Origin of the sequence: Desulfovibrio sp. UIB00 (assembly GCF_022508225.1) — a bacterium.
Taxonomy (GTDB): Bacteria; Desulfobacterota; Desulfovibrionia; order Desulfovibrionales; family Desulfovibrionaceae; genus Desulfovibrio.
In genome coordinates this window covers 115,344-230,686 of record NZ_JAETXJ010000003.1, presented here as the reverse complement: position 1 = coordinate 230,686, position 115,343 = coordinate 115,344, and the positions used below count along the sequence as shown (strand labels likewise).

The 115,343-nt window shown below is 57.7% G+C and carries 97 protein-coding genes, 1 tRNA gene, 1 other RNA gene and 1 pseudogene (2 of these 100 cut by a window edge); 64 read left to right on the top strand and 36 right to left on the bottom strand.

The genetic code is table 11. The features are described from left to right. From hydG to JMF94_RS06530, 14 genes and pseudogenes are all read left to right on the top strand, one after another. On the top strand, positions 1-152 hold the end of the coding sequence (hydG, locus tag JMF94_RS06595; protein WP_240824374.1) for a [FeFe] hydrogenase H-cluster radical SAM maturase HydG. The gene continues 1,267 nt to the left of window position 1, outside the view; only the last 152 of its 1,419 coding nucleotides appear in the window; the start codon falls outside the window, past its left edge; it ends in the stop codon at positions 150-152. A 619-nt stretch (positions 153-771) separates the two neighbouring features. After that, positions 772-1,182, top strand: coding sequence for an NADH-quinone oxidoreductase subunit A (locus tag JMF94_RS06590; protein ID WP_240824373.1), 411 nt, complete (start codon positions 772-774; stop codon positions 1,180-1,182). Continuing rightward, positions 1,167-1,622 (top strand): annotated as a pseudogene (nuoB, locus tag JMF94_RS06585) (NADH-quinone oxidoreductase subunit NuoB); the annotation flags it as partial. The gene JMF94_RS06590 and the pseudogene nuoB, both read left to right, overlap by 16 nt. A gap of 203 nt (positions 1,623-1,825) precedes the next feature. After that, on the top strand, positions 1,826-2,404 hold the full coding sequence (locus JMF94_RS06580) for an NADH-quinone oxidoreductase subunit C (protein WP_240824372.1): 579 nt from the start codon (positions 1,826-1,828) through the stop codon (positions 2,402-2,404). Then, positions 2,401-3,519: an NADH-quinone oxidoreductase subunit D gene (locus tag JMF94_RS06575; RefSeq protein WP_240824371.1), complete on the top strand. Its 1,119-nt coding sequence runs from the start codon at positions 2,401-2,403 to the stop codon at positions 3,517-3,519. The genes JMF94_RS06580 and JMF94_RS06575 overlap by 4 nt, the downstream gene beginning before the upstream one ends. An 11-nt stretch (positions 3,520-3,530) precedes the next feature. Further along, entirely contained in the window at positions 3,531-4,523 is a 993-nt protein-coding gene (gene nuoH / locus JMF94_RS06570) for an NADH-quinone oxidoreductase subunit NuoH (protein WP_240824370.1), read from the top strand. A gap of 1 nt (position 4,524) precedes the next feature. Next, a complete protein-coding gene (locus tag JMF94_RS06565; RefSeq protein WP_240824369.1) occupies positions 4,525-4,965 on the top strand; it encodes an NADH-quinone oxidoreductase subunit I in 441 nt (146 codons plus the stop codon). After that, entirely contained in the window at positions 4,965-5,489 is a 525-nt protein-coding gene (locus tag JMF94_RS06560) for an NADH-quinone oxidoreductase subunit J (protein WP_240824368.1), read from the top strand. The genes JMF94_RS06565 and JMF94_RS06560 overlap by 1 nt, the downstream gene beginning before the upstream one ends. Continuing rightward, entirely contained in the window at positions 5,489-5,815 is a 327-nt protein-coding gene (nuoK, locus tag JMF94_RS06555) for an NADH-quinone oxidoreductase subunit NuoK (RefSeq protein ID WP_192111823.1), read from the top strand. Before JMF94_RS06560 ends, nuoK begins: the two co-directional genes overlap by 1 nt. A gap of 12 nt (positions 5,816-5,827) precedes the next feature. After that, positions 5,828-7,321: a monovalent cation/H+ antiporter subunit D family protein gene (locus tag JMF94_RS06550; protein ID WP_240824367.1), complete on the top strand. Its 1,494-nt coding sequence runs from the start codon at positions 5,828-5,830 to the stop codon at positions 7,319-7,321. Next, positions 7,318-7,569: a hypothetical protein gene (locus JMF94_RS06545; RefSeq protein ID WP_192111821.1), complete on the top strand. Its 252-nt coding sequence runs from the start codon at positions 7,318-7,320 to the stop codon at positions 7,567-7,569. The genes JMF94_RS06550 and JMF94_RS06545 overlap by 4 nt, the downstream gene beginning before the upstream one ends. Beyond that, positions 7,562-9,352, top strand: a complete 1,791-nt coding sequence (locus JMF94_RS06540) for a Na(+)/H(+) antiporter subunit D (RefSeq protein WP_240824366.1) — start codon at positions 7,562-7,564, stop codon at positions 9,350-9,352. The genes JMF94_RS06545 and JMF94_RS06540 overlap by 8 nt, the downstream gene beginning before the upstream one ends. A 25-nt stretch (positions 9,353-9,377) precedes the next feature. After that, positions 9,378-10,901 carry an NADH-quinone oxidoreductase subunit M gene (locus JMF94_RS06535; RefSeq protein ID WP_240824365.1) on the top strand — a complete coding sequence of 508 codons (1,524 nt, stop codon included), beginning with the start codon at positions 9,378-9,380 and terminating at the stop codon, positions 10,899-10,901. Between the two features lie 31 nt (positions 10,902-10,932). Then, entirely contained in the window at positions 10,933-12,357 is a 1,425-nt protein-coding gene (locus JMF94_RS06530) for an NADH-quinone oxidoreductase subunit N (protein WP_240824364.1), read from the top strand. A gap of 82 nt (positions 12,358-12,439) precedes the next feature. Here the strand turns inward: JMF94_RS06530 and JMF94_RS06525 are convergent, their stop codons facing one another. Both JMF94_RS06525 and JMF94_RS06520 read right to left on the bottom strand, forming a co-directional pair. Continuing rightward, positions 12,440-13,267: a nitroreductase family protein gene (locus JMF94_RS06525; RefSeq protein WP_240824363.1), complete on the bottom strand. Its 828-nt coding sequence runs from the start codon at positions 13,265-13,267 to the stop codon at positions 12,440-12,442. Positions 13,268-13,287: 20 nt separating this feature from the next. Continuing rightward, positions 13,288-13,626: a ketosteroid isomerase family protein gene (locus JMF94_RS06520; protein ID WP_240824362.1), complete on the bottom strand. Its 339-nt coding sequence runs from the start codon at positions 13,624-13,626 to the stop codon at positions 13,288-13,290. 90 nt (positions 13,627-13,716) lie between these two features. Between JMF94_RS06520 and JMF94_RS06515 the strand changes: the two genes are divergently transcribed. After that, positions 13,717-14,646 (top strand): YafY family protein, encoded by a 930-nt coding sequence (locus JMF94_RS06515; RefSeq protein WP_240824361.1) that lies wholly within the window; start codon positions 13,717-13,719, stop codon positions 14,644-14,646. A 43-nt stretch (positions 14,647-14,689) separates the two neighbouring features. Here the strand turns inward: JMF94_RS06515 and JMF94_RS06510 are convergent, their stop codons facing one another. The 6 genes from JMF94_RS06510 to JMF94_RS06485 form a co-directional block, all read right to left on the bottom strand. Further along, positions 14,690-15,979 carry a HipA domain-containing protein gene (locus JMF94_RS06510; protein WP_240824360.1) on the bottom strand — a complete coding sequence of 430 codons (1,290 nt, stop codon included), beginning with the start codon at positions 15,977-15,979 and terminating at the stop codon, positions 14,690-14,692. 12 nt (positions 15,980-15,991) lie between these two features. Further along, on the bottom strand, positions 15,992-16,333 hold the full coding sequence (locus tag JMF94_RS06505) for a helix-turn-helix transcriptional regulator (RefSeq protein WP_240824359.1): 342 nt from the start codon (positions 16,331-16,333) through the stop codon (positions 15,992-15,994). 114 nt (positions 16,334-16,447) lie between these two features. Then, positions 16,448-17,098, bottom strand: coding sequence for a type A chloramphenicol O-acetyltransferase (catA, locus tag JMF94_RS06500; protein WP_240824358.1), 651 nt, complete (start codon positions 17,096-17,098; stop codon positions 16,448-16,450). Positions 17,099-17,168: 70 nt separating this feature from the next. Continuing rightward, positions 17,169-19,235 (bottom strand): DUF2207 domain-containing protein, encoded by a 2,067-nt coding sequence (locus tag JMF94_RS06495; RefSeq protein WP_240824357.1) that lies wholly within the window; start codon positions 19,233-19,235, stop codon positions 17,169-17,171. Positions 19,236-19,289: 54 nt separating this feature from the next. Further along, positions 19,290-19,586 carry a hypothetical protein gene (locus tag JMF94_RS06490; RefSeq protein WP_240824356.1) on the bottom strand — a complete coding sequence of 99 codons (297 nt, stop codon included), beginning with the start codon at positions 19,584-19,586 and terminating at the stop codon, positions 19,290-19,292. Continuing rightward, a complete protein-coding gene (locus tag JMF94_RS06485) occupies positions 19,570-20,133 on the bottom strand; it encodes a LemA family protein (RefSeq protein WP_240824355.1) in 564 nt (187 codons plus the stop codon). The genes JMF94_RS06490 and JMF94_RS06485 overlap by 17 nt, the downstream gene beginning before the upstream one ends. 397 nt (positions 20,134-20,530) lie before the next feature. Between JMF94_RS06485 and JMF94_RS06480 the strand changes: the two genes are divergently transcribed. Both JMF94_RS06480 and JMF94_RS06475 read left to right on the top strand, forming a co-directional pair. Next, the gene (locus JMF94_RS06480) at positions 20,531-21,451 is read left to right on the top strand and encodes a hypothetical protein (RefSeq protein WP_240824354.1); all 921 of its coding nucleotides are present in this window, start codon (positions 20,531-20,533) and stop codon (positions 21,449-21,451) included. 64 nt (positions 21,452-21,515) lie between these two features. Continuing rightward, positions 21,516-22,448, top strand: coding sequence for a hypothetical protein (locus JMF94_RS06475; RefSeq protein WP_240824353.1), 933 nt, complete (start codon positions 21,516-21,518; stop codon positions 22,446-22,448). Positions 22,449-22,631: 183 nt separating this feature from the next. Here the strand turns inward: JMF94_RS06475 and JMF94_RS06470 are convergent, their stop codons facing one another. Next, positions 22,632-22,811 (bottom strand): hypothetical protein, encoded by a 180-nt coding sequence (locus JMF94_RS06470; protein ID WP_240824352.1) that lies wholly within the window; start codon positions 22,809-22,811, stop codon positions 22,632-22,634. A 107-nt stretch (positions 22,812-22,918) separates the two neighbouring features. On the opposite strand from JMF94_RS06470, the gene fabG reads away from it, so the two are divergent. The 19 genes from fabG to JMF94_RS06375 all read left to right on the top strand — a co-directional run bounded on the left by fabG (position 22,919) and on the right by JMF94_RS06375 (position 39,520). Then, positions 22,919-23,647: a 3-oxoacyl-ACP reductase FabG gene (gene fabG / locus JMF94_RS06465; protein ID WP_240824351.1), complete on the top strand. Its 729-nt coding sequence runs from the start codon at positions 22,919-22,921 to the stop codon at positions 23,645-23,647. A 6-nt stretch (positions 23,648-23,653) separates the two neighbouring features. Continuing rightward, positions 23,654-24,868, top strand: coding sequence for a beta-ketoacyl-[acyl-carrier-protein] synthase family protein (locus JMF94_RS06460; RefSeq protein WP_240824350.1), 1,215 nt, complete (start codon positions 23,654-23,656; stop codon positions 24,866-24,868). Beyond that, positions 24,868-26,325 carry an FAD-dependent oxidoreductase gene (locus JMF94_RS06455; RefSeq protein WP_240824349.1) on the top strand — a complete coding sequence of 486 codons (1,458 nt, stop codon included), beginning with the start codon at positions 24,868-24,870 and terminating at the stop codon, positions 26,323-26,325. The genes JMF94_RS06460 and JMF94_RS06455 overlap by 1 nt, the downstream gene beginning before the upstream one ends. Then, the gene (locus JMF94_RS06450) at positions 26,307-27,548 is read left to right on the top strand and encodes a beta-ketoacyl-[acyl-carrier-protein] synthase family protein (RefSeq protein ID WP_240824348.1); all 1,242 of its coding nucleotides are present in this window, start codon (positions 26,307-26,309) and stop codon (positions 27,546-27,548) included. The genes JMF94_RS06455 and JMF94_RS06450 overlap by 19 nt, the downstream gene beginning before the upstream one ends. Continuing rightward, positions 27,545-27,814 carry a phosphopantetheine-binding protein gene (locus tag JMF94_RS06445; protein ID WP_022658786.1) on the top strand — a complete coding sequence of 90 codons (270 nt, stop codon included), beginning with the start codon at positions 27,545-27,547 and terminating at the stop codon, positions 27,812-27,814. Before JMF94_RS06450 ends, JMF94_RS06445 begins: the two co-directional genes overlap by 4 nt. Further along, positions 27,750-28,550, top strand: coding sequence for a lysophospholipid acyltransferase family protein (locus JMF94_RS06440; protein WP_240824347.1), 801 nt, complete (start codon positions 27,750-27,752; stop codon positions 28,548-28,550). Before JMF94_RS06445 ends, JMF94_RS06440 begins: the two co-directional genes overlap by 65 nt. Before the next feature lie 5 nt (positions 28,551-28,555). Continuing rightward, entirely contained in the window at positions 28,556-28,972 is a 417-nt protein-coding gene (locus JMF94_RS06435; protein WP_240824346.1) for a hypothetical protein, read from the top strand. Further along, on the top strand, positions 28,962-29,399 hold the full coding sequence (locus tag JMF94_RS06430; protein WP_240824345.1) for a hypothetical protein: 438 nt from the start codon (positions 28,962-28,964) through the stop codon (positions 29,397-29,399). The genes JMF94_RS06435 and JMF94_RS06430 overlap by 11 nt, the downstream gene beginning before the upstream one ends. Next, positions 29,399-30,127 (top strand): outer membrane lipoprotein carrier protein LolA, encoded by a 729-nt coding sequence (locus JMF94_RS06425; protein WP_240824344.1) that lies wholly within the window; start codon positions 29,399-29,401, stop codon positions 30,125-30,127. Before JMF94_RS06430 ends, JMF94_RS06425 begins: the two co-directional genes overlap by 1 nt. A 136-nt stretch (positions 30,128-30,263) precedes the next feature. Further along, positions 30,264-32,486, top strand: coding sequence for a hypothetical protein (locus JMF94_RS06420; RefSeq protein WP_240824343.1), 2,223 nt, complete (start codon positions 30,264-30,266; stop codon positions 32,484-32,486). Then, positions 32,483-33,034, top strand: coding sequence for a hypothetical protein (locus JMF94_RS06415; RefSeq protein ID WP_240824342.1), 552 nt, complete (start codon positions 32,483-32,485; stop codon positions 33,032-33,034). Before JMF94_RS06420 ends, JMF94_RS06415 begins: the two co-directional genes overlap by 4 nt. Continuing rightward, the gene (locus JMF94_RS06410) at positions 33,031-33,396 is read left to right on the top strand and encodes a hypothetical protein (protein WP_240824341.1); all 366 of its coding nucleotides are present in this window, start codon (positions 33,031-33,033) and stop codon (positions 33,394-33,396) included. The genes JMF94_RS06415 and JMF94_RS06410 overlap by 4 nt, the downstream gene beginning before the upstream one ends. Further along, complete coding sequence (locus tag JMF94_RS06405) at positions 33,393-33,875, top strand: acyl-CoA thioesterase (RefSeq protein WP_240824340.1); 483 nt, start codon at positions 33,393-33,395, stop codon at positions 33,873-33,875. The genes JMF94_RS06410 and JMF94_RS06405 overlap by 4 nt, the downstream gene beginning before the upstream one ends. Next, positions 33,863-35,050 (top strand): DUF2062 domain-containing protein, encoded by a 1,188-nt coding sequence (locus JMF94_RS06400; protein ID WP_240824339.1) that lies wholly within the window; start codon positions 33,863-33,865, stop codon positions 35,048-35,050. The genes JMF94_RS06405 and JMF94_RS06400 overlap by 13 nt, the downstream gene beginning before the upstream one ends. Next, entirely contained in the window at positions 35,040-35,942 is a 903-nt protein-coding gene (locus JMF94_RS06395; RefSeq protein ID WP_240824338.1) for a lysophospholipid acyltransferase family protein, read from the top strand. The genes JMF94_RS06400 and JMF94_RS06395 overlap by 11 nt, the downstream gene beginning before the upstream one ends. 14 nt (positions 35,943-35,956) lie before the next feature. After that, positions 35,957-36,211 (top strand): phosphopantetheine-binding protein, encoded by a 255-nt coding sequence (locus JMF94_RS06390; RefSeq protein ID WP_240824576.1) that lies wholly within the window; start codon positions 35,957-35,959, stop codon positions 36,209-36,211. A gap of 8 nt (positions 36,212-36,219) precedes the next feature. Further along, positions 36,220-37,437, top strand: a complete 1,218-nt coding sequence (locus tag JMF94_RS06385) for a beta-ketoacyl-[acyl-carrier-protein] synthase family protein (RefSeq protein ID WP_240824337.1) — start codon at positions 36,220-36,222, stop codon at positions 37,435-37,437. Then, positions 37,434-38,309, top strand: a complete 876-nt coding sequence (locus tag JMF94_RS06380) for a beta-ketoacyl synthase chain length factor (RefSeq protein WP_240824336.1) — start codon at positions 37,434-37,436, stop codon at positions 38,307-38,309. The genes JMF94_RS06385 and JMF94_RS06380 overlap by 4 nt, the downstream gene beginning before the upstream one ends. Further along, positions 38,309-39,520: an AMP-binding protein gene (locus JMF94_RS06375; RefSeq protein ID WP_240824335.1), complete on the top strand. Its 1,212-nt coding sequence runs from the start codon at positions 38,309-38,311 to the stop codon at positions 39,518-39,520. Before JMF94_RS06380 ends, JMF94_RS06375 begins: the two co-directional genes overlap by 1 nt. A gap of 145 nt (positions 39,521-39,665) precedes the next feature. Here the strand turns inward: JMF94_RS06375 and ssrA are convergent. From ssrA to rdgC, 7 genes are all read right to left on the bottom strand, one after another. Then, positions 39,666-40,045: a transfer-messenger RNA gene (gene ssrA, locus JMF94_RS06370) on the bottom strand. 47 nt (positions 40,046-40,092) lie between these two features. Continuing rightward, complete coding sequence (locus JMF94_RS06365) at positions 40,093-40,629, bottom strand: hypothetical protein (RefSeq protein ID WP_240824334.1); 537 nt, start codon at positions 40,627-40,629, stop codon at positions 40,093-40,095. Between the two features lie 229 nt (positions 40,630-40,858). Beyond that, on the bottom strand, positions 40,859-42,463 hold the full coding sequence (locus tag JMF94_RS06360) for an AAA family ATPase (protein ID WP_240824333.1): 1,605 nt from the start codon (positions 42,461-42,463) through the stop codon (positions 40,859-40,861). A 77-nt stretch (positions 42,464-42,540) separates the two neighbouring features. Further along, complete coding sequence (locus JMF94_RS06355; RefSeq protein WP_240824332.1) at positions 42,541-43,377, bottom strand: ABC transporter permease; 837 nt, start codon at positions 43,375-43,377, stop codon at positions 42,541-42,543. After that, positions 43,377-44,408 carry an ABC transporter permease gene (locus JMF94_RS06350; protein ID WP_227118351.1) on the bottom strand — a complete coding sequence of 344 codons (1,032 nt, stop codon included), beginning with the start codon at positions 44,406-44,408 and terminating at the stop codon, positions 43,377-43,379. Before JMF94_RS06350 ends, JMF94_RS06355 begins: the two co-directional genes overlap by 1 nt. Before the next feature lie 9 nt (positions 44,409-44,417). Next, complete coding sequence (locus JMF94_RS06345; RefSeq protein WP_192111784.1) at positions 44,418-44,945, bottom strand: hypothetical protein; 528 nt, start codon at positions 44,943-44,945, stop codon at positions 44,418-44,420. Between the two features lie 18 nt (positions 44,946-44,963). Further along, entirely contained in the window at positions 44,964-45,587 is a 624-nt protein-coding gene (rdgC, locus tag JMF94_RS06340; protein WP_240824331.1) for a recombination-associated protein RdgC, read from the bottom strand. A 482-nt stretch (positions 45,588-46,069) separates the two neighbouring features. Here rdgC and JMF94_RS15135 point away from each other — a divergent pair, with 482 nt between their 5' ends. Next, positions 46,070-47,215: a pseudouridine synthase gene (locus JMF94_RS15135; protein ID WP_346770010.1), complete on the top strand. Its 1,146-nt coding sequence runs from the start codon at positions 46,070-46,072 to the stop codon at positions 47,213-47,215. A gap of 221 nt (positions 47,216-47,436) precedes the next feature. Here JMF94_RS15135 and pgm read toward each other — a convergent pair whose 3' ends face one another. The 4 genes from pgm to JMF94_RS06315 form a co-directional block, all read right to left on the bottom strand. After that, a complete protein-coding gene (gene pgm, locus JMF94_RS06330) occupies positions 47,437-49,086 on the bottom strand; it encodes a phosphoglucomutase (alpha-D-glucose-1,6-bisphosphate-dependent) (protein WP_240824330.1) in 1,650 nt (549 codons plus the stop codon). 105 nt (positions 49,087-49,191) lie between these two features. Next, the gene (locus tag JMF94_RS06325) at positions 49,192-50,217 is read right to left on the bottom strand and encodes a glycosyltransferase (protein ID WP_240824329.1); all 1,026 of its coding nucleotides are present in this window, start codon (positions 50,215-50,217) and stop codon (positions 49,192-49,194) included. Positions 50,218-50,270: 53 nt separating this feature from the next. Beyond that, positions 50,271-51,698 carry a DegQ family serine endoprotease gene (locus JMF94_RS06320; RefSeq protein ID WP_240824328.1) on the bottom strand — a complete coding sequence of 476 codons (1,428 nt, stop codon included), beginning with the start codon at positions 51,696-51,698 and terminating at the stop codon, positions 50,271-50,273. 14 nt (positions 51,699-51,712) lie between these two features. Beyond that, entirely contained in the window at positions 51,713-53,182 is a 1,470-nt protein-coding gene (locus tag JMF94_RS06315) for a 30S ribosomal protein S1 (RefSeq protein WP_240824327.1), read from the bottom strand. Positions 53,183-53,850: 668 nt separating this feature from the next. Here JMF94_RS06315 and JMF94_RS06310 point away from each other — a divergent pair. Beyond that, positions 53,851-55,137, top strand: a complete 1,287-nt coding sequence (locus JMF94_RS06310; protein WP_240824326.1) for a dicarboxylate/amino acid:cation symporter — start codon at positions 53,851-53,853, stop codon at positions 55,135-55,137. Positions 55,138-55,345: 208 nt separating this feature from the next. After that, a complete protein-coding gene (locus JMF94_RS06305) occupies positions 55,346-56,173 on the top strand; it encodes a class I SAM-dependent methyltransferase (protein ID WP_240824325.1) in 828 nt (275 codons plus the stop codon). Positions 56,174-56,220: 47 nt separating this feature from the next. On the opposite strand, the gene JMF94_RS06300 is transcribed toward JMF94_RS06305, so the two are convergent. From JMF94_RS06300 to JMF94_RS06285, 4 genes are all read right to left on the bottom strand, one after another. Beyond that, positions 56,221-57,222, bottom strand: a complete 1,002-nt coding sequence (locus tag JMF94_RS06300) for a GNAT family N-acetyltransferase (protein ID WP_240824324.1) — start codon at positions 57,220-57,222, stop codon at positions 56,221-56,223. 468 nt (positions 57,223-57,690) lie between these two features. Further along, positions 57,691-58,092, bottom strand: coding sequence for a RidA family protein (locus JMF94_RS06295; protein ID WP_240824323.1), 402 nt, complete (start codon positions 58,090-58,092; stop codon positions 57,691-57,693). 251 nt (positions 58,093-58,343) lie between these two features. Then, positions 58,344-58,420, bottom strand: a tRNA-Met gene (locus tag JMF94_RS06290). A 66-nt stretch (positions 58,421-58,486) separates the two neighbouring features. Further along, positions 58,487-59,284 carry an undecaprenyl-diphosphate phosphatase gene (locus JMF94_RS06285; protein ID WP_240824322.1) on the bottom strand — a complete coding sequence of 266 codons (798 nt, stop codon included), beginning with the start codon at positions 59,282-59,284 and terminating at the stop codon, positions 58,487-58,489. Between the two features lie 113 nt (positions 59,285-59,397). Here JMF94_RS06285 and JMF94_RS06280 point away from each other — a divergent pair, with 113 nt between their 5' ends. Beyond that, positions 59,398-59,589 carry a hypothetical protein gene (locus JMF94_RS06280; protein WP_192111773.1) on the top strand — a complete coding sequence of 64 codons (192 nt, stop codon included), beginning with the start codon at positions 59,398-59,400 and terminating at the stop codon, positions 59,587-59,589. Positions 59,590-59,688: 99 nt separating this feature from the next. Here JMF94_RS06280 and metG read toward each other — a convergent pair whose 3' ends face one another. Beyond that, on the bottom strand, positions 59,689-61,701 hold the full coding sequence (metG, locus tag JMF94_RS06275; protein WP_240824321.1) for a methionine--tRNA ligase: 2,013 nt from the start codon (positions 61,699-61,701) through the stop codon (positions 59,689-59,691). Positions 61,702-61,724: 23 nt separating this feature from the next. Beyond that, complete coding sequence (gene ricT / locus JMF94_RS06270; protein WP_240824320.1) at positions 61,725-62,795, bottom strand: regulatory iron-sulfur-containing complex subunit RicT; 1,071 nt, start codon at positions 62,793-62,795, stop codon at positions 61,725-61,727. Positions 62,796-62,977: 182 nt separating this feature from the next. On the opposite strand from ricT, the gene JMF94_RS06265 reads away from it, so the two are divergent. From JMF94_RS06265 to JMF94_RS06245, 5 genes are all read left to right on the top strand, one after another. Further along, entirely contained in the window at positions 62,978-63,538 is a 561-nt protein-coding gene (locus tag JMF94_RS06265; protein WP_240824319.1) for an HD domain-containing protein, read from the top strand. A 24-nt stretch (positions 63,539-63,562) separates the two neighbouring features. Beyond that, positions 63,563-64,867: an ATP-dependent 6-phosphofructokinase gene (locus tag JMF94_RS06260; protein ID WP_240824318.1), complete on the top strand. Its 1,305-nt coding sequence runs from the start codon at positions 63,563-63,565 to the stop codon at positions 64,865-64,867. Between the two features lie 8 nt (positions 64,868-64,875). Continuing rightward, positions 64,876-68,184, top strand: coding sequence for a UvrD-helicase domain-containing protein (locus tag JMF94_RS06255; RefSeq protein WP_240824317.1), 3,309 nt, complete (start codon positions 64,876-64,878; stop codon positions 68,182-68,184). Next, complete coding sequence (locus JMF94_RS06250; RefSeq protein ID WP_240824316.1) at positions 68,181-71,168, top strand: PD-(D/E)XK nuclease family protein; 2,988 nt, start codon at positions 68,181-68,183, stop codon at positions 71,166-71,168. Before JMF94_RS06255 ends, JMF94_RS06250 begins: the two co-directional genes overlap by 4 nt. 142 nt (positions 71,169-71,310) lie before the next feature. Continuing rightward, entirely contained in the window at positions 71,311-72,465 is a 1,155-nt protein-coding gene (locus JMF94_RS06245; RefSeq protein WP_240824315.1) for a nitronate monooxygenase family protein, read from the top strand. A gap of 113 nt (positions 72,466-72,578) precedes the next feature. Here JMF94_RS06245 and JMF94_RS06240 read toward each other — a convergent pair whose 3' ends face one another. The 4 genes from JMF94_RS06240 to JMF94_RS06225 form a co-directional block, all read right to left on the bottom strand. Further along, positions 72,579-72,941, bottom strand: a complete 363-nt coding sequence (locus tag JMF94_RS06240) for a pyrimidine dimer DNA glycosylase/endonuclease V (protein ID WP_276612855.1) — start codon at positions 72,939-72,941, stop codon at positions 72,579-72,581. Between the two features lie 123 nt (positions 72,942-73,064). Then, positions 73,065-76,640: a PEP/pyruvate-binding domain-containing protein gene (locus tag JMF94_RS06235; protein WP_240824313.1), complete on the bottom strand. Its 3,576-nt coding sequence runs from the start codon at positions 76,638-76,640 to the stop codon at positions 73,065-73,067. Between the two features lie 97 nt (positions 76,641-76,737). Further along, positions 76,738-80,439 carry a pyruvate carboxylase gene (locus JMF94_RS06230; RefSeq protein WP_240824312.1) on the bottom strand — a complete coding sequence of 1,234 codons (3,702 nt, stop codon included), beginning with the start codon at positions 80,437-80,439 and terminating at the stop codon, positions 76,738-76,740. Positions 80,440-80,571: 132 nt separating this feature from the next. Beyond that, entirely contained in the window at positions 80,572-81,390 is an 819-nt protein-coding gene (locus JMF94_RS06225) for a biotin--acetyl-CoA-carboxylase ligase (protein ID WP_240824311.1), read from the bottom strand. Between JMF94_RS06225 and JMF94_RS06220 the strand changes: the two genes are divergently transcribed. Next, positions 81,389-82,504: a polynucleotide adenylyltransferase gene (locus JMF94_RS06220; protein ID WP_240824310.1), complete on the top strand. Its 1,116-nt coding sequence runs from the start codon at positions 81,389-81,391 to the stop codon at positions 82,502-82,504. The genes JMF94_RS06225 and JMF94_RS06220 overlap by 2 nt on opposite strands. A 35-nt stretch (positions 82,505-82,539) precedes the next feature. Here JMF94_RS06220 and ybeY read toward each other — a convergent pair whose 3' ends face one another. From ybeY to JMF94_RS06205, 3 genes are read right to left on the bottom strand one after another with little or no spacing between them, the layout of a single operon-like run. After that, on the bottom strand, positions 82,540-83,001 hold the full coding sequence (gene ybeY / locus JMF94_RS06215) for an rRNA maturation RNase YbeY (protein ID WP_240824309.1): 462 nt from the start codon (positions 82,999-83,001) through the stop codon (positions 82,540-82,542). Between the two features lie 5 nt (positions 83,002-83,006). Continuing rightward, the gene (locus JMF94_RS06210; RefSeq protein ID WP_240824308.1) at positions 83,007-85,388 is read right to left on the bottom strand and encodes an HDIG domain-containing metalloprotein; all 2,382 of its coding nucleotides are present in this window, start codon (positions 85,386-85,388) and stop codon (positions 83,007-83,009) included. 19 nt (positions 85,389-85,407) lie between these two features. Beyond that, complete coding sequence (locus tag JMF94_RS06205) at positions 85,408-86,406, bottom strand: PhoH family protein (RefSeq protein ID WP_240824307.1); 999 nt, start codon at positions 86,404-86,406, stop codon at positions 85,408-85,410. 184 nt (positions 86,407-86,590) lie between these two features. Here JMF94_RS06205 and JMF94_RS06200 point away from each other — a divergent pair, with 184 nt between their 5' ends. Beyond that, on the top strand, positions 86,591-87,544 hold the full coding sequence (locus JMF94_RS06200; protein ID WP_240824306.1) for a hypothetical protein: 954 nt from the start codon (positions 86,591-86,593) through the stop codon (positions 87,542-87,544). A 161-nt stretch (positions 87,545-87,705) separates the two neighbouring features. Here the strand turns inward: JMF94_RS06200 and gatB are convergent, their stop codons facing one another. The 3 genes from gatB to JMF94_RS06185 all read right to left on the bottom strand — a co-directional run bounded on the left by gatB (position 87,706) and on the right by JMF94_RS06185 (position 91,878). Then, positions 87,706-89,139: an Asp-tRNA(Asn)/Glu-tRNA(Gln) amidotransferase subunit GatB gene (gatB, locus tag JMF94_RS06195; protein WP_240824305.1), complete on the bottom strand. Its 1,434-nt coding sequence runs from the start codon at positions 89,137-89,139 to the stop codon at positions 87,706-87,708. A gap of 124 nt (positions 89,140-89,263) precedes the next feature. Beyond that, a complete protein-coding gene (locus JMF94_RS06190; RefSeq protein WP_240824304.1) occupies positions 89,264-90,925 on the bottom strand; it encodes an ARMT1-like domain-containing protein in 1,662 nt (553 codons plus the stop codon). A gap of 77 nt (positions 90,926-91,002) precedes the next feature. Further along, positions 91,003-91,878: an NAD(+)/NADH kinase gene (locus JMF94_RS06185; protein WP_240824303.1), complete on the bottom strand. Its 876-nt coding sequence runs from the start codon at positions 91,876-91,878 to the stop codon at positions 91,003-91,005. A gap of 117 nt (positions 91,879-91,995) precedes the next feature. Between JMF94_RS06185 and JMF94_RS06180 the strand changes: the two genes are divergently transcribed. The 17 genes from JMF94_RS06180 to JMF94_RS06100 all read left to right on the top strand — a co-directional run. Continuing rightward, positions 91,996-92,625, top strand: coding sequence for an SIS domain-containing protein (locus tag JMF94_RS06180; RefSeq protein ID WP_240824302.1), 630 nt, complete (start codon positions 91,996-91,998; stop codon positions 92,623-92,625). A 2-nt stretch (positions 92,626-92,627) separates the two neighbouring features. Then, positions 92,628-92,861 (top strand): zinc ribbon domain-containing protein, encoded by a 234-nt coding sequence (locus JMF94_RS06175; protein ID WP_240824301.1) that lies wholly within the window; start codon positions 92,628-92,630, stop codon positions 92,859-92,861. Between the two features lie 9 nt (positions 92,862-92,870). Further along, entirely contained in the window at positions 92,871-93,800 is a 930-nt protein-coding gene (gene hemC / locus JMF94_RS06170) for a hydroxymethylbilane synthase (RefSeq protein WP_240824300.1), read from the top strand. A 9-nt stretch (positions 93,801-93,809) separates the two neighbouring features. Beyond that, complete coding sequence (locus tag JMF94_RS06165) at positions 93,810-96,242, top strand: AAA family ATPase (protein ID WP_240824299.1); 2,433 nt, start codon at positions 93,810-93,812, stop codon at positions 96,240-96,242. A gap of 216 nt (positions 96,243-96,458) precedes the next feature. Further along, entirely contained in the window at positions 96,459-97,034 is a 576-nt protein-coding gene (locus JMF94_RS06160; RefSeq protein WP_233483897.1) for a TetR/AcrR family transcriptional regulator, read from the top strand. A 292-nt stretch (positions 97,035-97,326) separates the two neighbouring features. Next, a complete protein-coding gene (locus tag JMF94_RS06155) occupies positions 97,327-98,223 on the top strand; it encodes a hypothetical protein (RefSeq protein WP_240824298.1) in 897 nt (298 codons plus the stop codon). 79 nt (positions 98,224-98,302) lie between these two features. Next, entirely contained in the window at positions 98,303-99,439 is a 1,137-nt protein-coding gene (locus tag JMF94_RS06150) for a serine protease (RefSeq protein ID WP_240824297.1), read from the top strand. After that, complete coding sequence (locus tag JMF94_RS06145) at positions 99,436-100,797, top strand: SrfA family protein (RefSeq protein WP_240824296.1); 1,362 nt, start codon at positions 99,436-99,438, stop codon at positions 100,795-100,797. Before JMF94_RS06150 ends, JMF94_RS06145 begins: the two co-directional genes overlap by 4 nt. A 2-nt stretch (positions 100,798-100,799) precedes the next feature. Further along, complete coding sequence (locus JMF94_RS06140; RefSeq protein WP_240824295.1) at positions 100,800-103,946, top strand: virulence factor SrfB; 3,147 nt, start codon at positions 100,800-100,802, stop codon at positions 103,944-103,946. 27 nt (positions 103,947-103,973) lie between these two features. Further along, positions 103,974-106,583, top strand: a complete 2,610-nt coding sequence (locus JMF94_RS06135; RefSeq protein ID WP_240824294.1) for a virulence factor SrfC family protein — start codon at positions 103,974-103,976, stop codon at positions 106,581-106,583. A gap of 3 nt (positions 106,584-106,586) precedes the next feature. Then, positions 106,587-107,684, top strand: a complete 1,098-nt coding sequence (locus tag JMF94_RS06130) for a sel1 repeat family protein (RefSeq protein ID WP_240824293.1) — start codon at positions 106,587-106,589, stop codon at positions 107,682-107,684. Positions 107,685-107,739: 55 nt separating this feature from the next. Then, entirely contained in the window at positions 107,740-109,719 is a 1,980-nt protein-coding gene (locus tag JMF94_RS06125; protein WP_240824292.1) for a VWA domain-containing protein, read from the top strand. 198 nt (positions 109,720-109,917) lie between these two features. Next, complete coding sequence (locus JMF94_RS06120; protein ID WP_240824291.1) at positions 109,918-110,733, top strand: ABC transporter ATP-binding protein; 816 nt, start codon at positions 109,918-109,920, stop codon at positions 110,731-110,733. A gap of 2 nt (positions 110,734-110,735) precedes the next feature. Beyond that, on the top strand, positions 110,736-111,995 hold the full coding sequence (locus JMF94_RS06115; protein ID WP_240824290.1) for an FtsX-like permease family protein: 1,260 nt from the start codon (positions 110,736-110,738) through the stop codon (positions 111,993-111,995). After that, a complete protein-coding gene (locus JMF94_RS06110) occupies positions 111,985-113,700 on the top strand; it encodes an SUMF1/EgtB/PvdO family nonheme iron enzyme (RefSeq protein ID WP_240824289.1) in 1,716 nt (571 codons plus the stop codon). The genes JMF94_RS06115 and JMF94_RS06110 overlap by 11 nt, the downstream gene beginning before the upstream one ends. A 17-nt stretch (positions 113,701-113,717) precedes the next feature. Then, a complete protein-coding gene (locus tag JMF94_RS06105) occupies positions 113,718-114,623 on the top strand; it encodes an NAD(P)-dependent oxidoreductase (RefSeq protein WP_240824288.1) in 906 nt (301 codons plus the stop codon). Positions 114,624-114,739: 116 nt separating this feature from the next. Further along, a protein-coding gene (locus JMF94_RS06100; protein ID WP_240824287.1) for an alpha-amylase family glycosyl hydrolase crosses the window boundary here: on the top strand, positions 114,740-115,343 show its 5' portion. 1,424 nt of this gene lie beyond the right edge of the window; 604 of the gene's 2,028 nt are visible here — the first part of the coding sequence; its start codon is at positions 114,740-114,742; the stop codon falls past the right edge of the window.

Genomic DNA, 115,343 nt, shown 5'->3' with positions numbered 1-115,343 from the left:
ACTTGCAGGACTACGCCTCGCCGCAAACACGGCAGATGGGCCTTGCCATGATAGAGCAGGAACTGAAAAAAATTCCCAGCGACAAAGTGCGCAACAAGGCTGTGGAATACCTTGCCGCCATTGAAAAAGGCCAGAGGGACTTTCGATTTTGAGGTAAGTTTTTCTGAAGGTTTTTCCTGGAAGATAAAAGAATTAGGCGCATTGGAGTTACTCTAATGCGCCTTTTTTATATGTAGCCCTCGCTAGAGCTGAGGATATTTTTTATCTGCACGGGAGCCCCGGTTTCTCAGTTGCCCACAGTCGCAAGCCATCGCGTGTCCCCCTCCCCGCAAAGCACATTTGGAGCTGCCGCAATGCCCTGGTCGCCATTCAAACCTGTGTACCAAACGGTCATTCTTATGAAATTTAGTAATACTTTTTTTAAAAAAATAGCACAAAACTAAAATAGTAAATAACTTCAGGCTGTTTAAGCGCTGCTTTTGATCTGGTTATCACCAGGACTGAAAATAAAATTGTTTTTTTCACTTTTTGTGATCGCACGCAATTTCGGATAAATGATTAATATGCTAATATGATTGAACAAAAAATTCCTTTAATTGTACATTTTTGAACAGAAGCATGTATTTTTTTTAACAATTATTGACACAAAGTTTCTGGGGGAGTAGTATTTAACTTAATTTATAAATTCACAAACAACTGTTGTTTTAATTGTTTGTGGATTGATCAAGTATATCTTTTCGTAAATTTTATTCCTATTACAAGGAAAAATTTATGTCTAGCAGCGAACTTGTTGACATTGTCTACATAATGGCATTCTGCCTTGGCGGTATGAGCTTTGCTCTTGGGCCATTTGTAATAGTTTTTTTTCTTGCCCCTCGCCTTACGCGCAACACTGTGGGCAAAACCCGCCAGATTGTTGAGTGCGGCATTGACCCCATCGGCGATGCGTGGATTAAATTCGGCGCGGTATATTACATGTACTCGCTGCTGTTCCTCGCCTTTGCGGTTGATATTCTCTTTCTCTTCCCTGTTGCGGTTATCTACAACAAGGCTTCTCCCATCAGTGATTTCCTGACGTTCACGGAAGTTTTTCTGTTCGTGGGCATTTTGTCCCTTGTCATTCTGTACGCGTGGAAAAAGGGAGTGTTCCAGTGGCAACGGAAAATATATTCGGATCGGTAGTCCACTTTTCGCGGCTGGATTCACTGCTGGACATGTGCCGGGCCAATTCGCTCTGGCCCATGACATTCGGCCTTGCCTGCTGCGCCATTGAAATGATGGCCACCGGCGCGTCCCGCTTTGATCTGGCGCGCTTTGGGGCCGAGGTCTTCAGGCCGTCGCCCCGGCAGAGCGATGTGATGATCGTTTCCGGCACCATCAATAAGAAGATGGCCCCGGCTGTGCAGATTCTCTACGACCAGATGCCCGAGCCAAAGTGGGTCATTGCCATGGGCAATTGCGCCATTTCCGGCGGGCCTTTTGTGTACGAAGGGCAGTACGGCGTAGTGGAAGGCGTGGGCAAGCTTTTTCCTGTTGATGTGTTCATTCCCGGTTGCCCGCCAAGGCCGGAGGCCCTGATTGAAGGCATCTTGAAGCTGGAAGAAAAACTCACAGGCACCCGGCGCTGGCCCGTGGTAACACCCCCCGGGCTTCCCGGCCCTGCGGCGGCGCAGGCGGCCAGAATGCAGACGGAGGCGCAAACGCCCCCGCCACCTGCCGAGGATGCTGCGGGTGATGGGGGTGCCCCCGTGGGTGCTTCTGGGGGAACCTCTGAGGGGGCCTCCGGGGATGACAAGGCGGGCAAGGAAGCAGGAGGGCATACGTCATGAACGCAGAAACCCTTGGCGCACAGTTGGCGGCCCTGCCCGGAGCCAGAGTCCGCGCCGCAGATCATGCCGCTGTAGGCTATGATCTTGATGTGGCGCTGCCGGAAAGCTCCCTGCTTGCCGCAGTGGGCATCATGGATGGGGCGGGGTACTTTATTGAAGGTATGACCGGGGTAGACTGGTTTGGCGAATGCGAAGCCCTGCGCAAGGAGGCCGAAGCCAAGGCCAAAAAGGCAGCCGAAGCCGCCGCTGCCAATGCAGAGGACGCGCCGGATGCCAGCGAGGCCGCCCCACCTGAAACCCCTGCGCAGAATCCCATACCGCAGGAAGACGAACTTGAAGTGGTGTACGACTTCAACCTCTATGCCACCCGCCACCGGGTATGCCTGCGGGTGCGCACGCCGCGCTCCAACCCGCAGATCCACACCATCGCCGAGATTTATCCCATAGCCCACTGGCACGAGCGCGAGGTTCACGAGTTCTTTGGCATCGTCTTTATCGGGCATCCCTATCTCATCCCCCTGTTGTTGCCCGAAGACGCGGAATACCACCCCTTGCTCAAGGACTACAGCGCATGAACTATCTTGCCCAAAGTCCCACAGACGAGCGGTTTGTTCTGAACCTTGGCCCGCAGCATCCGGCTACGCACGGCGTTTTGCGCGTCAAGATGGTCATGGACGGCGAGTATATAGTGGAGGCCGAGCCTGTGCTTGGCTACATCCACCGCATGCACGAAAAAATGGCCGAAAACCGCACCTGGGCGCAGTTTATGCCCAATACGGGCCGCATGGATTACCTGCATGCCTTGGCCTACAACCACGGCTATGCCTGCCTGGTCGAGCGCGCTGCTTCCATTGAAGTGCCGGAACGCGCGGAGTTCATCCGCGTCATCACCAACGAGCTGAACCGCATTTCAAGCCATCTGCTCTGGTTTGGAGCTTTTGTGCTTGACCTTGGCGGGTTCTCGCCGCTTTTGTACGCTTTTGACGACCGCGAGCAGATCCTTGATCTACTGGAATCCGTTACCGGGTCGCGGCTCACATACTGCTACTTCCGTTTTGGCGGCGTGTACAACGATGTTGACGATGCCTTTGTAAGAGGCACGCGGGCCTTTATCGCACGTATGCGCAAGCGCCTGCCCATGTACCATTCCCTCGTTTCCAAAAACCTCATTATCCAGCAGCGCCTTGTGGATGTGGGTTTTGTGCCTGCAGAGATGTGCCGCAAATACGGCGCAACAGGGCCTGTGGCACGCGGTGCTGGCATTGCCTATGACGTGCGCAAGCACGAGCCATACGGCGTTTATGACCGCTTTACTTTTGACGTGCCCGTGTACTCCGAGGGTGATTCCATGGCCCGCTACAAGGTGCGCATGGACGAGATTGAGCAGAGCCTGCGCATTCTTGAGCAGGCCCTCGACTATCTGCCCAAAGGGCCGGTTATGGCGGCCAAGGTTCCCAAAACTATCAAACCGCCCAAGGGCGACTATTACCACGCTGTGGAAACGGCGCGCGGTCTTCTGGGCATCCGCGCCGTCAGCGATGGCAGCGGCACCCCCTGGCGGCTCAAGTGGCGCACCCCCTGTTTTTCAAACCTGCTTGTTTTTGGCGAGGCGGGTAGGGGAATGCTGCTGCCTGATGCCCTGGCGCTGCTCGGCAGCCTTGACCTGGTGATTCCGGATATTGACCGCTAAGGAACACAGCCATGACGTTTTATTCCGAAATGCTGCGTCTTCTGGGGTATCTTGTAGGATTCCTTGTCTTTGTGGCGCTTAACGCGGCCTATCTGGTATGGGTTGAGCGCAAGGTGGCAGGGCACATACAGCGGCGCATCGGGCCCAAGGAAGTTGGCCCCTACGGCCTGTTGCAGCCGCTGGCGGACGGCTTCAAGCTCATGACCAAACAGGTGTTCATTCCCAAGGATGCGGACGGGGTGCTGTTCTGCCTTGGGCCTGTGCTGGTCATGACCCCGGCCTTCATGAGTTTTGTGACTATTCCCTACACCGAAGGCCTTGTGGCGCGTAACCTTAACCTTGGGCTGTTGGCCATCTACGCCTTTGCCTCGGTAAACGTGCTGGGTCTCCTGCTCGGGGCGTGGGGCTCGCGCAACAAGTACGCGGTTATCTCCGCCGCGCGCGTTGTCTCGCAAAACGTGGCCTACGAAATCCCCATGCTCCTGGTTGTGGTGAGCCTTGTGATGGTCACGGGCACCCTCAACCTCAGCGAAACCGTTGCCACGCAATCGGGCGGGTTCTGGCACTGGAACGTGCTTCGCCTTTCTGCAAGCCCGCTCATGCCGGTTTCGTTCATCATCTTTTTCATCTGCATGCTGGCGGAGACAAACCGCGCCCCCTTTGACATGGCCGAGGCAGAAAGCGAGCTGATCGCAGGCGCTTTTACGGAATATTCAGGCATGGGTTTTGGCGTGTACTTTATGGGCGAGTACGCCAACGTTGTGGTTGGCGCCAGTCTGCTGACCCTGCTGTTTCTTGGCGGGTGGGATTGCCCGCTGGGGCTTTGGCCCGGGGCGCACTGGTTCGCCATCAAGCTTTACGGGGTCATTTTTACCGTTATCTGGGTGCGCTGGACATTTCCGCGCACGACCTTCTACGGCCTGCTGAACCTCTCGTGGAAGGTGCTTATCCCCATTGCGCTCGTCAACCTCATCATTACCAGCGCGTTGCTCAAGGTGCTGTAGTATGAACGCATATTTTAAAAATATCTTTTCAGGCGGGTGGAGCCTCTTTGTGGGCATGGGCATAACGCTTCGTTATTTTTTCAAGCCGGTGGTTACAAAGTCGTACCCGCGCGAGGTGCTGCCCATAACACCGCGCTACAGGGGCCATATCGACCTTGTGTACGACCCGGAAACCGGCACGGACAGGTGCATTGTGTGCGGATCGTGCCAGAAGGCCTGCCCCTCGGGCTGCATAGAGCTTGCGGGCGAAAGGCTGGATGGGGCCAAGAAAAAGACTCTCGCGAGCTACAAACTGAATTTTACCAAGTGCAGCCTGTGCGGCATGTGCGTGGAATCGTGCCCCACAGACGCGCTGACGTTCTCTCATGACTACAATCTGGCCGGATTTGACGAGGCGGAGTACCACTTTGACCTTGTACGGCGGCTCAAGGAGCGTCCCTGATGTCCAGTCATGAAACTATGCAAACGCTGGCCGAGGGCATTTTCTGGTTCTTTGTGCTGGTGACATTTTGCGGCGCGGTGCTGGCTGTTTCGGCGCGCACGCTCATACGCCGCGTGGCCGGGCTTGCCCTGTGCTTCACTGGCGTGGCGGGGCTTTATTACTACCTTTCCAGCCCCTTTGTGGCCTTTATGCAGATGCTTGTGTATGTGGGCGCGCTGTGCGTCACCATTACATTCGCCATCATGCTGGCTGAGACATCGGACGCAAACCGCGCCCCGCGCCGCCACAAACTGAGCATGTTTCTTGGCGCTGCGGCCAGTTGCGCCATCACAGCGGCGCTTGTGGTGCAATCCATCGTGGCTCCCTGGCCGGAGACGCCCCCGGCCCAGATGGAAGGAACCATCGAGCGCATCGGGCAGGCCTTGCTGAGCACGTATTCCATGAGCTTTGAACTTATTTCCGTGGTTCTGGTGGTAGCCATGGTGGGGGCGCTCGCACTGGCCCGCCACGGGAGGGACAAGTGATGCACTACGCCAGCTTGAGTCAGTCTCTTGAAACTTATCTGGTCATCGGCGCGGCCTTGTTCGGCCTGGGGCTGTTTGGCATGGCAATGAGGCGCACGTTCATAGGCATGCTCATTGCGTCCGAGCTTATCCTCTGCGGGGCATCGGTCAACTTTATGGCTTTTGGGCGGTTTTGCGCGCCAGACACGGCAACCGGGCAGATCGCGGCCCTGTTTGTCATGGCCATTGCAGCGGCGGAAGCGGTCATTGTGCTTTCCATCATCATTGCGGTGTACCGGCTGTACAGATCGGTTGAAACGGACGCTCCGTCGGACCTCAAAGGTTAAGGGGAACAGCATATGGATATTGTTGAATCCGTCAGACCCCTGGCCGCCATACTTACAGCGTTGATCGGCGCATGCCTGATAATGCTGACGGGGCGTCGGCCCAACGTTCGCGAAACAGTTTCGTTTGTAACGGCGGTGGTCATGTTCTGCATCATCGCCTCCATGATCGGCGATGTTGCCCCTGCGCCCATGGGGCAGGGGCACACGCTGCACCTTACGCTTTTTCCCATCCTGCCGGGGCTTTCGGTAAGTTTTCGGGCGGATGCTTTTTCCATGGTATTTGCGCTGGTTGGCTCATTTTTGTGGATTATCACCGTTTTTTACGCGGCAGGGTACATGCGCGGATTGAACGAGCATGCCCAGACGCGCTTCAGCGCCTGTTTTGCCCTGACGCTTTTTGGGGCCATGGGCGTGGCCTTTGCCGACAACCTGTTTACGCTCTACCTGTTCTATGAGGTGGTGAGCGTGTGCACCTATCCGCTTGTGGCCCACCATCAGGATGCCGAGGGTTATGACGGCGCGCGCAAGTATATTGTGTACCTGACCACCACTGCAAAAGGGCTGGTGCTGCCAGCCATGATTGTCATTTACGTGCTCACGGGCAATCTGGATTTTGCCCACAACAGCCACACGGGCATCTTGTCCGCCGGGGCCAGCGATGCGCTGGCAACCGTGCTGTACGTTTGCTGCATCCTGGGTTTTGCCAAGAACGGCATCATGCCCTTCCACCACTGGCTGCCGGGCGCAATGGTTGCTCCCACGCCTGTTTCGGCCTTGTTGCATGCGGTGGCGGTGGTCAAGGTAGGCGTGTTCTGCACCACGCGCGTCATGCTCTTTGTGTTTGGCACTGATTTGATGAAAAGCCTGAACCTTGGCGTGCCCACGGCCTACTTTGTTTCGTTCACCATTCTTGCGGCTTCCATCATTGCCTTGACCAAGGACAACCTCAAGGCACGGCTGGCCTACTCAACGGTGAGCCAGCTCTCCTACATCGTGCTTGGCGTGGCGCTCCTGACCGTAGACGGCATACAGGGCGGCATAGTGCATATCGCCAACCACGCATTCTCAAAGATAACGCTCTTTTTCTGCGCGGGCGCGATCTATGTGGCAACGCACAAAAAGTGCATTTCTGAGATGAGCGGCCTTGGGCGCTCCATGCCCTTTACCTTTGCTGCCTTTGCCGTGGCCTCGCTTTCCATGATCGGCGCGCCGCCCGTGGCAGGGTTTGTGACCAAGTGGAAGCTGCTGGTGGGCGCAATGGAAATGCCCACGCATTCCATGGGCATACTACTGGTGCTGCTGGCAAGTACGCTCTTGAACGTGGCCTATTTTGCGCCTGTGACCTACAAGGCATTTTTCGGCAAAAGGCCGGAAGGTGAAGAAACGGGCATTCGTGAAGCACCGCTGAGCATGGTGGTACCCATCCTCATTGCGGCTGGCGTTTCCGTGTTCATCGGCATTTACCCCGATGCCGTCATGTCCTTCGTGAAGGTGGTGACAGGATGATAGTGAACATCATCGAATTTTTCCGCGCCAGGCTCAAGGCCACCATCCGAGTGTGCCTGGTAGTGCTGGCCGCCTTGGTGGTGTGGGACGCCCTGTTTGTTTCAAAAGAGCATGTGCACACCTTTGTGGAGCGCATACCCGGGTTCTGGGCCGCGTTCGGCTTTGTCGCCTGCGTTGTGATTATCATCGTTTCCAAGTGGTTCGGCCATTTGGGCATTATGACCCGCGAGGATTATTACGATGACTGAGCCATGGATTCACCCCTCCGCAGTTCTGTTGCTGGGCGCGGTAATTCTGCCGCTGCTGCCCAAGGCCCTGCGCCGTATCTGTATTGTTCTTGTGCCGGTGCTGGCCTTTTGCGCCGTGCTGCTCATGCAGGGGCACAATGGAGTATATGGCGTGCTGCCCTTCATGAAATGGCAACTGATATTCGGCAAGGTCGATGCGCTGAGCATGGTCTTTGCCTACATCATGACCCTCATGTGCGTGATCGGCTCCGTCTACGGCCTGCATGTGGAAGAAGCCGCGCAGCATTCCGCCGCCTGGACATATGTGGCGGGATCGCTGGGCGTCATTTTTTGCGGGGATTACCTGACGCTCTTCCTTTTTTGGGAGCTGATGGCCTTTTCCTCCGTATTTCTGGTGTGGTTCAGGCGGCGCAAGGAATCGCTGGCCTCCGGCTACCGATATCTGCTGGTGCACACTGCGGGCGGTTTGCTCTTGCTGGCAGGGCTTGTGCTGCGCTACCGGGCCACGGGCGATCTGACCTTCGGCCCCATCGGCGTGGCTGATCCGCAGCTCTACACCTACCTGATCATGGCCGGATTTATCCTCAACGCGGCAGTGCCGCCCCTGCATGCATGGCTGCCCGATGCCTACGGCGAAGCCACGGTGACGGGCGCGGTATTCATGTGCGCCTTTACCACAAAAACCGCCGTATATGTGCTGGCGCGCAGCTTTGCGGGCATGGAGATTCTGGTGCCCCTTGGCGTGTGCATGGCCCTGTACGGCGTTGTGTACGCTGTGCTTGAAAACGACGCCCGCCGTCTGCTGGCCTACCACATTATCAGTCAGGTTGGGTACATGGTGGCAGCAGTGGGCATAGGCACGCCGCTGGCCATCAACGGTGCCTGCGCACACGCTTTTGCCCACATTCTCTATAAGGGACTGCTGTTTATGGGCTGCGGCTCTGTGCTGCACATGACGGGCGTGAGCAAGTTCACCCAGTTGGGCGGCCTGTACAAAAAGATGCCCAAGACCTTTGTGTTCACCCTGGTGGGCGGACTTTCCATTTCGGCCTTTCCGCTGTTCAGCGGCTTTGTGACCAAGGCCATGATCGTGGCCGCCGGATTTGAAGCGCACAACTACTGGGCGGGATTTCTGCTCACCCTGGCCTCAGCGGGCACCTTCCTGCACACGGGCCTGAAGGTTCCGTACTTCATCTGGTTTGGCAAAAACAACTGCTCAAAGGAAACATGGGAGCGCGCGGGCGATCCTCCGCTCAACATGCAGGCGGCCATGGCTGTGGCGGCGTTTTTGTGTATCTTCATAGGCTGCTACACGCCGTACCTGTACGACATGCTTCCCTTCCCCGATGTGGCGGCGCAGTACCACCCGTACAGCGCGGCGCATATTTCTGAAACCTTGCAGATACTGTTGTTTACGGCCCTGGGATTCTTTTTGCTGCTCAAAAAGCTCACGCCCGAACCCACCATCAGTCTGGATCTGGACTGGTTTTACCGCATGGGCGGCAGGCTGTTCTACTGGTTTGCTCGCAAGCCCGTTCAGTCTGTGGACAATACCGTGGGCGAGGCCTGGAACCGACAGGGCATAGTGCCGCTCATGCGCACGGCGCGCTTTTGGTCATGGTTTGACTGGCACTGCATTGATACGGTGGTTGACGGCACGGCCCGCAGCGTGCGCGCTCTTGGCGGCGTGCTGCGGCAGGTGCAGAGCGGCAGCCTGCAAATAAACATTATTTCCATGGCCGCAGTGGTGGCCCTGGTGCTCACGCTGCTGGCTCTTGTCTGAGCCGGGGTGAAAGGAGATCGCCACAATGGATTTTCTGAGCATGAACACCTTGGGGTATCCCATCCTCAGCATCCTTGTTTTTCTGCCGCTGGCAGGGGCTGTCATTGTGCCTCTGCTGCCGGGGGAAAACAGCGTGCGGGTGTGGACGCTGCTGGTCACTCTGGCAAACGCCGTTGTTTCAATGCCGCTGTTTACGCGGTTCAACCCCACATCCGCCCTGTACCAGTTTGCGGAGCACCACCCGTGGATTGCGAGCTTTAACGTCAACTACACCCTTGGTGTGGACGGTATTTCGCTGCTGCTCGTGATGATGACAACCCTCATCATGCCGCTGTGCGTGCTCGGTTCGTGGAAGTACATTCAGAAACGCGTAAAAGAATTTATGATCTGCCTGCTGGTGATGGAAACATCCATGCTTGGCGTGTTCATGGCGCTGGATCTGGTATTGTTCTACGTGCTGTGGGAAGCCATGCTTATTCCCATGTATTTGCTCATTGCCGTGTGGGGCGGGCCGCGCAAGAGCTACGCCTCCATCAAGTTCTTTCTGTACACCTTGGCAGGCTCGGTATTTCTGCTGGTGGCCATTGTGGCTCTGTACATCAATCAGGGGACGTTCAGTATCCCCGCGCTCATGGGCCAACAGTATTCCGAACGCTTCCAGCTGCTGGTGTTTCTTGCCTTTTTTATCGCTTTTGCCATCAAGGTTCCCATGTTTCCCTTCCATACATGGCTGCCTGCGGCTCATGTGGAAGCCCCGACAGCAGGCTCGGTGATTCTGGCCTCTGTGCTGCTCAAGATGGGTACATACGGATTTTTGCGCTTTTGCCTGCCCATCACGCCCGGCGCGGCTATCGGCCTGCTGCCTGCCTTGCAGTGGCTCTCGGTAGCGGGAATCCTTTACGGCGGCCTGACTGCCCTTGCGCAGCAGGACATGAAGAAGCTCATTGCCTACTCAAGCGTTGGGCACATGGGTTTTGTGACTCTGGGCATCTTTGCCCTGAACCAGCGCGGGCTTGAGGGCGCGCTGCTGCAGATGATCAACCACGGCGTCACCACAGGGGCTTTGTTCCTCTGCGTGGGCATGGTGTACGAGCGTTCGCACAGCCGCGAGCTTTCGGACGCGGCCGGGCTTGGTAAGTTCATGCCTATCTATGTGACGTATCTGACGTTTTTTTCGCTGTCGTCGCTGGCCTTTCCCGGCACAAACAGCTTTGTGGGCGAGTTTCTGATTCTTGCCGGGGCCTTTTTCAACAACAAGATCGTGGCGGTCTGCGCCATCCCCGGCGCAGTACTGGCGGCGGCCTACATGCTGCGCATGTTGCAGCGGGTGATCTGGGGCGGCACCAATAATCCCGACCAGTCGTGCATGTATGATCTTGGCTGGCGCGAGGCCGTGACTCTGGCCCCGCTGCTGGCGTTTGTTTTTTGGATTGGGCTGGCCCCGGAACCGTTTTTGCGCGTCATGAGGCCCAGCCTTGACCATCTGCTGGCGCAGACAGGCTACCATGCCCCGAGCGCACTGGCCCTTGCTGAACTTATTGCGCGTTGATGAACCCCAAGCACAGACATAAGGCCTACGCATGAACGCACATCTTTTTGCACCGGAACTGGTTCTTCTTGCGGGGTGTCTGCTGGCATTTTGCATGACTCTGACGGAAGCCCGGACGCAAACCCTGCGCCTGCTGGTTCTTTGCGTTGGGGTTGCCTTTGCCGCCACCTCTGTTCTTTGTCTTTTTGCCAAGGGAACCCTGTTTTACGGAGCCTACAGGGTAGACCTGTTTTCGCAGCTGGTAAAATGCGTGATGTCCATCGGTTTTACCCTGATGCTGCTTTTTGGGGCGGACACCAAGGGTATTTCCGTGCGCATGCGCCCGGAATATTATTTCTTTCTGCTCACAAGCCTGCTGGGCCTGACCCTGCTTTCAAGCAGTGTGGAGCTGATCACCCTGTTCATCGCCCTTGAGCTGTCCTCGTATTCGCTCTATCTGCTGGTGCCCATGCGCACACCATCGGACAGCATGCGCGCGCCCATGGAAGCGGCCATCAAGTATCTGCTCTTTGGGGTGACGGCGTCTGGCATCATGCTTTTTGGCATGAGCTGGATTTTTGGCATCGCGGGCAGCACCTACCTCGACCAGATATTGCCAGCCATGAGGACAGCCGGTTCACACGCCGCCCCTCTGGTGGGGCTGCTGATGCTCTTTTGCGGCATGTTTTTCAAGCTGGCGGTGTTTCCCTTCCACTTCTGGGCGCCGGACGTGTACCAGGGCGCATCCAACGACACCACGGCCTTTATCGCCTCCATACCCAAGATTGTGGCCGTGGCCGTGCTGGCGCGGTTCTGCGCCATGGCATATCCCGGCGAGGGGCACGTGGCGCTGCTGCTGACCGGGCTTTCCATCGCGTCCATGTGCTACGGCAACCTCACGGCGCTGGTGCAGACTGACGTCAAGCGCATGCTTGGCTTTTCGGGCATAGCGCATGCCGGGTACATCCTCATGGGTATGGCGACCCTGCAAGGCTGGGGCATTGCCACGGCGCTCTATTATGCCACCGGCTATCTGTTTATGATGCTGGCGGCATTTCTGGTGCTGTGCGTGGTTTCGCCCGATGGGCGGAATCTGAGCATCAAGGATCTGAACGGCCTTTCGCGGCGCTCGCCCATGTTGGCCTTTGTGCTCGGCGTGAGCATGTTTGCACTGGCGGGCATTCCGCCCTTTGTGGGCTTTATGGGCAAGTTCATGTTGCTGACGGGCGCGTGGCGGGCTGGGCATACGGCCCTGGTTATCATTGCCGCCATCAACACAGCCATTGGCATCTACTATTATTTGCAGGTGGTGCGCGCCGTGTATACCGAAGCCGCGCAGCATGATGCGGAACCCATTGTGCCGTATGTTGGCGCGCGTATGGCGGGCATATGCCTTGTGGGGCTTGTTCTGGCCCTTGGCATCGCGCCTGAAAGCATGCTCCAGCTGGCCAAGGAAGCGGTGCAAGCCGCATGGTAGGCTGACAGACAAGCACGTAACAGTGCAGAAAAGCAAAGTCAGTGCTGACCACAAAGGTTGCACTGACTTTCTTTTTGCTGCCCTACAAGGAAATGTGCCTGATTTTCGCGGCATTGTCGCGTTGCACCGTGCGGTGGTAGCGAACAGCCGGATACCCAAAAAGCATTGCATAAAAAGGTGTTTCAGGATTCAGACCGAGAATGGGACGCAATTCTGGAGCTGCATCAACTGCAAATTTCAGGAATCCGCACCATGTTGTACCCAATCCGCTGCATTGGGCGAGCAATTCAAAATATGCCAGAGCCAGAGAAATATCTTGCAGAGGTGTACTTGCGGTCTCTGCCGCAGAGACAACAAGCAAGTGCGGCGCACCCCTAAATATTTCATCTACTCCCTGTTGCCGATATGCTGCCACAGCCGCTGATAAAAAATCTGGCATCAACTCATTGCATTCTATTTTGTTCTCAATTGATTCAATCACCCTGATGCGTAGTTTTTGCATTACGTTGTGATCATCCACCACAGCAAAACTCAAGGTGCGATCATTACAGCCTGTTGGTGTATTTGCCAGCGTGGCGAGAAGATCATCAATCATTCCGGTTGGCACATTTTCTGTACTGTACTGGCGAACACTGCGCCGTCCCCGCAACAACGTGTGCATCTGGCTGGCAGATGGTATTATTTCTGCGCTCAGTTCTATGCTGTTCTCTGCCTTGAGGCCGAAAATACTTACTGCCCCTGTCGGGCATACGGCCAGGCAATGCTGACATTCAAGGCAGTTTGCTTCCAGTATGGGCGAAATCCACGGCAAACCGTCGGAGATGGAAATTATATGGCGAGGACAGTCAGTTATGCATGCATTGCACTGGACGCACTTTTGTGGATCAACTGTAAAATGTATCTGCTTCATGATTATGCCCTTTGCTGCAGCTATGCTGGCAGGATGTTGATACTTTGTATCAATCCGTGTTTGACAATGAATTCATAAGAAAATTTTTGCGGGCTCCCTGGAAAATTGCCTTTTGTCAACGTTATGACTTTTGTGCTCTCAGCGGTAGAAATTGCATCAATAACAGTTGTGCAAAGATCAAATTTTTCTTTTGAATCTGCAACAAAAGCCTTGATGGCATTTATTCCGCGGATGTCATTGTTATCGGCCGGGTCAAGCAGCACAGCCTTGCTGGCAAGGCAACTATCCAGTTTTTCAGTTTCGACAGTGTTCATTGTTTCCATAAATATTTTCACAGCTTCTGGCATATTTACGTTCATGACAACCTCCATAATTTCGTTGCAATTTATATCTAGCAGAGTAAATATGACAACGTTATGTCATGTTTTGCGCGCCTGATGGAGGCCAGAGTGAAAATTGACCGCCTTTTGTCCATTGTGATGATTTTGCTGGAAAAGAAAAAAGTAAGCGCCTCAGAACTTGCCCAGACGTTTGAAGTATCTGTGCGAACCATTTATCGCGATGTTGATGTAATAAATCAGGCGGGTTTGCCCGTAGTCACGTACCCCGGTGCAAAGGGGGGCATCGGCATTCTTGAAAGCTACAAGGCGGAAAAGCGTTTCTTCACGTCGCAGGATGTGACCATGATCCTGATGGGGCTGGGCAGTATTCGCACGTCTTATTCAAGCGCCGAGGTGGCAGGAGCAATTGCAAAAATCAAAGGGCTTGTTCCTGAGACAGAGCGCAAGGCAATTGAATTGCAGGCAGGGCAGGTATCAATTGATTTGACTCCTTGGGGCAACAATCATGCCGGTATGGCAGCGCTCGTGAAAATTCAGCAGGCCCTGAAAGATAACAGGCTATTGGTGTTTGAGTATAATGACCGTAAAGGGCAGCGGAGCGCCCGCCGTGTAGAACCATACAAACTGATTCTTAAACGAAGGAGCTGGTATCTTGGGGGATATTGCCTGATGCGTGATGGCATGCGCCTTTTTAAAGTTTCACGCATGGTTGAAACGAAACTGTGCAAGGAATCGTTCTCTCCCCGCACAGTTACTACAGAAGATTTTATTGTTTGTAATTTTGACGATGCAGAATGCATGGATGGAATAATACGTATATCTGCAAGGGCCAGAGAGACAATTGTGGAACTGTTTGGCGATGATGCGCTTGAGCAGGAGAGTGAAAATACCTGGCTGGCCTGTATTCCATTAACTGACAATGATCAGGGGCACAGTTTTGTTGCCAGCCTTGGCTGCGATGCAGAAGTGCTCGCCCCTGAATGCATCAGGGAAAGCATGAAAGAATATTTCAGAAAAGCCATGAGCGTCTATTGTTAATGTAAGCCTTTACCAGCCCGCTCATTTTTATTTCAATGCTGTGTTATGGCGTTGCTGTATCCGGCAGCAGGGCGAGGGCGTAGCAGTTGCGCACTTCTGCAAGGTTGCGCTGCGGCACCCCCGCGCTCAGGTGCAGGGTTTCCCAGTTCTGCCTGATCGTGCCCCTTACTTCTTCAACAATCATCTGCGCTTCCCCAGGAGCAAGGCCAAAGTGCCGGGCCGCAGCCAGCACATTGCCTTCGGTTGCGCGCCTGCCATCCGGCCCCACGCTCAGGTGTAAGGCCCGTGGGGCATCGTCCATGACGGGCTGCGGCACAACATCATACACCGGGGAGAGTCGCCAGCCTGGCTGGTCGTCCTGTCCATCTGGATACAAAAAACCGTGGTTTCGTAGGTGATCGTCGGAATTATTGCAGAATACGTTGAAAACCATGCGCCGATACAGCTCGCGGATATCGTTGCGCGTGGCCTCGGCGCTGTAAAAATCCCGCCGCATAGCTGTTACAATGTCGGTATACGCGGCGCGAGCCTCCGGCCCGGCTGCGCCTATGAGCGTCATGGCTGAAACAAAGGGCAGGCGGTGCAGGGCGCCGTTTTGAATTTGGCGGTCAAAACGCTCAACCAGAAGGATATCGCGGTTGTCCAGAACCGTAATCCGATTCGTTTCCGGCACGTTGATACCGCACTTTTCCGCAAGGAGCATGTTTGCATGCTCTATGCGGCAGGTGGGCCAGGCTTCGCGCTCCTTGCTGAATTTTGCAATCCAGAATTTGCCATCCTGCTCAAGCGAGGCCTTGGGTCTTGCGCCGCCAATGGAGGAGCCGCGCACAAAAAAGCGTCGGTACTGTGGATTGAGTTCGTCTGCCTGTTCCACCGTATCCGTGGCAAGGAGCATGCCCTGAAGGTCGAGCTCCGCGCCGGGGAGGTTCCGCGCCCAGGGCGGCGTATCCGTAAAGGGGGCGGCATCGGGCGCACTGCTGAAACCAAGCGCGCCGATTCTGTCTGGCCCGGCATAGAGCATGTAGTCAAATTCGCCAAGGTGGGAGCCGGAGGATTCGGCGGCGATATCAAGAACGTGACGGCCCCAGTCGTCAGGGCAGGCATCGCGCAGACCGTTAAATAGCGCGCCGCCCAGCGGCCCCTCGTAGGTGTGTTCCCGCTGCAGGGGCAAGGCGACAGGGTCAACAGCCACCGCGTCAGGCCGCTCCAGATAACGGTTGGAATACTCAAAGAAGCACTGGCTAAAACGACCATCCTGAACATAGCGCAGGCGTCCGGCAACAACAAAGCTGCCCCCAAGGTGCATATGCACATACGCCACGCGGGTTATCATGACCAGTCTCCCTTAAAAATCGTAGGAAATTTTGTTCTTGTCGTCCGTGTTGCTTTCAAGCCGCCTGCGTTCGTGGGCAAGGCCGATCATGTCCGTTTCCATGGCGGCCACGTTGTCCAGGTCGTTTTCAAGCCCGAGGGTGAGCAGGGCCGTCGCGAGCGCCCCTAGGCTCGTGCCTGGCGTGCCGCTTTCGAGCCTTCTGAGCGAGCCAACCGAAATCATCATGAGTCTGGCCATTTCGTTCAGGGTCAGACCCCGCCGTTTTCGCGCCAGTTTTATTCTGCGCCCCAGGTCTTCAATTTTTGCCAGAACTCTGGGGGGCAGCGCATCTATGGAAGCCGATGATTTGCTCATAAATGATATTTTTTTGCCATTTTTTGTCAATATATAGACAAATAAGAACTGGTCAAGTGGAAATGCCCTCAACTTCGCCGCTATGCTCGGGGACGGTGGGGCCAGTCAGTCTGGTCACAGCCAATCGCTGAAGTTCTGGGCCAGGCCTTGAACGGCATCTATGAATTTTCCCGCATGATAGCCGTCGCACACTGCGTGATGCACTTGAATGGAAAGCGGCATGTGTGTCTTTCCGTTTTGTTCCAGATAACGTCCAATAGTAAAAATGGGAGGGAGGTATGTCCCCTCGCCGTAAACATTCAGATTGAAGCCGGTGAAGCTCTGCCAGGGAAAGGATGAAATTGTGAACAAGTTTTCAGGCATGTTGTTTTGAGGAAAAAGCGTATCAGCGTTGCCATATTTTTCCATGTCGTGAATGCATTTGTCATAAAATTTGCTGAAATCACTATCAAATGGCGTGAATATGCTGCTGAAAGTTTCAGTGTTTTTGTTTAAAATCGTGTAACTCGGGCTTGTTGATTCCCAGTAGCCAAGTTCGCCATGAGTATTTATAGCCATCCTGAATTCTTGAAAATTATTAACTGCGCGCGAAAGTATGTATACTTGTGCAGGGTATGCCTTAATTCCACGAAGTTTCAATTCTTTTACAAGTGAATCAATTTCTATATTTACTGTGATGCTGTAAGTACAGCGAACAGTATGAACGTAATGCTGATAATAAGATTTTCTTTTCCAGGTGTCCAAATCGATTACATTAAATGACATGAAAAAACAGTCCTTTTGCTATTGCTTGCTCGTCACGAAAGTACGCAAGCCCTGAGTAGTTTTTTGCCGTTCACAGGCCGCCGCCTCCACCCCCGCCAGAGCCGCTGCCTGCGCCGCCCCCGCCGGAGCTGAAACCGCTGGCGGATGAGGATTCGGCAGACGCGGAGGAGGCGCTCACGGAGCTGCAAAAACCATTGGAAAAGTCGCTCCAGCCGTCATGCCCGTGCACAAGGGCGACATCAACGCCGGAGTCTTCAAGCGCTGCTGCCTGAAGCTGTTCGGCAAACCTGTTGCACCACGTTTTTTCCAGCCCCAACACCAGCGCATAGGGCAGCAGACGGCGGAAAACCTCGGGCGTGTCTTCGGGCTTTTCGTCCTGGGCGCCTACCTGCTCCATGCGTGGCAGCTCTGCGGTTCGCATGTACATGGCAAGGCCTTCAATTTCGTCCAATACCTGGCGCGCTGCGGGGCTGGGAGCCTTGATGACGGCTGTGAAGACAATGGACGTGATAATCATGAGCAGAAGAAGCAGCCACCCAAGATCGTAAAAATAAAACTGAAGACCAACCGCAGTTACCCCGGCCAGTGGCAAAGCCATAAGGCCCAGAGTTACCAGCAGGGATTTTGCCTGCTGCCGCATCAGCAGCAGGGGGAGCGCCAGCGCTGCGCAAAAGGCCAGGCAAACCGCGAGCAACAGCAGAATCAGCGACAGTTGCGAGTTCTCCGGGGCAAGCAATGCAGGATCAACTTCCCAAAAGCTCGCCGCAAAGGCCAGCGGCAGCAACAAAAACCAGCCAAGCACCGCAACCCAGGTGTTCAGCCGCCATGCTCCCTTAAAGTTTTGCTTCAGGTTTGCCCTGGCTGCGTTGAAAATACTGCGGATATCTTCATTCTTGGGGTGCAGCAAGACTTTTTCACCCTTACCCGTACTGCGCGCAAGCTCGCGGTACACGGTCTGTTCTTCTGCGGTAAGCCCCTCTGTGCGCCCGTTTGATGCTGCTATCAGTTCCAGCGCGTAGGTTTTGGCGTCTGCCTTACTGATGCGGCACAAGCCCTTGAATGCCAGAGTCAGAAATGTGGCGGCAAGCCCCCGGCCAGAGATGCGGGCCGACTTGTAGAAGAACTCCACCGCCAGCGGCGAAAGCGCTTGCGGCGTAGTCTCAGCAGCAGATTTTTTGCCCCATTGAGCGACCTTGGGCGGGTAATAGCGGGGGAAGATGGCACCCTTGGGCGGGTCAATACCGAGGCGCTGCCAAAGCAGAAAATAATAAAGAAACACAGCGCAAAAAGCCAGGCACTGCGCAGGCAGCAGGGGATTATCGTACAGTACTTCAAAGAGCAGCCCCCGCTCCCTGATGGCGCGCTCCTCTTCTTGTCGGGTTAGCTCCAAGGCCTCTTCTTCCCGTTGCTGCTGTAGTGCAAGCGGAAGTACCGGGTCGGCAACGCTCTGCCTGTCAAAGGCTACAGCCACCGTAAACTGGGTGTCCGGCTCAAGGGACCTGTCAAGGATAAAGGTCGCTTCGTTGGCTTGCGGTCTGCCAATAGTGATATGGTCGGAATCTCTGGAGCCAGCCAGCCCGGCCCACGCGGCGGTTTGCTGCACGGTTACGCCCTTGGGCAGAATGACACGGCACGAAGCGCTGAGGATGGGGAAGCCCCATACGCCAGTGGCGTTCCAGTTGAGTTCCCCGTTGGATTCGTAAAAGCGCAGGTGCAGGGATGTGTCGTATTCAAGCACAAAGCGGTGCTGCCCCGTGGAGAGCGGCTCCTTGCCGCGCATGAGCACCCGAATGTAATCGCCCCTGATTTCGGTTTCGGTCGGGTTGAGGGGCACGCCGTCAATGCTTGCGGATGTAACGGTGAAAGGCACCGTACCGCTGTAGTTTGCCGGGCCGGAATAGAGCAGGGGGAGTTCGCGATATATGCCTTTTTTAATCTGATTGCCTTCCGCATGCACAACAATTGCTTCGCGAACATGCATGCTGCCATCTTGATGGATTGTGACGGTGGAGGCGAAACTCTCTATGCGTTCCTGTGCGGATGCAGCAAAGCACATGGCCTGGATGCAGAGCAGCAGGGCGCATACGCTCAGTGCAATGCGGCGTGTAAAACAACTGCTGGCATAGGGCGTGTGCATGGCTTCATCCTTGCGCAGGCTGTTTGAGGGGGGATGCCGTGACGCTGGCCGTGGTTAAAAAAGCAGGTCGGGCAGGCTCAAGGCCGCCAGCCCCACAGAGCCGAGCAAGCCCATGAACGCAAGGGCCATACGCGCGAAATTGCCGAGCATATAGCACCGCCGCGCATACCACAGCCAGATCAGCCCTGCGCCAAGATTGCAGCCAAGCAAGGCATCTGACCGCCGCGCCATTATCAGTACGCCGGAGCACCAAAGCTGCAAGGCCGCCATCAGTGCGGCAACTATGAAGTACAGGGCCTGCCGCCACAAGCGGATGCCCAGCCCGTCTTGCCTGTTATTGTGCACCAACATCAGGAACCGCCCGCTCTGCTGGTGAATCAAGTTCAAAATACGCCACAGGGGCAAAGTGGAAAAATCCGGCAACCAGATTGCCCGGGAACTGGCGGACGCGGTCGTTCTGTTCCCTTGCTGCGCCGTTGTAGTAGCGACGGGCCATCTGGATTTCGTCCTCCAGCGTTGCAAGGCTTTGCTGCAACTGGCGATAGTTTTCGCTGGCCTTAAGCTCCGGATATGCCTCCGCAATGGCAAAGAGTTTGCCAAGCGCGCCGGAAAGCAGATTCTCCGCCTTGGCCTGGGCCGCAACATCACCCTGTACGGAGAGGCTGCGGGCACGCGCCGCGCTCACTTCTTCAAACAGGCTCTTTTCGTGGCTGGCGTATTGCCTGACGGTGCTGACCAGATTGGGCACCAGATCGTGCCGCCGCTTGAGCTGCACATCAATGCTGCTCCATGCTTCGTCCACCATGTTTTTGCCGCGCACCAGGGCATTGTAAAGGGCTACAATGACCGCAAACACAACCACAGCGGCCCCTGTGGCGATCAAGATGCCGGTGCTCATACGAACTCCTTGGATTTGTTGGGGGCATGCGCAGGATTATGAAGCAGCGTGTTGCGCGCGGCCTCGGTTTGCGTGGCAAAAGGCCAGTCAATGTTGTCGTAAAAATTGGCATATGTGCGCTATTCGGTCAATGCTTCTGTGCTGTCAGCCCCGCAGGTTTGCGCATTCTGGTGAATTTGGGCCGCCTTGCCAGCTTCAGGCCAAAACATCCAAAGACATTTATGCATAGGTACGTTACGAAGGTAAGGAAGTGGAGAGGGAAGATCAGGCCGAAATCATCAATAAAATTCCGGGGGATTGCGACATGGGCTTTTTGAGTGTTTCCAACGTGTGCGCGCATAATGGCTCTGCTTGTGTCAGCTGGGGAATGCCCCGGAGTGCGATTTCTTTTTCATGGGTGCAGACTGCCGCGAAGCCTGCGCTTGCGCTGCTATGCCTGCTGCTTTGCCCCGGCCTCTCAGCTATTGCGGCTCCCCGTTCTGTGGGCGACTGGGTGGTCGAGGTACCCGCAGGCTGGAAAACACAAGAGGAGGGGAATCAGGTATTGCTCAGCTCTCCAAAAGAAGACTGCTATGTGACGATGCTTGAGAAGGATTGCTTTAACGGCGATCTGGATCTGCTTGCAAAAGCTTCCGCCAGCACAACCGGCGGCAACGACTTGCGCACTCTGGGTGAAGGCAAGGGAGTTGTTTTTGCGGACAAGATTGCGCGGTACTGGGTTGGCCTTGCAGACGACAAATATATGGAAGTCTCTGTTGGGCATGCCTGCCGAGGCGCGGGGCCCATTGTAAAAAGCCTGAAAATTTCCCCAAAGGCCAAGACTGCAGCGCCTCTGAGCAAACTGCTGGCAGTAGCGCAAGGCCCTGAAAATACCAGGTGGCTTGTGACTGGCGATCGTCCGGACGATGCAAAGCCCGTTGAACCCGCAGACCCTATTGGCGACAGGCCTGATTTTGCGGCCTTGGCTGACCCTGCTGCCCCCGCCCCTGCACCGCAGGAAAAAACCATCCCCCAAGGCTGGCGTACAACGCACACCGGCCAGTGGACAATCTACGACAAGCCGGACGAAAAAGTGTGGTACGCAGTTGGCCTGTATCCGCTCAAAAAGGTGGAAAACGGGCAGTGGGGCACGGATCTCATTGATCTTGCCCGCAAGCTGAAGGGCATCAATATCACCACCGGCGAAGGCACCGTTGATTTTACTACCCGCGAAGGCGGCATCGGCACCGTACTGACCAATGACGTCAACACGGTTGTTGAACTGTATTACCCCGAAGACGATGCCAACCTGGCGGAACTGCGCGAAGCGCTGCATTGATAAGCAGGCTTCTGAGCGTGTGCGGCAGGCATCAGCTCTTAAATTGCATCACAAGGAGTCTCGCATGTACTTGCTGAAACAATGGGTTGCCAGCGTGGCGGCCCTGCTGGTTTTTCTGCCGTCAACGGGGCTTGCGGCGGGGATTGTGCTGAAAAACAGCATGGGTTCTGACATCAAGGCCGTTTTTTGCGTGGGCAACAATGGAGATAAAAAGCCTGTTGTTGACGGATTGGCAAAAAAATCTTCCAAAACGGTAGGCCCGGCAAAATTTCCTGAGCACGACTGCACGCGCATTGGCGTGATCATGCAAAACGGTACGGGCTGGCAGTATTATCACGAGCCGGAACCGGGCTCAGCCAAGGAAATCGAGTTTGGAATGGATGCCGCAGGCCGTAATGAAAAGCGCAAGTATCCCTCCATGCTCATTACCATGCCCGATGGCGAGGCCTATGTGGCTCCGGCGGGTGTGCCCATGTTCATGCTGGTGCAGCTGATGCGCAAGGGAATGGACGTGGCCCGCTGGAAGGAATTCGCTCTGCCGGGCTATGATGGGCTTAAAGAACCCGGCGCTTATGCCATATGCTTTGCCGACCAATCGTGGAACCTCGCGGGCAAAGGCCTGCAGTTTGACGGCAAGGGCGGCGAACTGGAAACGGTTGCCCTGTCTGCGCCCTTTGCCAATACAACCATTGGGGCCATGTTTGAAGAACTGAAAAAGAACGGTTGGCTGCCGCTGGTTCTGGAAGCCGGAGGCCAGACAAGCGTATTTGGCGCGCAGGGCGCGGCCCTCGCCCCCAAGGGGAAAGCCGTGGACTGCCCCCAAACCAGTGACGGCATGTGGGAGGCCTTTGAAACCATGTTTGTGAGCGGTACGGAAAATACGGATAAGCCCGTGCGTGTTGTGCTTGGCAGTGAAGGGCTGCGGTTTGCCATGAACCTTGATCTGGATGCCGCATTGGCGGAGATAAGCCTTACAAGAGCGCCAGCGGGGAAGTAGGGGGGATTGAAGTCCTGCTTGAAGGAATGGATAAAAGCGTGGCTTATATGTTTGATAAGGACGTTATAAGCCACGCTAAGTTTTTTCTGGGCGTTATCGATGTTGCCAGACAAGCATTGAACCATGCTTGTTGATTTATTTTCTTCAAAAAGCAGCGCGACACCGCAAAATCAACATAGCAAACTAGTCTGCTTTCTTTTGTTCATCCTTGTAGCCGTCACTATAGCCCTGCTGAACAGCATCAACCTTTCTTTCAATTTTTGCAGAGGCTTTGCCAGCAGTTCTGCCAACCCAACTGCATCCGCTGGAAAAGAAAAAAAGCGCAATCATGGCTGTTGCAAGAATCCGCATGATAAATTCCATCCTAAATTGAGAGTTGTCCTAAAAGAGTCTCTTGTATATTGTGCGGCTGTCCAATCTGGTGCCTTTTTAATAAATAAAGGCCTGCAAACATGCAAGCAGGGGAGTAAATGCAAAATTCGCCCATAGCCCTGGTAACAGGCGCAAGCAAGGGAATTGGCAAGGCCATTGCCCTTGGCTTGGCCGCCGATGGTTTTGATATCTGGCTGAATTACCGCAACGACCACGATGCCGCAGAAGCCGTGCGCGATGAAATTGAGGCTCTGGAGCGCAAGTGCGTTTTAGTGCCCTTTGATGTGGCGGACAAAGATGCGGTGGAAGCCGCCCTTGATCCACTGCTCGCAACGGAAACCCCCTATGCCCTGATAAACAACGCGGGCTTTGCGCGCGATACCGTTTTTGGCCTTATGTCCGAAGAACAGTGGGATTCCGTCATCGGTGTGCACCTCAACGGTTTTTTCCATGTATCGCGCAAGGTTGTACCGCATATGCAGCGGGCGCGCACGGGGCGTTTGGTCAATGTTGTTTCCACCTCGGGGCAGGCTGGTATGGCGGGGCAGGTGAACTACTCCGCAGCCAAGGCTGGTCTTATCGGCGCAACGCGCGCCCTTGCCCGCGAGCTTGGGCGGCGCAACGTGCTCGTTAATGCCGTGGCCCCTGGCTTTATCAGCACAGAGATGACGGCCGGGCTGCCCGTGGATGAATATATGAAAAGCGTGCCCCTTGGCAGACCGGGTTTGCCGGAAGAAGTGGCGGGATGCGTGCGATTTTTATGTTCCAACCTCTCTTCCTACGTTACTGGGCAGGTGCTGTCTGTTAACGGCGGACTGTACATGTGAGGCCCGATGCGGCGAGTTGTCATAACTGGCGTGGGGCTTGTATCTGTTCTGGGCATTAGCCGCGAGCAGATCGCCAGCGCCCTGTATAATGGAATTTCCGGCATAGTTGCCGACCCGCAACGGCTGGAGTATGGGTTTCGCAGCCCACTTACCGGGCGCATAGACGGTTTTGATTGCGCGCGCCATCTTAACAGAAAGCAGCGCAAAAGCATGTCGGATTTTGCCATTCAGGCGCATGCGGCAACCCTGGATGCCCTGGAGCAGGCCGGGCTTGCACCCGAAGACCTGCGCTCGGACAGGTGCGGCCTTGTTTTTGGCAATGATTCCACAGTGCAGTCTGTAGTTGACCAGCAGGCTGCGCTTCAGGAGGCTGGCTGCACTTCCGGCATGGGCAGCGGCCATGTTTTCCGCTGCATGAATTCCACCATCACCATGAATCTCAATGTACTGCTTGGCAATACCGGCCCAAGCTGGACGGTAAGCGCCGCCTGCGCCAGCGGAGCATATGCCATCGGCCAGGCAACAGACCAGATCCGCCTTGGGCGGCTTGACCGCGTGGTCTGCGGCGCTGCGCAAGAGATGAACTGGCCGTCTGTCTGCTCCTTTGACGGCCTGGGGGCTTTTTCTGTGCGCATCCCTGCGGAGTCGGCCTCCCGCCCCTTTGACAAGGGCAGGGACGGGCTGGTGCCAAGCGGCGGCGCTGCGGCCCTGCTGCTGGAAGATTACGATACGGCCCGCAAGCGCAATGCCTGCATTCTGGCAGAAGTGCTTGGCTTTGGTTGCAGCGCGGATGGAGAGACCCTTTCCGTTCCCAGCCGCACAGGGCTTGCGCGCGCCATGCGTATGGCTCTGGCGGAAAGCGGGCTGAGTGCTGCCGATGTGGATATTGTCAACGCGCATGCCACATCCACCCCTCAGGGCGATGCGGCGGAGGCAGCCAATCTGCGTGCCGTTTTCGGCGCTGACTGCCCCGATGTCATGGCGCTGAAAAGCCTCACCGGGCATGAACTGTGGATGTCTGGCGCATCGCAGGTGGCCTATGCCGTCATTATGGCGCAGGCGGGCTTTACGGCTGCTACCATAAATTATGAAGGGCCGGACGACGATACCGCTGGCATCCCTGTACTTGTCCGCAGGCTGGAGCAACCCCCGCGAGTCGTGCTGAATAATGCCGCGGGCTTTGGCGGCAGCAATGCCAGTATCGCTTTGAGGCTCGGCTGATGCGCTGTGTGGTCGTGGGCAGCGGCATTACCGGCCTGACTGCCGCCTTGCTGCTGGCGCGGCAGGGCCACGACGTTGCCGTAGTGGAAGCGGGCGCGCGCATTGCCCCATTGCTGCGTGGTTTCTGGCGTGATGGCCTGTATTTTGATACTGGCTTTCACTGTGGCGGTGGCCTGCATGCCGGGGGTGTTTTGCGCCGCTGGCTGCGGGCACTGGGTGTAGAAAAGCATTTGCGGCAGATCACGACCAGCCGCACGGAGGTCTTCCACTTTGCCGATGGCAAGGCCTTTCAGCTCCCGGCAGGGCAAGCGGCGGTAACAGAAGCAGTTGAACGGCAATTCCCCGGCGCAGGGCCAGCCATGGAGGCTTTTCTGCACCGCATGGATGCGGAGCTGGAGCACTCCCCCTACCTGAATCCTGCTGTGCGGTCAGAACCGTCTTTTGCGCTTCACAGCGCGGGCAGCGTGTCCGATTACGCTCAATCTGCGGGCTTTCCTCCCCACTTGCGGGCCATGCTCGGCACCCGGTGCCTTTTGTACGGCGTGCGGCCCGAAGAATCCTCGCTTGAAGAATATTCCCTTGTGGCAGGGCCGTATTTTCAGTCCAGCGGTTCGTGGCATGGCGGCGGGCTGGCTCTGGTTGAGGCGCTTCTTGCGAGCCTTGGCGAGCTTGGGGTCACTGTGCGTTGCAACGCTGCTGTTGTGGGCATTGAGGCCGACAAGAGCGAGGGCGTGCGCGGCGTGGTGTTAGGTGACGGTTCCCGCCTTGCCTGCGAGCGTTGTTTCTTTACCGGGCATCCTTCGCAGCTTGAGGGGCTGATCCCCAAGGGCCTCATGCGTCCGGCCTACCTGCACCGCATAAATGAGCTGCCGGAAACACGTTCCGCCATGCTGCTGTTTGCAGAAACACGCGACTGCCTGAATGAAAACGAAAGCATTTATCTGCTGCCGGAACCATCTGCGGAAGAACTGTTTCAGGGTGTGGAAAGCGCACACCCCAGCGTATACCTTTTTTGCGACAGGCCGCAGCCGGATGGCAGAAAGGCTGTAATGGCCGTGGCGCTCATGGATGACAAGGATTTGCCCAACGGCGACCCGCATCCGCGCCCCCAAAGCTATGCGGCGTGGAAACGTGAGGCCACTGCCCGATTGCAGGCCTACATTGAACAGCGTCTGCCGGAACTGGCAGGGCGCTGGCGCATCCTGGATGCAGCAAGCCCGCTGACCATGCGGCATTGGGTCTACGGCGCAACGGGCAGCCTTTATGGCGTGCAGCACTACCTTGGCGCCATGCCCATGCTGCCTGTCACACGCCTGCCGGGGCTGTTTCTGGCCGGGCAGAACATCCTGCTGCCCGGTGTGCTGGGCGGCATGGTCAGCGCTGCCCTGGCTGTGGGCTTTTCCTTCGGTCACGATAACGTTCTCAAGGAGTTCAGGGAATGCGCGGAAAGCGAGTAGTCGTAACCGGCATGGGCGCGGTTTCGCCATTCGGTGAGGGCGTGGCAGCCATGTACGAAGGTGTGCGTGATAACCGTTGCGCGTTGTCCCCATTGCCAGCCTATAAACTTGAAGGTCTGTCATGCCGGGTAGCCGGGCTGGTGCCTCCATTGCAGGAAAAGCGCATTCCCAGGGAATTGCGGCGTTCTATGTCGCCCATGTCCATTTTTGCCTGCCTCGCTGCCTGGGAGGCTTTGGCCAATGCCGGCTTGGGCAAGCGGCCCGAGCAGCGCATGGGCGTGGCGGTTGGCTCAACTGTGGGCAGCCCCACCATGCTGCATGAATTTTTTGAAATGTTTCTGCGCGAGCACAGCGTGGAGAGCATGCGCAGTACAGTATTTTTCAAGGTCATGAGCCACACGGTCGCCGCCAATGTGGCTCTGGCCTGCGGCTGCGCCGGCCGCACGCTTGCGCCTGCCGCCGCCTGCGCCTCTGGCCTCATGAGCCTGTGTCTGGGGTTTGAGGCTATCGCCGCAGGGCGGGAAGAAATGATGCTCTGCGGCGGCGCGGATGAATTCCACCTTTTGACCTCCGCCACCTTTGACCGCCTTGGCGCGGCATCCCACACAGAAGACCCGGATTGCGCCTCGCGCCCCTTTGATGCGGAGCGCACAGGCATTGTTTGCGGCGAAGGTGCGGGCATCCTGCTGCTGGAGAGTCTGGAAAGTGCTCAGGCCCGCAATGCGCCTGTACTGGCGGAAATACGCGGCGCAGCCATATCTTCATCACCCGGCAGCATCGCTCAGCCCGACGCGGCAGCCATTGCCGATTGCATGCGCAGAACGTTGGAAGATGCAGGCGTGCAACCGCAGGATGTTGCCTATGTTAACGCCCACGCCACCGCTACAGAATTCGGTGATATTGCGGAAGGACAGGCCATTGAAGACGTTTTTGGCTCAACAACACCTGTCAGCAGTTTCAAGGGGCACCTGGGGCACACCATGGCGGCCAGCGGCGCGCTGGAAAGTATTTTGTGTATAGATATGTTGCAGTCTTCCACCTATTTTCCAACGCGCGGCTTGCGTAATCCTGATGCCAGATGTGGGAATCTGAACCATATGTACGAGCATCTACATAAACCAAGCGGTTTGGTATTAAAAAACAGTTTTGCGCTTGGCGGTTGCAATTGCACTATCATATTTGATAGCTTGCGTGAAAATTCAATGAATGTTGGGAAAGAATGAACGATAATAAAATTAGAGAGACGATTGACGCGGCCTTGAGTGAAGAATTTGAATTGTCCCCGGATCAGCTTGTTCCTACAGCGCATATCAAGGAAGACCTCGGGCTTGATAGCCTTGATATCGTGGATATGGTCATCGTGCTGGAAAAGGCCTTCAACTTCAAATTGCAAAACAAAGAGTCCCTGGTAAAAATTCAGACACTTGGGGACATTTATGCATTCATCGAGGCCTTGCGCGATGAAGGAACCGTCAAGGCGGAACAGTAATATTGTGTCAAACATTGCCATAAGTGCAATTTTTGTTTGCTGGACAATTATTATTTTGCCTTTAACACTGTGCATTGCCGCGTTACACAAGGTTTTTCCCGGTGTCATGTGCGCGGTCAATCGGCGGTACATCTGGCTTTATGGCCGCTCTACGCTGTTTTTTTTGCGGCCCTGGCTGCCGGTGCGTATTCGCAACGCACATATGGCAGTGGAGTATCCTGGGTCGGTTGTTGTGTGCAACCATCAGTCTTTTTTGGATATTTACCTGCTCGCGGCGCAGGATCAGGCCAATGTGTGCCTGATAACCAAAAGCTGGCCCTTTCGCTTGCTTTTTTTCTTTGCGCCAACCATGCGCAGCGCGGAATACATTGATGCGGAGAGTCTGCCCGCAGAACAGGTCGAGGCTTTGTGCCTTGAACGTCTGCGTGATGGGGTTACTCTGGCGATTTTTCCCGAGGGCAGCCGTACCCGCACTGGTGCTCTGGGCAAGTTCAGGGCCGGCGCTTTCCACGTTGCTGTAAAGGCTGGTCGCCCTGTGCTCCCCTTGTTGATCCACAACAGCTTCCAGGTGTTTCCTCCTGGCGCCAAGGGCTTTCATCCTGCTACCATCCATATGGAGTTTCTTGATCCTGTATGGCCGCAAGCCTTTGCCGGAGAACTTTTACCGCATCGCGCCATGATGCGGCATGTCAGAAATCTTTATGTAAAACATCTAACATGTGCGACAGGAGAGTAACTGTAATGAAAAAATATCTTTTGCTTACGGTGCTGGTGATGACTCTTGCGGCCATTGGCTGCCGTTTTGGCCAGCCTGTGGGCACCTTTGCCTATGACTTCCCCTCGGCTGAAGCCAGCAAGAATATCTCTGAAAAAAAGATGCACGATGCCATCGTCAAAGCCTGCGCTGATACAGGCTGGCGCGTTTCTGAACCTTCTTCCAACACTATTGAAGCCACAATCATGGTGCGCAACAAGCACACTGTGGTGGTTTCCATCCCATATACGGCCACACATTACAGCATCAACTACAAGGCCAGCACCAACATGGAATACAAGGCCAAGAGCGATGGCAGCGCTGTTATCCACCCCAATTACAACAAGTGGGTCGGCATTCTTGACCAAAGCATCCGCCGGAATGTGGCGAGCAGTGAATACTGATTTGCAGCAGTCCCTTACGGCCTTTGTGCCGCACCGTGCCCCCATGCTTCTTCTGAGCGGGCTTGAAAGCTTTAGCTCCGAAGAAGCGCGGGCAACGGCGGCAGTGCGGGATGATAATCCCTTTCTGCGGCCTGACGGTAAACTTGAGCGCGTGGCCTATGCGGAAATCATGGCGCAGTGCTTTGCCGCCGGGGCCGGGGCAAGCCTGCTTGCTGCAGGTGAAGCCTGCGCGGGCTGGGGCTACCTTGCCGCCCTGCGCGATGTGACCGTGCATGCCGACGCGCATGTGGGGCAGTGCCTGGAGGTTCTAGTGCGCGTCTCAGCCAGACTTGGCGAAATTGCGGTTGTTGACGGCGAGGTGCATGCAGAGGGACAGCTGCTGGCCACCGGGCAGTTCAAGATATTTATGCCGGAGGAAACGGCCTGATGCGTTCATCTGTGGGTCTGTTGCTCTTGGCTGGGTTTATTATGGCTTTTACCGTGCTGTCCACTTTTGCGGTTGCGCAGGAGCAGCCGCTTGCAAGCGCCGAGGCTCTGCTGGATGCTGCCGCAAAGCAAAGTGCTGGCATTGCCAGCCTGAGCGCTGATTTTGTGCAGGAAAAATCCATGGCCGTTTTGGCCCGCCCCATGACCTCGCAAGGCTATTTTTGCCTGCGCCGTGGCGCCAATGCTGCCAATGCCCCGGCGCGTGCCGCCAGTAGGGATGACAAGGGCTTTGAAACCGCCGACAGCCTGCTTTGGGCGTATACTCGTCCTCTTGCCTCTGGCTTCATTTACAAGAATGGAAAGGGCGCTCTGTGGGAAGGCTCACCGGAAGCAACGCGCCCTGCCAATGAGCGGGAATCCACTGTTATTACAGCGATAATCCGGAATGTTCTGGACTGGATCAGCATTGACCCTGCGGCTCTGCGCGCCACCTACAGGCTTGAGCGCCCGCAGGCCGACAAACCCATGCTGCTGCTGTATCCCCTTCGTCAGTCTTTTTTTGCAAGCATTGAAGTAACCTTCGCCGATGATCTCAGAAGTGTACGCCAGTTGACCTTTGCGGAACGTAACGGCGATACGGTGCGTATTGCCTTTAAACAAACTCGGGTCAACGAGGCCTTGCCAGCGCCCTGCGCCGTGCTTGAGGTAGCGGGGAGCGGTGGTCAGTAGGCCTATGGGCAAGCCTTTTATTGTCAGGCTTCATTGCTGGTTACGCTCGCACAAGATTCTGGGATTCAGCCTGGTTCTTGTTTGTTGGGCGGTTTTTGCCTTGCTGGCTGCCCGAATACAGCCAGATTCCAGCAGTTTGGCCTTTTTTCCCGATGATGCGCCGCAGGTGCGCCGCATGGCCAAAGCCCTGGATGTTTCCCCGGCTTCTGGCCTGCTGTTTATTGATCTTACCACAGAGCGCCAGGGCGGAAAGTATGCGCTTGCAAGCGCTGCCGATGCCATCGTGGGCGATCTGCCGCCGGATATGGCTGAAAGGGTGGGGGCCGTGGGCATGCCCGATGCCCAGGCTCTCATGGCTCTGTTGCCCTATTTTATGGATGATGCCACGTTGGGCCAACTGCAACAGGCAGCCGATGCCTCGCAGATTGATGTTGCCGTGCGCTCGGCTCACGACAATCTGAACAGCCTCCTTGCCGCTGGCCCTGCCCAGGAATGGCTGCGGGCTGATCCACTGGGTTTGCGCCGATTTGTGCTTTCGCGCCTGCCAGCAGAACATGCCGGAGCCATGCCCGATCCTGTGTTGGGCTATCCGGTAAGCGCGGACGGTAAACACCTGTTGCTGGTGTTGCGACCAGCCCATTCCCTGCACGATGTCAGCGCCGCCGCTCAGTTGATGGACGCCATTTATGCCGCCATGCAAAAAAACCTCGCGCCGGATATGCAGGGCCTTGTGGTGGGCGGGCACAGGCACAGCGCCGTCAATTCGCAGGTTATCCAGCGCGATGTGACCAATATCGTCTTTTTTTCCATGCTGGGGTTTGTGCTGGTGTACGCCTTGCTGGTGCGCTCGCGTGGCGCGCTGTGGCTTATGCTGGTGCCTGCGTTTGCCGCCAGCTTTGCCTTGGGCGGCATGACCCTGCTCTCGCCAGCACTCTCCGGGTTGGCCCTGGGTTTCGGCGCGTCCGTACTTGGCGTGGCGGAAGACTACGCCGTGCATATGCATTTTGCCCTGCGCAGCGGCGACTCAACTGAGAGTGTACTGGAGCATATCACGCCGCCCCTGTTTCAGGGATATCTGGTCAATGCTTCCGGCTTTGCCGTATTGTTGCTTTCGGGCATTCCGGCGGTGCGGCAGCTGGCCCTCTTTGCCCTGCTGACCTTGAGCGCGGGCTTTGCGCTGGCTGTTGTTGTGCTCCCTGTGTGCCCCTGGTTCAATACGCCGCCCCTGCCTGTGCGCAAGGAAAATACAGCGCCGCGTCAGCCTGTGCCCCTGCGTGTTTTTGCCAGTGTTTTTGGATTATTGCTGTTGTGCTACGCCTTGTTTTCTCTTGTGCGCGTGGATGTTTCGCCCCGCACCATGGGGGCGGATATGGCGCAATTGCAGCAGGATGGCGAGAAGCTCAAGTCCATTTGGGGATCGCGCGACAGCGACATCCTCGTGGTTGAAGGCCCGACATCGGACGCCGCCCTTGCCAATGGCCGCGCCGTAGCGCAGGCCCTGCGTGTTTTGGAACCGGAAAACAATATCGGCACCCTTACCGATGTGTGGCCTTCGCCAGAACAGGCGCAGGCCAACGTGCAACGGTGGGAAGCCTTTGCAAAGGCGGAAGGGCCGCGTGTTCAGGCGCTTTTGACCTCTGCGGCGCAGCGTTATGGATTCACCGCTAACGCCTTTGCCCCCTTTGCGCAGTTGCTTGAACGCCCGGTGGCGCAATTTGACCCTGCAGTGCTGCGCGCCGCAGGCCTTGGCGAAATGGTAGACGTCTTTTTGCATGCGCCGCAGGCTGATGACCACACAGCTCGGCTTTTGCTCTTTACCGACAAAAAAGCGGATGTGAGCCGTCTGGAGCCTGCCCTCGCCGCGCAAACCATTGCGCTGGCCCCCGGCGAGCTTGAAACAACGCTGTTGCAGCAGCTTGCCATGGAAAAACGGCTTGTGCCCCTGGCCTGGATGGCCTGCCTGGCGCTTCTGTTTTTATACTTCCGCGATGCGCGGCGAACCTTGCTTGCATCTTTGCCACCGTTGTGTTCCGTTGCTTGTATACTTGCGTGGATGTCCATCACCAGCCACCCCCTGACATTGGCGGGCATGGCGGCAATGCCGCTGGTGCTTGGCCTTGCGGCAGATCACGGTATTGTGGTCACGCACGATCTTGTCAGCGGGGTGAAAATGGGTGTGGAACGTGCTGTTGTGGTGTCTTCGCTCACCACGTTTACAGGCATGGGGCTGTTGGCCCTTGCGCAACACCCGGCCCTTAAAGCTATGGGTGAAGTTATTTTCTGGGGATTGATTGTGGAGGTTCCTGTGGCCTTGTGGTTTTTGCCCAGACTCTGCCGGGTGCAAGGAAAACAGGCATGAAGGCCGTGCGCTACCTAGGCTTGCTGCTGCTTCTGGGGCTTGTTGCCGCTTGCGGTGCGCAAAAGCGCACAATGCAGTTGCCGCCGCTTCAGGCAAGCCAGCAGAGCGATTCGCTTGTGGCGCAGTTTGGCGCGCGGCTGACCCTTGCCGGGCAGAGCGCGCCTGTGCAGGGCGAAGTGCAAATGACTGAATCCGGCGGGAGTCTGGCGCTTATTCTGCCACATGGCAGAACTTTGGGCGTCTGCACGTACAGCCCGGATGTTGCGTTAGACAGTGAGCCAAAGGGTGCAACAAGTGCGCAGTCTGTAAAAATGCAATGCATCCCGGCGGAAGGTATGGGCAGGGAGGCCGCCAGCCTGCTTGTTCGCGCTGGTGTGGCCGTATACAGAATATTGCCAGCTCTCGGTCAGGATCCGGCGCTGACGAACCTTGAGGGCAAAGGCTGGAAGGCTCGGTTCAGCCCGACTGCGGATGGCTTGAATGGCGTGTACAGTGAGCAGGATGGAATGACCATCGACATGTATTTTGTGGAGATTTCGCATTTATGAGCGTGATGCGTGATGCCGTGCTGCATGCGGCCAGCCAGTTGGAACATTCGCCAGAGCAGGGCGCGTGGCGGCAGAGCTTTTGTTTTGCGGCAGACAGTGCGGTATTTGCCGGGCATTTTCCGGGGCATCCTGTGTTGCCCGCTGTCGTTCAGGTGCTCATGGTTCAGGCTGCACTTGAAGCAATGGGGCAATCCGCAGATCTGGCATGTGTGCCGCAGGCCAAATTTCTTGCGCCGCTTGGGCCGGATGTGGATATTTTGCTGACCCTGAGCAAGGGACGGCGTGAGGGGCGCTGGGAATGCACCCTGCACAGCGGTGAAACGCTGGCAGCCCGCATACAGGTGGAGGTTGCCGCCCCATGAGCCTGCACCGCGCTTCACGTCCTCGCCGTCGCAGCGCGCCGGAGGTGCCTTCTCTCTGCGTCAGCGTTCAGCGCACGGTGCGCTTTGAAGAGGTGGACGCCGTGCGCTTCATGTGGCATGGCCGCTATGCCAGCTGGCTTGAGGATGGCCGGGAGGCCATGGGCCGTGCCTATGGTATCAGCTATCTCGATTTTCGTGATAATGGCGTTGTTGTACCGCTCAAGCTTTTTCATCTGGATTTTCACCACCCGCTGCTCTACGGCCAGGCATACACCATCCACGCGGAGCTGTTCTGGAATGAGGCTGCAGTGCTGGATTTTGAATACCGCATTGAAGATGCGGCAGGCCTTGTGACCACCACCGCCAGCACAACCCAGCTCATGCTCGATCTGGATGGCAAACTGCTTATGGAGCCGCCACTCTTTTACCGTGAATTCTGCGCCCAGTGGCGTCAGGGCAAGGTCGTATGCCGCCAGTAATCGCCGTGGTCATTCCGGTGTACAACCACCGTGAAAGCCTGCGCGATGTGGTGCAGCGCGCCCAGAACCAGTGCAGCACGGTCATTGTGGTGGACGATGGCTCCACAGATGGCAGTGCTGACAGCCTGGAAGGCCTGCCCATCACGCTTGTGCGTCTGCCCCGCAACGGCGGCAAGGGCGCGGCCCTGCTGGCTGGCGCGGCGGAAGCCGCACGGCTTGGCGCAACGTACATGATTACGCTGGATGCCGATGGGCAGCACTACCCGGAGGATATCCCCTTTTTTTTGCAGGCCATTGCGCAGCACCCCGGCGCAATTATTGTAGGCTGCCGCGATTTCAACGTGCCGCACGTACCAGGCTCGTCCCGTTTTGGCAGGGCGTTTTCCGCCTTCTGGATGCGCGTGCAGACAGGGGAGCGGGTGCGCGACATGCAGAGCGGCTTCCGCGCCTATCCCTTGCGTGTGCTGGATTGCCTGAAATTCACGGAGCCGGGCTACGCCTTTGAGGTTGAAGTGCTGGTGCGCGCCGCATGGGCCGGATTTGACGTGCGCGAAATTGACATTCGGGTGTATTATCCGCCGAGGGAAGAGCGCGTTTCGCATTTCAAGGCGCTCAAGGACAATATCCGTATTTCTCTGCTGAACACGCGGCTGACCATTCGCGCTCTTGTGCCTGTGCCTTTTCGGCAGCACAGCGTGGACGGGCAGGGCCGCATATCCTTGCTGCGCCCCATGGATTCCCTGCGCCGCCTGCTTGCAGACAGGGCCACACCGTGGCAATTGGGGCGTTCCGCTGCTGTTGCCATAGCTGTTTCCACACTGCCTTTGCCGGGTTTGCAGAGCATTCTGCTCCTGTTGTGCATTGGCTGGCTGCGGTTGAACAGGCTTTGCGCGCTGGCAATGATCCCGCTCACGTGGCCCCCATTTGTGCCGGGCCTTGGGGTTTTGCTTGGTTACAGGCTGCGCAATGGCAGATGGCTGACGGAATTTTCTGTGCAGACCCTCGGCTATGAAGCTCCCCAGCGCATACTCGACTGGTTTGTGGGCGCGCTTGTTCTTGCCCCTCTGCTTGGTCTGCTGGCAGGGGCCGTAGTGGCCGCGCTGGCCTATCTTGCGGCGCGCGGCATGACGCGCATGCGGCAGGGGGGCGGCAAAGGGAGCGACCTTGCAGACTAAACGCCCCATAACAGCTGTGCTTGGCTCCCGACTTCAATACGGTTTTTTTGAGGTTCTGGTGCGTTGCAGGATGGTCTTTGCAGCGCGAATGGTACTGGCCTTTGTTGTTCTGTACTATGCCATGCTGCCCCATGTGCGCCAGCGCTGCGCGGCCTATATTGGCCGCCGCTTCCCCCGCGCCGGAGCCTGGAGCAGGTTTGTGCATGCCTACCGCCTGTATCTGAATTTCGGGCAGGTGCTGCTGGACAGGATGATTGCCGGGGTCACAGGGCGGTTTCCTTTTTGCGAAACTGACCAGTATGTGCGGCAGCGATTTGCAGAGGCAGGGGCCAACCCGTATGGCTGCATTGTGCTGACGGCCCACATTGGCGCATGGCAGGTGGGGATTGCGGGGCTGGAGCAGTTTGACCGCCCGGTGAACGTGGTGCAGTTGCACAATCCTGAGGATCAGGGCAAACACTACTTCCAGCACGGCAGGGGCAGGCCTTTCAAGATCATTGATTCGGCGGACCCTGTGGGTTCCATGGTCGAGGCTGCGGCAGCGCTGCGGCGCGGCGAGGTTGTCTGCCTCATGGGCGACAGGTTGCACGGCACGCGGCAATCCGGGCAGGGCGTTGAGGTCATGTTTATGGGGGGGAGCATCCGCATCCCTGCCAGCGCCTATGCACTGGCTTCCATTACGGGGGCGGAACTGCTCATACTCTTTACCGTGCGGGAAAAAGGCGTCACCAGAGTTTTTATGGCGGAGCGGCTGGCGGTGTCCGCTGGTTTGCCGCGCCGTGATGTTTCTGTTTTTCAGCCGTATGCGCAACAGTTTGCCGCAGCAATGGAAACCGTTGTGGAACGGCACCCGTACCAGTTCTTTAATTTTTACGATATGTGGTCGCAATGATGACAAAAAACGAAATGGAAGCCGCCCTGAAAGCGGCGATTATTGATGGCCTGCGCCTTGAAGACGTTACCGTGGAAGACATTGATTCCTCGGCCCCGCTGTTTGGGGATTCCGGCCTGATGCTGGACTCGCTGGACGCGGTGGAGCTTGTGGTCGTGGTTGAAAAGCACTTTGGCGTCGCCATTGCTGATGCCGAGGAAGCCCGCAAGGCCTTTACCTCAGTGAGCGGCCTTGCAGACTTTATATGCGCCCGCAAAGCGCAGGCGTGAGAAAAGCAATGCAGCACGGTTCAGGCGTTGTTGTAACAGGCATGGCCTGTCTGTGCGCGGCGGGTGACAGCCCGGCTGCGGTTCTGGATGGCCTGCAAAGCGGGCGGGGCGGATTTATTGCGGCTAGTGTGCTGGACAGCCGGGCCTTGCCATATCCGTTTTTCGGGCTTGCTGCAAAGCACTTTCCCGGCGGGCGCAAGCATTCCGCGCAGGATACCCTCACGCTCGCAAGGGCCGTGTGCTATAGCGCGCTGGCCGAGGCAGCGCTGCCCCAGCATCTGTTGCTTGCGGCGGGCATTGTGCTTGGCACAACCGCCGGGAGCGCATCGCATTTTCTGGAGTCTTACGCCGCCAGCCGTGGAACCACGCCAGAGCAGGTTGCGGAATCAGCATCATCTGTATGCTCCTGCGCACAGGGGGCTGACCGTGACGACTACTTTAGCGCCAATCTTGCGCTGGAGATGGACGTGGAGGCCCACGGGCCGCGCCTGACCGTTACCGACGCCTGCACATCCGGCGCGGACGCCATTGGGCTTGCAATGGATCTCATCACCACAGGCCAGTGCCAGTGCGTGCTCTGCGGCGGTGCCGATGCCCTGAGCCTCGTACCGCATACGGGTTTTGCGCGGTTGATGATATATTCCGACCAGCCGTGCCGCCCCTTTGACCGCGACCGCAAAGGCCTGAATCTTGGCGAAGGCGCAGCCGCGCTGGTGCTTGAAAGCGTTGAGCATGCCCGCAAACGCAATGCCGCCGTGCTCGGGCATGTGCTGGGCTACGGCAACGCCTCAGACGCGCATCATTTTACCGCGCCGCATCCAGAAGGGCGGGGGCTGGCATTTGCCATTGGCTCGGCTCTGGATCAGGCAGGCCTCACAGCGGCGGATATGGCCTTTGTGAACGCGCATGGTACGTCTACCCGTGAGAACGACAAGGTTGAAGGGCGGCTTTTGCGCACCCTGCTGCCGGGAGTGCCCGTATGGGCCAGCAAGGGCGGCACGGGGCACACCCTTGGGGCCGCTGGCGCGCTGGAAGCAGTGTTGACGCTCGCGGCCCTGCGCAATGGCACGATTCCGGCATCGCCGGGGTTTTACACTATTGACCCTGAAATAGGTTTTGCGCCCACGCAGAGCGCCCTTGCGGCATCTTCTCCATTTGCGCTTTCAACCTCGCTGGGTTTTGGCGGCGGCAATGCCGCTCTGGTTCTGGGGAGGGTAAAGCCATGAGCAGTGCTGCGCTTTCTGTGACGGGAACCGGGCTTGTGCACAGCATTGGCGGCAAGGATGCCTTTGCAGCCATACAGCAAGGGCAAGCGCCTGCCATATCTGCCCCCGATATTTCTTCTCTCGCGGCATTGTTGCCGGGCGTGTCGCTGCGCCGCATTCCCCGCTATGCGCGTATGGCGCTTCTGGCCTGCGTGCAGGCTCTGGATGCGGCGGGCTGGCGGCAAAAAGATGTGCTGCACCGTACAGCTCTTGTTTTTGGCACGGCCTACAGCAGCTCACAGATGAGCATGGATTTCATGGATTCAATTCTGGATAACGGTCCGCATCTTTCCTCACCAACGGCCTTTTCGCATGCCGTCAACAATATGGGCGCGGGCCTGCTCAGCCTGCTGCTTGGCATTGAGGGGCCGTGTTTTACCATTTCGCAGTTTGAGCTTTCTTTTGCCGGTGCCGTAAGCACTGCGGCAGCCCTGCTGGGTGCGGGGCGGGCCGAGAGGGTGCTGCTGTGCGCGGTGGACGAAACCGACAGCCGTTTTTCCCGCTGCTGCCCGGAATATTTAAGCAGCAAGCACCCCCAGACAGAAGGGGCCGTTGCCCTGTGTCTGGGCAGGCAAGCTGCCGGTGCGCCCTCGCTGCAAGTGCGGTGGGGGCAAGAGCCGGAGGGGGGCGGCCCTGTCTTTGCCTCGGGTGCTGCTTCCGGGCCGGGCTGGGTAACTCATGAACATCTGTACGGTCATGGGCCGCTGGCCCACGCACTGGACGTGATGCTGGCCTTGAACATGCCGCAGACGGCCAGGGCCGAAGCTGTTAACTGCGTCTGCGCTGCTGCTGCAAGCGGCAGACAGGCATTTATCGAAGTGCGGGGTGCGTAATGGAGTCCTGGCCGCTTGAGCGGATTGCAATTCTTGATTTCAGGGCTGTTACGGCGATTGTGCAATCCGTGGCGCAGGCAGAATTGAGCCAGCGCAATCCCCTGAGCTTTGAGTCGCGCGCACCGCACGAGTTTGCATCCATGCGGTGGGAAGCGCTTGGGCTTGATGCAGCTGCGCTGGAAAATATGGCGCAGCGGTGCAATGCCATGTTTCACACTACTTCGGCAGCGCCAGAAATTAGCGGGCTGTGCGGCGATTTTTCGCAACAGGTTTTGCAGCAGTGGGAAAATAGCGACCGCTCGCTCACGTTTTTTACTTCCGGCTCAACAGGCAAGCCCAAGCCTTGCACGCATAAGGAAAGCCACATCCGGCAGGAAGTGACCAGTCTGGCCCCTATTGTGGCGGACAGAACCTCGGCGCTGATCACCGTCCCCATGCATCACATGTATGGCTTTACGTTTGGCTTGCTGCTGCCCCTGAGCCTCGGGGTTCCTATCCGCAGTGTGCCGCCTTTGCCAACAATGGTTGAGGCGCAGATGCGCCCCGGCGATCTTGTTATCAGCATACCGCTGTTGCTGTCGCGCCTTGTGGATATGCGGGGATGGCAGGTCTCCAGCTCTGAAGCGGGGCAGGGGATTACCCTGCTGACTGGCACTTCGCCCACGCCGCCTGAGGTGATGTATGCGTTGGAGCGGCAGGGCTTTCGTGTGCTGGAGTTTTTTGGCTCGTCAGAGATGGGTGTGGTTTGCGGCCGCTTTGAGCCGGAAGCCGATTATGAACTGTTGCCTCATGTGGCGCGGGGGGAAGGGGTGCACGGCAACGCATTGGTGCGCTGCCTTCCGGATGGCGTGGTGCAGCACTACCCGCTGATGGATAACGTAACCTGGACTGGCCAGCGGCACTTGCGACCGGGCGCGCGCATCGACAAAGCCGTGCAGGTGGGCGGCATCAATGTGTTTCCCCAGTATGTGGCCTCGGTCATCGAGCGCCACGAAGGGGTTAAGCAGTGCCTAGTGCGGCTGATGCGGCAGGACGAGGGCTACAGACTCAAAGCCTTTGTGGTGCCGCAGCAGGGTTATGACGTGTCAGCCCTGCACAAGGATCTGATTCTGCATGCCCGCCGTGAACTGAGCGACGTACAACGCCCCGGTGCCTATAGCTTTGGGCCGGATATCCCGCGTGGCCCGCTGGGCAAGCCCATGGATTGGTAGGGACGGCCCCAAGATGTCACTGAATGATATTGGGTACGGACTGTAAAAAAATAACAGTAAGTACAATGATGAAGAAATTCTGGGAAACGAAAAGTGGCTTATACGTCTTATTCAGATCGTATAAGCCACTTTAATTTGTGGGGGTTGGTGGAGGCGGGGGGAGTTGAACCCCCGTCCGAGAACTGTCCACACGAAGCATCTACAGGTTTATGTCAGGTATTAATTTCACCGTGGTGGTAGCCCCTGACCGGGCGCCTCACGGCAATCTCGCCGGTAAACTCCTCGCGGAAAACCCCGGTAAGAGCCAGTTTCCGCCAGCCTGATAAGTGTCGCCATTCAGGGTTATCAGACATGGCCCAGAATGACGTGACCGCCTAGGCGATCGTTGCCTCGCTGTTTTTAGGCAGCGTAAGCGTAGTCGTAATCGTTGTTGGCAATTACTTTTGTTGCCGCTTTTTACGAGGCCAGCGGCGCCTCGACCTGCCGCTAAGGCTTCCACGTCCCCGTCGAAACCAGTGCGCCCCCATTTGGTCAAGCATTACAATAAGTCGCTTGTTCGACTTTGGCAAGCTCTATCGAATGTAGAAATGCGAGAGCGGGCCCTTAAGGCACATATGGTAGTGCCCAAGCAGGGGATTGGCGTCTTCAACCTGATCGATAATATCGTTATGGATCTGGGTTGCCAGTTCTACACCGTGCGAGAGCATGGCCACCTGGGCCATCTGCTTGAAGCTCTTTTGCAAATCCGGCTTGCGCGTGATGATGTCACACAGCAGGTTGGCGTCGTTGTCGTTGCCTTCAACCACCAGGGTTCCCTCTGGCGAAACATACACATGCAGGCGGTCTTCGGGCCGGAGGTGGCGTTCTTCAAGCTGGGTGTTCAGCATGTCCATAAAGGCTTCCTGAAGCGAATCAAGCCGTGCTTCAAGCGCCGTAACAAGCCCTTCGCCATCCTTTGCCAGACATCTCAAAGTCCTGGCCGATGCTTCGTCCAGGCCCGAAAGCGGTTGCCCCGCAATCTGCCCGTGCCGAACATGCGAGGCGGCTTCGGGAGCGCCAGTTTGCATATGGAGCATGGCGCTTATGCAATTATTATTTTCGTTAGTCACATGCTCCCCCTGTGGCTATGGTCAAATTTGCCTTTTCGTTATCTGGGGAAGGTATTAGCAAGATAAGTGCCAGTTCTCATTGCAGGCCTGAAAAAGGGCAAAAAGTTTAGAAAAAGTCAAAAAATTGTCAGAAAGATGCGTAGATACTGGCCGCAGTACGATAATGTCGCGGCAAGCATGAAAGAAAAATGCCGCATGGCATAAACCATACGGCAAATTTTGCAGAGTGCTATTTTTCCAGGCTGCGGGCCAGCGCCTCGCCCTGTTCGCCGCCGCCTGCCATGCGCGCAAGCTCAGCGTGGCGGTCTGACTTGTTAAGTGGGGAGCAGAGGGTAAAGGTTTCCCCGTCACGCACCATCTTAACAATCTGAAAGTGTCTGCGGGCGCGGGCTGCCAGTTGCGGCCAGTGGGTGATGAGCAGCATCTGGCGCGTTTCGGCCAGTGCGTAGAGCTTTTCGGCCAGCTTGTTCAGGGTCATGCCGCCAACGCCGGCATCGACTTCGTCAAATATGAATGTAGCGCCTTCGTCATCCTGTTGCACGCTGGCAAGGGCCAGCAAAAAGCGTGAAAGCTCGCCGCCCGATGCTATTTTATCCAGTGGCTGCGGGGGCTGCCCGGGGTTGGGTGCCCATAGGATGCGCCCGCGCTCGTCCGTAACGCCGGGCCAGATTTCCTGTACGGCAAAATCCGGCAACACCCGCACCTGGTCCGAAAAGCCCAACTGGCGCAGTTCATTTTCGAGCTTGGTCGCAATGACGGCTGCTGCCTCGCGGCGCGCCGGGATGATGCGGGCAGTCACGGCGGCAAGCTCTGCGGCAAGAGCTGCCGCTTCCTTGTCCAGCCGGGTGATGTCCAGCGCGCAGACATCAAGGAAGGAAAGGTTTTCGGAAATTTCTTCGCGCAGGGAAAGAATCTCCGGCAGGGTTCTGTGCAGCTTGCGCTTGAGTTGCGCAAGGGCAAACAGGCGTTCTTCCAGATGATCCATGTCGGGCATTTCGTCCAGCCCCGGCAAGGCAGGCGGTCGGCGAAGCCTGCCTCCAAGGTGGGCCAACTGCTGCCGCAGGGCTGCCACAGCGTCGGCATCGGCCTGGAGGGAATCGTCCTCGCGGCACATGCGCTGCAAGAGTTTTTCAAGCTGGCCCAACTGGTCGATCACGCCTTCCTGCTCATCGCCTTGCAGCAAAATGAGCGCCTGTTCGTAATTCTCCTGCTGGTGCTCCATGGAGCGGGCCAGCGCGCGGATTTCTTCCAGCTTTTCTTCTTCGCCTTCTTCGGGAGAGACCTTGTCGATCTCCTGCTGCTGCATTTCAAGCAGTTCGCGCCGTTCGCCCAGCCCGGCCTGACGCTCAAGCAGGGCAGAGCGCTGGGCCGCATTGGCCTGAAGGCGCGCAAGCAGGTCGTCCCGCTGGTGTAGAAGCTCGGGGCAGCTCAGGCCGCTTTCCAGTAGTTTGGCCTGAAATGAGGATTGAAGCAGTTTTTGCTGGGCGTGCTGGCTGGTGTGGGCCACAAGACGGTTGCGCAGGTCGCGCAGGCTGTCTTGCGAGCGCAGTTCATCATTGATGTAAAGGCGGCTGCGCCCTGTCTCCGCCACAATCTCGCGGCGCAGAACCATGTCGGCATCTTTTGTGCTGAAGAGGGCCTCCACCTGCGCGCGCTCAGCGCCCGCGCGCACCATATCCGCCGAAAGCTTGTCGCCAAGCAGAAAACCCAGCGCTTTAAGGATAAAGCTCTTCCCCGCCCCGGTTTCACCCGTCAGCACGTTCATGCCGGGCGAAAACTCCAGTTCCATGTCCTCAATGAGGGCCAGATTACGAATGCGCAGGTATTCAAGCATGGCTTTAACGTGTTTTTATGGCGGTTTATGTGCTTAATGTAAAACTTTAACTATCTTGGATGCCCTTACATTTCAAACTATTGGCGAAGGCGCGGATCAAAGATATCCCGCAGGCTCTCACCCAGAAGGTTATAGCCCAATACCGTTACCAGGATGGCCAGACCGGGATACACCGACAGCCAGGGCGCGGTTTCAATCACGGCTTTGCCGTCCATGAGCATGTTGCCCCAACTGGCTGCCGGGGGCTGCACGCCAAGCCCTAGAAAGCTGAGGCTTGATTCCACAAGGATGGCCCCGGCAACGCCAAGTGTAGCGGTTATCAGCACGGGCGCAAGGGCATTGGGCAGTATATGTCGAAACAATATGCCCGCAGTGGATGTGCCTGCAAGCCGCGCGGCATCGACAAATTCCCGCTCGCGCAGGGTAAGCGCCTCTGCGCGCACAAGGCGGGTAACGCCCATCCACGAGGTAAGCCCAATAACCACCATGATATTGGTAAGATTGGGTTCAAGAAAGGCAATAACCGCCAGAATAAGAAAAAATGACGGAAAGCAGAGCATGATATCAACCACGCGCATGATGCACTCGTCCACCCAGCAGCGAAAATAGCCGCTCACAAGGCCAAGAACAGTCCCGATGCTAACCGATATGCCCACAGCCACAAAGCCTACCCAAAGAGAAACCCTGCCGCCGTATAGCAGGCGCGAAAAAACATCGCGTCCAAGGCGGTCTGTGCCGAGCAGAAAGCGGGCGGAGGGCGGCTCCAGAATATTGTCCAGATGCAGGGCGTTGGGGTCAAAGGGAGCAATCCACGGGGCAAGAAGCGCCGCCAGCGACATGGCAAGCACAATAACAAGCCCCAATGCAAGCATGAGGTTACGGCCAAGCAGCTTTTTGACGGCGCGGGGCAGCATCAGGCGTTGTCCTTTGCGTTGCGGATGCGCGGATCCGCGATTCCGTAGCAGAAATCCGCCAGCAGGTTGCCCGCGAGCGTGAGCACCGCCCCAAGCACCAGATTACCCATGATCATAGTGTAATCGCGCGCCATAACAGCGCCGTAAAACAGCTGGCCCAGCCCCGGCAGGGCAAAGATGGACTCAATGATGACGCTGCCGCCGATAAGCCCCGGCACTGAAAGGCCCAGCAAGGTAATGACAGGCAGCAGAGCGTTACGCAGGGCATGCCGCCAGATAACCGCGCCAGCGCCCAGCCCCTTGGCCCGCGCTGTAAGAATATAATCCTGCCGCAGCACTTCAAGCATGCAGGCGCGCATGTAGCGCGACATGCCCGCCAGCCCGCCCACGGTATACACCAGTGTGGGCAAGGCCAGATGCCGCGCCAGATCGCAAAACTTGCCCCAGGCATTCAACTGTTCGTAATTCATGGATGTAAGGCCGGAGATGGGCAGCCATTGCAGCTCAATGCCAAAAAACATCATAAGCAGCAGGGCCAGCCAGAAGGACGGCATGGCAAAACCCAGAAAAACCAGCACAGTGACCGACTTGTCCAGCAGCGAGTTCTGCCGGCAGGCGGAAACAATGCCCACCGGAATGGCAATGAGCAGGGTGAGCACCAGCGAAATAACGTTCATGCCCACGGTGAGGGGCAGGCGCTCAAGAATCTTGGTCAGCACCGGGCGGGAATCGGCAGACATGGAGTTGCCGAAATCCAGATGCACGATGCGGCTAAGCCAGTCCCAGTACTGCACATAGAGGGGGCGATCCAGCCCGTAAAGCACCTCAAGCCGCTGACGCGCCGCAGCGCCAGCCAGCGGATTGAGCGTGGTTTCCATATCTGTGGGCGAGCCGGGGGCCAGATGGATGACCCAAAAGCTGATGATGGTGATGCCCCACAGCACAAGCAGCATCCACAACGTTTTGCGTAAAACGTGCAGTAGCGGGCCGGAAAAACGGCCTTTTGCGGCTGATGCGGGCAGGGTGGACATGAAAAAAGCTTACTCCGTGCGGGTCATCCACTGGCGCATGTCGTCCACTTCCTTCTGCCAGCCAGACGAGAGGCGCAGCTTCAGAAAGCGGGCGTACAGGGCATCCAGCAGGCCGGTGCACACTTCCATCAGATAGAACTTTTCAAGCAGCAGGGCGTCCGGGTCGTCATCACTGTCGCCCTTGTCGAGCTTGGGGGTCTTGAGGCTGTTGAGGCAGAAATCCTCGGCCTTGAGGCTGACCTGAAAGGCGAGTTCTTCTTTTTCAAGGCGCAGCAGGGCGCGGCTAACCTGTTTGCCGGTGCCAAGGCCAAAGCGGGCCTCGCGGAGAGGGGAGAGCGAGCCGGAAACAGAGGCTGTTTCGCGGGCATCGCCTTCGCCGCCTTCCACCACGATACGCTGTTCCATGGAAACGGCAAAGGGCGCGCCGTCCTTGTCAGTGAACGCGCCGGGGGCAGTGTCGCTCTGGTACCAGAGCCAGGTCAGAAATTCCTTGCCGAGAATGCTGTCAGTGGATTCGCCAAGATAAGGCATGTTCATGGGGTCTCCGTGCCGTCATCAGGAAAGGGGAGCGAACTGCGTGGGTTCCAGCTTGTCCAGGCGGATCAGGCTTTCTTCGTCCAGCATGGAGACCGCCAGATTGTAGGGCGTCAGTTGCTCCAGGTGCAGCTCAAAAGTTTTGAGAAACTCTTCCAGGAAGAGATCGATCATCTTGTTCTGGGTGGAGGCAAACCAGACCTCGTTCTTGTCTGTGGCCCAGAGCACGTTGAATTCGCCGGGAACAGGCAAAAAGCGGGAGCGCAGGCGCAGCAGCACCTGTTCCTTGAGTTCTTTTTTGCGCTCGCGGGCAATGTAGTTCTTGCCCTGTTCGCCCATGCGTTTTTTTTCTTCCTTCAGGGCAAGGGCAACGTGTTTTTTGACCACGCCAGCTGGTATGCGTCGCATATCCAGCCGCAGAGAAAACACGATGTACGCGCCTTTCTGGGGCGGGGCCGTCACCCAGTCAGTATCAAGCATGTCCTCAAAACAGGTCCATCCCTGGCCCTGCATTTCAGGAATATCGTCAATGTCGCGCATGGCGAACTGTTTCAGTTTGTCCGGTATCTGCGGCCAGAGCGTGGCCGGAACAGGATCAAGAATGCGGAACCGTGTAAAGCTGCAAGAGCTGTTGGCAAAGCCCATGGAAACTCCTTGCTGTGAAAACCAGTGTTGGCAGTGTTGTACGTCAGAGCCGCTTCGGGAGCAAGTGCAAGGCTGGCCCCTGGTTTTACGCCCGTTAAGGAGGTTGCGCAGCGAGTTGTGGCCGTGAATCTGGAAGGTGGCATTTCGGCCTTATTGGGCTGGTCGATCTGGACAGGATTCATGAGCGGCGATCGGGGACATCTATATAAGGAAAGGATCAAATGATTGCGAAAAAACTGAATACACAGGCTGAGCTGATCCGAATTCATGGAACGGCGGGAAAATTCATGGCGGTTCATTCATTTCTAATTTTCTGAACATGGATGGTTTGACAGCGGTGCCGCCAGTGACATTCTAAGCGTGTTTTTGAGTCTGTCTTGAATCCTGGTTCGCCTTACATACAGTATTTAAAAATGTCCCATAATGATAATTATGTAAACTTTTGAAGTTTGGAAGCCGCCGTAATGCCGTGTCAGCCATGCATGCACCTCTTGCTTGCCCTTGACGGCATGCCCCACTTCACGCACCATGAGCGCATCTTGCCAAGGAGAATCACCGTGCCGCCCAAACATTCCGGCAATGCCGGATCATCCGCCAGAAACCGCAGCAAAAACAGTTCGTCCGCCAGCTCCCATAAAAAGGAACAGCCTGCGGACGCGCGCAAGAATCATGCCCCCCGTTCTGATAGCTGGTCTGCCAATGGACCAAATGGCCGTTCTGGTTCGCGGACAGATTCACGGTCAGGTACGCAGCCGAACGCCCGTGAGGCCCGAGACGGCTTTTCGCAACGCAAACCTGCACAGCCCCAGGCCGTCAAATCTGACGCCAATCATTCTGCAAGCCCTGCCGCACCCTCAAAACCTCAGCCCGATGCTGACGCCAATGCAGCTGACGGCATACGCCTTAACAAGGCCATAGCCGCAACTGGTCTATGCTCGCGCCGCAAGGCAGACGAGCTTATTCTTGCCGGGCGCGTCAGTGTTGACGGCAAGCCGGAGCCCAGCCCTGGGCGTCAGGTATTGCCCTTTGAAAGCATTGCCGTGGATGGCCGCATTTTGTCGGCCCCGCAGTCCTATACCTACCTCATGCTCAACAAGCCCGTGCATGTGGTTTGCACAGTGAGCGATCCGGAAGGCAGGCCCACCGTACTGGATTGCCTTGCGCCTGAATACAAGGCGCTCAGGCTGTATCCTGTTGGCAGGCTTGACTATTTTTCTGAGGGATTGCTGCTGCTCACCAATGATGGTCAACTGGCCCAGCGTCTCACCCATCCCCGGCATCACCAGCCCAAGACCTATGAGGTGCTTGTGCGCGGCACTGCGCCTGAAGGGGCGCTCAAGACCATGCGGCGCGGCATGCACCTTGCCGAAGGTGAAGATATCATGCCTGTGGACGTGATCGCTCAGCAGGTTGGCGGCAATACCCAGTTGCAGATGGTGCTGCGCCAGGGGCTGAACCGCCAGATACGCCGCATGTGCCGCGATCTGGGGTTGACCATTCTGCGCTTGTGCCGCGTCGCCCAAGGCTCATTGCGCCTTGGGGATCTGGCCAGCGGCAAGGCCCGGCCCCTTACGGATGCCGAGGTTGCCCGCCTGCGTGAAAGCGCAGGACTGCCCGCCGCGCGATAGACCTTTGCTGGTCTGGCAATCTTGCCTGTTGGTAGTCAGTAATCCCCTTGGCAAGATCGTACATTTAGCCAGAATTATTTACAAAAAGCGCAGTCGCAATGATCGGATACCCGGTATTGCGACTGCGCTTTGCTGATTGAAGAGCAAGCTACCTTTTTTTGAACCGTAAAAAATTGCCGCGCGCTACGCGCGCATAGCAAAAAAAGCTTACCTGTACTCTATCAGGCATCACCTTTCAGCAAGTGCTCGAGAAAATCGATGGCGTCCTTTTGCAAGGCTTGCAGGTGGTCTTCTCCCTTGAAGCTTTCTGTATACACTTTGCAGATGGCTTCTGTACCAGAGGGACGCACGGCAAACCAGCCGTCATCGCTGACCACCTTAACACCGCCGATGGCCGCATCATTGCCGGGTGCGCGGGTAAGCACACTGGTAACAGGTGAGCCTGCCAGCGTTTTAAGGTTCACACTTTCAGGCGTCAACGCCGCAAGCTTTGCGCGCACGTTGTCGTCCGCCGGGGCATCAAGCCGCTGATAGGCGGGCGCACCGAGGCGCTCGGTCAGTTTTGTGTAAAGTTCATCGGGCGAGGACTGCTCCACTGCCATCATTTCAGCCGCCAGCAGGCACATGAGGGGGCCGTCCTTGTCTGTGCTCCAGGGCGTGCCGTCAAAGCACAGGAAGGAAGCGCCCGCGCTTTCCTCGCAGCCAAAGCCGCAACGCCCATTGAGCAAATAGGGCACAAACCACTTGAAGCCAACAGGCACCTCAACAACCGGACGGCCAAGATCCTTCCCTACCCTGTCGAGCATGGCGCTTGTCACAAGGGTTTTGCCTATGCCGCGCTGCGCGGGCCACTCCCTGCGGGTGCGGAACAGATACCATGCGGCAACGCTCAGATAATGATTAGGGTTCATCAGTTCGTTGCGCGTCACAATGCCGTGGCGGTCAGAATCCGGGTCGCAGGCGAAACTCAGGTCAAAATGGTCGCGCAGATCCAGCAGGCGGCTCATGGCATAGGGCGAGGAGCAATCCATGCGGATTTTGCCGTCCTTGTCGCAGGGAACAAAGCGGAATGTTGGATCCACTGCCCTGTTCACCACTTCAAGGTCAATTCTGTAGGCTTCAGCAATGGGTTCCCACATGGGCAGGCTTGCGCCGCCAAGGGGGTCAACGCCGATGCGCAGGCCAGAGGAGGCAATTGCCTTCATGTCCAGCACCCCTGCCAGATCCTCCACATAACTGCCGATGAAATCGTATTCTTCCACAAGCGAAGAGGCGCGCGCCGCCCGCAGGTGGGTGAGCTTTACGCCCTTGTTGCCGTTTTCGAGATAGGTATTGGCGCATTTTTCAATCTGGCTGGTGACTTCGGCTTCTGCAGGGCCACCGTGGGGCGGATTGTACTTGAAGCCGCCGTCACGCGGGGGGTTGTGCGAAGGCGTGATGACAATGCCATCGGCCAAGCCGTTAACACGGCCCGCGTTCCATTTGAGCACTGCGTGGGAAATCGCCGGAGTGGCAGTGTAGGCCCCGCCAGCAGAAATGCGCACATTCACATTGTTGGCTACCAGCACTTCCAGCGCGGAGCGAAAGGCGGCTTCAGACAGGGCATGGGTATCGCCGCCAAGAAACAGTGGCCCGTCAATGCCCTTGGCGGCGCGGTAGTCGCACACCGCCTGAGTGATGGCGTAGATGTGCTCCTCGTTAAAGCTGCACAGCACTGACGTGCCGCGATGCCCCGAGGTGCCAAAGGCAACACGCTGGGCCGCAAGCGCCGGATTGGGAAATTCGGTGTAGTACGCGCTCATGAGCGCGGGGATGTTCTCCAGCTTATCCAGCCCGGGCAGATGCCCGGCGTCGCTATGCACAACTGGCATTGATATTCCTCCAAAAAGTGGTGCTCTGCCGACTATATGCCCTATCGCGCATGCCTGCAATGCAGGATGCATCCCTTGATGTGTTACTGCAAGTAGTTATGGCCGCTATTGTTGATGAAGGCACATTTTTTCAAAAAAAACGCGGTGTCCTTCAAGCTGGGGGTCAAAAAGCTCGCTGGAAAGCATTCCATAAGCGCCACGTACAAGAGCTGTGCGTTTTTCAAGCGATTGTTCAAGCCGCTCACGGTGAGCCTGAGTGGCGCACATTTCAGCGAGCATCTGCGTCAGGCTGACCGCGCGCGCCGTGTCCGTATGGTGCCGGGCTACTGCCCGGCTCCCGGCTTGCGCAACCTCCGCGAGCCTTTCGGGGGTTGCAAGCGCAGTGGCGGCAATGGCCGCAGCTGCCTGCGCATCGTTGCGCTGGTAGGTGGGCAGAATTTCCTCGCCGGGGACAAAGAGTTCGTTCAGGCCGTTGCCGCAGGTTTCCATCAGGAGGGCCGCGCCGCAGGCGATAGCCTCAAAGCAGCGAAAATTCACTTCCGAAGCCGCCGTCTGGTTAAGAACAATGCGGCTGCGCGTAAAGATGGGCTTGTAATCGCCAGAAATTGCCACCAGCGGGTGCCTGGCGCGGAAGGCCTTGAGAAAAGGAGCGCGGTCTGGATTATTTTTGTGTCCAAGGGTTCCCACGAAGGCCACCGGGATATCGCGTAATGTAAAATCTCCCACTGGCTCAAGAAGCTGGGGATAGAACAGTGGAAACCAGTGCGCCGGTATGCCCTCGTGCGAAAATACTTCCACATAGTCTTTCTGCGCCACAAGGGTTGCGTCAAAACCATTGGAATACGGGATGTGCCAGGGGTTGCAGTAGGTATCAATGGAATAACGCACCGAAGGCCAGGGGGCATTTTCCGGATCAAGCAGTTGCGGCATGTTGCCGTCATCGCAGTAGAACAGTGCGTCAGGGGCAAAACCGAGCGCGTCAAGGCGGCTCAGAAGCCGCCGCACAGAGTATGGGTGCGGTGAGGGAATGTCGGCGTCAGCTGCTGGATACGCCGTGATGATGTGGTGTCCAAGGCGTTTGAGGGCTGGTGCCAGATACGGTCCGCCAATGTTGAGTATGCGTAAGCTCATGGATAAAAAAAGGGCTGCCCCGGTTAAGAGGCAGCCCGTGTAGTTTGTGCCTGCTACTTGCTCAGGCTTACAGTTCGGAAGTACACATCGCCTCGCCGTGAAATCTGCAACATGACTGCGCCTCGAGCGACGCCCTCATCGTTGACGATTTTCGACAGATCCGCAGCACTGCGAACGGGTTTGAGGTTGGCCTTGAGAATCACGTCGCCGGGGCGCAAATCAGCTTCGGCGGCGGGCTTGTCAGGATTGACGTCAATGATGACCAGCCCTTCGTTTTTCTCAATCTTGAGTTCGCGGCGTTCTTCATCCGTCAGAGGACGGACGGAAATGCCGAGCAACCCTTCGTCCTTCTGCTTCTGATCCTTGCCGTTCTGATCGCCAGTCTGCGATGTTTTGCGCTCGCCAAGCGTCACAGTAAGGTCAGTGGTTTTGCCATCGCGCCACACCGTTATTGCAGCCTTGCTGCCGGGGGTTTTGTCGGCAATCACGCGCAGCAGGGCCGCAGCGTCTTCAATGGCCTTGCCGTCAACGGAAACAATGATGTCGCCGTCTTTCATGCCAGCCTTGGCAGCGGGTTCGCCTTCCATAACGCTGCCCACAAGCGCGCCCTTGGCGTCCTTGAGGCCCAGCGCCTTGGCGGTATTTTCTTCAACATCCTGAATACCAACGCCAATCCAGCCACGGCTAATTTTTTTGCCGGACTTGATCTGGTCGATGATCTTGGCGGCCATGTTGCTTGGGATGGCAAAGCCAAGGCCCTGCCCGCTTGCCATAATGGCCGTGTTGATGCCGATCACCTGCCCGGCCATGTTCAGTAGCGGGCCGCCGCTGTTGCCGGGGTTGATGGAGGCATCCGTCTGCAGGAAGTTGTCAAAGGGGCCAGCGTGTATGTTGCGGTTTTTGGCCGAAAGAATACCTGCCGTCACCGTGTGGTCGAGGCCAAAGGGATTGCCGATGGCCAGCAGCCACTCACCTACCCGCAGTTCGTCCGAATTGCCGAACACAAGGAAAGGCAAGGTCTTTTTGGTTTCAATTTTCAGCAGGGCGAGGTCGGTTTCTTCATCCGCGCCAACCAGCTTGGCCGTGATGGCTTCGCTTTTGCCATTGCTCTGATCAAGGGTCACACGGATAACATCCGCATCTGCAACCACATGATTGTTGGTAACAATATAGCCGTCAGCGGAGACAATAAAGCCGGATCCCAGAGACTTCTGTTTCATCTGGGGGCGCTTGCCACCGCGCTTGCCGCCGAACTGGTCAAAGAATTTGTCAAATCCTGGCGGCATATTGCGGAACATTTCCCCCATGAGATCGTCCTGGCTGTTACCGCTGGCCTTCCGTTCCGTACCGATGTTTACGACTGCCGGGCCGCTTTTGGCCGCCAGTTCGCTGAAGTCGGGCAGATTGGCTGCCTGGGCAAGCTGCGATGCCGCAAGAAAGGTCACGGCAAGCATGGCTGCAAGACATTTTTTTATCATCATGGAAAAGCTCCTGGTTACTTATTTTTCAGAGCCTTTTGCAAAGCCTGTGCCATGATGTTCATTCCAGACCCGCTGTTGGAGCTTGCGGCGGATGCATGCTGCTTCCACGCCTTGTCTTCGGCGGGTTCGGCAGCTTGTTCACCTTCAGGGGCAAGGCTGATGCGCCTGGCGCTGGTGTCCAAATTTTGTACAGTAAGGGTAACGGCATCGCCCTTGTCCAATTTGCTGTACTGCTTGCCCTGCTTGGAATTCTTGATGACGCCAGCGGGCAGCAAACCAGTGATGCCGGGGGCCAGCGTTATAAAGAGGCCATAGGGGGTGCGGCTTTCAACCGTGCCGCTCACCGTTGAACCCACGGCAAACTGCTGGGCGGCTTCCTTCCACGGGTCGCCTTCCGCATCGCGCAGGCTCAAAGAAATACGGCGGTTTTCAAGGTTGATTTCCTTGATTTTAACCGAAACGACTTCGCCCGCCGCAAGCACGTCTTCGGCCTTGGCAACGCGCTTTGTCCACGACAGTTCAGAAATATGCACAAGGCCTTCAATGCCGGGCAGAAGTTCCACAAACGCGCCAAAGGGCGCGAGGCGTACAACCTTACCGGAAACAACCGTGCCGGGTTCAAGCCTGGTGGCCACATCCTGCCACGGATCGCCCTCGGCCTGCTTGCGCGAAAGCGAAATGCGCACGTGGCCTTTGCTGTCCTTGCTGATGGAGATAACCTTGGCCCGCACTGTGTCGTCAAGCGACACGGCTTCGTCAGGAGCCCCCACGCGCGACCAGGAAAGTTCGGAAAGGTGGATCATGCCTTCAACAGAAGGAGCAAGCTCCATGAACGCGCCAAAAGCGGCGAAACGCGTGATCTTGCCTTCAACCATATCGCCGGGCTTGAGGCTTTCAAGCAGGGCGTCGAGCTGTTCGGCGCGTTCGCGCTCAACAATGGCGCGGTGCGAAACCACAACGTTTCTACCGCGATTTTCAACGCGGATAACCAGAAACGGCATGCTGCGGCCCACAACCTCGGCGGCGTCTTCAGACGTGGCAACGCCAAGCTGGCTGCCTGGGCAGAAGGCCTGCTTGCCAAGCACGTCAACCGTGTAGCCGCCCTTGCACACTGCGGTTATGCGACCGTCAACCGGCACTGCCGCATCACGGGCTTCTTCAAGCGCGGCAACGCCGCTGCCGCTCATGGAGCGGGAAAGGCGAATCTCTTGCGAGGAAACGCCAGTAACCCACGCTTCGAGGCTGTCGCCGGGCTTAACGCTTTCATTGCCCTCGGCATCAAGAATGTCTTTGCGGTCAATGATGCCGTCAACCTTTATGCCCACGTCCACAAAAACGCTGTCGCCAGTAATGGCAATTACAGTCCCGGTCACTTTTTGGCCGGGCTGCAGGCGGTTTGAAGCGGTATCGTGGGCCGCCAGCATGGCGGCAAAATCCTCAGCGCCTTCCTCCGACATGGAGGTTGCGAACTTATCCTCGGTCATAGTTTTCCTGCTCCTTACAAGCTGGGCTTATTGCTCAAGTCCGCCATATTACGCCATCCGCACAAGGAAAACAATTGTCTTTTTAGTCCTGATTTTTCCGGGCCTTTGGTTGGGGCTGAATCAAATTTATACAGGTGGATATTTTTTAAGCATGCTGCCCTCTCAAGTGGCAAGCAAAAATAAAAATTCAGGACAGGCCGAGAAATAATAATGGAGGAAAATGATACTTATTTACGTGTACTAATAATTAAAACTGTACTGTTTGATCAAACAATAACTTTTGTTATGCAACTAGTTAAAAAAATATTTTGATTGCATTTTTATTGTGTGCAGTGTTAATTGTAGACACCTTTTACCTGTGTATAGTTCATCGAAGTGTTGTTGGAATGATCAAACAGTTTTGCATATGAAGCGAGATTGTGTATGGAAATATTGAATACGCTGAGCATCCATTTAATATATGATTTTAGTATTTCTTATTTAGTAGTTGAAAAAAATAAAAATGATTTTTTTTCTGTTTCAAAAATGAATAATTCAATTTTATATCTATATGGAAAAATGTTGCCGCCCTAGTGATATTGAATAAAAACTGGGTTGATAACATATTATTGCTGTATCAGGAGCTGAGAAACCAGACTTACATCAGGCCATAAGCCAGGATTCCCGCCATGAAATATTTGAAAATTTTGTATGTGCAGGTTCTCATTGCCATATTCATTGGCATTCTTTTGGGTCACTTTTATCCTGAACTGGCCGTCAAGATGCAGCCTTTGGGCAAGGGCTTCATCAACCTCATTAAAATGATCATCGCGCCCTTGATCTTTTCAACCGTTGTTACCGGCATAGCCGGCATGAAAGATATCAAGGCTGTGGGCAAAACTGGCGGAATAGCGCTTGTCTATTTTACCGTCATCACGCTTACGGCCCTTGCCATTGGCCTTGTGGTGGTCAATCTGGCCCAGCCCGGTGTTGGCATGAACGTTGACGTAAGCACCTTCAACGCTGCGGACAAGAACATTGCCGCCCAGTATGCTGGCAAGGCAAAAGACAACAACATCGTCAACTTTTTCCTCAATATTATTCCCAACACCTTTGTTTCTGCCTTTACCAGCGGCGAAATCCTCCAGGTGCTGCTGGTGGCCATGCTGTTTGCCTTTGCCCTCAATTATAGCGGCGAAAAGGGCAAGCTGTGCTTTGACCTCATCAAGAGCCTTTCTGAAGTGCTGTTCAAGGTTATCGGTATCATCATGCACGTGGCCCCCATCGGCGCATTTGGCGCAATGGCTTTTACCATTGGCAAAGAGGGTATTGGCTCTGTGCTTGTTCTTGGCGAGCTCATTGTGTGCTTCTATGTTACAAGCATTCTTTTTGTCGTGTTCATTCTGGGGACCATCTCCTTCAGCTGCGGATTCAGCATTTTCAAGTTTGTGCGCTATATTCGTGAAGAACTGTTTATCGTGCTTGGCACCTCTTCTTCCGAATCTGTGCTGCCAAACATGCTGCGCAAAATGGAAAAAGTTGGCTGCAACAAAAGTGTTGTTGATCTTGTGATTCCCGCTGGCTATTCCTTTAACCTTGATGGAACAGCCATTTACCTCACAATGGCGGCAATATTTCTTGCCCAGGCCACCAATACACCCATGCCGCTGGGCGATCAGCTTGTGCTCCTGGGTATTCTGCTTATTTCGTCCAAGGGGGCGGCTGCAGTTACCGGCGGCGGTTTTATTGTGCTGGCCGGAACGCTGAGTTCTGTTGGCAGCATCCCGCCCGAGAGCATTGCCGTTATCTTCGGCATCGACCGCTTTATGTCTGAAGCCCGCGCGCTCACCAACCTTGTGGGCAATGGCGTTGCGACCATCTTTGTTTCAAGGGTTACCGGCAATCTGGATGTGGAAAAGCTGCATGAAGAGCTTGACCGCAAAAAAGTAGTCGGCCAGCCCGTCCCCACTGTTTAGCCTTCATAGACAGCCTCTGCCCGGTAATATTGACCGGGCAGGGGCAGATCCCCCTGCTCCACAGATTTTCAAAACCCACTCATCGAATGCCTGTCAGCCCGCAAATATGTCGGGCTGATTTTTCTTTATTCCCACCTCGTCTCCTTGTAACCTTGCAAAACATTGCTGGAATACGGCGCAGCATTGCGCGCAAACAAAGGTTTTGAACATGGAAATAAAAGAATTTGAAGCATTCTGGGCAGACAGGCAGCCGGATCGGTCAGATCTGGCGGAGTTCTGGAACCGCCGTGCCCAGTCGTTCAATACCCATTCTGCCGAGGCAGATTCCAGTGCGTACCGCCGTAATTTAGCTGCAAAGGTTGCGGCGCGCGCCAAGGTTGGCAAGGCTGATGCAGTGCTGGACATCGGCTGCGGGCCGGGCAGGCATGCCCTGATTTTTGCGGAGATGGCTGGCACGGTTGAGGGGTTTGATATCGCGCCCGGCATGATCGAATACGCAAATGAAAATGCGCAGCGTGCGGGAACGGAAAACGCCTGTTTTCGTGTGCTTGATTGGGATACTGTGGATCTGAAACAGCTTGGCTGGCAAAAAAGGTTTCAGCTTGTTTTCGCCTCGCGCACGCCTGCCGTATATGACCGTGCTACCCTTGAAAAAATGACAGAGGCCTCGCGGGGCTACTGCTGCCTTATCACGCAGGTTACGGGCGACAATTCTGTGCGCAGGGAACTTGCGCCTGTTGTTGGCGCCGAAAATCACGATGACTATACCCGCCGGGGGCTGTATAGCGCCTTCAATATTCTGTGGTTGCAGGGCTATTATCCCGAAGTGGAATATATTGAGCGCACGTGGGATTCTGAATGCCCGCTGGAAGAAGCCATTGTGATGTACACGCGGCATTTTAACAGCAGAGGCCAGCTCACAGAGGAGCAAGAGATCGCCCTGGCAGACAAGCTGTGCGCCATAAGCAAGAACGGCATGGTGCACGAAACTGGCAGCTCGCGGGTGGGCGTGCTTTTCTGGAACGCCAACCTATGAGGACATGAAAGCTGCGGGCCTGTTGCCCCCTGCCCTTTTGGCGATGTTCAGGCCTTTTCTATGAGCCATGTCCTGATGGGAAAGGCCGTTTCTGTCCAGTGCGTTTTATACTGCATCTTGGGGCCATCGAGCGGCCCCATGTCGTAGCGTTGAACACCTTCCTCGCTGAGCCAGCGGATTTTTTCAATCTGCATAAGGTTGCCCAGTGAAAGCTCATGGCAATCCTGCGCATAGCTGAACTGCTGCCCACGATAGATATCCCCGGCCAGGCCGCCAAAAATAAAGCCTACATCCGTATTTTCACGACGGGCAAAAATGACGCGTGCGCCTTTCTCTGGCGCGAGCCGCTGGAGCAGATATGCGTAAAAATCGCATATGCCCGGCTCCGCCATGCCGCAGTGATCAATCCCTTTCCAGCTTGTGCGTTCAACGGCGATCATGCGGGAGAAAGTCGCCTTTGCTTCATCTTCCGTTGAAGGCAGCACGCGTTCATAATAGATGCCCAGCTCGTGCGCCTTAGTTGCCGAACGCTTAAGATTGCGGCGCAGATTGGCCGAGCGGCGCGAAAGATAGCCGTCCAGCCCGCCAGCAAGCGAAGCCGATCCTTGAATACCCGCTTTTACAAGGTGCGCCTGGAGGGGCATGCGCGTTTTGTTGAGCATGTTCTGCACATAATCCAGGCCAGGGCCAAGGCCTCCCACAAGAACCTTGGGAAATTGGGGGGCATAGGTCTTGGAAAAAAAGTGCATGGCCTCGGCAAAAAGCTGCGGGGCATTGCTGCCCAGCAGCGGGCAGCCAAAGAACCAAGAGGGCTCAAGAGGTGTGATATATATTTCTTCTTCCGAAACAAGGCCTTCCGCAAGGGCAATAACGCTTCCGTCAGCTTCTGCAAACAGCAAACGCCGTTTGGGGCCAAAGGCATCATGAAAAGCAAGTTGCCATGCTGGCGTGCAACTGAAAGGGTCGGCTTGAGCACTGTGCAGCGCTGCGCTGTGCCATGTTGCGTATTGCTCGGGCTTGGCGTTGTGGGGCAAATGTATAAACTGCATGAAGGCACCGGAGTAAAAGGCAAGGCGTCTATGCCCTGTGCGCTCGTGCACACCACAAGGCATAAACGCCGTATATGTTGGTTATAATACGATTCAGCTTTGCTGCCTGTACATTACCAAATCAGGCTATTTGTCTGTTGCAGAGTCGTCCTGTTTCCTTTTTTCAGCTACGTATTCTTCTTCATGTATGAGCGTACTCCCACATCGTGGGCAGGACAATAACTTGAAAAAGAGCCGAAAATTGAAGAAGGCTTTGTCCAGCATGCCAGTCGGGCAATAAAAAACGTCGCCACAGCGCTTGCAGCGGTAGACGGTTTTTTCTTTCATAATGCCCCCAAGGTAGCCAATGAAGAACTTTCAATAAATTACCATGTATGGTGCAGGTTATCAATTCCCCTGCCAGAGCAATATGCCAGCTATCCATGCGGTTAGGGCGCCCTTCTGCTCATGAAGAGCACTCTGCTGCACTTAGCCCTGAGGCCGCTTTGCAGCCCAGATATCAATTTCTATGCTGATTTCCGGCAGACCCAATGCCGATACATACGCAATCGTCATTGATGGGTAATTGCCGCCAAAAAGCTTATCCCACTTGCTGTCGAAATAGTCCCAGTTGATTTCTTTCACGGACCAAATATTAACCTTGGTAATATCTGCTCCGGTCAGCCCTTCCGTATCGAGCAATGCTCTAATATTCTTGAAAAGTTGCTGCACTTCATTGTTAAAATCCGGAGGGAAAGTTCCGTCGTCCCCAATGCCGATTTGCCCTGAAAACACATAGGTGTCCATACCAGCGGGTATGATGGTTGTATGTGAATAGTTTCCAACAGGCTGATACATGCTCTTTGGTGTTTTTCTTATAATGGCCTTCATGGTGTTCTCTTTGTTTTAAATGGTGCTGCTTTTCATTTTTATAGGCGGAAAGACGGCAAATTGTTGATCTGACGGAGTGTGGTGCAGGACTTTTAGAATAACACCATTACAAAAATTTTGAAAGCATCATGTCGCGGTAGTGAAAAAAAAGTATGGGGAGTTGCCTTAGGCGCACACTGCTGCTCAACAGCAGTGTGCGCCTAAAAACAAAAAAACCCGGAAGTCTCGTAAGACTTCCGGGTTTGAAATTCTGGTAGCAAGGGAGGGATTTGAACCCCCGACACTGCGGGTATGAACCGCATGCTCTGACCAACTGAGCTACCTTGCCGTGTCAGCGCCTCGTTAGCGCGACGATCTATTTATAAAAATTGCCGCCCCTTGGCAAGCATTTTTTTTAGTTCACCATGAAATAATAAATAAATGGGGCAATAAGAAGGCGGTACACGGCAAAAGGCACCAGGGTCACGCGGCCCATGAGGGCGATGAACACCTTGACCGCCAGCAAGGCCGAGAGGAACGAACCGATCATGCCCACGGCAAAAAAAGGAATGTCCGCAGCGCTGAAGAGATGCCAGCTTTTCAGCATGTCGTAGCCGGTGGCGGCAACCATGATGGGCACGGCGGCGATGAACGAATACTCCGCCGCAAGCGAGCGCTTGCCGCCAAGCAGCATGCCGCCCATAATTGTTGAAGCGGAGCGCGAAAAACCGGGCCACAGGGCAAGGCACTGAAAGCAGCCGATGCCAAGGGCCAGCTTGGGCGTCATGTCGTCCAGCGTAATATACGAGGGTTTGAACTTGCGCTTTTCAACCACTATCATCATCACTGCGCCCACAACCAGCGCAATGAGCACGGTTTCTGGACGGAACAGATAGGTCTTGATGGTCGAGTGCAGCAAAAGACCAAGCACGCTGGCGGGCAATGATGTAAGGATAAGCAGCATGATGCCGCGCATGCCCGCAAAACGCACATAGGGCTGGGGGCGCACAAGGCCCCAGAAGCGTTTCCAGTACAGCACCACCACGGCCATGATGGCGCCAAGCTGAATAACCACCTCAAAGGTGGCGGCCTTTTCGCCCATGAAGTTGAGCAGATCGCCCACCAGAATAAGATGGCCGGATGAGGAAACAGGCAGAAATTCCGTCAGCCCCTCGACAATACTCAAAATCACCGCAGTAAACAGATTATCCATAAAAACCCTCTGGCGCGAAATCCTGTCGCCTAGTGTGGGATGTGTCGCCCTGCGGGCAGAGCATTGCCAAAAGGCGGCACAACGGCTATGGGTGAATAAAAAAGGATATCTCCATGACAACCATTATGCCGCAAGGTGAACTTGTTCGTAAGGCTGCGGCCTATCTGGCGGAACAGCGCGCCCTGCATACCGGCAAGAGCCTGTCTGCCCTTCTGGACGAAGCGGGTATGCGTTTCAACCTTACTCCGCTTGATGCCGCCGCCCTTGAGCGCCTGTTCCGTGAAGAAGAGGCCAAGGCCCACTAGAGCATTTCCGCCCATCGTTCTGTATTCATTTTACTGATGGTGGTTGCAGACGTCGCGCCCATTTGAGCAAGGGGTGCGACGCCGCTTACCACGCCCGAATTATGCTATTTCGCTGCCGTCAGGCACATCGCGGTCTACAGCAAGCAGGCCGAGTGCGCTGTCGGTTCCGGCCGTAAGCACCATGCCGTGCGAAACCAGACCGCGTATCTTGCGCGGGGCAAGGTTCAGCACTGCGCACACGCGCTTGCCCACCACATCTTCCGGCGCATAGTGTTCTGCCAGGCCAGAGAGAATCTGACGCAGCTGACCTTCGCCAAAGTCAATTTCAAGCCGCAGAATACGGTCGGCATTGGGGTGTTTTTCCGCCACTTTCACTGTGCCCACGCGCAGATCCAGAGCCTTGAACTGGTCAAATTCTACATTAGGTTTGACGGCGGGCGCGTCCGCCCCGCCCTGTCCTGCTGTAGCCTGATTGGGTGCAGCCTGCTTGGGTGCGGCTTTTTCCTGCGGTTTTTCCGCCTGCTTGTCCTTCTTTTGAGCCTTGGGTTCCTTGCTGTCCGCGCCGTCCTTTTTCACTTCAATGCGCGGGAACAGGTTGGAGCCTTCCGCCACCTGAATACCGGGTTCAAGGCCTTCAAAATGGGCAATTTCGTCTTCCACATTGGCAACCGGGGGCTGGCCTTCCTGCACCTGCTGCCCAAGCTGGGCCAGCATTTTGCCAGAGGCCACAGGCATGACGGGCCAGAGGCAGAGCGCGGTTTTGCGCATGGCAGCCAGCATGACGTACATGACGGTTGCGAGGCGCTCCATGTTGCCCTGCTTGTAGAGCGTCCATGGGGCCTGAGTGTCCACGTATTTGTTCAGGGCGCGCACAAGTTCCCACAGGGATTCAAGCCCCTGGGCAAACTGCACGTTGCCGAAAAGTTGTACAAAGTTGCGCATGGAGTTGGCGCACAGATCGGCAATGGCCTTGTCGTCCTCCTGAAGCGCCTTCGGCATGGGAACGCGGCTGCCGAAATACTTGGCTGTCATGGAAAGCACGCGGCTGAACAGGTTGCCGAGGTCGTTGGCAAGGTCGGCGTTGATGCGGCCCACAAGGGCATCTTCGCTAAAGCTGGCGTCAGAACCAAAATGCATTTCGCGCAGCAGGAAATAGCGGAAGGCATCCGGCCCGAAACGCTGGGCCATGTCGCTCGGTTCCACAACATTGCCAAGCGATTTTGACATCTTGGTGTCGCGCACAAGCCAGTAGCCGTGAACATTCAGATGCTCATACAGCGGCAGGCCCGCAGATTTGAGCATGGTGGGCCAGAATACGGCGTGGGGCTTGAGAATATCCTTGGCAACCAGATGTTCGCCAGGCCAGAACTTTTTAAAATCTTCGCCTTCGGGCCAGTTCAGTGCGCTGATGTAGTTGAGCAGCGCGTCAAACCACACGTAGCAGACGTAATCCTTGTCAAAGGGCAGCTCAATTCCCCAGGTCAGGCGCGATTTGGGGCGCGAGATGCACAGGTCTTCCAGCGCGCCGGATTCGAGCATGGCCAGTACTTCGCTGCGGTAGCGCTCGGGCCGAATAAACGAAGGATTGGCCTCGATGTGCTCCTTGAGCCAGGGCAGATACTTGGACATGCGGAAGAAGTAGTTCTTCTCGCTGATAAATTCCGGCTTGGTCAGGTGCTGGGGGCAGAGTCCGTTTTCCAGCTCTTTTTCGGTATAGAACCGCTCGCAGCCGTAGCAGTAATGCCCGCCGAATTCGCCAAAATAAATGTCGCCCGCGTCATAGACCTTTTGCAAAAAGGCCTGTACGGCGCTGATGTGCTCGGGATCGGTGGTGCGCACAAAACGGTCGTTGGCAACGTCAAGCTTGGGCCACAAGGCGCGGAAGCGGGCGCTGATGTCGTCCACAAACTCTTTTGGAGTCTGGCCTTGTTTTTCAGCCGCCTGAACAATCTTGTCGCCGTGCTCGTCCGTACCGGTGAGGAACATGGTATCCTCGCCAATCAGCTTGTGGTAGCGGGCCATGGCGTCAGCAACCACTGTGGTATAGGCATGTCCCAGATGGGGTTTGGCATTGACGTAATAGATGGGCGTTGTGATGAAAAAGCTGTTCACTCAAGGCTCCGTAAGCTTAATTGCTAGTCGTGGTCGGGCCGCTGCGACTTGTTGCGGCGGCGTTTGCGGCGATTCTTGCCCGGTTCGGCCTGAGCCTCCCCACCGGGGGCGCGCTCGCCGGATTCGGCGGGGGCGGATTCCTCGGTCTGGGTATCGCGCTCGTCCTGACGGAATTCATCCATAAAATCAAGAGAGTCAAGAGTATCCGGCGTGGCGGAAACCACAAGCAGGCTGTTGTCGTTCATGGGGCCTTTGGGCGGCTGCTTTGGCTGTACACCCTGAGGGGCCTCCGGCCTGTGGGGCGAAAGCGCCTGCCAGTCGTCCAGGCTCAGTTCGACTTCTTCGTTATTTTCCGTCAGCACAGAAAGGGAATTGCGGAACATATTGGCCCGTAGAACCTTCATGGGGCCTTTGTCCGTCTGGTATTTCTTGCCGAGGCGCGGGCACATGCGGTGGAAATGGTCGTAGTTGTCCTGCTCGTAAGAAAGGCAGCAGAGCAAACGGCCGCAAATGCCCGAAATTTTGGCAGGATTCAGAAAGAGATTCTGCTCTTTTGCCATGCGGATGGTCACGGGCGCGAATTTGCGCAGATACCTGCGGCAGCAGCAGACCATGCCGCAGTTGCCCACAGCGCCCACCATCTGCGTTTCGTGGCGCACGCCAATCTGGCGCAGCTCGATACGCGCGCGGTATTCGCGCACAAGGTCTTTGACCAGATCGCGAAAATCAATGCGGGAAGGCGCGGTGAAGTAAAAGATGAGCTTGCTGCGGTCAAAAAAGACTTCCACATCCACAAGCTTCATATCAAGGTTGCGGTCGCGGATGCACTGGCGGCAGAACTGTTGCGCTTCACGCGCCATCTGCTCGTTGGCTTCCCCACGGTGGATGTCTTCTGAACCGGCATGACGCAGAATGGAGGGCAGTTCCTGCTCCATCTGTCCGGGCAAATGCTCTGCGGGGCCGGAAACTATTTCGGCGAGGGTCTGGCCCTGCTCTGCCTCAATAAGTACATGATCCCCCCGTTTGAAGCCGGAGGGGCCGGTATAGTAGCTTGTTTGTCCAAGCGTTCTGAAACGGAGACCGTATATGGGCATAAATAGTCGCTTCGGCAAAGGTAGTGGAATATGTATTCCGAAAAGGTTCTTTTCCGTCATTAATGCCGTGCTGTCAACTGGGCTGCGGGTCGGGCCACGGCTGCGCATCGGCCATTCACCTCGCGCGGCTTGCAAAGCCGGGTTGCCTGATTTACATTTTTAAACATAAGGGAGTACTTGCCATGATAGATCGTCAATCGGCCCTCGCTCTGCTGGCCGAGCAAAAAACACCGCCTTCCCTGTTGCAGCATGCGCTGGCCTCCGAGGCCATAATGCGCGCCCTTGCCCAACATTTTGGCGAAAATGAAGACATCTGGGGCCTCACGGGCCTTTTGCACGACCTCGACTACCCCGCCACGGCGGAAAACGCCGCCCGGCATGGCCTGGACACCGCAGAAATGCTGGCTGGTCAGTTGCCGGATGAGGCCCTCACCGCCATTCGCGCCCATAATGCGGAAATGAACGGCGCGGCTGGCCCTGCCTCGCGCATTGATTACGCCCTGCGCTGCGGCGAAACCGTCACTGGGCTTATCTCTGCCGCTGCGCTCATGCGCCCCACGGGTATGGAAGGCATGGAAGTTAAAAGCATAAAGAAAAAGATGAAGGATAAAGCCTTTGCGGCCAGCGTGTGCCGCGACAACATCCGCCAGTGCGCCGAGGCCGGGCTTGAGCTTGATGCTTTTCTGGCTCTGTCCATCGAAGCCATGCGCGTCCATGCGGCGGAACTTGGTTTAAGCAAATAGCTCCAAAACAGCCGAGGCTGCACCATGCAAGAATGTTCGCTGCAAACGGAAATCCGTACGCTTGGCCCCTGCAAGCTTGATTCTGTGCTGCCCTACCGCACCTGGGCAGACAACAAGACCGTGCAGATTGTTGTGGATGAGGAACTGTCGGAAGAAGTGAACGCGCCCTTCAGCGTATGCCTTGAGGCCGCTGGCCCGCGCAAAAAACTCTATTTTGACACCACCCGCGCCAAGTGCGCCATCGTGACCTGCGGCGGGCTTTGCCCCGGCATCAACGATGTCATCCGCGCCATTGTGATGGAGGCCTTCCACGCCTACAACGTGCCCTCCATCTTGGGCATCGCCTACGGGCTTGAGGGCTTTATTCCCAAGTACGGCCATGCTCCCTTTGAGCTTACGCCTTCAAGCGTGGCGGACATTCACCGTTTTGGCGGCACCATGCTTGGTTCTTCACGCGGGCCGCAGTCTGCCGAAGAAATTGTGGATACCCTTGAACGCAGCAACGTCAACGCTCTCTTTGTCATTGGCGGCGACGGCACCATGAAGGCCGCCCTCGCCATCAGCAGCGAGGTGCAGGCGCGCGGGCTCAAGATATCCGTCATCGGCATCCCCAAGACCATTGATAACGACATCAATTTCATTCCCCAGTCGTTCGGTTTTGAAACTGCCGCCTTCAAGGCCACGGAGGCCATAGAATGCGCTCATACCGAGGCCTGCGGCGTACCCAACGGCATTGGGCTGGTCAAGCTGATGGGGCGCGAATCAGGCTTTATCGCCGCGCGCGCGGCTCTGGCCCTGAAAGAAGTGAACTTTGTGCTCATTCCGGAAGCTCCCTTTGCCCTTGAGGGCGAGGGCGGGCTTCTGCCTGCGCTGGAAGAACGCCTGCGCTCGCGCGGGCATGCCGTTATTGTGGCAGCCGAGGGCGCGGGTCAGCACCTTATGGAAAACCACGCAGCCAAGGATGTGTCGGGCAATCCCGTACTTGGAGATGTGTCTGACCTGCTGCGCAAAAATATCAGCTCGTATCTTGGTGCGCGCGGCATTGAGCATTCGCTGAAATACATTGACCCGAGCTATATCATCCGCTCCATCCCGGCCAACGCCAATGACAAGGTCTATTGCGGATTTTTGGGCCAGTACGCCGTGCACGCCGCCATGGCCGGTCGCACAGACATGGTGGTGGGCAAGATTCAGGACCGTTACGTCCATCTGCCGCTGGAGCTTGTGACCCGCAAGCGCCGCAAGCTCAACATCTATTCCGACCTGTGGCGGGCTGTGCTTGAATCCACCGGTCAGGGCATGTTGCACGGCATGCTGCCCCCGGCGTAACCGTCAGCATGAAGCATCTCAGACAGGTCAAGGCCTCTGCCGGTTCCGGCAAGACCTATGAATTGACGCATTGTTTTCTGCAAAGGCTGGTGCAGAGCGGGCCGCCCGCAAGCGCTTCCGCTTCCTCGGCTTGCGCGCTTTTTCCGGGGGGCCGCTGCGGCTGGGGCGACATCCTCGCCATTACCTTTACCAACGCTGCTGCTACCGAAATGCGCGACCGCGTTATCCGGCAGCTCAAGAGCGCGGCCCTCGGGCAGCCCATGGGCGGGCTTGCGCTATCACCCGAGCAGGCCTCCCGCTGGGTGGATGTGATCATGCGCGATATGGGCGCGCTGAACATCCGCACTATCGACAGCCTTCTGCACCTCATTGTGCGCGCGGCAGCGCTGGAACTTGATCTGCACCCGGATTTTCAGCCCGTCTTTGCCACCGAAGAAGTGCTCACTCCCTACCTTGATGTATTGCTTGAACGCGCATGGCAGGGCGATGAAACCATGCGTTCCCTGCTGCGCGAGGTCTATCGGGCCATGGCCTGGCGGGAGAACAGCACGGGCTTTCTTGCGGGCGAAAAGCTGCTCAACCAGTTGCGCGGCCTGCTGGATGACGTGCTGCTCGGGCGCTTTGAGGATATTTCGCCCACAGAAACCCTGCACAAGCGGTTGAGCGAAGTGGAAAGCATGGCCGTAACCCATGCCAATATTTTTCTGGCTGCTGCGGCGGGGAGCGGACTCAATTTCAGCAAAAACGCTCTTGCCGCTGTGGAGGCCATTGCCGCCGGGCAGTGCAAAACTTCGGCATATCTGAGCAAGGCCAGCGCCTCTGACCTTTTTTTGAAAAAGCCCGTGGTCAGCGACGAGGTGCAAAAAGCCTACGAGGCTTTTGCCCGCGCCGCCGGTGTGCTGGTGGATACCGCTCCCCTGCTGCGTCAGGCCGTGGGGCTTGCCCCTGTGCTCCTTCTGGCGCGTACACTTGTGCAGGCCTTTGTGCAAAACCAGCGGCAGGAAGGCAGCCTGCCGGGTCTGCTGATTCCGCACATGGCGCGGCAGGTGCTTGAAAGCGACAACGGCGTGCCCGAGGCCCTGTGCCGCATGGGCTCGCGCCTCACGCATTTTCTGGTGGATGAATTTCAGGACACCAGCAATGAGCAGTGGTACGCCCTGCGCCCCCTTGTGGAAGAAGCCCTCTCGCGCGGCGGCTCCCTCACCTGGGTGGGCGACGTCAAGCAGTCCATTTACGGCTGGCGTGGGGGCGAGCCGGAACTTTTTGACGGCGTGTTTGACGATGCGGGCCTCACAGCCCTCGCGCCTGACGGCCAGCGCGACAATCTGCCCTACAACTGGCGCAGCCGCCGCGAAATCGTGCAGCATAACAACGGCATCTTCGGCCCGCTTGCGCAGCCGGACATGGCCGCAAAGGTCATGGCCGCACTTTTGCCATCGGGCACCCCGCCGGAAATCTGCGGACAGGCCGCTCAGGGCCTTGTACGCGCCTTTGCGGGCACGGAGCAGCAATGCCCAGAAAATGCCCGCGAGGGCGGCCTTGTGCGCGTGGAAACCATCCTTTCCGTGGATGCCGAGGCTCAGGGCGAAGACGTGCTTGAACGCCTCTGCACCCTGTTACATGAGGATATTGAGCCGCACCATCCGTGGGCTGATGTGCTCATTCTCGTGCGCAGCAATGTCAAGGCCACACTTGTGGCCGACAGGTTGATTCGCGAAAATATCCCCGTGATTACAGAAAACAGCCTGCGGCTTGCTGCGCATCCGCTGGTGGTGCAGGCCGTGGCCCTGCTCTCCTTTCTTGATAATCCCGAGGACGACATTGCCTTTATGAGCCTCGTGTGCGGCAGCATATTCAGGGAGCATCCCGAAGCTGCGGCCCTTGCGCACGAGGACATTGCTGGCTGGTGCGCCGCATCCAGGGGCGGGCCTCTGTTCCAGCGGTTCAAAAGGCGCTGGCCAGAAATCTGGCAGCGGCTGCTTGCCCCGTTCCACAGTCAGTCCGGCCTCATGACGCCCTATGACATGACGCTCGAATGGTTTGCCCGGCTGGATGTGGAGCGGCGCTACCCCGAGGCGGAGACCTTTTTGCGCCGCTTTATGGAAGTGCTGCACAGCGCGGAAGAAAAGGGCCTTGCCACCCTGCCCACATTTCTGGAGCACTGGCGCGCCAAGAGCGGCGAAGAAAAGGTGCCCATGCCCGAAAACATGGATGCCGTGCGCGTCATGACCATCCATAAATCCAAGGGGCTGGAAGCCCCGGTGGTCATTGTGCCGTGGACAGACCTGCGCGCCCGCATGGGCAATGAAACCGTGATGGTCGAGCGTGATGGTCTGCGCCTTGCCGTGGGCAACAGAAAGCATCTGGGCGCGCCCTATCATCAGGAGCTTGCCCGCCAGTGCCGGGAGAACGTCCACCTGCTCTACGTGGCCTTTACCCGTGCGCGCGATGCGCTCTATGTTTTGCGTACCAGCACTGTGGGCGGGCGGGGTTCTACCAGTGATGTGCTGGACATGCTCATGGGAGAGGCCGGGTTCACCGCACCTTACACCGTGGGCGAGGAGCTAGCCGCGCACGATGCTGCTCCGGTCGCAACTGCGACGAGGGGATCTGCCGCACCCTGGGGCAACAAGCCGGAGATTGCGGAAAGCCCGGAAGGCGAGGAAATAGCTACTTCTGCGGATGGTGCTCATGGCAATGATTCTGCGGATTCCGCTGGTTTTGCCGACCCCGCATGGCGGCCCATGCAATGGTTGCCGCGCCTCAAGATTTTTCGTAATCCGCTGGCAGGATTCAGTTTTCGCGCTGAAGACAGGGGCAGCTTTCTGCATCTGTGCCTTGAACATCTGCACATAACGGGCAATCCGCAGGCCGACGCGCAGGCGGCGTTGAACTTCGGCCTTGGGCACTTTTCGCTGCCAGTGCCGGACGAGGCCGCGTTGCGGGAAAATGCCGCTGCGGCGCTGCAATGGTTTGCCTCGCAACCTCAGGCTGCCCGCTGGCTGCAAACAGGCTGGCCCGAACATTCGCTCATGGATGCCGAGGGGCGCTTGCTGCGCATGGATTTGCTGGTGCATGAGCCATGGGGGCCGCTGGTGCTTGATTATAAAAGCGGTCAGCCCGAAGCCGACCATGTGGCGCAGCTACAGACCTACCTTGCCTGTCTGGAAGCCGGGAACGACTGCGCCCCCGGCAGTGCGCGCGGCCTGCTGGTGTACCTTGATTTACGGCGGTTTCAGCTTGTGGAAGCGCACGGCGTTTCGGCCCTTGGCGAGCGTTGCAGCGATCTTTTGCCCGCCACGGAGGCTCAGGCATGAGCGCATCGCCGATTCTTGTTTTTCCCTGGCAGCGGCCCTTTCTGCCCGACCTCAAAGCCTTTCTGACCCGCATCGGCAAGGGGCGGGCAGGTGCAACCCTGCTGATCGTGCCCCACAACCGGCCCTGGCGTTACCTCACCAAGCTCTATGCGGAAGAAGGCTATCAGGGCTTGCTGCCCAAGGTCATGACTCTGGCGGATGTTATCTCGGCCTGGCGCTCGCAAACCAGCGCAGATCCTCTGCACACGGCCAACGTGCTGGACAGGGTCGCCCTGCTGCACGAGTGCGTAATGGGCCTCGCGCAGGATGACGAAGGCCTTGCCGCACGTTTTGCCCGCATGGACATGGCGCACTTTCTGCCCTGGGGCTTGCGGCTTTCAAACCTGCTGGAAGAAATGCTGGGCCAGCGTGTGGCTGCTGTGGATCTCAGCCATGTGGAGCAGGAGGTTTCCGGCCCTGCGGCTGCCCTGCTGGGCGCTCTGGGGCGCATAGGCAAGGCCTATGTGGCCGCGCTGGAGGCCCGCCGCTGGACAACGCCGGGATTGGACGCCTTTACCGTCAGCGAAGACGGACTTGCCCTGCCTCGTTTTTTTACGCCCGCAAATGACCGCCCCGTTGTGATGGCCGGATTTTCGCTGCTCACCGGCAGTGAGGAAGCCCTGCTGCACAGGCTGTGGCGGGCAGGCGGGCAGATATGCCTGCATGCAGACCCGGCGCTGGCTCTGGGCACCGCGCCGCACTGGGCATGTGACGCGCAGGCTGCGTGGCTGCGCCGCTGGAAGGCCACTGCTCGCCTTGCCGTGGAACCCACGGACGCCGAGGCCGCACATAAGCCGCGCATATCGTTTTTTGCCGGGTACGATTGCCATTCGCAGCTTAAAGCTTTGCATGAAGAACTGGCGGCGCCGAGCGCCAGCAAGGGCGGCAGCAATGATTTAGCCGCGCCTGACGGGCTTTCCACGGCGGTTGTGCTCACGGACAGCGCCCTGCTCATGCCAGTGCTGCACCATCTGCCCAACAAGGACGTCAACGTTTCCATGGGCTACCCATTGGAGCGCTCGCCCCTTAACCGCCTGCTTGAGGCTCTGCTGCAATTGCAGGAAAACAGGACGGAAGATGGCCGCTATTACTGGCGCAATCTGCTTCAGTGTCTGCGGCATCCTTACCTGAACCTGCTGCGCGTGGATGACGGCAACGCAACGCCCCTTTATTTGCGCGAGGTCTTGCGCCGCATTGAGGGCATGATTCGCGGCGGGGCGCGGTTTGTGGATATGAACGAGGTTGCGCGGGAGTGCGCCCCGGGCATGCATCCTGCGCTTTTTGAGCTTTTTGAAGCCACGCTCAATGTGCTGGTGCGTCAGCCGGGGCAGGTGGACACCACCGAGGGCATGGCCCTGTGCCTGCAAAACATCTGCGATTTTCTGCTGCGCAACGGCGGCGACATGTGGCGGCATTTTCCGCTGGATGCGGAGGCCATGTACCGCCTTGCCCGCCACGCGGCCCCTGTGTTGCGGCAAAACTGCCTTGCGCAGACGCCCTTTCCCACCAGCGTCTTGCACGGCATAGTACGCGAGGTGCTGCAACAGGAGCGAGTACCGTTTGAGGCGGAGCCGCTCACGGGCTTGCAGGTGCTCGGCATGCTTGAAACGCGCCTGCTGCACTTTGACAGGGTGCTTATTGTGGATGCCACGGACGACAAACTGCCAGGCAACCCTGCGCAGGATCCTCTGCTGCCCGATTCGCTGCGGCAGGTGCTTGGCCTGCCGGATGCCCGCAGGCGTGAGCGCGCCACTGCCCACACGCTGTATCGGCTCTGCGCCGGAGCGCAGGAGGTGCGCTTTTTCTGGCAGGAGGGCATCAGCCGTTCTGCGCTTTTTGACGGCAAAAAAAGCCGCAGCCGCTTTGTAGAACAACTGCTATGGGAAGAAGAACAGCGCCGTGGCGAGCTGCTTGTGCCCGGTCAGGGGCCGCTGGACATGGCCCGTTGCGTGGTGCGCAGCACCCCTGCCGCTCCCAAAAGCCTGCCCCGCACAGAGGCCTTGCACGAGGCCATGCTGGCCCTGCTCCAAAAACCGCTTTCGCCCACAAGGCTGGATGTTTACCAGCAATGCCCTCTGCGATTTGCCTGGCAATACCTCTGCAGGCTGCAACCGCCGCAGGAGGTCAACGAAGGCGACGACCCCGCAGCCGTGGGCACCTGCATTCACGATACGCTGCACGCGCTGTATGAACCGTATCTCAATAAAGAGGTGCGCCGGGGCGATATCAGCCGCGAGACCATGCTTGCGCGGTTTCATGAGGAGCTTGAAAAGGCCGACCTGCGCCGCATCTTACCGCCGGACAGCTGCCTCATGCTGGAAGAAGCCGCCCCTGTGCGTTTGCAGCGTTTTCTGGACAATCAGCCCGACAGCACCATTATTGTGGCGCTGGAGGAAGAACTCAAGGCCACGCTGTCGCTGGCTGGCGGCGAATATTCTTTCAGGGGCATAATGGACCGCATTGACCGGCGGGATGACCTGCTGCACATCCTTGACTACAAGACCGGCAGCCTTAAATTACATGATGGGAGCTTGTGGGGCGACATTCTTTATTTCAGGCGTATTGAGAACCTTTTTGAGGCCATGCGACAGACGCAGGCGGGAGGCCAATATGAGCCGGACGCTCAGATGCTTGAAGATATGGATGCCCTCTTTGAAGAACTGCGGCCCCGGCTGCCGAGCCTGCAATTGCCCTGCTATGTGAGCATGGCTGTGGGCAGCGGCCTTGGCCCGGTTGGAGACGCCGCGCTGGTTGAACTGCGCAATGCTGGCAGGGAGTATCCGCTTTTTGGTGGGCTGGTGGATGAAGACCTGGCGGAAGCCATTGGGTACTGCCACGCGGCGCTTTCTCTTGTATTGCTGCACATGCGACATGCACCGTGCTTTACGGCGCGTCCAGACCGCCATTGCGACTGGTGCCCCTATGCGTCACTGTGTGCGGAATAACGGCCCGGAATACATATATTAAAGATGATTGTTGCGTCTTGTGAAATTACCAGCTATGCTTCCCGGCAAACATAGGTATGTCGTTTGAAATCGAAACGATGCAAAGTGGCATGCTGCTTACGGACAGGACGGAGGTCTTGCAATGTCTTTTCCCGCACTCAAGATAGGTGATCTCACGGCTAAAATCCCTGTAGTTCAGGGTGGCATGGGCGTGGGCATTTCGCTTTCCGGGCTGGCGTCGGCTGTTGCCAATCAGGGTGGTATCGGCGTCATCGCCGGGGCCATGATCGGCATGAAAGAACCCGATGTGGCCAAAGATCCTCTTACAGCCAATCTGCGCGCCCTGCGCAATGAAATATTGAAAGCACGCGAACTCAGCAACGGCATCATCGGCGTTAACCTGATGGTGGCGCTTACCACATTCAGCCAGATGGTGCGCACCGCCGTTGAAAACAAGGTGGACATCATCTTTTCCGGCGCTGGCCTTCCCCTCGACATGCCGCATCACCTGTTGCAGGTGTGCGAGGAAAAGAAGGAAGAATTCAAGACAAAGCTGGTTCCCATTGTTTCCTCGGCCCGAGCTGCCACGGTAATCGCCAAAAAATGGGCCTCGCGCTTTGGTTATACGCCTGACGCCTTTGTGGTTGAAGGCCCCAAGGCCGGCGGCCATCTCGGCTTCAAGGCTGAAGAGTTGCAGGATCCCGGCCACTCGCTTGAAGTCCTGGTGCCGCAGGTGGTGGATGCCGCCAAGGCCATGGAAGACAAGTGCGGCCGCGCCGTGCCTGTTATTGCCGCTGGCGGCGTGTACTCCGGCGCGGACATCATGAAGTTCCTCGATCTTGGCGCTTCCGGCGTGCAGATGGGCACCCGCTTTGTGGCTACCCACGAATGCGATGCCGATGACCGCTTCAAGCAGAGCTACCTTTCCGCGCGCGATGAAGACATCACCATTATCAAAAGCCCGGTGGGCATGCCTGGCCGCGCACTTGGCAATGAATTCATCACGGCCTCGCGCGAGGGCAAGAAAAAGCCTTTCAAGTGCGTGTTCCACTGCGTACACACCTGCGAACAGGAAAAAACGCCGTACTGCATCGCCCAGGCGCTCATCAACGCCATGAAGGGCAATCTTGAACGCGGCTTTGCCTTTTGCGGGGCCAATGTGGCCCGCGTGAACAAGATCATCTCGGTGCATGAACTCATGGACAGCCTGCAAAAGGAATTTGACGATGCCATGAGCACCCTGAGCAAGAGCGTGCAGAACATGCAGAGCAAGCTCAACTTCAGCATCAAGAGCTAACGCTCTACCCTTCCTGAAAATGCAAAGCCGGGTCTGGATTTCCAGGCCCGGCTTTTTCGTGCGTCATAGTCAAATATTATGTTGATGCTGCGTGCGTTATTTTCGCATTAACGTCAGTTTGAATTTGCAGCGTTTGACTGTGCTGTGGCGCTCACTTGCATCAACTGGGCGCAGTCTGGGCACCTGCGCTGTAATTCAGCAGCATTGGCGACAATGTCTAGGGAGCTGCTGCCAGTATAACGGGCAGCCAAGGAAGCACATTCATTCGCATCGATGGGCGATGTGTGTTTGAATCCACGCTGGGCCATCTCTGTTACAAGTTCCTCATGCCGCGCAAAAAGTTGCTGCGGGTCAACCAATCCACCGAAAAGAAAGCCATCTATATTTTTGCCACGCCGCATGCTGCCAAGGAGCATATGCAGTTCCACATGTTCGCCCAACAAATGTTTGCGGCACAACCCCTTAGGGGGCAACATCCACATGCGCATACGAGTTTCCTACAAACAGAAAAAGTTTTCGCAGATAGACCGCCGTATACGAAAAGGCCCGAATCCTGAGATCCGGGCCTTGATGTATCAGTTGGTGGCGACCAGCTTGCGCTAGTCGTTGACCGTGCGGGAGTATTCCAGAGCCTTGGCCTGCTCCTCGAAGTTCTGGAAGCCGGAGTGATGCAGGGCATCCTCAACAGTTTCGTCCCAGTTCCAGGTGGCGTAGATCACAGGCTTGTGGAAGGTGGAGCGGAAGCTCTGCAACTCGGCCCGATAGAAGGCTTCCTTGGGCGTGTCGAGGTGATCGCGGAACTGTTCGTGCCGACGCTGCAACTCGCCCTCGTACCATTCCTGAATATCCTGCGGTTCCTTGTACTTCTTGAGGATATGACCGTAGCCGGTCTTTTCCATCAGGTCGGCAAGGCGCTTGTGGTGTTGGGCGGCAAGCCATTTGCCAAGGTCGGCGGCAGAATGGTTTTCCCCTTCCACAGAGGCGATATCAAACACGGTCTGGTAGTAGGTATCCGGCACCACAGAGGCAGAGGTGATACCCGCGATGGCAACCAGGCCGCGCAGGATGATGCTGTTGGACACGCCCTGACCGCAGAAGCCCACCTTCTTGGCGTACTTCTGGCCGGTGAAGATGCTGACAAGGATGGCCCAGACAACAGCCGGATCTTCCTCGTCATAGATGTGGGACAGGCGCGAATTGTCGCGGTCTGTCGCCAGCACCATCTGGGTCATGTCGTTGGAGCCGATGGAGAAGCCGTCAAACTCAGTGATGAACTGCTTGGCAAGAATGGCGTTGGAAGGCAGCTCGGACATGAGAATGATCTTCAGGCCGTCCTGGCCGCTCTTGAGCTTGTGAACCTGCTCAAGGTAGCTGCGCATGGAGCGGGCTTCTTCCAATGTACGCACAAAGGGCAGCATCATGCGCAGGTTGGAGCCGCCGTATACGCCGCGTGCCAGCTTGAAGGCTTCAATTTCCCAGTCATGGATATTGCGCGAAACGCCGCGATAGCCAAGCATGGGGTTGTCTTCGTTATGTTCAAAGAGGCTGCCGCCCAGCAGGTTGCGGTATTCGTTGCTCTTGAAGTCTGTAGTGCGGTACGTGATGGGCTTGCCGTAGAAGGCCATGGCAAAGAGGGCCAGGTTCTGGGCCAGGGTCTGAACGTAGTGCTCCTTGCCGGTACGGAATCCGCGAGCCTTGATGATGCCGCGAATTTTGTCCGTCAGGTTGCGCAGGTCGTCCATTTCCTTTTTCAGGCCGGAACGCAGGCTCACTTCTTCACGCAGATGGTTGATGTTGTCCATCAGCTTGGTGACTGCGGGCATATCCTTGATCCGGCGCACATGTTCTTCAACAGTGGCTTCGATTTCAGCAACGCGCTTGGCAGATTCGGGGTCAGCCGGATTCAGCAGGGCCAGAGCGTCATCGTAACCCATGATGATGCGCACATGGTCGGCCAGATCATTGGAGGTCTTGAGCACTTCAATACGGCGCGAGGCCATTTCGAGGTGCTGGTCAACCTTGTGATCCAGCTCGCGCATTTTGCGGTGCTGCATCAGCACTTCTTCCGCATTCAGGCTCTTGCTCGCTTCGGCAAAGGCTTCCACCTCTGCGGCAAGGCCGGTCACTTCGCCCACGTATTCGCGTAGGTTGAAGTTGAATACAATCAGCCCGGCTGCCATCTGCTCGCGCAGCACCTTGGAAAGGCGATTTTCAAGCTCTTTCAGCTTGCTGTGCACCACATTTTCAAGCTCGCCGTTGTCAAAGGCTTCCAATGCCTGCGGATGGATGCTGATGTTGCCAAGCATGAATTCCGCGCGCAGCAGGCCCACTTCAAACTGGGGGAAGTTGCGCAGACGGGAGAGGAACAGCGCCTGACCCACGTCGGCCAGCACAAGGCCGACCTTGGTCTTGGTAGGGGGCAGTTTGGAGAGATCCATTTCGCCGCCCACAAGGTGCAGGGGCAAAAGGCCTCGGTAAACCTTGCCGCGTGTGCCGTCAACGGTCACTTCCGCGCCGTCAAGCGCGCGCAGGATGTCGAGACGCTGGATGCCGATAACAGCGGCAATGCCAAGCTCGCGCGAGGTAATGGCCGCGTGGCTCGTGTCGCCGCCCACATCGGCCATGATGGCCGAGGCCACGCGCATGCCCGGCACCATGTCCGGGTCGGTGCGTTCGGCTGCAAGCACATCGCCCTTGGCGATCTTGTTCAGTTCAAGGGCGGAGCGCAAAAAGCGCACCGTGCCCTGACCTGCACCGCGTGAAGCGCCGTTGCCTTCCACCAGCACTTCGGCTTCGGCGGCGGCTTTGGCGTCCACCTCGCGGCGGCGCATGAAGATGGTATGGGGGTGCAGCTCAAGATCATCGTTCCAGCGGGTTTCGGGCCGCGCCTGGACGAACCAGAGCTTGTCGTTGGCGTCAATGCAGAATTCCGTGTCCATGATGATGCCGCCGTAAGCCTTGCTGACGGCGCGCACGCCCTGGGCAACGCGTTCGGCCTGGCTGAGCGAAAGCGCCCAGCGCAGAGCCTCAAGCTCGGACACTTCCACTTCGCGGGTACCGCCGCGTTCATCATAGACGATCTTCATGTCTTTGCAGCCCATCTGACGGATGACTACTTCGCCACCGTCGTCGCGCTGGAAGACATAAAGTTTGTCAGGCGTCACCTTCCCGCCCACCACAGCCTCGCCGAGGCCGTAACTGGCGTCGATGCTGACCAGTTCGCGGCGGTCGGTGCCCCGGCAGCCCGTGGCGGTATCAGCCGAAAAGGCCGTACCGGAAATCACGGGATTGATCATCTGCATCATGCAGACAGAAAGCGAGGTGTGCTCAATGGCCCACTCAAGCTTGGCGTTTTCAGCAATGCTCTCGTCGCCGGTTTCTTCGGCCTTGGCAAGAGCGTCAAGGATGGCCTCGCGGCGGTAGGTCATGGAACGCAGATTGTAGGCAGAGGAGCAGTCCCAATGGTAGGCTTCTACTACTTTGTCTTCACCCACCATGTTCAGGTAGGTATCCTGCAGACCGGCAAAGGCCTTTTTGCGCGAGTCTTCGCCCGCAGCAGAAGAACGCACGGCCACGGGGGTCATGTCGTCTTCGTTTTCGCGGCAGATGTCGCGGTATGCGCCGCGCACGGCTTCCGCAACATCGTGTGGCACTTCAACAGACAAAATGGCCGCCTGCACCATGACCGAGCGCTTGCGCAACTGGTCGATGCCCTCGGGGGAGGTGGCAAACCCTTCGACTATATTATTGATAAAGGTGCGCAGCTTGGTATTGGTCTGCTCGCCTTCCGCCAGCGCGGCCTGATGAATCTGCTTGCCGAGCTGGCGCACGAACTTCTGCAAGAAGTCCGGATCTTGGTTGATTTCGGGGTCGTTCCAGTCAATGCGCCCGTATTCACGGTCCACCACGCTACGTACCACACGCCCATTAACCTTTGTTTCATCAAGCAGATGATGAAAGGCAATGGATGAGATGGCGCGAAAATGGGGCGCCTGAATGCCCTGGATCTGACTGATCAGGGCAGTGTTGTAGTTCTTACCACCAACAAGCAACTCCGCTTCGGGACCAATCTGCACAATTTCGGCGCCATCAAGCACCAGTTTTTTCTGAACTGCCTCGGGCGCGGCGCCCTTGGGTTTGTTCTGCGCAGGTTTGGCGGCGGGAATCTTAGCCATGTCTTCCTCCGGTTTGGGAAACAGAAGCTTTACAACCTTGGAAATTGTATATCGCCATTAAGGAACTGTCCACAAATTCCAGTAGTGAGCGTAGTAATTAACTTACGCGCACACCGCAATAGGGGCAGAATGCGATGTTATCCATAGGAATGGGCTGACCGCAGGCCTCATTGCCGCATATGCGCGGCACAGGCCCCAGCTCCACAATTAGCTCACCTTCTCTGACCGAAACCATTTGCTTGTTTTCTTTAAAGTCGGCGGTTTTGAGCACACGCTTCACCATGCCGTCAATGGGGGCCAGAACGGCCTTTTCCTGCTTCATGATGGAGACGTTAAAGAGCTCTTCGCCCGCTTTGACCACATCACCGGGATGCACATACATGACCCACAAATCGCCGTTGCTCGGCGCGGCCACATGATACTTGTTGGCCGTATCGGCCATGAGCGTGCTCTTTGCGCCGTTGCCCGAAGGCTGCCGAACCTGAACTTCGCAGCTCATGAATTCGGAGTCGAGCACATAACGGCAGATGGAGATGCCCGCATCGTTGGGGGTGGAAATGCTGAGCAGCAAGAGATGATGGGGCTTGCCGCTGCTGTCGTTGAAGTACAGATCCTGACCGACTTTCAGGCCCTCGAACCATACATGCAAAGGCAGGTTGTTGGGGTCGCCGAACTTGGACTTGAACTGAATGGTCTTGAGCGCGTCCGCCGGATGGTTAAGGTACAGCACGAACTCTTCATCATTGGGCTTGCGCTTCAGAATTTCGGCGCAGGCCTTTTCTTCGGCTGCAAGGTTCACTTCTGCCAGCGATTCAAGGGGCGAAGTTTCAGTGCGGGCCGCCATGGCGCTCTTCCAGTCAGAGCCGAAAGCGCTCTGGTAGACCCAGTCAGCCGGGAAGCCAAGCGGCAGTTTGCCGAACTTGCCCTGAAGCAGGTTACGGAAGGCGTCGTTGCAGTCCTGATAGATGTTCAGGCGCGCGCGGCGCATTTCGTCCGTAAGCTCTTTTTCGGGGGTGCGGGTGACCTGACCCAGCACTTCCAGCAGGTAGCGCACTTCATCTTCGCCGCCCCGCTTCCATGCACCTGTAACGGCCAGAAACGCCGTGTTCCAGGTGATCTGCGAGCCGGGCGTCACATCGTGATAGCGCACGATCTGGCGGGTGCCTTCAAGGAACTTGAGCATGTAGGGCAGCAGGTGAATGTACCCCTGCTTCATGGCGCCTTCCTGCGAGGATGAAGTGGCCCCGCCGGGCATGCCGTGGCGCGTTACGTCATAGTCAATGCCCTGGAAGTACGGCGCGCAGTAGCGGTCGTAATAGGGCATGATCTGCTTGCAGACGAAGTTGGCATCGCGGATGGCGTTTTTATCAAGGTTGCACTTGAGGCCCAGTTCATCTTCAATATAGGCCATGGTGGCAAGCACATCGCCCTGACCATAAGAACGTACCGATGAGCCGAGGCCCACGTCGATGATGTGCGCGCCAGCCTTGGCCGCAGCGCCGCACGAGGGCACGAACAGGCCATCTGTATAGTGCCTGTGATAGTGCAGCACAAGTTCGGGCCAGGCTTTACGCAGGGCTTTGACCAGCTCGTCCATGAAGCGCGGCGGGCAAACGCCAGCCATGTCCTTGAGGCCCAGAATGATGTGTCGCGAGGCTTCCTTGGGGCTTGCGCCCATGATGTCGCCCACCATGCGCAACATGGCTTCGGTAACGCCCAGATAGTGCTTGACGTCAAAACCCTTGGCCCACGACATGGAAATGGCAGGCTGGAAGATCACGTCCTTGCGGTCCATGACCACCTCGGCAATGGGGCGCATGTTTTCCACATGGTTCAAAAAGTCGAAGCAACGCACGACCTGATAGTGGTCGCAAATCATTTCGCCCGTTTTGAGCATGAGGTTGCGCGGCTGCGGCGTATACCCAAGCACGTTGGTGGAACGCACCAGCAACTGCTTGAGGGTTTTGGGCGCAAAGCGGTTCCATTCCTTGGCTTCGGTGAAGGGGTAGGTCATGTTTGCCAGCATGGCTACATGGAAGTGCGCCCCGCCGCCGTTTTCAAGCGAGAAAAATCCCGCATTGTCAAGATAGGGGCCCATGAGCCTATCTTCGGCAAGGCGCAGGCGGTTGCCGGAATTGGACTGCGTGAGGTCGCGGGTTGTGGTGTCGGTAAAGTGCACCAGCCCGGAATCACGGATGTAATCCAGTGTGGCCATGCGGTCGCCCTGCGGATAGGGCGAAGGCTGACGCCGCGCAGCCGTGCTTATGGGCGGCAGCACAGGTTCAAAGGGGCCAAGACAGGGCGTGGAGCTTGAACGGTATTCGCCAAGTTGCACGTAGGGGTTGAAGCCCTTGGCCGAAATTTCGGCCACCAGCTTGGCAAGGCGCTCGCCTTCGGGCGCAAGGTCGGTGTAGACCATGAGCTCGGGATGCGTGGCGATGAAGTTGGTATTGATGCTGCCCTGCTTGAACAGGGGGTGCTTGATGACCTGACGGAAGAAAGGAATGGTGGTCTTTATGCCGCCGATCACATATTCGCTCAGGGCGCGTTCCGTGATGCCAAGCACCTTTTCCCAGTCAGTGGCGTAAGATATGAGCAGCGCGCCCGCAGAGTCGTAGTTGGCGGGGAACTCGTAGCCTGCGCTGATATTGGAATCAAGGCGCACGCCGGGGCCGCCGGGCGACACATATCGCGAAATGAGGCCGGAATTGGGGGCGAAGTTGTCCTGCGGGTTTTCGCAGTTGATGCGCACCTGCATGGCCCAGTACGAAGGACGCTGGCTTTCTTCGCGGTAGCGCAGTTCCGCGCCAAAGGCCACGGCGATCTGCTCTTCCACAAGGTCAATGCCGTAGCGGCATTCGGTGATGCCGTGCTCAACCTGCAAACGGGTGTTAACTTCAATAAGGTACGGCGTACCGTCAGGCGTAACGAGGAATTCGACCGTGGCAAGCGAATGGTAGCCCACGGCGCGCACCAGGCGGCGGGAATAATCCTTGAGCCTGTCGCGCAGGTTCTTGGTCATGCCCGGCCAGGGCGAAGGCGTAATTTCAATGAGTTTCTGGTGGTTGCGTTGCACGGTGCAATCGCGTTCGTCAAAGGCGAACACGTTGCCGTACATGTCGGCAATGACCTGAATTTCAATGTGGCGCACATCGGCAAGGAACTTTTCCACAAACAGGCGCGGATTGCCAAACGAAGCCTGAGCCATGGTGGAAGCCTTGAAAAAGGCGTCTTCCAGGTCAGCCTCGTTATGGATGGCAAAAATACCGCGTCCACCGCCGCCCCCTTCTGCCTTGAGCATGATGGGCAGCCCGATCTCGTTGATAAGCTGGCGGGCGGTAGGAATATCCACGGCTCCTTCAGAGCCGGGCACAACAGGAATGCCCAATTTGCGGGCCACTTCTCGAGCCTGAACCTTGTTGCCCAACAGGTTCATGGCCTCGGCTGTCGCGCCGATAAAGGTGATGCCCGCCTCTTTGCAGCGCTGCGGAAAGCGCGTGTCCTCGGAAGCAAACCCCCAGCCGGGGTGAATGCCGACTACGCCACGTTGTTTGGCTTTGTCGATAATGCGGTCAATATCCAGATACGCGCGGGGGTCTGTCCCGAGCAGCATCAGTTCCTGCGCCGTTGAGGCCGCAGGGGCCGTTTTGTCCACATCAGTCGCAGTCATTGCCGCTACCGCGTCAAAACGTTCGCGGATGGAACGACAAATGCGACGGGCCGGAATACCCCGGTTAGCAACCAGTATTACCTTGCCCTTCAAAAAATCCTGAACTTCCGAGAATGTCTTGTTGGCCATGCCTTTCAGCCCTTTTCTACCGGCGCATTTCTGCCCACGCACCGGCGTTAGACGGCGAAAACACGCTTAGTGCTTCGCATTGGGCGGCGATGCCCCCAGGCCCAACCATGCCGGAATGACCATAATCCCGCGTCATTCCCCCGCAGGGCTCAGCCGGAGACTACCGCAAATGAATTCCTCAAGCCGTCCGTTGATGTTAAGACACAGGCCGCCTGACGTTCCTAGGCCCGCCAGCCAGCCGCGTACGATGCGGTCATCGTCACGCAGCTCCACGTTCTCGCCGCGCCAGAGCAAAAGAGACTCCGCACGGGCTCTCCACCCCTCGGGAAAAGAGTGGCAGTTAATATAAGCTGAAAACATGCGCTTTACAAGGGTTTGCCACAAGGCTTCGGCCACTGGAGGCGTAAAAATGGTGGATTTATGCTGGGCGGCAAGGTTTGTTGCCTCCAGAGCGGCGTCCTCCCGCATCTGTTCCACTGGGGGTGACCAGCACACATTTATACCAATGCCCGCCAGCAGCACCCCGCCCCGCTCCTCCAGCAGAATGCCTGCCAGTTTTCTGGGTTCGGCTTCCGACGCGCACAGCACAAGGTCATTGGGCCATTTCAGGCGCACCTGCCACCCGTCCATTGCCAGAGCCTCCGCCAGCAGGGCACCCACTGCCGGGGCCGCCGCCGTGCCGTCAAAAGGGGGCACAAGCGGCAGACGCAGGGCCGCATACACGTTGCCTGCAGGCGAGTGCCACTGACGCCGCAACTGCCCGCGCCCCGCTGTCTGGCTGACAACCTGAACACTGTCCCACGGATCAAGCCAACCGCGCGCCGCAAGGTTTGCAGCGGTATCGAGGCAAGAGCCGACCTCGCCAAAGCGCCAGATACGCGGAATAAAATTTTTGTCAGCGCCAGTTGGGGAGCTTCCCTCAAACGGTTGGCTGTGACATACTGGGGTCATGGAACTCTACCTCGTCGGCGGCGCAATGCGCGACCTTTTGCTTGGGCGTATGCCCACAGAGCTGGATTTTTCCTTTTCAGGAAGCATGGACGACTTTTTGGCCGCGCATCCCGACGCGGTCTGCGTGGGTAAAAGCGTCAATGTCTGCCTGTGGCGCGGGCGCGAATGCATGCCCCTCAGGGGCGGCACCCTGGCGTCTGATCTTGCAGCGCGGGATCTCACCGTCAATGCCCTTGCGCTCGACAGCGCGGGGCGGCTGTACATGCACCCCAAGGCGGTTGACGACCTGCGCAACAGAATGATGCGTCCGGCTTCGCCCACGGCCTTTGTGGATGATCCCACCAGAATTTTTCGTCTGGCGCGCTTTGCCTCCCGCTGGCCTGACTGGCGCATAGCCCGCGAGGCTTTTGAACAGATGCGCGCCACACCCAAGGCTTTGCTGGCGGGCATTCCTGCGGAACGTGTGGCCAAGGAAATGCTCAAGGCTCTGGCCTTGCCGCGCCCGGCGCGATTCTTTCGCGTTCTGGCGCAAGGGGATTGTTTGTCCCCCTGGTTTGAAGAACACGAGCGCGCACGCTACATTCCCGCAGGCCCCGTGAAGTGGCATGCCAACAGCGTGTTGGGCCACAGCCTGCGGCTGATGGACGAACTCGCAGGCGATGCCATGGCCGTGTGGATGGCCTTGTGCCATGACCTCGGAAAAATTAGCACTGACCCTGCCCTGCTGCCCCATCATTATGGGCATGAGGCGCGCGGTGTGCCGCTCGCACTGACACTTGCCAAAAGGTTGCGGCTGCCGTCAGTCTACGCCAGGGCTGGGGCGCTTGCTGCGGAAGAACACATGAAGGCAGGCATGTTTGCCACCCTGCGCACCGGCACACGCCGAGACCTGCTGTGGCGTGTTAACCAGCTTGGGCTTTCGCGCCCTTTCTGGAAGCTGGCGGATGCCGACAGCAATTCACCTATCAGCAGTTTGGCCTATCCGAGCCTGAAGGCTATAAACGCCGTGCGTCTGCCCGAAGAGTGGCACAACCGGGGCGAAGAATCAGCCCGCAAGCTGCGCGAATTGCAGTGCATGGCCCTGGCGGCACTGAACAGAAAGTGGGCGGCCTAGCCAATTTTGTACAATCAGACCGCGAATTCTGCGAATCAAGCCACTGCTTCGGCGGCGACGAGCATAAAATAGTCGCTCACCGCATCCATCTGCGCGCTGTGGTCAAGCCCGCACAGGTGGGCCATTCCGTGGGCCAGCAGGCGTAGCGCGTGTTCGCCCGGTTCCTGCCCATACAGCAGGCATTCCCTGCGCAGCGTATCCAGTGAAAACAGAAGAGTGCCGGGGCTGTCGCAGCCACCGGGGAAGGAAAGCACGTTGGTAGGGCCCTGGCAGCCCATGCAGCGCCTGTTGGCTGCGCTCATGGCTGCGTCATCAATCAGATGCAGTTCCACAGCCGGGGGCACAACAGGCACATTGGCCTGCTCTGCGGCGGCAAGCATGGCCGCAAGGGCAGCGCGCTGCTGCCTGCGGTCAAACGGCAGAATCCATGCTGTGGCCGGATAGCGGCAGAAAATGCGCACGGTTGCCTGTGGCTGCTTACCCCTGACTGCGCCCATGATACCTATGCCTGCCCCTTTTCTTCAGGGATGGCAGGTATGCCAGCCTGTTTGGCGCTCTCAGGCTGACTCGTCAGAGCTTTCACTTCAGGCGATTGTGCCGCAACGGGTTTGTCTCCGTTGCAAGGCTTGTCGCCGCACGGTTTGCCATGCCCCGTGGGGGTAAGGGCCGTTGCGCCATGTGTTGAGGGGGCAGAGCCGTTTTTGCCGTTGGGCTTGTTTTCAGCACGGGCGGCGTCATTGATTCTGGCGTCAGGATAGGCAATGCGCTGATGGAAAATACCCGTCAGAATGCGCTGGAAGTTTTCGCTCAGGAAGTGCAGATCCTTAAAGGTCAGCTCCGATTCGTCCAACTGCCCTTCCGAGAAAATGCCCTTGATGATGGTGTCAATGTGCGACTTGATGCGCGCGGGCGTAGGATCGTTGAGCGTGCGGCTGGATGCCTCAACGGAGTCTGCCAGCATGAGGATGGCGGCTTCCTTGGTTTGCGGGCGCGGCCCCACATAGCTGAAATCGGATTCACGCGGCTTTTCGCCCTGGTTCAGGGCCTTCTGGTAGAAAAAGCGTATGAGTCGTGTGCCGTGGTGCTGACTGATAATGTCGGCAATATCCTGCCCGAGCTTGTACCGCTCGGCCAGTTCCGTGCCTTTTTTGACATGCGAAAGCAGGATGAGCGCACTCATGGACGGGGCCAGCTTGTCGTGCTTGTTGGGCCCGCCAAACTGGTTTTCGATGAAATATTCGGGATACGAGAGCTTGCCCACGTCATGATACAGGGCCGCCACCTTGCACAGCAGACTGTTGGCGCCGATGGCCTTGGCCCCGGCTTCAACCATGTTGGCGACCACAAGGGAGTGATGGTAGGTGCCAGGCACAGTTACCATAAGCTCCTGCATGAGGGGTTGCTCAAGGCTCATAAGTTCCATGAGGCGGAAGCGCGTGCTGTAGCCAAAGCTGATTTCAAGCACGGGGCTCACGGCAAAGAGCAGAATGAGCGAGAGCACGCTGTTGATAAACACAGCCAGCAACTGCGTGGGCATGACGCCTGGGGCGCTTTGGGCCAGCAGGGTTGCGCCAAACCAGATGATGGACTGACCGATGGTCAGCGGCACAATGCTCCACACCACATCCTGTCGGCTCTGGGCGTTGGTCACAAGCCATGTGGCCAGCATGCCGCCAAGGAAATGGAGCAGGAACAGCGAAAACTGCGCCTGAAACATGAGCATGGTAAAAAACGAGATCAACAGGGCCATGGTGCAGTAGCGCCGGGCCGCAAAAACCATGGCGACCAGCCCCACTGCGCCTGCTACAGGGTAGCCCACGGCCAGCGTATTGATGAACGAATGGCTGTCGATGCGCATGCCAAGCACATACACAGCCTTTGCCCCGGCGCTGAAAAGCAGCAGAAGCAAGGAAATGAGCAGCATGTCTTTGCAGCGAAGGGGGGTGCCGGGTTTGCCGCTGGGGGCAACAAAAAAGCCGATGGAAAGCACCAGCGAGCACAAAAAAGCGCCAGCGGCTATGTCCCAGTGCATGGGGTCAGAAGCGGATTTATAAAGCGTTTGCAGCTTGATCTGCTGCTCGCGGCTGACCCTCTCGCCCTTGCGCAACACGATTTCGCCCTTCTGTATCTGATAATACACGGGTTCAACCATGGACATGACGGCAGAGCTGCGCTTTTGGGTCGATTCCCGGTTCAGCGTCAACGAGGAAGGCATGGTTGCGGAAAGCAGGATATTGATGGCGCGCCGCGACTGCGGGTTCAGCGTGGAAACCTGCCGTATCTGGGCAGAAATTTCCGCCAGATACGATTGCACATCGGGCAGATTGACCACGTCCGGGCGCAGTATTTCTGTATTCGTATCCAGATTGCGCACAATAACGCCAGAGCGGTCAACCCTTGCCGAGCGTATGTCGCCCACAAGGCCTTCTGCCATATGGTCGCGAATCTGGGGCAGCAGCACCTTGAGCAGATACGTCTGCGCCTCGGGCTGGGCGAGTTCCGGCAAAATTTCGTCTGCAACTGTGGGTGTCAGTTCTTCCACCAGCCTGTGCAGCGGGCCTTCGACCCCAACATGATAATCAATGCCGTTGTTCAGGCTGCGCATGATCTCCACAATACGGTTCTGAAAGGCCGTAAAGGGCTCAAGACTCAGATCATAGACAGGCGGTTGCAGAAGCTGCACCTGCTTGCGCCGGGCCTTGGTGGCCTGCACGTCTTCAACAAGGATGTCGCGGTCGGCAATGACATCAGAATCCGCCACTTGCCCGGCAACGTACACGCGGGGCACGGCTTCAAAATTGGCCCCTGCAAGCAGGCTGATGAAAAGCAGGGTGAGCACAAGTACCGAAAGCCCCAGGCCACAATGGTGGCGGGCCCGCAACATGCGAAAGAGTGCGAGGATGCTAGCTGGACGTGCCGCTTTTTTCTGCATTATCATAGGCGTTTACGATTGCTCCCACCAAGGGATGCCGCACTACGTCGGCCTTGGTGAAGTGATGCACTGCGATGGTTGGAACTTTGGCAAGGATATTCAGCGCGTGGATAAGGCCCGAGCGCGGACGCTGACCGCCGGGCTGCAAGGGCAGGTCGATCTGGGTGGTGTCGCCCGTTACAACCATGCGCGAGCCAAAGCCCATGCGGGTAAGGAACATCTTCATCTGTTCCTGCGTGGTGTTCTGCGCTTCGTCAAGAATAATAAAGGCATCGTTAAGGGTGCGCCCGCGCATGAAGGCCAGGGGCGCAACTTCAATGGAACCCACTTCAAGCATGGACGCCACCTTGGGCTGGGGCATCATGTCGTGCAGGGCGTCATAGAGCGGGCGAAGATAGGGATTGACCTTGTCGGCCAGATCGCCGGGCAAAAAGCCAAGGCGTTCACCCGCCTCCACCGCTGGGCGCGTCAGCACAATGCGCTTGACCTTGTGCTGCTGAAACATGGAAAGCGCCATGGCGACAGCAAGATAGGTTTTGCCCGTACCTGCCGGGCCAACTGCAAAAACAAGCTCATTGCGCCGCAGCAGATCAAGGTAGGTGCGCTGGGCAACATTGCGGGCAGTGACCGTTTTGCGCGGGGTGTTGACGAAAACGGCATCCTTGAAAATCTTTTCCAGATTCAGGCCGGGATCCGCGCGCAGCATCTCGTAACTGCGGGCAATATCCTGCTGGCTCAGCGACAATCCGCCGCGCAGCAGCTCGTACAACTGCACAAAAACATTGCACAGCACCTGCCGGGTGTTCATGTCTGGGCTTTCAATAAGAATGCTGGCGCCACGGCTGCCTATGGAGGCTCCGCTGGCTGCGGCCAACAGCTCAAGATGCGCATTGTGAGGGCCAAATAGCTGATTGGCTAAGGCGGGATCGTCGAATTCGACTGTCTCAAGCATGGAGGAATGTACTGCCATAGCCGCTCTCTAGCCTATTTCAGTTAGCCTGTCCATTACTGGATTCGGAACCTGTATATTTTTAATGGGCGGGCCGACCCAGCCTGACCTCACCTGTAAAATAGAGCTGGCCTGGAATATGCATATGTGAACAATACGGCACCCCCAAGCCCCAAGATCGGGCAAAAACTGCCGAGGAGTGATCATGAGCAACGTATCGGGCGTAAACAGCTATACAAGCGGGCTGTACCAGTGGCAGAACCAGAAGCTGAGTACCTCCACTTCCGGCAGCTCATCGTCTTCGGGTTCCAAAAGTTCTTCAAGTTCGTTGAGCCAGATGCTCAGCGGCAACAGCATAACCAGCCAGCTTTCCAGCATGGTGGAGCTTACAAAGTACGCCATGGACGCCATGGGCCTTGAAAGCGGCAGCCGCGTTACATTTAGCCAGATTACCAAGTATCGCGAGCAGTTGAATAATGAGTTCAACACCGCCGTCAAGGATGGCCTGTCCAAGCTTGGGGTCACCGACCCTTCAAGTGTCACATTCACTTTAGGTGCGGACGGCTCCCTCACTGCAACCAGCGCCAATGCCACAGACCAGACCAATGTGCAGAACTGGCTTAAGAGCAATACGACTATTGGCAAGGATCTGCGCACGGCCCTAACCGCTGCAGGCGTCAGCTCCAGCACTTCCGTGGCAATGACCGTTGACAGCAGCGGCAAGCTGACCGCTGCCAGCAGTACGGACAGTGCCAACAAGGCCGCCATTCAGGCAGTGCTGGACAATTCCAAACTCGGTCAGACGCTGAACAGCGGCATGAGCAGCCTTGCTGTGAGCAGCGATGCAAAATTTACCCTGCAAACCAAGTCCGATGGCAGCCTGGTGGTTGAAAGCAGCGATGCCGCCACCAAAGCTGCCGTACAGAAGTTTTTTGACAACAATCCGACATTGGCAAAAAAGTTCGGCCAGATTCAGGCTCTCTCCGGCCTTGATGATGCGCGCAAGTCATTGCAGGTTTCGCCCTCTGACCTGCGCAAGCGCATAGAGGTGGAATCCATGGCCGCATGGTGGTCCGGCTCGGGCAACGCCACCAATTCTTTCGGCAGCTATTCCAACAGCAGTCTTTCCATGCTTTCAGGCCTGAACCTGAGCGTCTAGTTTTTACGCATATACTGTGCTGAAGTATCAGCGCATAAGGGGCCGCGAGGCCCCTTATGCGTTTAAAAATCCAAAATGCAACCTGTCTTGAACAGTATAAAAAAGCGGGGATCCCGGCATGACCGAAATCCCCGCTTGGGCGTTTATTTACTGACGAGAGTTTACAGTTTTTTGGCAAGCAGTTCGTTCACCAGAGCAGGATTGGCCTTGCCCTTGGTGGCGCGCATGATCTGCCCCACAAAGAAGCTGATCAACTTGGTCTTGCCGCCGCGATAGGCCTCCACCTCAGCGGGATTGGCCGCAATGACTTCATCCACGGCGGCTTCGAGCGCCGAAGTGTCGGAAATCTGCACGAGGCCTTTTTCCTTCACGTAGGCTTCAGGCATGACGCCCTGCTCAAAGATGTCACCAAAAATATCGTTGGCGATCTTGGCGCTGATGGTGCCGCCGTCAACCAGCCGTACCAGTTCGGCCAGAGCCTCGGGCTTCATGGCCCAGGCGGAGGGGTCAGCGGCAGAAAGCCCACGGGCGTTGCATTCACGCAGCAGCGGCCCAAGCACAAAGTTGGCAACCTTCTTGGGGTCGGCCTTGGCGGCGGCAGCTTCAAAAAAGTCGGCCAGCCCCTTGCTCTGCACCAGCACTTCTGCCTCGGATTCGGGCAGTCCCGCCATAGCCACAAAACGGGCAACGCGAACCTGGGGCAGCTCCGGCATTTCGGCGCGCCAGCGGGTCATTTCTTCTTCCGTAATATCTATGGGCAGAATGTCCGGGTCGGGGAAGTACCGGTAATCGTGCGCTTCTTCCTTGCTCCGCATGGAGGCAGTGGTGTTCTTGACGGCATCATACAGGCGGGTTTCCTGCACTACCTTGTCGCCGTCGTCCAGCACATCCTGCTGGCGGGCAATTTCGTACTCAATGGCGCGCTGCACATTGCGGAAGGAGTTGAGGTTTTTCAGCTCGGTGCGGGTGCCGAAGGGTTCGGTTCCCACAGGGCGCAACGAGACGTTGGCGTCGCACCTGAAGCTGCCCTCTTCCATGTTGCCATCGCACACGCCAAGATAGGTCACGATGTTGTACAGAGCCTTAAGATAGGCCACAGCCTCGGCGGCGGAACGCATATCCGGCTCGGAAACTATTTCAACCAGAGGCGTGCCCGCGCGGTTGAGGTCCACATAGCTCAGGTTTTCGCCCTGCGCATGAATGTTCTTGCCAGCATCGTTTTCCATGTGGATACGCGTAATACCCACACGCTTGCGCCGCCCGTCCACGTCCACTTCAAGATGCCCGTGTTCGCAGATGGGGAGCTCGAACTGCGAAATCTGATACCCGGAGGGCAGATCAGGATAGAAATAGTTTTTGCGGGCAAAAATGGAACGCGTATTTATGGCGCAATTGGTGGCGAGGCCGACCAGAGCCGCAAAGTGGACAGCCTGGCGGTTGGGCACGGGCAAAGCGCCGGGCATGCCGGAGCACACCTCGCAAACATTGGCGTTGGCGGGCTGCCCAAAGGTCGTGGGGCAGGAACAGAACAGTTTGGAGGCCGTGGCAAGTTGCACATGCACTTCAAGGCCAATCACGGCTTCATAGGCGGCCATAGATCAGATTACTCCCTCAACGGGGTTCACCCCGTAGTTGCGCGGCAAAAGCGCCGCTTTGCGCATAAGCGCCCGCTAAACCTGGCATCCGGCGGCTTGCGCCGCCCATTTTGACGCAAAAGCATCAATGGGGGATGCTGGCGTCGAAATATTTGCCCACACCGTACTCTCCCCTGCGGAAAAACCGCTGCGGGTCGGGGCCGATGATCTGCATTTCCCTGTTTTTGGCCTGCACGTCCAGCGCGATACGCATTTCCTTGGTGCAGCCGGTGGAAAAGGTGGAATCCTTGCCCGACCATTGCGGCGGCACCTTGCGACCAAGCAGGGCAAAGCTTTCCTCAATGTCCTCAACGGTCTGAAACCGCCACACATCAATAAAGCCGCTGCGCTGCACCTGCTCCCACATATACATGAGATCGTCGCCGTCCATGCCTTCAATAAAATGCTCGGCAGGATTAATTATCAGGATATTATCCATTTTTTTACGCAGATTGTCTACAAAGGCGCGCACGATCTCGGTAGCGGTACCAGTCTCGCCGGGGATGCTGCCGATCACGCAACTGTAAAACATGACCGTACGGCCCTGCATGCGGGCCTCGCGCATGCCTGCGATGATGCTTGCCGACTGGGCGGCAATGTCGTTCTCGCTGAATTTATGGGCTCTCTCGGCATGCTGGCGCAGTTTGATGTGAAAGCCCTGATCATCCTGCCAGTAGCAGACTACATCCCGGGTATACTGGTGGCTGCTGCCCATGAGCACATCGGCCACGCGCCAGCCCTTGCCCAGAATAAGGTCGGCCTCCTTCCACGCGCGGGAGAATGTCACCGAGACCCTGTATAGATTGAGCCGTTCCCGCGTTCCATCACCAATAACCATGAGGCGGTATTCGCGCAGGTGTCGCAACAGCTCGTTCTTGCTCATGCGCGGCTCGTGCTGCACAGTGCCGCCGCCGATCATCTGCCGGATGGAGGGGTCAATCTCCATGTCTTCCAATGTGGGCGAATAAAAGAAAAAGCCTGATTTGACCGCAAATATGACCTTATGCCCCATGCGAATAAGGCTGTTGGCAACAGCCAGATCAAACACAACGCCGCCGTCAGCGTCGCACAAAAAGAGCACCGTGCCGGATCTGACCGCGCTGGCCTCAAAATAGTGCCGCAAGTGGGCGCAGGTTTCGCGCGCGGTATCCATGGCCTTACGCACTGTTTCGGCATCTGGCGGCGTGTCCACCCACGGGCGGGACATGGCCGAAAGGCACAGCAGGCGCGAAAGTTCCACGTAGTTGAGCATGCGCCTGACAGAGGCGATGGAATTGGCCGCCACGGCATCAGCAGGCACTGCGGCAAGATTGTCGCGCACCGGGGCTTCATCCAGCATTTCAAGCTGGCGTTTGGTGGAAATTCTGCGCAATTGCCGCCAGGGGTCGTCCAGCTGGTTGCCCTGGGCGAGCACAAGATCGGTCATGCGCTTGACCAGCCGCGAAGGAATCAGGGTATGCTGGGCAACATACTGATTGAAGCGGAAGCGGCAAAACTGCAAAATACGCCTGCGTTTCTGGCCTTCGGGCGTAAAGGAGCGCACGAGCCGCATGATGATACGCCAGGAGCGGTTATACTGGCGGCGAAGTTCTTCGGGAGCGGTCTGCTGGCACAACAGTTTGAACGTGTCGTCAGAACAGGGCAAATACACCTGGTCGCGCGCAAGGCTGACCATAAAGGCCATCTGTTCCTGGCTGGCCACAATGTCGGGGTTCATGCCATAGGCGATGTTATTGTCCATCAGCATGCTGTAAAGCCATGCGTCAAAGCGGACACTCTCCCCAAAATGAAACTCGCGAACCGAATTAACAGAAATCGCGTTGCTCATGCGTTTTCCCCGCACCTGATGCATTCAGTGCCTTGCAGGGCAAAGCCGCGCGAACGCAAACGCTCAAAGAAAGTTGTTCCCTTGCCAAGAAAATGCACGGCATCGGGCAGACCGTTGACGGTCACGGTGTCGCCCAGCTCCAGCTGTTGCCCTTCCTGCCCATCGACAGTAAGGTAGCAATCTGTGGAACCCTGCAAAATCTGGAACCGGCACTCGGTATCACCGGGGAACACCATGGGCGAAATAGTATTGAGGAATGGACAGATGGGCGTGATGGCCACGGCTTCCATAGAAGGATGCAGCAGCGAGCCGCCAGCGGAAACGCTGTAGCCCGAGCTGCCCACGGGCGTGGCAATGATCATCCCATCGCCGCGCAGCGAGCCAAGGCGCTCGCCGGCAATATAGACATCAAACAATACAAGCCGCGACAAAGACCCCCGGCTCAGAACAACATCGTTGACCGCGCAACCGCTGGCAATCTGCTGGCCCTTGCGGGTGAGCGTCCACTGCAAGGCCATACAGGAGCGCACGGGCTCCATGCCGGTGAGGGATTCTTCGAGTTTTTCGCGCCACTGCTCCGGCTGGGCATCGGTTAAAAAACCGATCCGGCCAAAATTGATGCCCAGCACAGGCACGTTGCGCCCCACAAGGCGGCGGGCCACGCCGAGCATGGTGCCGTCGCCGCCAAAAACAACCACAAAGTCAAGGGGCGTCGCTGCGTAGGCCGGGGTGTCCGTGCCTGCGCAGATCACACCCGTAACGTCATGCCCCTTTTGGCGCAGCCACTGGGCGGCTTCTTGGGCAAGAGCCGCAGCCTTTTCGTGCCGGGCCTTGTAAACCAGAAGTATGTGTCGGCTTGTTGCGTTTTGCATACCTGCGCAAGTTACGTTATCAAGTCTGTTACCGCAAGCCTGTGGGCGCTTGTCAGTTGCAGGGCTTTGCCTTAAATAAGAAGGCTTCCATGTCACGTTTCGGCAATTGTGAGCGCCATGCACGATACAGCCCTTGATATTATTGAACAGCATGCCAGCGAAGGCGCGCGCCTGCGCGAAGATTTTTTTCGCTCGCAGGCGGATTTTCTTCGTCAGGCGGCCTTGCGCGCGGCCAGGTGCCTTGCGGGCGGCGGCAAAATACTGCTCTGCGGCAATGGCGGCAGCGCTGCACTAGCCCAACACATGGCAGCCGAGTTTGTGAACAGATTTTTTATGGACAGGCCCGCCCTGCCCGCTCTGGCGCTGTCTGCCGATGCGACTTCGTTGACGGCCATTGGCAGCGACCTTGATTTCAGCCAGGTATTTTCGCGCCAGATTGAAGCCCTGGGGCGGCCAGGCGACATGCTGGTGGCGATTTTTTCCACTGGCAGCAGCGCCAATATTATCGCCGCCCTTGAGGCGGCACGTCGCGGCGGGCAGTTTGCCGTGTGCCTGTGCGGGCACGGCAGCGAAATGGCCCTGTACAGCGACATGGTGCTTGAAGCACCGCAGGCTGAACCCGCGCTGGTTCAGGAACTGCACCTTGCAGCCGGGCACCTGTTTTGCCGACTGACGGATTATTATCTTTTTGAAAATGCTGTCGCACTGACCCCCTATTTGCAAGGGCGACACACAACCGAGGTTTGACCATGCCCATCTACGAGTATTCTTGCCAGAAATGCGGTCGGGATTTTGAAGAACTGGTGTTTGACGAAACCCCGCCCACTTGCCCGTATTGCGGCTCCAACGATACCCAGAAGCTCATGTCCTGCTGCGCCCGGCGCAAAAATGGCACAGAAGGCGGCGATTACGCGGCTTCGACCGGCGGTGGCGGCGGCTGCGCCGGATGTTCTGGCGGCAACTGCGCAAGCTGCGGACATTAGGCGGCAGGCATGCGTAAATCCCTAGTTATCGCTACCCGTGGCAGTCAGTTGGCCCTCTGGCAGGCAGAACACGTTAAAAGCCGTTTGCAGTCGCTTGACCCGGAACTGGCCGTTGACCTTGTCATCATCAAGACCAAGGGAGACATCATTCAGGATGTTCCCCTGGCCCAAGTGGGCGGCAAGGGCCTTTTTGTAAAAGAAATTGAAGAAGCCCTGCTTGATAACCGGGCCGACCTTGCCGTGCACAGCATCAAGGACGTGCCCATGGAGCTGCCCGACGGGCTCATATTGGGGTGCATCCCCAAGCGCGAAGCGCCTACAGACTGCATGCTTTCGTGCAAGTATGCCGACCTTGCGGCCCTGCCCCAGGGCGCATGCGTTGGCACCAGCAGCCTGCGGCGTCAGGCCCAGTTGCTGGCCCTGCGCCCTGACCTGCGCATTGAAAGCCTGCGCGGCAATGTGGATACGCGCCTGCGCAAACTGCGTGAAGGCGTGTATGACGCCATTATTCTTGCATCCGCAGGTATGAACCGCCTTGGCTTGAGCGCGCCCTACATGCACGCCCTTGATCCGCAGACATTTCTGCCCGCCGTGGGCCAGGGCGCCATCGGCATTGAATGCCGTGAAGACGATTACGATCTGTTTGCCCTGCTTGCTGAGATCGAAGACACCCCCACCCGTGTATGCGTTGAAGCCGAACGGGGCTTCCTTGCCGGGCTTGAGGGTGGGTGTCAGGTGCCCATTGCCGGGCATGCCCGCCTTGAAAATGACGAGACCTTCGTACTCGAAGGCTTGGTGGCAGAGGTTGATGGCAGCCTGATTCTGCGCGAGGCGCAGCGGGGCCACACCTCCAAGGCCCGTCAGGTGGGGCTTGAACTTGCAGAAACACTTCTTGCCAGAGGCGGCCGCGCCATTCTGGAAAAACTTTACCAACAATAACGATTTCCTATGCCAACTATCGCTCCCCTGCCCGCGTCACGCCTGCACGCCACGTTAGATCCCGCCCGTATTCCCTGGGAAACGAGCAAGGATATTCCGCTGCCGCGCAACGGACGCCAGAATCCATTCCAGCCCCGTGCCATGCAGGCGCTGGACCTTGCCCTGCAAATCAAGAATCAGGGCTACAACATCTACCTGTCAGGCGAGGCCGATCTTGGCCGCAGCCACATGTTGCTGAGCTACCTTGGGCCTCAGGCCAAAAAGGCTCAGACACCTGACGATCTGGTATACGTGCATAATTTTTCCGATCCTGACCGGCCCTGCCTTTTTGCCCTGCCCACAGGCATGGGGAAAAAGCTAAAGCAGAACCTTAAGGAATTGATCGAGCATATACGTGAGGAGCTGCCCCGCCGTTTTGAGGCCAGCACCTACGTAAAGCGCCGCGCCAAGATTGTGGACAACTTCCAGAACGCCCGCATGGGCCTGCTGCGCAAGATGAATTCCGTTGCCGTAGACAAGGGATTCAACCTTGATATGGACGAGAGCGGCGGCCTGACCCTGTATCCGCTGGTGGAAGGCAAGCGCCTGAGCGAGGAAGAGTTCGACAGGCTCGACACAACCCTGCGTCTCAGCCTTAAAAGCCGGGGCGACAACCTCGTGCAGGCCATGTCGGGCTATATGCGGCAGCTGAACAAGGCGGAAGAAAGCTTCCAGGACGACGAGCGCGGCCTGGAACGCGAAGCCATGACTCAGGTGCTGACCACCTTCTTCAACCCCATTGAACAGCGCATGCTCAAGGCCTGCCCGGTCAAGGGGCTTGATGGCTACTTTACGGCCCTGCGCGAAGACATCCTTAAAAACACCGATGCCTTTCTGCAAAGGGACGGCGGGGCACTGGGCGACCCGCACGGCGCGCCGGTGGAGGCTGTGCTCTACCGCTACGAGGTCAACCTGCTGGTGGACAACAGCGAGCTTGATGGCGCCCCCATCATTGTGGAAGATCACCCCACCGCTGTGAACCTGCTCGGCTGCGTGGAGCGCGAATCTGAAATGGGCGCGCTGGTCACGGATTTCACCCTTATCCGCGCGGGCAGCATCCACAAGGCCAACGGTGGTTTTCTGGTGTTGCATATTGAGGATCTTCTGCAACATCCCAATGCCTGGGAAGGCCTGTTGCGCGCCCTGCGCTCCAACATGGTTCGCATTGAAGATTCCGGCGAAGGCCCGGATACGCCCATCCGCACCAAGGGCATCAATCCCGAGCCGCTGCCCCTGAACCTCAAGGTTGTGCTGATCGGTGATGAAGAATTGTATGAAGGTCTGCTTGTCAATGACGACAGGTTCTCAAAGCTCTTCCGCATCAAGGCCCACATGGCCGACACCACAGAGCGCAATGCCGCCAATGTGCGCGCCTACCTCGGGCACATTGCCACCATCATCAAGGAAACAGAACTCCCCTGTTTTGACCGCACGGCCTTGGCATGGCTCATCGACCTCGGGTCGCACATCTGCGAAGACCAGCGCCGCCTTTCGCTACGCTTCCCCGAACTGCGCGAGCTGATGATCGAGGCCTCGGCCTTGGCCCGCATGCGCAAGCAGGATGTGGTCACTGCGCCCGTGCTGGAAGAAGCTCACGCGGCGCGCATCTACCGGGCCAACCTGGTGGAAGAGATCTATATGGAAGAATACGACCGCAACATGATCAAGGTGCAGACCTCGGGTCAGGCCATTGGTCAGGTTAACGGTCTTTCCGTCACGTGGCACGGCGATTTTGAATTTGGTCTGCCGCACAGGATTTCATGTACCGTGGGCGTGGGGCATGAGGGCATCATCGACCTTGAACGCGAGGCCGAGCTGGGTGGCCCCATCCACACCAAGGCCATGATGATCCTGAAGAGCTACCTCACGGATCTTTTTGCGCGCAAAAAGCCCCTGGTGCTCTCCGGCTCGCTCTATTTTGAGCAGAGCTACGCAGGAATCGAGGGCGACAGCGCTTCTGGCGCGGAACTTGCCGCCCTGCTCTCGGCCCTTGCCGATGTGCCGGTGCGCCTTGATCTGGCCTTTACCGGAGCGGTGAGCCAGACGGGGCAGATCATGGCTGTGGGCGGCGTTACCCGCAAGATCGAGGGCTTTTATAATGTTTGCGCCAGCCAGGGGCTTACGGGCACGCAAGGGGTCATCATGCCCTTTGACAACGTGGATCACCTCATGCTCGCGCCCAATGTTATTGAAGCGGTTGAGAAAGGCCAGTTCTCTATTTATCCTGTGCGGCGCATCGAAGAAGCCCTCGCCCTCTTGACTGGTCTTTCAATCGGTCGCAGACTGAAACAGGGCGGATTTACGAAAAACAGCCTGTACGACATGGTTGACCGCAGGTTAGAGCGTCTGGGCGATTACGCGCAGAATGCCTTTAGACGCACCAGAAAATCCAAAGAGGGATAATGGGCGCTGCCCGTGGCAGCGAGATAATACCCTAAAGGCGTTTTGGGGTGCGGGTTTTTATAAAAATCCGCGTTGGGCAGGCAAACAGTTTACTGCCTTTTTGCTCACGAGAACAAGCAATAACCCCACGCATACCTTGACTTTACGGGTTTTATGTGTAATGGGGTCAACGCAAGGAAAAACCTTATGCCTCACTCTAACCCAGCAAAAGCCGTGATGAACAAAAACAAGAAAGAAGCGTTGCTTCAGGCCGCCAAAGAACTTTTTGGCGAATGCGGGTATGTGGAAACCACATTCAAAAAAATATCCGATAAAGCTGGTGTTGCCCTCGGGTTGCTGACCCACCACTATGGCAACAAGGAAAAGCTGTTTCTTGCCTCGGGGCTTGATGTTCTGGAACGCTTTCTCGTAAGGCTGCGCGCAGCCACCGCCGAAGCCACCTGTGGTTACGATGGCGTCATGCGTTTTTGCAGGGCGTACCTTGATTTTTCAATCGACAAGGATTCCAACTGGCTGGTACTTGTGCGCTGCTCGCCTTACAGCGACATGAAAACCAAGACCGACCGCGATATTATGGATTCCATGTTTTCGCAGGTGCACAGCGAACTTGAGCGCGTTATTGCCAAGGGCGTGGAAGACGGCAGCATTGTGAAGGTCGACAGCAAAAGCACCGCCCAGGTGATCATTTCCCTCATGGTCGGTTCCAACCGTACACGGGTGCTGACCCCCTATGCGATGCCCACGCTGTACGAAGATGTTCTTGAGTTCATTTCCCGCTCCATCAAGGCATAGAACTTGTTTGCAGCACACAGTCGGGCCGTCGGTCGAAAGATCGGCGGCTTTTTTGCATCTTTTGTTGCATGGCTGGCGCGCGCAGCAATGAAAAACATAAACGTTCTGCCCCCTGATCCGCATTGGCATGACAATCTTGTGCATGCTTGATGCTCCGGCTGGGCAATAGGGCTTGCCGAGTCACAGCGCTTTGAAGTAAATTCAAAATGTTCAGGGTACATTATCGCGAGTGAACAGTTCTATCCGCTCCATTATTCTGTGCGGATTGCCGGGAGCTCTGGGCAGACATGCCGTGGCGCTCGTAGACTCAACCCTTATTGAGGAGACGGTTTTTATGCAAAGGCTTGCCAGCATACCCTTGTGCCTTTTTCTTGCTGCAGGATTGTTGATCTCGGGCTGCACCAGCAAATATGGCGACCAGAAAACCAAGGTCAATTATTATCCGCAGTGCTATCAGCCTGTTAACCAGTTGCGGCAGGACGAAAACAGCACGGGTAAAAGCACTGCCGCTGGCGCTGTTGGCGGCGCTCTGCTTGGCGCGCTTATTGGAGGTCTTGCCACAGGCAAGGCCAGCGGCGCTGTTGCGGGCGCTGTTGCGGGCGGCGCTGCGGGCGCTGTGGCGGGCAACGTCTACGGCAAGTCCAAAGCTCAGGATCGCGATGCCGCATATCTGCACCAGTACAGCCAGCAGCTTGGCAGCGAGGCTGCCAGCATGAACCGTTCCACCGCAGCAGCCAAGGTTGCGGCCAAGTGCTATGACGAACAGTTCAAGCTTGCCGCCGGGCAGTTCAAGGCCGGGCAGATCACCCGCATGGAATTTCAGGACAGGTATAATGAAATCCGCAGCGGCCTTGAGGAAACCTCGTTTATCCTGAATGATACCGCCACCACCATGGCCAAGAAGGACGGCGAGTATCAGCAGGCTCTGGCCGAACCTTACACTTCGGCGCAGCCCACCACTGCTGCGACTTCGTCGTCCAGTTCTGGCGCTACCAAGTTCAAAAAGGGTGCAGCTGCGCAGCCCAAGAGCACACCTGCGGCCAGCGCCTCGCGCACGCCGGAGCAGAACAATGTTGCCGCACAGGCAGCTGAGTGGAAATCTTCGCGCGAAGATCTTGAAACCACGCGCCGCGATGTGAACGCGCGGATGTCCAGCTACGAAGAAACCGTCAATAACCTGCTGGGATAACTCTGTTGCCGCGCAGCCGCTATTTTTATGGCGGTTGCGCGGCTTTTTACTGCGCCGCATATACCGCGCGGAGCCATAGATGAACGAAAGCCAACACCCCGTACCGCCTGAAACACCGTCAAGCGCCGCGCCTGCCGAAGGTACCGCGCCTGCTGCTGCGGTTGTCCTGCCCTGGTATCGCCGCCCTCTTTTCTGGGGTGTGCTGTTGTTTCTGGGGCTTTTGCTGCTGGCCGCATGGCTGTTCTGGAAAGAATGGCAGCAGGCCGAGGCTTCCAAGGCTGCCGTTGCCGCTCAAACGGAGCAGTGGCGCGAACACAACGCGGCGCTTGAAACATTCATGCAGCAATTGCGCGCCCTGCTTGCCAAGGAGCCTTGCGAAGTAAAGCAGGGGCTTGGACTCATCACCCCGCCTGCGGGTGTCATGTGGCCTCCTTTGGGTTCAGGCTCTGGCGCTGCGAATCCAGGCTCTGCCCGCGCGGATGCAGCCACCCTGCCGCCCACGGCAGACGCCAAAACGCAGGTGCCGCCCGCGCCCATGCAACAGCAGACGCCCAAGAATGTTTCCGAGCTGATGGAACAGGGCACAGTGCTTGTGCTTGCCATGCGGGAAGAGGGCCTTTCCATGGGGTCCGGCTTTTTTGTGGCCCCGGGCTACGTGGTTACCAATGCCCATGTGGTGGGTAACGCCACTCAGGCGGTCGTTGTGAACAAAGCCCTGGGCAGACCCTTTGAGGCAAGCGTACGTCAGGTAACCCACGACAACGGACAGGATTTTGCCGTGCTTGGCGTTAACGGCGCTTCTGGTGTTGTGCCGCTCAAGTTCGCGCCGGGCGTGAGCCGGACCGAACGCGTGAGCGCGTGGGGCTTCCCCGGCGCCGTCACCACTGACGATCCCAAATTTGCGGCCCTGCTCAAGGGCGATGAAGCCGCTGCGCCCGAAGTGGTGTATACCGAGGGCGTTGTGAGCGTTATTCTTGAGCGCAAGCCGCCGCTTATTGTGCACACGGCCACAGTTTCGCAGGGCAACAGCGGCGGGCCGCTTGTCAACGACAAGGGTGATGTGGTGGGCATCAACACCTTTATCAAATTGGACGATGCTTCCTACAGGCAATCCAGCCTCGCCATTGTCAGCACAAGCCTGGCAGCGTTTTTGCGCTCGGCGGGCGTTCCCGTCACCATGGCCCAGAGCAGTGAATCCGCCGGAGGCAAGCCATGAGTACCCGCATTGCGGTCAGTTTGCGCGGTCAGATGCGTGCGCTTGCCAGTCAGGGCATCTTTGCCACCGACTGCTATGAACAGTTGAAATCCATCCTGCTGCAAAAGCTCGGGCCGGATCATGCCGCCCTGCTCGCCGAGCCACAGCACAATGCCGAGGGCAACAGCGTTGACTGGTATGCCGAAGGCAATGGCCCGGCGGTTCCCCTTGCGGAACTTTCGGAGCAGGATGCGCAGGCCCTGCGCGCCCGTGCGGGCACGTTGGCCTCTGATATTGCCGGATTGTCCAGCGATCTCACAGCAGACGCGCAGGCGCGGCAGGCCCTTTCAGGCCAGTTGCTGCGGCTTGCCCTGCAACACCCGGAGGACAAAGATATCTGGTCTGTGGATGGCCGCCCCGTTCTCATTAACTGGGGTTTTGCCCCCGGCAGTGTTGGCGCGCAACCGCAGGACCTCACCCGGCTTGGCGGTGCGCTGCCGCCTCCCCCGCCGCCTGCGCCTGTGGCTGCTGTCCCCGTGGCAGTGCCTCCCCGCAGCGGGTGCCTGCCGTGGCTGCTGCCTCTCCTGCTCTTGCTGCTCCTGCTCTGGCTTTTGGGCGCGGCGCTGGGGCTTTTGCCTTCTCCCCTGCCTTCGGGCTGCATGCCCGTTGACCGCAGCGCTCTGGAGGCCGAAAAGCAAAAGGCCGCCGCCAACGAAGATCAGCTGGCTCTCCTGTGGCGTCAGTTGCAGGAGCGCGCGGCCCTGTGCAAGCCTGTTGCACCTCCGGTAACGCCAACGCCCCCCAAGGTTGAGGAAAAGAAGGAAGAACCCAAGCCCGACCCGGAAGTGGTGGAGCCCTTCCTTGGCGAAACGCCCGTGGAGCCGCCCAAGGTGGCGGAAGCTCCCAAGCCCAAGCCAAAGCCTGAACCCAAACAGGAACCCAAGCCCCTGCCCAAGGAAGAACCCAAACCGCAGGAGCCGCCCAAGCCCGCGCCCAAAAAGAATGACAACCTTGCCATTCCCGAAGACGCGGCCAAAAAGAACGACCTGAGCTTCCTTGAGGGCTGCTGGACAAGCGAAACCGGCCTGTATTCGCACCCCTCCAACGAGCCGATCATTGCAGAATACTGCTTTGACAAGAGCGGCAAGGGCCGCCGTCTTGTGCGTGAGCGCAACGGTCAGGTGTGCAGCGGTTCGGCTTCGGCGCGCTTTCAGGGCAACCAGTTGCAGTTTGATTCCAGTCAGGCCCGTTGCCCGCGTGGCGGCACCTATGTTCCGCAAAAGGTTGAATGTACCGGACAGGAAAACACCACCCAGTGCAAGGGCAAAGAGCTTGGCGGGGCCAATCTCAAGTGGGACGCCCGTTTCAAAAGGAAATAATGATGGATGTCATACCCCGTTACCTTTCGCCGGTCAGCATTATTCCCGGCGGCTGCCCGCAGTTTCTTGATTTCTCCATGCCCGAAGATGCCGTCAAACGACTGCGGCGGTATTTTCGCGAAGAAAAAAAGAAAGAATCCGACGAGCAGACGCGCTACACCCACTATTTGCGCTGCCTGACAGAAACGGAAAACGGCTTTATCGACCAGTTGAGCGGGCTGCCCTGCGATGAGGACTACAGCATCGAAGCCCGGCGCGCGCTGGATGCCTGGGAAGGGCACTGGCTGCCCATTCCCTTTTTGCGCACGCTCGACCAGCCCTGGCCGGACGGCGGCAAGCGCTTTGAATGTGGCCCCTCCAACTGGGCGCGGGCGCGGGTCATGCGGTCAGAGAGGCACCCCGGCCAGCTCCGCGTGGTGCTCATGTTTGACACAAATGTGGAAGACCGCCCCGCTCAGGGCGAGCAGTACCATGCGCTTTCTCCGCAGGATGTGACGGCCCACGGGCATTTTATGCTGGCTCACCTTGTGCGCGACAATTCGTGGTTTCTCAACGCGGCCTGGGTGGATGAATGGCTCCACGGCCTCTACGATGCGTGGAAGCAGTCGCAACACCGGGGGCGTGGCGCATGGCACGATGGTTACCCCTACGTGCTGGAGCATCTGGCCTCCTACCTCACATGGCTTGACGTTGTGCGCCTTGCGCTCAACGATCTGGCGGCTCAGGTCATCAATCCCGACCGCGACACCCCTGTGGATGTTGATCTGGTGCTGGATATCGGCAATTCACGCACCACGGGCATCTTGGTGGAAACCCTGCCCCAGCGCATCACCAACCTCAACGACAGCTACCTGCTTGAACTGCGCGACCTGAGCCAGCCGGAACACATCTATTCCGACCCCTTTGAAACGCGTGTGGAATTTGTGGATGCGGCCTTTGGCAACGATGCGCTTTCGCGCCGCTCGGGCCGCCAGACTCCGGCCTTTGCCTGGCCTTCTGCCGTGCGCATCGGGCCGGAAGCCGCCCGCCTTGCCACGCAGGCCGTGTGCGCCGAGGGCACGACAGGCATGTCCAGCCCCAAGCGTTACCTCTGGGACGAGCGCCCCTGGCAGCAGAGCTGGCGCTACAACACTGGCGGCAAGTCTGAACCCATGGTCAGCCGGGGGCTGTTTCCGCGCCAGTTGAACCCGCAGGGCACGCCGCTTTCGTGCTTTGACGACCCCATGTTCAAAAAGAGCCCTGCCCTGCAAAAACAGCAGCCTGAGCCGATTTTTGAATCGCTGTTTACGCGCTCGTCGCTCATGCTCTTCATGCTGGGCGAAATTCTGACCCAAGCCCTTGTGACCATCAATTCGCCAGCCACGCGCGCACGCCGTGAACTGCCCAACCTGCCCCGCAGGCTCAGAAGGCTCATCTTTACGGTGCCTACGGCCATGCCCGTTGCGGAGAAGCGCATTTTTCGCCGCTGGGTCACGTGGGCCGTGCGCGTGGTGTGGGACGCTCTTGGCTGGAGCCAGTGGTATGCGCCCCGCCTGCAAACCCGTAGCCTCACGGGCGATTACCGCCAAAGCCCGCAGGTGCGCTGCGACTGGGACGAAGCCAGTTGCTCGCAGCTTGTGCTGCTCTACAACGAGCTTGCCGTCAAACAGCACGGCGACGCGCACCATCTGTTCCGCCTCATGGGCAAACCGCGCGAGGCCTGCGGCAACCATCCGTGCATCCGCATGGCTTCCATTGATATTGGCGGCGGCACAACCGACCTTTCCATCACCACTTTTGAGCTTGCCAGCGGCGAGGGCGACACCGCGCGCATCAAGCCGCATACGGAATTCAGGGACGGCTTTAATATCGCGGGCGATGAAGTGCTGCGCGAGGTGGTGGCCAACCATGTGATCCCGGCCATTGGTCAGGCGCTGGCGCGCGAAGGGCTTGCAGAGCCGAGGTCGCTTTTGGGGCAGCTTTTTGGGCGCGATTCCATCGGCATGTCGCAGGAAGACCGCAATACCCGTGTGCGGCTGGTGCGACAGATTGCCGTGCCCGTTGCCCTCGGGCTGCTGGCAACCTGCGAAAATCCCGATCTGCGCGGTAGTGTCTTTAACTGTACGCTGGGCGACTTTTTTGAGCCTGACCCTGTGGGCAGTGAAGAAACGGCTGATGCTGCAGATACGGCGGCGGACGCCGCACCATCTGCGGCAAAGCCCGCAGCGGATTCGCCCCGCTTCAGCCCGGCAGCACTGGCCCCACGCCCCCAGCCTGCAACCCTTCGGGATGTTAAGGCAATGGTGCGGCGTTCCGCATCCTTCATCCAGAACTTTAACATCCTTGATGTGCCCATCAGCGTCAATCAGGCCGCAGTGGAAGAAACCATCCGCAGCACGCTTGGTTCGACGCTTTCCGCCCTGTGCGAAGTGGTGCACATGTACGATTGCGATGTGCTGCTGCTCACCGGGCGGCCCAGTTCGTGGAACGGCGTTATCGCCACAGTGCTTGCCAAGCTGCCCGTGCCGCCAGACAGGATCATTCCCATGCGGCGCTATCACGCAGGCTCGTGGTATCCCTTTGCCGATGCGCAGGGCCGCATCACCGACCCCAAAACCACGGTTGTGGTGGGGGCCATCCTCTGTGCGCTGGCCGATGGGCATCTGGAAGGCTTTTCCTTTGATTCCGGCGCGCTCAAGCTTACGTCCACCGCGCGCTATATCGGCGAGATGGACATAAACAGCCAGCTCAAGAGCCCCAAGGTCTGGTTTACCGTGGATGTGGACAGCAAGGACGGTACGGACAAAACCCGGGCCGTGGCCTTCAGCGGGCCGCTTTCCATCGGCTACAGACAGCTGGATGCCGAACGCTGGCCCACCACCCGCTACCATCTGCTGACCTTTGCCACGGAGGAAGCCCGCTCCCGTGCTTCGGGCCGACTGCCCTACCGGGTTGAGGTCAGCCTGAGCGTTGCCGATGCCCTGGATGAGGAAGATATCCGCAGCGAGACGGACAAGGATCGCCGCAGCGAGGGCGAGTTCCGCATTGATTCCATCGTGGATTGCCAGGAGCGCAGCGTTGACCGCCGCGATCTTGAAATCCGCCTGCAAACCCTGAAACTGGACGAAGGCTACTGGCTGGATACGGGCATTGTCACCGACGCCGGATAATTGAGGATGGTTATGCAGCAGCAGGATATGGATTTAGCGCGGCACTGCCGCGAACTGGCGGAAACTTCCCGTTCCGCAGGGGCATGGCTTCAGGACAATGCCGAGCTTGTGGGCAACGAGCGCGCGGCCCTGCAAAAGGATCTGCGCCATGCGGCCCGCTTTTTCGGCAAGTGCGAGCAGGCGGCCCGCCGCAAGATGTGCGTGGGTGTGTTTGGCCCCAGCCAATCGGGCAAGTCCTACCTTATCTCGGCCCTTGCCAGCGATGCGGACAAGGTGCTTCTGGCCGATTTTTGCGGTCAGACCTTCAACTTCATCAAGGATATCAACCCAGAGGGCGGCAAGGAATCCACGGGGCTTGTCACGCGCTTTACCACCACGCCGCCCGAGGGCGTTACCGAGGCCTACCCCATCCGCCTGCGTCTGCTTTCGGAAACTGACGTGGCCCGTGTGCTCGCCAATACGTACTATGCGGACTGCGACCACAAGGACGCACCCAATGCCGAGGCTCTCGCCAGGGAGCTGGAGAGCCTGCAAGGCCGCGCCCAGTCTGCGCCCGTGCCCGGCGGCATGAGTTTGGACGATGTGGAAGAGCTGCGCGATTATGTGAATAAAAACTTCATTTCGCGCCCCAGAGTGCAGATGCTCCAGAACGGTTACTGGGTGCGGGCCATGGAACTGGCCCCCCGTCTGGAGCTGGAAGACCGCGCCCGCCTTGTGGGCCTGATCTGGGACAGCGTGCCGGAATTTCAGGCAGTGTATATTCAGCTTGGCGCGGCCTTGCGCCAGCTCGGCAACGCTGCCGAGGCATGCTGCGCCATTGACGCGCTCATACCCCGCAGCAACAGCATTATTGACGTGGCGCGGTTGCAGGGCCTCAACGAACCGCCCACAGACATGCTGACCCTTGTGGGCGCTGAGGGCCGCAAGGCGGACCTGCCGCGCGCCCTGGTGACGGCCCTCACGGCCGAAATCACCATCTACATGCGTGAAAAGCCGGACGATTTCTTTGACCACACCGACCTGCTGGACTTTCCCGGATACCGCGCGCGCTACAAGTTCAGCGATCTGCGCGCTGCGCTGGACAGCCGTAAGGACATGCTCAAGGAACTCTTTTTGCGCGGCAAGGTGGCCTATCTTTTTGAGCGCTACCGCGAAGAAAAAGAGCTCACCAGCATGCTGCTCTGCATCGGACCCAGCACCCAGGAAGTGCAGGATCTGCCGCAGGCCGTGTATGAATGGATATGCTCCACCCACGGCGAAACGCCGGAAATGCGCGCCAGCAAAGCGCCAGCGCTCTTTTTTGTGCTCACCAAGATGGACATGGAGTTTGAAAAAAAGGCCGGATCGCCCTCTGTGGAAACCCGCTGGACAACCCGGCTGGAATCCTCGCTGGTGAACTTTTTCGGCCAGGTGCACGACTGGCCGCAAAACTGGGACGGCACGCACCCCTTCAATAATGTCTTTTTGCTGCGCAATCCCAACTTCTTGTGCGAAGCCATTTTCGATTACGCCGACAGGCGTGAAACCGGCATCCGGCAGGAACAACAGGCCTTTGTGGAAGAAGTGCGTCAGTCCTTTATGCAATCGCCACTGGTGCAGAAGCATGTGGCTGACCCGGAACGGGCCTGGCAGGCTGCCATGACGCTCAACGACGGCGGCGTTGGCCTGCTGCGCCAGAGCCTGCGGCCCCTGTGCAATCCCGAACTCAAGCGGCAGCAGATCAGCGGCAGCCTTGCCGAAAAATGCGAGCGTCTGCGCACCGGGCTTGCGCCCTTCTACCGCACGGACGACAGGGAAGAACTGCGCAGGCAAAAGGAGCAGCTCTCGCGCCTGCTGGTTTCGCAGATGGCCAAGGTTGCGGAAAAGCAGCTCTTCGGCGAATTTTTGCGCCGCCTTCAGGTGCGCGATTTTGACCTCTACGAAATCTGCCTCAACGCCCGCCAAAGCCCGGATGAAGGGCAGAACGCAGCGCCTGCCCAGGTTGTAGGAGCGCGTGTTTCCGCCAACGACATTCTGGGCGACATTTTTGGCGACGACGCCCCAATGCAAGCGCCAGCGGCAGACGCCGCCGATGCGGAAGCAAAGGACAGCGCCCAGGTTTTTGCCGGAATGGTCATGGATCACTGGACAGGGCGGCTGCGCGACCTCTGCAACGATGTGGAAGTCAGGGGCCAGCTTGGCCTGCCCGCCAAGGAACTTGACCAGTTCTGCCATGAGCTTGTGCAGGCCGCAGCGCGCTGCAAGCTGCGCGAAAATCTGGAGGCTGAGCTGCGCCGTTCTTCGGCATTCAGCAACATGGCCCGCGAACGACTCATGTGGAAGCAGGTGAGCCTTGCTGCGGATGCCATCAACGCCTTTGTGGACTGGTGGGGCTTTGACCCACGCTTCAAGGATCAGACGCGGCGTACCGTTGTTTTTGGCGGCAAAAGCGTGGCACTGTTTAATCCGCCGCAGGAAATCAGGGGCGAACCCCGCATCGGCGAGGAAGAATCGCCCTATGACCGCCTGTGGTATACCGACTGGCTGCGCGCCATGGCATACAGCGTTATGGCCAATGTGGATTTTGACGGTCAGCAGAGCGTCAACCCTGAACAGAACAACCGCCTGCGCGAACTTTTGCAGGCCTTCAAAGGATAAACCATGCGCGCCAGCATTTCAGCCGATACCGGGCGCGGCCCCGGCAACGGAATCATCGAGATATTTGACGCAGGCGATGTGAGCGAACCCGGCTTTACACTGCTGCGGGCATCTGACGGCAAATGCCTTGGCCCCCGTGGCTGGCAGGAGAGCGAAACCCTTCTCACCCCCGATGCCTGGGATAATGACGGAGGTAGCCTGCGGCTGGCCGTTGGCCCTGCGGTGGTGGACGAGGTGGACAACCTCGATGCCTACCGTATCAGCCTGCGCGGCGTGGGCAGCTGCGCCCTTGCCGTAAAATCGCTCGTATATTCCAACATCGCGGGCGGGCATGGCATGGGCGCTGGCGCTCCGCAAACTCTCCCGCCTGTCGCGCCGCCCGCTCCCGAACCGGAGCCGGAACCAGTGCTGGAATCGCCGGAGCCGCCTCTGGCTTTTGAGGAGCCGCAAGCGCCCCAGCAGCAGGAAGCCCCACTTGAAATGGCAAGCAAGGAAGAAGGCAAATCCGGCAGCAAGGCCGGGCTTTTGGTCCTGCTGGTGCTTGCAGCCATTGCCGCAGGCGTTGCCGCGTGGTGGTTCCTGCTGCGCGAGCCGGAAAAAGCCCCCCTGCCTACGCCTCCTGAGCAGACGCAGAATGCGAACAAGCCCCAAAGCGCTGATCAGGCCCAGCCCAAGCCCGCAGACGCCGGACAGCAAGGTACGGATGCCGCCAAGCAGCCGCTTTCTCCCCTGGCCTCGGCGCGGGAGCAGTTGCGCGGGCAGGCACTGCCCGACGTGAGCCTTGCCATGGCAAAGCCCTTGCGCAAGGCCGACGCCAAGCCGGAAGAAAGCGACGCCGCATTTTTGCTGCTGGAAGACGCGGCGCAGAAAGGCGACGCCGAAGCCATGTTCCTCGTGGGTCAGTTTTACGACCCCGCAAGCACCCTGCCGCGCGGCAGCATCCCCGCCGACCTCACGCAGGCCAAGCGCTGGTATGATCAGGCCCTGCAAAAGGGCCAGCCTCAGGCCAAGGCGGCACTGGACACGCTGAAGGAACACGCCCGCGCCCTTGAGGCCAAGGGGGATGCCGAGGCGCGCTCCCTGCTGCAAAACTGGCAATAAACGCGGCCCCCGAGCAGTTTGACCTGGAATTGCTGTATTCCGCGAGGAGTTCACTATGCACTGCATGCCCCTGTTTCGCCGTTGCTGCCTTGTAGCCCTGCTGGTGCTGGGCCTTGGCGTCTGCCTTGCTGGCACTGTTTCCACCGCTTCTGCCGCGCCCCTGTTGCAGCAGGGCAAAAAAACGCTGTTCCAGCGGGTGGTCAGCCATCCCGGCGCGGCCCTGCTGGCCGAGCCAAAGGCCGATGGCGCCGTGGTGCGCAAAAGCGTGGTGCCCTTTACGGTTATGTACGTCTATGACCGCAAGGACGCGTACATTCAGGTTGGTGCTTCCACCGCGCAGCCCGAGGGCTGGATGGAAGCCGCCAAGGCTACGGACTGGAACCAGTCGCTCACCCTGCTGTTTACGCCGCGCACCGGGCGCGATCCTGTGCTGTTTTTCAAGACGGAAACCGGCCTGAACGAGCTGTGTTCCGCTCCAGACATGGAAAAAAGGCTCGATGCCCTTGAAGCGCAGGCAGCAAGCCTGCGGCAGAGCAACCAGCCCGCGCCGGAAACCATGCCCATCCTTGCCAGCGAACCTGCGGACGCGCAGGGCGCGGTGTCTGAAAAGCGCTTTTATCTCATGCCCATACTGGACATGAAAGACCCCTTTGACGGCGTCAAGTTTCTGCGGGTGGCCTCCATTGACCCCGGCAACGGCAAGAACAAAGACGGCAAGAACGGCCCGCCCAAGACCGGTATTGCCCTTGTCATCGACACCACCATTTCCATGAAGCCCTATATCGACCAGAGCCTGAACGTGGTTCGGCAGATATACGACAAGATTGAAAAAGATCACATGACCGACAACGTGGGCTTTGCCGTTGTGGCCTTTCGCAGCAGCACCAAGGCTACGCCCGGTCTGGAATACACCACCGAGGTTGTGAGCGATTTTGCCACGGCAAAAGACCGCAAAAGCCTTGAAGACAAGCTTTCAAAAGTGCAGGAAGCCAAGGTTTCCAGCCACGACTTCAACGAGGATTCGCTGGCTGGCGTGTACAAGGCCGTGGAAGGCCTGAACTGGGGCGACTATTCCTCGCGCCTTATCCTGCTGATCACCGATGCTGGCCCGCTCAAGGGCGGCGACAAGTTCGCCTCTGTGGCCATGGGCCCGAGCGAAGTCAACGACTTTGCCCGCCAAAAGGGCATCTGGATTACCGCCCTGCATCTCAAAAGCCCCGGCGGCAACGCCAACCACGCCTATGCGGAGCAGAGCTACCGCGCGCTGAGCAAGCTTTCTGGCAACCGCTCCAACTATCTGGTTGTGTCTGCACCCACGCCCGCCAAGGGTGCGGAGCAGTTTGCCGCCATCACCAAGACTCTGGCAACCGGCATGCTCGATATGGTCAAGAACACCGCCGAAGGCAAGATCATGACCAAGCCCAAGGACGAGAAGCCGCAGACGGCTTCAGCGGAGGATCAGGCCGCCAATCTGGCCGCGACCCTCGGCTATGCCATGCAGCTTGAATACCTCGGCAAGGCGCGTGAAAATGCCGCGCCTTCCGTGGTAAATTCATGGATTGCAGATATGGATCTGAACCAGCTTGCCAAGAGCAGGCAGACCCCTTGCGTTGACGTGGCCGTGCTGCTGACCAAGAACCAGCTCAACGACCTGAGCGCCCAGCTCAAAGCCATCATCGACAATGCCGAGCGCACCAAGAAGACTGACGCGCGCGACTTTTTCCAGGGTGTGCTTTCTGCCTCCACCCGTATGGCCCGCGATCCCAACATGCCCTCGCAGGGCAAGAATCTGGCCGAACTTGGCGTGCTTTCCGAATTTCTGGACGGTCTGCCCTACAAGAGCGACGTCATGCTGCTGCGCGAGGAAGACTGGTACCGCATGAGCGTGGGCGAGCAGACGGCCTTTATCAACCGCCTCAAATCCCGGCTTGCCCGCTATGAGGAATATGACCGCGACCGCGCCAACTGGGAAAGCTTCGGTCAGGCCAACCCCGGCGACTGGGTTTACCGTGTGCCGCTGAGCATGCTCCCCTAGGTCTTTGTGTCCCCTGCCTGCGCCAGATAGCCTTTTTATTCAGGTTGAGTACCAGAAGCGTACACGCCCTTGATAAAAGGCTCCCTTCCCCAGGCAGGAAACAGAATTTTTCATGGTCTTGGCCCAAACGGGCACGCAATGGGGCCGCAGACGGGCAACAGCAAAAGTCTGCGGCCCGCCGCAATGCTTGGAGTTTTAATGTCCGACATGGTTTTCAGCCTGCGCAATATTGGCAAAACCCGGCCCGGAGACGAAGGCTTTCGCCTGCGCATAGAGCAGCTTGACGTCCCGCGTGGCAGTCTGCTGGCTCTTGTTGGCCCCAGCGGTTGCGGCAAAAGCACCGCGCTGGATATGCTGGCCTGTGCCCTCAGCCCGGATATGACACCCGAGGGTTTTGCCCTGCCACATAAGCCGACCGAGGCGAAGCAAGGCAACCTGCCCCATCCCGCCAGTGCCGCCGCCAGTTTTGCGTTCAGCCCGCAGGCCGGGGCCTCCACGGATATTCTGGCTGCGTGGCGTAGTGGCGGCACCGACGCTCTGGCCCTGCTGCGCCTGCACCATCTTGGCTATGTGCTGCAAACAGGCGGCCTGCTGCCATTTTTAAGCGCGCGGGAAAATATTGTGCTTCGCTGCAAGAGCCTTGGCACCCTTGCCAAGCGTCAGGAGGCCATCACTACCATTGTTGATCGGCTTGGCATCGGGCACTTGCTGGGGCATTACCCGGCAACGCTCTCCGTAGGTGAACGCCAGCGGGTCGCCATAGCCTCGGCGCTGGCGCACGGGCCATCTGTCGTGCTGGCGGACGAACCCACTGCCGCGCTTGATCCCGGCCATGCGGCCAACGTGCTGCGGCTTTTTGGTGAATTGGCGCGCCAGTTAAGCATCACTGTGGTCATGGTCACGCACAACCTTGAGCAGGCGCGTCAGGCTGGCTTTGTGCTCGCGCCGGTACGCGTGGAGCAGGACAAGGGCGGCACCGCGTCTATTCTCCACTGGACAGGGAGGGCGGCCTGACCATGGCGGCGAATACCTGGACAACCATGCTGCGGCTGGCCTGCAAGGACTACTGGCACGAATTTTTGCTCTCGGCCTGCGCCGTGCTTGGGCTGGCAGCAGTGCTTACTCCCCTGCTGGTGCTCTACGGCGTAAAATTTGGCGTGGTGCAAACCCTCACCGAGCGCTTGCGTAACGATCCCCGCAATCTTGAGATTTCGCCTGTCATAAGCGGCAGATACACGCCTGAATATCTTGCCAAACTGGCAGCCCATCCAGATGTGGCCTTTGTGCTGCCACGCACTCGCTCCATTGCCGCCACCATGGATCTGAGCGCGGGCAATGGCGATGCTCGCTCTGTGTTGGTGGCCTCGCTGGAGCCGACCGCAGAGGGCGACCCCCTGTTGCTGCGCTTTGGCGCTGGGGTGCCGACCATGCCGCAAATGCCAGATACAGAAGCCGTTGGCGTAACCCTGTCTTCCTCAGCGGCGGAAAAGCTGCACCTCAAGCAGGGCGACACCCTTAATGGAAAGGTTGAACGGCGCTTTCAGGGCAAGGTGCAGACTGCCCGCGTGGCCCTGCGCGTGGCGGCAGTGCTGCCTCTGGCGGCTCAGCAGAAGGATGTGGCCTACGTGCCGCTGCCTCTTATGGAAGCTACGGAAGACTACCGTGATGGCCGCGCTGTGCCCGAACTGGGCGCGCAGAACGGCTGGACAGGCGAACCCCGCCCGCAGGGCGAGCGCGTTTACCCCGGATTCCGCCTGTACGCCCGCAGCCTTGACCATGTGATGCAACTGCGGGAAGCCTTTGCCGCCCAAAAGCTTGATGTGTACACCCATGCGGAAGAAATCGAGCAGGTTACGGCACTTGCCCGCGCCCTCAATCTGATATTTGCCCTCATCTGCGCGGCAACGGCCATTGGCTTTCTGGCCTCCACCGCCAGCAGCGTACTGGCTGGAATCAAGCGCAAGGAGCGCATCCTCGGCCTGCTGCGGCTTCATGGCTTTACCACTGGCAAGCTGATGGTCTTTCCTCTGGCGCAGTCCCTGCTTACAGCCCTTGCGGGTACGGCTCTGGCCTCCGGGGTGTACGGGGTGGCGGCCTTTGCCATCAACAAGCTTTTCAGCGCCAGCGTTACCGGCATGGAGCAGGTATGTCTCCTGCTGCCGGAGCATTTTGCGCTGGCCTTTGCCGCAGTTTCCGGGCTTGCCCTGCTGGCCGCCCTTGCCCCAGCCTTGAGAGCTGCCCGCGTTGAACCCTCGGAGGTTATCCGTGAAATCTGATCTGCGCATCCGCAATCTCGCGCCCTTGCAATGGAGCTTTGCCGCCGCTGTGTGCTGCGCCCTGCTTTTTGCCCCCTGCGCCTCGCAATCCGCTCTGGCGGCTCTGGCCCGCAAGGCCGATGTGAGCACGGCTGACGCCTATAATCCTAAACCGGCGGATAACGACATCATCCTGCCCATGCCCTGCGGTCTGAGCATGGTTTTCAAGCTGGTGGCCGTGCCCGCCAAGGGCCTGCTGTGGGATATGCCCATGCGCCCCGGTGTGGACGACAGCGCCCATCAGGACAGGGCCTTTTACGACCGGCGCTACAACACCGCGCTTTCCGGCGCTTTTACGCTTGAAGACCTGCCCACCGCCTGGCGCAAACAGGCTCCGCAGGGGCAGAACTACTTTTATCTTGTGGCAAAATACGAAGTGAGCAACCTGCAATGGCATGCCGTGATGGACAATGCCTGTCCGGATACGGCAAATCCCGGCGCGGAGGCTGCCCATCCCGCTACGGACATGAGCTGGTACGATGCCGTGGACTTTACCCGCCGTTACACCACATGGCTTTTGCAGAACGCGCCAGATTCGCTGCCGCGCTTTGCAGGCGACCAGCGCAACGTTGGCTTTGTGCGCCTGCCCACAGAAACGGAATGGGAATACGCCGCGCGCGGCGGGCAGACTGCTGGCAGCCAGCTGCTGTTGCAGGAGGATTTTTTCGCCCTGCCCACCGGCGAGAGCAAGGCCGACTACGCCGTTTACAGGCCGGAACAGGGCGCACGGGCCGAGGGCATGGCAAACATAGGCTCGCGCAAGCCCAATCCTCTTGGTATTTATGACACCGCCGGCAATGCGGCGGAAATGGTGCTGGATGCCTTTCGCTTTTCAATGGCTGGCCGTTTGCACGGCTCTGCTGGCGGCTTTGTGCGCAAGGGCGGCTCCTTCCTCTCCGGCGATGCGGAGATTCTGCCGGGCCGCAGGGAAGAAATGCCCTTCTTTCTCACAGACGGCCCAGCGCACGCCCGCGATCTGGGCTTTCGCCCCGTAATATCGGGTATCAACACCCCCGGCGGTGGGCGCCCGCAGGAACTGACCGCCGAATGGAACAAGGCTGGCGAGAAACTGGCCCCGCTGGCGCAGGACGGTCAGACCGCCCGTAATCCCCTTGATGAACTCGACCGCCTGCTGGCTGCCGCGCCGGATGAGGCCTCCCGCAAGAATCTTCAGGATCTGCGCAATACCATCAAGGAAAACAATATCATGCTGGAACGCCAGAAGCAGCTTGAAGCGCAATCGCTGCTGCGTACCGGCGTATATATGATCGAAACCCTAAGAAATTACTCCAGCAGACGTAACAGTTTGAAAACGCAAATTGAAAGTATGGAGCGTGAAAAGGCTTCCGCCAAGGGTGCGGCCCTTGAAAAGCTCAAGCAGATATTGGATACTGCCAACCGGGGCCTTGTGATGCTTGATACGAGCATTGAAAAGTCCCTCACCTTTTACCGCAGCAAGGTAGAAGAAAGCGCGTTGCTTGCTCCCGAAGTTCTTGCTGCCGCAGATGCATCCCTTGCAAAGGATTTCAGCGGCAATGACCCCTTCAATGAGAACATGCATCGAAACCTTGAACTGTATCGGCTCCACGTGGACGCGGTGCGCAAAAACAAAACCGTTTCGCGCGAGGCCATGCAGAAAGCAATCCTTGAACGCCGTTTTCAGTAGACAAAAGGAGAGAATCAATGGCTGACAAAATGCGTATTGGCTGGATTGGCACGGGTGTTATGGGCCTTTCGATGGCTGGGCACCTTCAGGCAGCCGGCTGGCCGCTGACCGTATATAACCGCACCAAGGCCAAGGCCGAACCCCTGCTCGCCAAGGGCGCCAAGTGGGCCGACACCCCCCGCGCCGTGGCCGAAGCCTCTGACGTGGTCTTTACCATTGTGGGCTATCCCCACGATGTGGAAGAAGTGACGCTGGGCGAAAACGGCGTGCTGCGCGGCCTGGCCGCTGGCGGCATTGTGTGCGACATGAGCACCTCCAGCCCCGTGCTGGCTGAACGCATTGCCGCTGCTGCCAAAAAGCAGGGCTGCGAATCGCTGGACGCCCCTGTTACCGGCGGCGACGTGGGCGCGCGCGATGCCAAGCTCTCCATCTTTGTGGGCGGCGACAACGCGGCTTACGAGCGTGTACTGCCCTGCTTCAACAAGATGGGCACCAACATTCTGCACTGCGGCGGCGCGGGCTTTGGTCAGAAGGGCAAGCTTGCCAATCAGGCCGCCATTGCTGGCGTGATGATCAGCACCTGCGAATCCTTCCTCTTTGCGCAGGAAGCAGGCCTTGATGTTGCCAAGTGGATGGAGCTTGTTGTTGCGGGTTCCGGCGGCAGCTTTGCCATGAACACCCTTGGCCGCCGCATGCTCAAGGGCGACTTTGCCCCCGGCTTCTTCATCGACCACTTCATCAAGGATCTGGGCCTCTGCCTTGACGAATGCCGCCGCATGAAGCTTGTGCTGCCCGGCATCACCCTGGCTGACCAGCTTTACCGCATCATGCAGGCCAAGGGCCAGGGCAGCAAGGGCACTCAGGCTCTGGTGGAATGCCTTGCCGAACTTTCGGCCAAGGATTGGCGCGCCTGCTGCAAATAACTGACGCTTCCGGGCCAGCAATGGCCCTTGTGCCCGTCCGGCTCTCGGGTCGGACGGGCAATGCATGACGAGCCTGCGCCCGCCGCTTTCGGGCAACCATAATCAGGAGATCCGCCATGCCTTCCGCTTCTCCCGGCAGTCCGTTGGATGACCCAGCCCTGGAGCAGTACCGCCCCTTCATTCAACGCCGCACCCATGCCTATATGGCAGAAATTGAGCGCATACGCACCCATCACGGCTCGTTGCGCGCCTACGCTGGTCAGCACCTCACCTTTGGCGCTCACCGCCTCACAACACCCGCAGGCAGCATATGGCGCTGGCGCGAATACATGCCCAATGCCGAAAGCCTGTGGCTCACCACTGACAAACTGAACTTTCAGCGCCACGCCAAATACCGTTTTGAGCGCTGTGCAGACGGCATTTTTGAGCTGGAACTGCCCGGCGATACCCTGCAACACGGCACCTACGTGGAGTTGCGGCTGGTTCCCGCGCAAGCGCAGGACGCGCAGCACCCCGGCAAGGCCCTCAAGCGCATACCAGCCTTTGCCAACTGGGTGGAACAGAACGCGACAGTGCCGGAGCAATGGTGCGCCCGCCTGTGGCTGCCGGATGAACCTTACCGCTTCAAACATCGCCGCCCTGCCCGGCAGGCCTTTCCCCGTATTTACGAGGCCCATGTGGGCATGGCGCAATCCGCGCAGGCGCACAAGGGCAACAGCG

Bases quoted from the DNA above. Each gene is read 5' to 3' on its own strand.
- JMF94_RS06315 (WP_240824327.1), bottom strand. From the start codon at position 53,182: ATGACCGAGGATAAGTTCGCAACCTCCATGTCGGAGGAAGGCGCTGAG.
- JMF94_RS06565 (WP_240824369.1), top strand. From the start codon at position 4,525: ATGAACGCATATTTTAAAAATATCTTTTCAGGCGGGTGGAGCCTCTTT.
- JMF94_RS06200 (WP_240824306.1), top strand. From the start codon at position 86,591: ATGAGCAACGTATCGGGCGTAAACAGCTATACAAGCGGGCTGTACCAG.
- JMF94_RS06530 (WP_240824364.1), top strand. From the start codon at position 10,933: ATGAACGCACATCTTTTTGCACCGGAACTGGTTCTTCTTGCGGGGTGT.
- JMF94_RS06310 (WP_240824326.1), top strand. From the start codon at position 53,851: ATGAAATATTTGAAAATTTTGTATGTGCAGGTTCTCATTGCCATATTC.
- JMF94_RS06230 (WP_240824312.1), bottom strand. From the start codon at position 80,439: ATGGCCAACAAGACATTCTCGGAAGTTCAGGATTTTTTGAAGGGCAAG.
- hemC (WP_240824300.1), top strand. From the start codon at position 92,871: ATGCGTAAATCCCTAGTTATCGCTACCCGTGGCAGTCAGTTGGCCCTC.
- JMF94_RS06385 (WP_240824337.1), top strand. From the start codon at position 36,220: ATGCAGCACGGTTCAGGCGTTGTTGTAACAGGCATGGCCTGTCTGTGC.
- JMF94_RS06240 (WP_276612855.1), bottom strand. From the start codon at position 72,941: ATGTTGCCCCCTAAGGGGTTGTGCCGCAAACATTTGTTGGGCGAACAT.
- JMF94_RS06105 (WP_240824288.1), top strand. From the start codon at position 113,718: ATGGCTGACAAAATGCGTATTGGCTGGATTGGCACGGGTGTTATGGGC.
- JMF94_RS06360 (WP_240824333.1), bottom strand. From the start codon at position 42,463: ATGCTTGAATACCTGCGCATTCGTAATCTGGCCCTCATTGAGGACATG.
- JMF94_RS06300 (WP_240824324.1), bottom strand. From the start codon at position 57,222: ATGCAGTTTATACATTTGCCCCACAACGCCAAGCCCGAGCAATACGCA.
- JMF94_RS06435 (WP_240824346.1), top strand. From the start codon at position 28,556: ATGAAAAAATATCTTTTGCTTACGGTGCTGGTGATGACTCTTGCGGCC.
- JMF94_RS06265 (WP_240824319.1), top strand. From the start codon at position 62,978: ATGATAGATCGTCAATCGGCCCTCGCTCTGCTGGCCGAGCAAAAAACA.
- JMF94_RS06225 (WP_240824311.1), bottom strand. From the start codon at position 81,390: ATGACCCCAGTATGTCACAGCCAACCGTTTGAGGGAAGCTCCCCAACT.
- JMF94_RS06415 (WP_240824342.1), top strand. From the start codon at position 32,483: ATGAAGGCCGTGCGCTACCTAGGCTTGCTGCTGCTTCTGGGGCTTGTT.
- JMF94_RS06560 (WP_240824368.1), top strand. From the start codon at position 4,965: ATGTCCAGTCATGAAACTATGCAAACGCTGGCCGAGGGCATTTTCTGG.
- JMF94_RS06140 (WP_240824295.1), top strand. From the start codon at position 100,800: ATGGATGTCATACCCCGTTACCTTTCGCCGGTCAGCATTATTCCCGGC.
- JMF94_RS06305 (WP_240824325.1), top strand. From the start codon at position 55,346: ATGGAAATAAAAGAATTTGAAGCATTCTGGGCAGACAGGCAGCCGGAT.
- rdgC (WP_240824331.1), bottom strand. From the start codon at position 45,587: ATGGGCTTTGCCAACAGCTCTTGCAGCTTTACACGGTTCCGCATTCTT.
- JMF94_RS06410 (WP_240824341.1), top strand. From the start codon at position 33,031: ATGAGCGTGATGCGTGATGCCGTGCTGCATGCGGCCAGCCAGTTGGAA.
- JMF94_RS06160 (WP_233483897.1), top strand. From the start codon at position 96,459: ATGAACAAAAACAAGAAAGAAGCGTTGCTTCAGGCCGCCAAAGAACTT.
- JMF94_RS06485 (WP_240824355.1), bottom strand. From the start codon at position 20,133: ATGAGCACCGGCATCTTGATCGCCACAGGGGCCGCTGTGGTTGTGTTT.
- JMF94_RS06445 (WP_022658786.1), top strand. From the start codon at position 27,545: ATGAACGATAATAAAATTAGAGAGACGATTGACGCGGCCTTGAGTGAA.
- JMF94_RS06495 (WP_240824357.1), bottom strand. From the start codon at position 19,235: ATGCACACGCCCTATGCCAGCAGTTGTTTTACACGCCGCATTGCACTG.
- JMF94_RS06205 (WP_240824307.1), bottom strand. From the start codon at position 86,406: ATGGCAGTACATTCCTCCATGCTTGAGACAGTCGAATTCGACGATCCC.
- JMF94_RS06220 (WP_240824310.1), top strand. From the start codon at position 81,389: ATGGAACTCTACCTCGTCGGCGGCGCAATGCGCGACCTTTTGCTTGGG.
- JMF94_RS06135 (WP_240824294.1), top strand. From the start codon at position 103,974: ATGGATTTAGCGCGGCACTGCCGCGAACTGGCGGAAACTTCCCGTTCC.
- JMF94_RS06235 (WP_240824313.1), bottom strand. From the start codon at position 76,640: ATGGCTAAGATTCCCGCCGCCAAACCTGCGCAGAACAAACCCAAGGGC.
- pgm (WP_240824330.1), bottom strand. From the start codon at position 49,086: ATGCCAGTTGTGCATAGCGACGCCGGGCATCTGCCCGGGCTGGATAAG.
- JMF94_RS06405 (WP_240824340.1), top strand. From the start codon at position 33,393: ATGAGCCTGCACCGCGCTTCACGTCCTCGCCGTCGCAGCGCGCCGGAG.
- JMF94_RS06380 (WP_240824336.1), top strand. From the start codon at position 37,434: ATGAGCAGTGCTGCGCTTTCTGTGACGGGAACCGGGCTTGTGCACAGC.
- JMF94_RS06180 (WP_240824302.1), top strand. From the start codon at position 91,996: ATGCACGATACAGCCCTTGATATTATTGAACAGCATGCCAGCGAAGGC.
- JMF94_RS06455 (WP_240824349.1), top strand. From the start codon at position 24,868: ATGCGCTGTGTGGTCGTGGGCAGCGGCATTACCGGCCTGACTGCCGCC.
- JMF94_RS06575 (WP_240824371.1), top strand. From the start codon at position 2,401: ATGAACTATCTTGCCCAAAGTCCCACAGACGAGCGGTTTGTTCTGAAC.
- JMF94_RS06145 (WP_240824296.1), top strand. From the start codon at position 99,436: ATGAGTACCCGCATTGCGGTCAGTTTGCGCGGTCAGATGCGTGCGCTT.
- JMF94_RS06490 (WP_240824356.1), bottom strand. From the start codon at position 19,586: ATGTTGGTGCACAATAACAGGCAAGACGGGCTGGGCATCCGCTTGTGG.
- JMF94_RS06295 (WP_240824323.1), bottom strand. From the start codon at position 58,092: ATGAAGGCCATTATAAGAAAAACACCAAAGAGCATGTATCAGCCTGTT.
- ybeY (WP_240824309.1), bottom strand. From the start codon at position 83,001: ATGGGCGCAGTCAGGGGTAAGCAGCCACAGGCAACCGTGCGCATTTTC.
- JMF94_RS06475 (WP_240824353.1), top strand. From the start codon at position 21,516: ATGTACTTGCTGAAACAATGGGTTGCCAGCGTGGCGGCCCTGCTGGTT.
- nuoH (WP_240824370.1), top strand. From the start codon at position 3,531: ATGACGTTTTATTCCGAAATGCTGCGTCTTCTGGGGTATCTTGTAGGA.
- JMF94_RS06590 (WP_240824373.1), top strand. From the start codon at position 772: ATGTCTAGCAGCGAACTTGTTGACATTGTCTACATAATGGCATTCTGC.
- JMF94_RS06210 (WP_240824308.1), bottom strand. From the start codon at position 85,388: ATGTTGCGGGCCCGCCACCATTGTGGCCTGGGGCTTTCGGTACTTGTG.
- JMF94_RS06425 (WP_240824344.1), top strand. From the start codon at position 29,399: ATGCGTTCATCTGTGGGTCTGTTGCTCTTGGCTGGGTTTATTATGGCT.
- JMF94_RS06190 (WP_240824304.1), bottom strand. From the start codon at position 90,925: ATGCTGATGGACAATAACATCGCCTATGGCATGAACCCCGACATTGTG.
- JMF94_RS06175 (WP_240824301.1), top strand. From the start codon at position 92,628: ATGCCCATCTACGAGTATTCTTGCCAGAAATGCGGTCGGGATTTTGAA.
- fabG (WP_240824351.1), top strand. From the start codon at position 22,919: ATGCAAAATTCGCCCATAGCCCTGGTAACAGGCGCAAGCAAGGGAATT.
- JMF94_RS06470 (WP_240824352.1), bottom strand. From the start codon at position 22,811: ATGGAATTTATCATGCGGATTCTTGCAACAGCCATGATTGCGCTTTTT.
- JMF94_RS06150 (WP_240824297.1), top strand. From the start codon at position 98,303: ATGAACGAAAGCCAACACCCCGTACCGCCTGAAACACCGTCAAGCGCC.
- JMF94_RS06285 (WP_240824322.1), bottom strand. From the start codon at position 59,284: ATGGATAATCTGTTTACTGCGGTGATTTTGAGTATTGTCGAGGGGCTG.
- JMF94_RS06540 (WP_240824366.1), top strand. From the start codon at position 7,562: ATGACTGAGCCATGGATTCACCCCTCCGCAGTTCTGTTGCTGGGCGCG.
- JMF94_RS06165 (WP_240824299.1), top strand. From the start codon at position 93,810: ATGCCAACTATCGCTCCCCTGCCCGCGTCACGCCTGCACGCCACGTTA.
- JMF94_RS06550 (WP_240824367.1), top strand. From the start codon at position 5,828: ATGGATATTGTTGAATCCGTCAGACCCCTGGCCGCCATACTTACAGCG.
- JMF94_RS06255 (WP_240824317.1), top strand. From the start codon at position 64,876: ATGAAGCATCTCAGACAGGTCAAGGCCTCTGCCGGTTCCGGCAAGACC.
- JMF94_RS06375 (WP_240824335.1), top strand. From the start codon at position 38,309: ATGGAGTCCTGGCCGCTTGAGCGGATTGCAATTCTTGATTTCAGGGCT.
- ricT (WP_240824320.1), bottom strand. From the start codon at position 62,795: ATGCCCATATACGGTCTCCGTTTCAGAACGCTTGGACAAACAAGCTAC.
- JMF94_RS06345 (WP_192111784.1), bottom strand. From the start codon at position 44,945: ATGAACATGCCTTATCTTGGCGAATCCACTGACAGCATTCTCGGCAAG.
- JMF94_RS06260 (WP_240824318.1), top strand. From the start codon at position 63,563: ATGCAAGAATGTTCGCTGCAAACGGAAATCCGTACGCTTGGCCCCTGC.
- JMF94_RS06460 (WP_240824350.1), top strand. From the start codon at position 23,654: ATGCGGCGAGTTGTCATAACTGGCGTGGGGCTTGTATCTGTTCTGGGC.
- JMF94_RS06130 (WP_240824293.1), top strand. From the start codon at position 106,587: ATGCGCGCCAGCATTTCAGCCGATACCGGGCGCGGCCCCGGCAACGGA.
- JMF94_RS06125 (WP_240824292.1), top strand. From the start codon at position 107,740: ATGCACTGCATGCCCCTGTTTCGCCGTTGCTGCCTTGTAGCCCTGCTG.
- JMF94_RS06450 (WP_240824348.1), top strand. From the start codon at position 26,307: ATGCGCGGAAAGCGAGTAGTCGTAACCGGCATGGGCGCGGTTTCGCCA.
- JMF94_RS06545 (WP_192111821.1), top strand. From the start codon at position 7,318: ATGATAGTGAACATCATCGAATTTTTCCGCGCCAGGCTCAAGGCCACC.
- JMF94_RS06505 (WP_240824359.1), bottom strand. From the start codon at position 16,333: ATGAGCAAATCATCGGCTTCCATAGATGCGCTGCCCCCCAGAGTTCTG.
- JMF94_RS06250 (WP_240824316.1), top strand. From the start codon at position 68,181: ATGAGCGCATCGCCGATTCTTGTTTTTCCCTGGCAGCGGCCCTTTCTG.
- nuoK (WP_192111823.1), top strand. From the start codon at position 5,489: ATGCACTACGCCAGCTTGAGTCAGTCTCTTGAAACTTATCTGGTCATC.
- JMF94_RS06115 (WP_240824290.1), top strand. From the start codon at position 110,736: ATGGCGGCGAATACCTGGACAACCATGCTGCGGCTGGCCTGCAAGGAC.
- JMF94_RS06525 (WP_240824363.1), bottom strand. From the start codon at position 13,267: ATGAAGCAGATACATTTTACAGTTGATCCACAAAAGTGCGTCCAGTGC.
- JMF94_RS06355 (WP_240824332.1), bottom strand. From the start codon at position 43,377: ATGCTGCCCCGCGCCGTCAAAAAGCTGCTTGGCCGTAACCTCATGCTT.
- JMF94_RS06185 (WP_240824303.1), bottom strand. From the start codon at position 91,878: ATGCAAAACGCAACAAGCCGACACATACTTCTGGTTTACAAGGCCCGG.
- JMF94_RS06325 (WP_240824329.1), bottom strand. From the start codon at position 50,217: ATGAGCTTACGCATACTCAACATTGGCGGACCGTATCTGGCACCAGCC.
- JMF94_RS06580 (WP_240824372.1), top strand. From the start codon at position 1,826: ATGAACGCAGAAACCCTTGGCGCACAGTTGGCGGCCCTGCCCGGAGCC.
- JMF94_RS06520 (WP_240824362.1), bottom strand. From the start codon at position 13,626: ATGAACGTAAATATGCCAGAAGCTGTGAAAATATTTATGGAAACAATG.
- gatB (WP_240824305.1), bottom strand. From the start codon at position 89,139: ATGGCCGCCTATGAAGCCGTGATTGGCCTTGAAGTGCATGTGCAACTT.
- JMF94_RS06320 (WP_240824328.1), bottom strand. From the start codon at position 51,698: ATGATGATAAAAAAATGTCTTGCAGCCATGCTTGCCGTGACCTTTCTT.
- JMF94_RS06400 (WP_240824339.1), top strand. From the start codon at position 33,863: ATGCCGCCAGTAATCGCCGTGGTCATTCCGGTGTACAACCACCGTGAA.
- JMF94_RS06280 (WP_192111773.1), top strand. From the start codon at position 59,398: ATGACAACCATTATGCCGCAAGGTGAACTTGTTCGTAAGGCTGCGGCC.
- JMF94_RS06120 (WP_240824291.1), top strand. From the start codon at position 109,918: ATGTCCGACATGGTTTTCAGCCTGCGCAATATTGGCAAAACCCGGCCC.
- JMF94_RS06510 (WP_240824360.1), bottom strand. From the start codon at position 15,979: ATGATAACCCGCGTGGCGTATGTGCATATGCACCTTGGGGGCAGCTTT.
- JMF94_RS06390 (WP_240824576.1), top strand. From the start codon at position 35,957: ATGGAAGCCGCCCTGAAAGCGGCGATTATTGATGGCCTGCGCCTTGAA.
- catA (WP_240824358.1), bottom strand. From the start codon at position 17,098: ATGTCATTTAATGTAATCGATTTGGACACCTGGAAAAGAAAATCTTAT.
- JMF94_RS06245 (WP_240824315.1), top strand. From the start codon at position 71,311: ATGTCTTTTCCCGCACTCAAGATAGGTGATCTCACGGCTAAAATCCCT.
- JMF94_RS15135 (WP_346770010.1), top strand. From the start codon at position 46,070: ATGCACCTCTTGCTTGCCCTTGACGGCATGCCCCACTTCACGCACCAT.
- JMF94_RS06535 (WP_240824365.1), top strand. From the start codon at position 9,378: ATGGATTTTCTGAGCATGAACACCTTGGGGTATCCCATCCTCAGCATC.
- JMF94_RS06350 (WP_227118351.1), bottom strand. From the start codon at position 44,408: ATGTCCACCCTGCCCGCATCAGCCGCAAAAGGCCGTTTTTCCGGCCCG.